99 protein-coding genes, 6 tRNA genes and 1 pseudogene (1 of these 106 running past the window's edge) are annotated in these 115,343 nt (G+C 40.0%); 22 read left to right on the top strand and 84 right to left on the bottom strand.

All coding sequences use genetic code 11. The features are described from left to right. On the top strand, nt 1-731 hold the 3' portion of the coding sequence (locus PAUR_RS05635; protein ID WP_192506829.1) for a glycosyltransferase family protein. It extends 364 nt beyond the left edge of the window; the window shows 731 of its 1,095 coding nt (coding positions 365-1,095); its start codon lies off the left edge, out of view; its stop codon occupies nt 729-731. Here the strand turns inward: PAUR_RS05635 and PAUR_RS05630 are convergent. The 26 genes from PAUR_RS05630 to PAUR_RS05505 form a co-directional block, all read right to left on the bottom strand. Next, nucleotides 700-1,692, bottom strand: coding sequence for a GNAT family N-acetyltransferase (locus tag PAUR_RS05630; RefSeq protein WP_192506828.1), 993 nt, complete (start codon nt 1,690-1,692; stop codon nt 700-702). The two genes, PAUR_RS05635 and PAUR_RS05630, sit on opposite strands and share 32 nt — an antisense overlap. Beyond that, the gene (locus PAUR_RS05625; RefSeq protein ID WP_318782598.1) at nt 1,676-3,004 is read right to left on the bottom strand and encodes a DUF4910 domain-containing protein; all 1,329 of its coding nucleotides are present in this window, start codon (nt 3,002-3,004) and stop codon (nt 1,676-1,678) included. Before PAUR_RS05625 ends, PAUR_RS05630 begins: the two co-directional genes overlap by 17 nt. Continuing rightward, nucleotides 2,997-3,500, bottom strand: coding sequence for a GNAT family N-acetyltransferase (locus tag PAUR_RS05620; protein ID WP_192506827.1), 504 nt, complete (start codon nt 3,498-3,500; stop codon nt 2,997-2,999). The genes PAUR_RS05625 and PAUR_RS05620 overlap by 8 nt, the downstream gene beginning before the upstream one ends. 4 nt (nt 3,501-3,504) lie before the next feature. Continuing rightward, nucleotides 3,505-4,170 carry a class I SAM-dependent methyltransferase gene (locus tag PAUR_RS05615; protein ID WP_192506826.1) on the bottom strand — a complete coding sequence of 222 codons (666 nt, stop codon included), beginning with the start codon at nt 4,168-4,170 and terminating at the stop codon, nt 3,505-3,507. 10 nt (nt 4,171-4,180) lie between these two features. Next, on the bottom strand, nt 4,181-5,548 hold the full coding sequence (locus PAUR_RS05610) for an FAD-dependent oxidoreductase (RefSeq protein WP_192506825.1): 1,368 nt from the start codon (nt 5,546-5,548) through the stop codon (nt 4,181-4,183). Between the two features lie 18 nt (nt 5,549-5,566). After that, nucleotides 5,567-7,660: a motility associated factor glycosyltransferase family protein gene (locus PAUR_RS05605; RefSeq protein WP_192506824.1), complete on the bottom strand. Its 2,094-nt coding sequence runs from the start codon at nt 7,658-7,660 to the stop codon at nt 5,567-5,569. 23 nt (nt 7,661-7,683) lie between these two features. Next, nucleotides 7,684-7,974: a hypothetical protein gene (locus PAUR_RS05600; RefSeq protein WP_192506823.1), complete on the bottom strand. Its 291-nt coding sequence runs from the start codon at nt 7,972-7,974 to the stop codon at nt 7,684-7,686. Next, nucleotides 7,964-8,386, bottom strand: coding sequence for a flagellar export chaperone FliS (gene fliS, locus PAUR_RS05595; RefSeq protein WP_192506822.1), 423 nt, complete (start codon nt 8,384-8,386; stop codon nt 7,964-7,966). Before fliS ends, PAUR_RS05600 begins: the two co-directional genes overlap by 11 nt. A 12-nt stretch (nt 8,387-8,398) precedes the next feature. Continuing rightward, nucleotides 8,399-9,823: a flagellar filament capping protein FliD gene (gene fliD, locus PAUR_RS05590; RefSeq protein WP_192506821.1), complete on the bottom strand. Its 1,425-nt coding sequence runs from the start codon at nt 9,821-9,823 to the stop codon at nt 8,399-8,401. Nucleotides 9,824-9,849: 26 nt separating this feature from the next. Then, entirely contained in the window at nt 9,850-10,248 is a 399-nt protein-coding gene (locus PAUR_RS05585; protein ID WP_192506820.1) for a flagellar protein FlaG, read from the bottom strand. Between the two features lie 84 nt (nt 10,249-10,332). Then, complete coding sequence (locus PAUR_RS05580) at nt 10,333-11,316, bottom strand: flagellin N-terminal helical domain-containing protein (RefSeq protein WP_192506819.1); 984 nt, start codon at nt 11,314-11,316, stop codon at nt 10,333-10,335. A gap of 148 nt (nt 11,317-11,464) precedes the next feature. Further along, nucleotides 11,465-12,439, bottom strand: coding sequence for a flagellin N-terminal helical domain-containing protein (locus PAUR_RS05575; protein ID WP_192506818.1), 975 nt, complete (start codon nt 12,437-12,439; stop codon nt 11,465-11,467). Nucleotides 12,440-13,207: 768 nt separating this feature from the next. Next, nucleotides 13,208-14,191 carry a flagellin N-terminal helical domain-containing protein gene (locus PAUR_RS05570; RefSeq protein WP_192506817.1) on the bottom strand — a complete coding sequence of 328 codons (984 nt, stop codon included), beginning with the start codon at nt 14,189-14,191 and terminating at the stop codon, nt 13,208-13,210. 319 nt (nt 14,192-14,510) lie between these two features. Further along, the gene (gene flgL, locus PAUR_RS05565; RefSeq protein WP_192506816.1) at nt 14,511-15,722 is read right to left on the bottom strand and encodes a flagellar hook-associated protein FlgL; all 1,212 of its coding nucleotides are present in this window, start codon (nt 15,720-15,722) and stop codon (nt 14,511-14,513) included. A gap of 2 nt (nt 15,723-15,724) precedes the next feature. Further along, nucleotides 15,725-17,749, bottom strand: coding sequence for a flagellar hook-associated protein FlgK (flgK, locus tag PAUR_RS05560; RefSeq protein WP_192506815.1), 2,025 nt, complete (start codon nt 17,747-17,749; stop codon nt 15,725-15,727). Between the two features lies 1 nt (nt 17,750). Then, the gene (gene flgJ / locus PAUR_RS05555) at nt 17,751-18,716 is read right to left on the bottom strand and encodes a flagellar assembly peptidoglycan hydrolase FlgJ (RefSeq protein ID WP_192506814.1); all 966 of its coding nucleotides are present in this window, start codon (nt 18,714-18,716) and stop codon (nt 17,751-17,753) included. 103 nt (nt 18,717-18,819) lie between these two features. After that, nucleotides 18,820-19,914 (bottom strand): flagellar basal body P-ring protein FlgI, encoded by a 1,095-nt coding sequence (locus tag PAUR_RS05550; RefSeq protein ID WP_192506813.1) that lies wholly within the window; start codon nt 19,912-19,914, stop codon nt 18,820-18,822. Between the two features lie 12 nt (nt 19,915-19,926). Beyond that, complete coding sequence (flgH, locus tag PAUR_RS05545; protein WP_192506812.1) at nt 19,927-20,610, bottom strand: flagellar basal body L-ring protein FlgH; 684 nt, start codon at nt 20,608-20,610, stop codon at nt 19,927-19,929. A 15-nt stretch (nt 20,611-20,625) separates the two neighbouring features. Further along, complete coding sequence (gene flgG, locus PAUR_RS05540) at nt 20,626-21,414, bottom strand: flagellar basal-body rod protein FlgG (protein ID WP_010362181.1); 789 nt, start codon at nt 21,412-21,414, stop codon at nt 20,626-20,628. Nucleotides 21,415-21,432: 18 nt separating this feature from the next. Beyond that, nucleotides 21,433-22,197 (bottom strand): flagellar basal body rod protein FlgF, encoded by a 765-nt coding sequence (locus PAUR_RS05535; RefSeq protein WP_192506811.1) that lies wholly within the window; start codon nt 22,195-22,197, stop codon nt 21,433-21,435. 156 nt (nt 22,198-22,353) lie between these two features. After that, nucleotides 22,354-23,727 (bottom strand): flagellar hook protein FlgE, encoded by a 1,374-nt coding sequence (gene flgE, locus PAUR_RS05530; RefSeq protein ID WP_192506810.1) that lies wholly within the window; start codon nt 23,725-23,727, stop codon nt 22,354-22,356. 43 nt (nt 23,728-23,770) lie between these two features. After that, nucleotides 23,771-24,445: a flagellar hook assembly protein FlgD gene (locus tag PAUR_RS05525; RefSeq protein ID WP_192506809.1), complete on the bottom strand. Its 675-nt coding sequence runs from the start codon at nt 24,443-24,445 to the stop codon at nt 23,771-23,773. A 15-nt stretch (nt 24,446-24,460) separates the two neighbouring features. Further along, on the bottom strand, nt 24,461-24,895 hold the full coding sequence (gene flgC / locus PAUR_RS05520) for a flagellar basal body rod protein FlgC (protein ID WP_192506808.1): 435 nt from the start codon (nt 24,893-24,895) through the stop codon (nt 24,461-24,463). Between the two features lie 2 nt (nt 24,896-24,897). Beyond that, nucleotides 24,898-25,308 (bottom strand): flagellar basal body rod protein FlgB, encoded by a 411-nt coding sequence (gene flgB, locus PAUR_RS05515; protein ID WP_192506807.1) that lies wholly within the window; start codon nt 25,306-25,308, stop codon nt 24,898-24,900. Nucleotides 25,309-25,390: 82 nt separating this feature from the next. After that, nucleotides 25,391-26,224: a CheR family methyltransferase gene (locus PAUR_RS05510; RefSeq protein WP_192506806.1), complete on the bottom strand. Its 834-nt coding sequence runs from the start codon at nt 26,222-26,224 to the stop codon at nt 25,391-25,393. 17 nt (nt 26,225-26,241) lie between these two features. Then, nucleotides 26,242-27,174: a chemotaxis protein CheV gene (locus PAUR_RS05505; protein WP_192506805.1), complete on the bottom strand. Its 933-nt coding sequence runs from the start codon at nt 27,172-27,174 to the stop codon at nt 26,242-26,244. 140 nt (nt 27,175-27,314) lie between these two features. Between PAUR_RS05505 and flgA the strand changes: the two genes are divergently transcribed. From flgA to flgN, 3 genes are all read left to right on the top strand, one after another. Next, a complete protein-coding gene (gene flgA, locus PAUR_RS05500) occupies nt 27,315-28,022 on the top strand; it encodes a flagellar basal body P-ring formation chaperone FlgA (RefSeq protein WP_192506804.1) in 708 nt (235 codons plus the stop codon). 74 nt (nt 28,023-28,096) lie between these two features. Then, the gene (gene flgM / locus PAUR_RS05495) at nt 28,097-28,420 is read left to right on the top strand and encodes a flagellar biosynthesis anti-sigma factor FlgM (RefSeq protein ID WP_192506803.1); all 324 of its coding nucleotides are present in this window, start codon (nt 28,097-28,099) and stop codon (nt 28,418-28,420) included. Further along, complete coding sequence (gene flgN, locus PAUR_RS05490; protein ID WP_192506802.1) at nt 28,413-28,841, top strand: flagellar export chaperone FlgN; 429 nt, start codon at nt 28,413-28,415, stop codon at nt 28,839-28,841. Before flgM ends, flgN begins: the two co-directional genes overlap by 8 nt. A gap of 59 nt (nt 28,842-28,900) precedes the next feature. Here flgN and PAUR_RS05485 read toward each other — a convergent pair whose 3' ends face one another. Further along, on the bottom strand, nt 28,901-29,383 hold the full coding sequence (locus PAUR_RS05485; RefSeq protein ID WP_192506801.1) for an LPP20 family lipoprotein: 483 nt from the start codon (nt 29,381-29,383) through the stop codon (nt 28,901-28,903). A gap of 111 nt (nt 29,384-29,494) precedes the next feature. Between PAUR_RS05485 and PAUR_RS05480 the strand changes: the two genes are divergently transcribed. Next, nucleotides 29,495-30,685, top strand: a complete 1,191-nt coding sequence (locus PAUR_RS05480; protein WP_192506800.1) for a flagellar assembly protein T N-terminal domain-containing protein — start codon at nt 29,495-29,497, stop codon at nt 30,683-30,685. A gap of 118 nt (nt 30,686-30,803) precedes the next feature. Then, nucleotides 30,804-31,535 (top strand): glutathione peroxidase, encoded by a 732-nt coding sequence (locus tag PAUR_RS05475; protein WP_192506799.1) that lies wholly within the window; start codon nt 30,804-30,806, stop codon nt 31,533-31,535. 5 nt (nt 31,536-31,540) lie between these two features. Here the strand turns inward: PAUR_RS05475 and PAUR_RS05470 are convergent. The 13 genes from PAUR_RS05470 to PAUR_RS05410 form a co-directional block, all read right to left on the bottom strand. Next, a tRNA-Arg gene (locus PAUR_RS05470) sits at nt 31,541-31,615 on the bottom strand. 366 nt (nt 31,616-31,981) lie between these two features. After that, nucleotides 31,982-32,470 (bottom strand): TlpA family protein disulfide reductase, encoded by a 489-nt coding sequence (locus tag PAUR_RS05465; protein ID WP_192506798.1) that lies wholly within the window; start codon nt 32,468-32,470, stop codon nt 31,982-31,984. Next, nucleotides 32,445-34,589, bottom strand: a complete 2,145-nt coding sequence (locus PAUR_RS05460) for a TonB-dependent receptor plug domain-containing protein (RefSeq protein ID WP_192506797.1) — start codon at nt 34,587-34,589, stop codon at nt 32,445-32,447. The genes PAUR_RS05465 and PAUR_RS05460 overlap by 26 nt, the downstream gene beginning before the upstream one ends. 97 nt (nt 34,590-34,686) lie before the next feature. Then, nucleotides 34,687-35,262 (bottom strand): FlgO family outer membrane protein, encoded by a 576-nt coding sequence (locus tag PAUR_RS05455; protein ID WP_225738293.1) that lies wholly within the window; start codon nt 35,260-35,262, stop codon nt 34,687-34,689. A 73-nt stretch (nt 35,263-35,335) separates the two neighbouring features. After that, nucleotides 35,336-36,010, bottom strand: coding sequence for a FlgO family outer membrane protein (locus tag PAUR_RS05450; RefSeq protein WP_404821675.1), 675 nt, complete (start codon nt 36,008-36,010; stop codon nt 35,336-35,338). 12 nt (nt 36,011-36,022) lie between these two features. Continuing rightward, entirely contained in the window at nt 36,023-36,619 is a 597-nt protein-coding gene (locus PAUR_RS05445; protein ID WP_192506795.1) for a FlgO family outer membrane protein, read from the bottom strand. A 564-nt stretch (nt 36,620-37,183) separates the two neighbouring features. Continuing rightward, nucleotides 37,184-38,062 carry a UTP--glucose-1-phosphate uridylyltransferase GalU gene (gene galU, locus PAUR_RS05440; protein ID WP_192506794.1) on the bottom strand — a complete coding sequence of 293 codons (879 nt, stop codon included), beginning with the start codon at nt 38,060-38,062 and terminating at the stop codon, nt 37,184-37,186. An 8-nt stretch (nt 38,063-38,070) separates the two neighbouring features. Next, on the bottom strand, nt 38,071-38,904 hold the full coding sequence (locus PAUR_RS05435; RefSeq protein WP_192506793.1) for a thymidylate synthase: 834 nt from the start codon (nt 38,902-38,904) through the stop codon (nt 38,071-38,073). Nucleotides 38,905-38,917: 13 nt separating this feature from the next. Further along, nucleotides 38,918-39,742 carry a prolipoprotein diacylglyceryl transferase gene (gene lgt, locus PAUR_RS05430; RefSeq protein WP_192506792.1) on the bottom strand — a complete coding sequence of 275 codons (825 nt, stop codon included), beginning with the start codon at nt 39,740-39,742 and terminating at the stop codon, nt 38,918-38,920. 9 nt (nt 39,743-39,751) lie between these two features. Beyond that, nucleotides 39,752-40,561: a sulfite exporter TauE/SafE family protein gene (locus PAUR_RS05425; protein WP_192506791.1), complete on the bottom strand. Its 810-nt coding sequence runs from the start codon at nt 40,559-40,561 to the stop codon at nt 39,752-39,754. A 70-nt stretch (nt 40,562-40,631) separates the two neighbouring features. Beyond that, nucleotides 40,632-42,902 carry a phosphoenolpyruvate--protein phosphotransferase gene (gene ptsP / locus PAUR_RS05420; protein WP_192506790.1) on the bottom strand — a complete coding sequence of 757 codons (2,271 nt, stop codon included), beginning with the start codon at nt 42,900-42,902 and terminating at the stop codon, nt 40,632-40,634. A 13-nt stretch (nt 42,903-42,915) separates the two neighbouring features. After that, nucleotides 42,916-43,440 carry an RNA pyrophosphohydrolase gene (gene rppH / locus PAUR_RS05415; protein WP_192506789.1) on the bottom strand — a complete coding sequence of 175 codons (525 nt, stop codon included), beginning with the start codon at nt 43,438-43,440 and terminating at the stop codon, nt 42,916-42,918. Nucleotides 43,441-43,976: 536 nt separating this feature from the next. Next, nucleotides 43,977-45,083, bottom strand: coding sequence for a serine hydrolase domain-containing protein (locus tag PAUR_RS05410; protein WP_192506788.1), 1,107 nt, complete (start codon nt 45,081-45,083; stop codon nt 43,977-43,979). A 270-nt stretch (nt 45,084-45,353) separates the two neighbouring features. On the opposite strand from PAUR_RS05410, the gene mutH reads away from it, so the two are divergent. Next, nucleotides 45,354-46,028, top strand: a complete 675-nt coding sequence (mutH, locus tag PAUR_RS05405) for a DNA mismatch repair endonuclease MutH (protein ID WP_192506787.1) — start codon at nt 45,354-45,356, stop codon at nt 46,026-46,028. Nucleotides 46,029-46,110: 82 nt separating this feature from the next. Here the strand turns inward: mutH and eno are convergent, their stop codons facing one another. From eno to rlmD, 5 genes are all read right to left on the bottom strand, one after another. Beyond that, nucleotides 46,111-47,403 (bottom strand): phosphopyruvate hydratase, encoded by a 1,293-nt coding sequence (gene eno, locus PAUR_RS05400; RefSeq protein ID WP_192506786.1) that lies wholly within the window; start codon nt 47,401-47,403, stop codon nt 46,111-46,113. A 158-nt stretch (nt 47,404-47,561) separates the two neighbouring features. Beyond that, nucleotides 47,562-49,196, bottom strand: a complete 1,635-nt coding sequence (locus PAUR_RS05395) for a CTP synthase (protein WP_192506785.1) — start codon at nt 49,194-49,196, stop codon at nt 47,562-47,564. A 122-nt stretch (nt 49,197-49,318) separates the two neighbouring features. Beyond that, nucleotides 49,319-50,116, bottom strand: a complete 798-nt coding sequence (gene mazG, locus PAUR_RS05390; protein WP_192506784.1) for a nucleoside triphosphate pyrophosphohydrolase — start codon at nt 50,114-50,116, stop codon at nt 49,319-49,321. Nucleotides 50,117-50,127: 11 nt separating this feature from the next. Continuing rightward, nucleotides 50,128-52,284 carry a GTP diphosphokinase gene (relA, locus tag PAUR_RS05385; protein ID WP_192506783.1) on the bottom strand — a complete coding sequence of 719 codons (2,157 nt, stop codon included), beginning with the start codon at nt 52,282-52,284 and terminating at the stop codon, nt 50,128-50,130. Nucleotides 52,285-52,289: 5 nt separating this feature from the next. Then, nucleotides 52,290-53,603, bottom strand: coding sequence for a 23S rRNA (uracil(1939)-C(5))-methyltransferase RlmD (gene rlmD, locus PAUR_RS05380; RefSeq protein WP_192506782.1), 1,314 nt, complete (start codon nt 53,601-53,603; stop codon nt 52,290-52,292). Nucleotides 53,604-53,685: 82 nt separating this feature from the next. Here rlmD and barA point away from each other — a divergent pair, with 82 nt between their 5' ends. Further along, a complete protein-coding gene (gene barA / locus PAUR_RS05375; RefSeq protein WP_192506781.1) occupies nt 53,686-56,460 on the top strand; it encodes a two-component sensor histidine kinase BarA in 2,775 nt (924 codons plus the stop codon). Nucleotides 56,461-56,628: 168 nt separating this feature from the next. Continuing rightward, nucleotides 56,629-57,465, top strand: a complete 837-nt coding sequence (locus PAUR_RS05370; protein ID WP_192506780.1) for a mechanosensitive ion channel family protein — start codon at nt 56,629-56,631, stop codon at nt 57,463-57,465. Between the two features lie 384 nt (nt 57,466-57,849). Here PAUR_RS05370 and PAUR_RS05365 read toward each other — a convergent pair whose 3' ends face one another. The 12 genes from PAUR_RS05365 to PAUR_RS05310 form a co-directional block, all read right to left on the bottom strand. Then, nucleotides 57,850-58,398, bottom strand: a complete 549-nt coding sequence (locus PAUR_RS05365; protein ID WP_192506779.1) for a YkvA family protein — start codon at nt 58,396-58,398, stop codon at nt 57,850-57,852. A gap of 173 nt (nt 58,399-58,571) precedes the next feature. Next, nucleotides 58,572-60,482, bottom strand: a complete 1,911-nt coding sequence (locus PAUR_RS05360; protein WP_192506778.1) for a SurA N-terminal domain-containing protein — start codon at nt 60,480-60,482, stop codon at nt 58,572-58,574. 167 nt (nt 60,483-60,649) lie between these two features. Then, nucleotides 60,650-60,922, bottom strand: coding sequence for a nucleoid-associated protein HU-beta (hupB, locus tag PAUR_RS05355; RefSeq protein ID WP_010371157.1), 273 nt, complete (start codon nt 60,920-60,922; stop codon nt 60,650-60,652). Nucleotides 60,923-61,134: 212 nt separating this feature from the next. Next, nucleotides 61,135-63,492 (bottom strand): endopeptidase La, encoded by a 2,358-nt coding sequence (gene lon, locus PAUR_RS05350; RefSeq protein WP_192506777.1) that lies wholly within the window; start codon nt 63,490-63,492, stop codon nt 61,135-61,137. A 121-nt stretch (nt 63,493-63,613) separates the two neighbouring features. After that, nucleotides 63,614-64,903, bottom strand: a complete 1,290-nt coding sequence (clpX, locus tag PAUR_RS05345) for an ATP-dependent protease ATP-binding subunit ClpX (RefSeq protein WP_192506776.1) — start codon at nt 64,901-64,903, stop codon at nt 63,614-63,616. Between the two features lie 121 nt (nt 64,904-65,024). Further along, nucleotides 65,025-65,642: an ATP-dependent Clp endopeptidase proteolytic subunit ClpP gene (gene clpP, locus PAUR_RS05340; RefSeq protein ID WP_192506775.1), complete on the bottom strand. Its 618-nt coding sequence runs from the start codon at nt 65,640-65,642 to the stop codon at nt 65,025-65,027. A gap of 152 nt (nt 65,643-65,794) precedes the next feature. Beyond that, the gene (gene tig / locus PAUR_RS05335) at nt 65,795-67,099 is read right to left on the bottom strand and encodes a trigger factor (RefSeq protein WP_192506774.1); all 1,305 of its coding nucleotides are present in this window, start codon (nt 67,097-67,099) and stop codon (nt 65,795-65,797) included. Between the two features lie 273 nt (nt 67,100-67,372). Further along, nucleotides 67,373-67,449, bottom strand: a tRNA-Pro gene (locus PAUR_RS05330). A 30-nt stretch (nt 67,450-67,479) separates the two neighbouring features. Further along, nucleotides 67,480-67,556, bottom strand: a tRNA-Pro gene (locus PAUR_RS05325). Between the two features lie 21 nt (nt 67,557-67,577). Next, nucleotides 67,578-67,653, bottom strand: a tRNA-His gene (locus PAUR_RS05320). 29 nt (nt 67,654-67,682) lie between these two features. Then, nucleotides 67,683-67,759 (bottom strand) — tRNA-Arg (locus PAUR_RS05315). A gap of 53 nt (nt 67,760-67,812) precedes the next feature. Beyond that, a tRNA-Pro gene (locus tag PAUR_RS05310) sits at nt 67,813-67,889 on the bottom strand. Between the two features lie 342 nt (nt 67,890-68,231). Between PAUR_RS05310 and folD the strand changes: the two genes are divergently transcribed. Next, a complete protein-coding gene (gene folD, locus PAUR_RS05305; RefSeq protein WP_192506773.1) occupies nt 68,232-69,086 on the top strand; it encodes a bifunctional methylenetetrahydrofolate dehydrogenase/methenyltetrahydrofolate cyclohydrolase FolD in 855 nt (284 codons plus the stop codon). Between the two features lie 167 nt (nt 69,087-69,253). On the opposite strand, the gene PAUR_RS05300 is transcribed toward folD, so the two are convergent. The 3 genes from PAUR_RS05300 to prmB all read right to left on the bottom strand — a co-directional run bounded on the left by PAUR_RS05300 (nt 69,254) and on the right by prmB (nt 71,855). Then, nucleotides 69,254-69,694 (bottom strand): hypothetical protein, encoded by a 441-nt coding sequence (locus tag PAUR_RS05300; RefSeq protein WP_192506772.1) that lies wholly within the window; start codon nt 69,692-69,694, stop codon nt 69,254-69,256. A 71-nt stretch (nt 69,695-69,765) separates the two neighbouring features. Next, nucleotides 69,766-70,866 carry a chorismate synthase gene (gene aroC / locus PAUR_RS05295; RefSeq protein ID WP_192506771.1) on the bottom strand — a complete coding sequence of 367 codons (1,101 nt, stop codon included), beginning with the start codon at nt 70,864-70,866 and terminating at the stop codon, nt 69,766-69,768. 53 nt (nt 70,867-70,919) lie between these two features. Next, complete coding sequence (gene prmB, locus PAUR_RS05290) at nt 70,920-71,855, bottom strand: 50S ribosomal protein L3 N(5)-glutamine methyltransferase (RefSeq protein ID WP_192506770.1); 936 nt, start codon at nt 71,853-71,855, stop codon at nt 70,920-70,922. A gap of 94 nt (nt 71,856-71,949) precedes the next feature. Between prmB and smrB the strand changes: the two genes are divergently transcribed. From smrB to PAUR_RS05275, 3 genes are all read left to right on the top strand, one after another. After that, nucleotides 71,950-72,501 (top strand): endonuclease SmrB, encoded by a 552-nt coding sequence (gene smrB / locus PAUR_RS05285; protein ID WP_192506769.1) that lies wholly within the window; start codon nt 71,950-71,952, stop codon nt 72,499-72,501. A 123-nt stretch (nt 72,502-72,624) separates the two neighbouring features. Then, nucleotides 72,625-73,425: a response regulator gene (locus PAUR_RS05280; protein ID WP_192506768.1), complete on the top strand. Its 801-nt coding sequence runs from the start codon at nt 72,625-72,627 to the stop codon at nt 73,423-73,425. A gap of 183 nt (nt 73,426-73,608) precedes the next feature. After that, complete coding sequence (locus PAUR_RS05275; RefSeq protein ID WP_192506767.1) at nt 73,609-73,860, top strand: hypothetical protein; 252 nt, start codon at nt 73,609-73,611, stop codon at nt 73,858-73,860. A gap of 191 nt (nt 73,861-74,051) precedes the next feature. Here the strand turns inward: PAUR_RS05275 and PAUR_RS05270 are convergent, their stop codons facing one another. Next, nucleotides 74,052-74,657 (bottom strand): peroxiredoxin C, encoded by a 606-nt coding sequence (locus PAUR_RS05270; RefSeq protein ID WP_010362234.1) that lies wholly within the window; start codon nt 74,655-74,657, stop codon nt 74,052-74,054. Between the two features lie 267 nt (nt 74,658-74,924). Next, on the bottom strand, nt 74,925-75,638 hold the full coding sequence (fadR, locus tag PAUR_RS05265) for a fatty acid metabolism transcriptional regulator FadR (protein ID WP_192506766.1): 714 nt from the start codon (nt 75,636-75,638) through the stop codon (nt 74,925-74,927). A gap of 180 nt (nt 75,639-75,818) precedes the next feature. On the opposite strand from fadR, the gene dsbB reads away from it, so the two are divergent. Further along, the gene (dsbB, locus tag PAUR_RS05260; protein WP_192506765.1) at nt 75,819-76,340 is read left to right on the top strand and encodes a disulfide bond formation protein DsbB; all 522 of its coding nucleotides are present in this window, start codon (nt 75,819-75,821) and stop codon (nt 76,338-76,340) included. A gap of 337 nt (nt 76,341-76,677) precedes the next feature. Here the strand turns inward: dsbB and PAUR_RS05250 are convergent, their stop codons facing one another. Then, nucleotides 76,678-76,989, bottom strand: coding sequence for a ComEA family DNA-binding protein (locus PAUR_RS05250; protein ID WP_192506763.1), 312 nt, complete (start codon nt 76,987-76,989; stop codon nt 76,678-76,680). Nucleotides 76,990-77,268: 279 nt separating this feature from the next. Between PAUR_RS05250 and PAUR_RS05245 the strand changes: the two genes are divergently transcribed. Continuing rightward, complete coding sequence (locus PAUR_RS05245) at nt 77,269-77,574, top strand: YebG family protein (RefSeq protein ID WP_192506762.1); 306 nt, start codon at nt 77,269-77,271, stop codon at nt 77,572-77,574. A gap of 44 nt (nt 77,575-77,618) precedes the next feature. On the opposite strand, the gene PAUR_RS05240 is transcribed toward PAUR_RS05245, so the two are convergent. The 4 genes from PAUR_RS05240 to PAUR_RS05225 all read right to left on the bottom strand — a co-directional run bounded on the left by PAUR_RS05240 (nt 77,619) and on the right by PAUR_RS05225 (nt 81,768). After that, nucleotides 77,619-78,809 (bottom strand): amino acid aminotransferase, encoded by a 1,191-nt coding sequence (locus PAUR_RS05240; protein ID WP_192506761.1) that lies wholly within the window; start codon nt 78,807-78,809, stop codon nt 77,619-77,621. A gap of 129 nt (nt 78,810-78,938) precedes the next feature. Beyond that, nucleotides 78,939-79,601, bottom strand: coding sequence for a GAF domain-containing protein (locus PAUR_RS05235; protein WP_192506760.1), 663 nt, complete (start codon nt 79,599-79,601; stop codon nt 78,939-78,941). 191 nt (nt 79,602-79,792) lie between these two features. After that, on the bottom strand, nt 79,793-81,439 hold the full coding sequence (locus PAUR_RS05230; protein ID WP_192506759.1) for a SpoIIE family protein phosphatase: 1,647 nt from the start codon (nt 81,437-81,439) through the stop codon (nt 79,793-79,795). A gap of 23 nt (nt 81,440-81,462) precedes the next feature. Beyond that, nucleotides 81,463-81,768, bottom strand: a complete 306-nt coding sequence (locus PAUR_RS05225) for an STAS domain-containing protein (RefSeq protein WP_192506758.1) — start codon at nt 81,766-81,768, stop codon at nt 81,463-81,465. Between the two features lie 216 nt (nt 81,769-81,984). Here PAUR_RS05225 and PAUR_RS05220 point away from each other — a divergent pair, with 216 nt between their 5' ends. Further along, nucleotides 81,985-82,314: an SUI1 family translation initiation factor gene (locus PAUR_RS05220; protein WP_192506757.1), complete on the top strand. Its 330-nt coding sequence runs from the start codon at nt 81,985-81,987 to the stop codon at nt 82,312-82,314. Here PAUR_RS05220 and PAUR_RS05215 read toward each other — a convergent pair. Continuing rightward, complete coding sequence (locus PAUR_RS05215; RefSeq protein WP_192506756.1) at nt 82,311-85,295, bottom strand: bifunctional diguanylate cyclase/phosphodiesterase; 2,985 nt, start codon at nt 85,293-85,295, stop codon at nt 82,311-82,313. The two genes, PAUR_RS05220 and PAUR_RS05215, sit on opposite strands and share 4 nt — an antisense overlap. A gap of 345 nt (nt 85,296-85,640) precedes the next feature. Between PAUR_RS05215 and PAUR_RS05210 the strand changes: the two genes are divergently transcribed. Next, on the top strand, nt 85,641-86,795 hold the full coding sequence (locus PAUR_RS05210; protein ID WP_192506755.1) for a chorismate mutase: 1,155 nt from the start codon (nt 85,641-85,643) through the stop codon (nt 86,793-86,795). 49 nt (nt 86,796-86,844) lie between these two features. Here the strand turns inward: PAUR_RS05210 and tyrA are convergent, their stop codons facing one another. The 6 genes from tyrA to ffh all read right to left on the bottom strand — a co-directional run bounded on the left by tyrA (nt 86,845) and on the right by ffh (nt 91,730). Continuing rightward, complete coding sequence (gene tyrA / locus PAUR_RS05205) at nt 86,845-87,978, bottom strand: bifunctional chorismate mutase/prephenate dehydrogenase (RefSeq protein WP_192506754.1); 1,134 nt, start codon at nt 87,976-87,978, stop codon at nt 86,845-86,847. A 165-nt stretch (nt 87,979-88,143) separates the two neighbouring features. Next, complete coding sequence (rplS, locus tag PAUR_RS05200) at nt 88,144-88,503, bottom strand: 50S ribosomal protein L19 (protein WP_010362248.1); 360 nt, start codon at nt 88,501-88,503, stop codon at nt 88,144-88,146. A gap of 33 nt (nt 88,504-88,536) precedes the next feature. Then, entirely contained in the window at nt 88,537-89,304 is a 768-nt protein-coding gene (trmD, locus tag PAUR_RS05195; RefSeq protein ID WP_192506753.1) for a tRNA (guanosine(37)-N1)-methyltransferase TrmD, read from the bottom strand. Further along, entirely contained in the window at nt 89,305-89,838 is a 534-nt protein-coding gene (rimM, locus tag PAUR_RS05190) for a ribosome maturation factor RimM (protein ID WP_192506752.1), read from the bottom strand. Nucleotides 89,839-89,855: 17 nt separating this feature from the next. After that, nucleotides 89,856-90,104 carry a 30S ribosomal protein S16 gene (rpsP, locus tag PAUR_RS05185; protein ID WP_138589647.1) on the bottom strand — a complete coding sequence of 83 codons (249 nt, stop codon included), beginning with the start codon at nt 90,102-90,104 and terminating at the stop codon, nt 89,856-89,858. A gap of 246 nt (nt 90,105-90,350) precedes the next feature. Next, entirely contained in the window at nt 90,351-91,730 is a 1,380-nt protein-coding gene (gene ffh, locus PAUR_RS05180; RefSeq protein ID WP_192506751.1) for a signal recognition particle protein, read from the bottom strand. A gap of 165 nt (nt 91,731-91,895) precedes the next feature. Between ffh and PAUR_RS05175 the strand changes: the two genes are divergently transcribed. Beyond that, nucleotides 91,896-92,702, top strand: a complete 807-nt coding sequence (locus PAUR_RS05175) for a cytochrome C assembly family protein (protein ID WP_192506750.1) — start codon at nt 91,896-91,898, stop codon at nt 92,700-92,702. A 61-nt stretch (nt 92,703-92,763) separates the two neighbouring features. Next, nucleotides 92,764-94,038: an HlyC/CorC family transporter gene (locus PAUR_RS05170; protein WP_192506749.1), complete on the top strand. Its 1,275-nt coding sequence runs from the start codon at nt 92,764-92,766 to the stop codon at nt 94,036-94,038. Nucleotides 94,039-94,105: 67 nt separating this feature from the next. Here PAUR_RS05170 and PAUR_RS05165 read toward each other — a convergent pair whose 3' ends face one another. Both PAUR_RS05165 and PAUR_RS05160 read right to left on the bottom strand, forming a co-directional pair. Beyond that, nucleotides 94,106-94,714 (bottom strand): transglycosylase SLT domain-containing protein, encoded by a 609-nt coding sequence (locus PAUR_RS05165; protein WP_192506748.1) that lies wholly within the window; start codon nt 94,712-94,714, stop codon nt 94,106-94,108. Nucleotides 94,715-95,012: 298 nt separating this feature from the next. Further along, nucleotides 95,013-95,237, bottom strand: coding sequence for a hypothetical protein (locus PAUR_RS05160; protein ID WP_192506747.1), 225 nt, complete (start codon nt 95,235-95,237; stop codon nt 95,013-95,015). A gap of 673 nt (nt 95,238-95,910) precedes the next feature. On the opposite strand from PAUR_RS05160, the gene PAUR_RS05155 reads away from it, so the two are divergent. Beyond that, entirely contained in the window at nt 95,911-96,135 is a 225-nt protein-coding gene (locus PAUR_RS05155; RefSeq protein ID WP_192506746.1) for a hypothetical protein, read from the top strand. 138 nt (nt 96,136-96,273) lie between these two features. Further along, nucleotides 96,274-96,624 (top strand): hypothetical protein, encoded by a 351-nt coding sequence (locus PAUR_RS05150; RefSeq protein WP_192506745.1) that lies wholly within the window; start codon nt 96,274-96,276, stop codon nt 96,622-96,624. Nucleotides 96,625-96,746: 122 nt separating this feature from the next. Here the strand turns inward: PAUR_RS05150 and PAUR_RS05145 are convergent, their stop codons facing one another. From PAUR_RS05145 to PAUR_RS05115, 7 genes and pseudogenes are all read right to left on the bottom strand, one after another. Next, nucleotides 96,747-97,226: a hypothetical protein gene (locus tag PAUR_RS05145; RefSeq protein WP_192506744.1), complete on the bottom strand. Its 480-nt coding sequence runs from the start codon at nt 97,224-97,226 to the stop codon at nt 96,747-96,749. Nucleotides 97,227-97,654: 428 nt separating this feature from the next. Next, nucleotides 97,655-98,677, bottom strand: a pseudogene (locus PAUR_RS05140) (transposase). A gap of 129 nt (nt 98,678-98,806) precedes the next feature. Then, on the bottom strand, nt 98,807-99,337 hold the full coding sequence (locus tag PAUR_RS05135) for a DUF3885 domain-containing protein (RefSeq protein ID WP_192506743.1): 531 nt from the start codon (nt 99,335-99,337) through the stop codon (nt 98,807-98,809). A gap of 1 nt (nt 99,338) precedes the next feature. Beyond that, the gene (locus tag PAUR_RS05130; RefSeq protein ID WP_192506742.1) at nt 99,339-104,609 is read right to left on the bottom strand and encodes an RHS repeat-associated core domain-containing protein; all 5,271 of its coding nucleotides are present in this window, start codon (nt 104,607-104,609) and stop codon (nt 99,339-99,341) included. 6 nt (nt 104,610-104,615) lie between these two features. Then, a complete protein-coding gene (locus PAUR_RS05125; RefSeq protein WP_192506741.1) occupies nt 104,616-108,002 on the bottom strand; it encodes a fibronectin type III domain-containing protein in 3,387 nt (1,128 codons plus the stop codon). A 454-nt stretch (nt 108,003-108,456) separates the two neighbouring features. Next, on the bottom strand, nt 108,457-110,034 hold the full coding sequence (gshA, locus tag PAUR_RS05120) for a glutamate--cysteine ligase (RefSeq protein ID WP_192506740.1): 1,578 nt from the start codon (nt 110,032-110,034) through the stop codon (nt 108,457-108,459). A 60-nt stretch (nt 110,035-110,094) separates the two neighbouring features. Then, nucleotides 110,095-111,036 (bottom strand): NADP-dependent oxidoreductase, encoded by a 942-nt coding sequence (locus PAUR_RS05115; RefSeq protein ID WP_192506739.1) that lies wholly within the window; start codon nt 111,034-111,036, stop codon nt 110,095-110,097. A gap of 79 nt (nt 111,037-111,115) precedes the next feature. Here PAUR_RS05115 and PAUR_RS05110 point away from each other — a divergent pair, with 79 nt between their 5' ends. Then, nucleotides 111,116-112,663: a methyl-accepting chemotaxis protein gene (locus PAUR_RS05110; protein WP_192506738.1), complete on the top strand. Its 1,548-nt coding sequence runs from the start codon at nt 111,116-111,118 to the stop codon at nt 112,661-112,663. 86 nt (nt 112,664-112,749) lie between these two features. Here PAUR_RS05110 and clpB read toward each other — a convergent pair whose 3' ends face one another. Beyond that, a complete protein-coding gene (gene clpB, locus PAUR_RS05105; protein WP_192506737.1) occupies nt 112,750-115,323 on the bottom strand; it encodes an ATP-dependent chaperone ClpB in 2,574 nt (857 codons plus the stop codon). Nucleotides 115,324-115,343 lie beyond the last annotated feature (20 nt).

Raw genomic sequence — 115,343 nt, 5'->3', positions numbered from 1 at the left:
GATGCATAGCTTACACTACTGACGACTTTATACTTCCTACAGCTATCGTTACCATGGATTGTTCTGCAAAATTACAAATGATAAAGGAGGGGCTACCAGAAAACATTATCCACCCATTAGGTTCACCATATTATGAAAGCTTTAAGAGCAAGCCGGTAAAAAACAAAACCCAAAAGAAAAAAGCAATAACAATATTATTTGCCTCAGAGCCGATTACAGCTGTATATGGCCATAAATTAGGTAAGAAAATCCATGGCTATACGGAACAAACAATTATTAAAACATTATGCCAATCAATTGCAAAGCAAGCAAAGCAGCAACACTTTTCAGTGATCATTCGACCACACCCTAGAGAATCGCAGCAAAGATATAATAGGCTCATTAAAAGCTATCATTTTGCTAGTTTGTGCTCAAAAAGATCTGTCCAAGAATCAATTCAAAGCGCAGATATAGTTCTCGGAATGTCGTCAACTATGTTACTGGAAGCAAGCCTTCAAAATAAGCCAATCCTCAGTATTCAAATTGGTAATCATAAAGAAAGCCCTTTTTACCTAGAACAAATAGGGTTGCTTAGGTCTGTTCGATATACTTTTCAATTGCACAACGTAATCAACAACTTAGAAGCAATGCGATTTAATCGGTACAGAGTAAAAATGATGACACAAAATAATTCCGTTGAATCCATTCATAAGCTGATGATTAGTCTTTGTCAGCTCGGTAAGTCAGACTAATGTATGGCTGAATTGTTGCGCCAAAACTCATTTTAAACCATCCTCTGTCAGGGCTATTAACACCTTCTAAGTCTAAGCTTACTATGCCTTTTTTTGCAAGAAAAGGAAAGGCTTGCCACAATACCGCAGTCCCTGTATGCGCATTTCTAAGCGCATAGTCATTTGCTCCAAACAAATAGTACGCTTTATCAGCCATCATCAAAAACACTGCCATACTACCCACTTCATCATTCGTTGTAGAAGCGGATATCATAAGTATACGATTATCATTATACAAACTGACCAATAGCTTTGACATTTGTATCAACAAATCATTTTCCAATTCAATATTTTGCCGTTCAAATGTATTTTTATATAACAAAATAAATCTTTCAAAATCATTACTATCAAATACTTTCACCCCTTTGCGGTAGCCATATCTTATTTCCTGACGCCTCGAAACTGACGCGTCCTGATATAACGTAAAGTCCTCTAACGGCTTTTTGTCTAAAAACTCTCTAATATCCACAAAACTAGTATATCGAATGGATTCCTGATACATAGGCTGATTATCATGATAATGCACCCATTGAAAAGCCCTTACATCCGTCAGCATTGGTGCAAGGGTAAGATCTATGTGACTATATTCTTCAGCGAGAAATTCAGCGATACATTGTAGCGCCTTAAACTGCTCGGAATTTTTTTGGGCTCGATTTAGTTTCTCAAATTCCCGAAAAAATATCCCATCATGTACAACTAGGTCATGCCCTACCACATTGTGTTCAGTATCATCTAATACAATCAAACAACCAGCAACAATCTCATCACCTTTCTTACATAAGAACGCTCTAAAGTTTCCATGTAATGCATTAACAAAGCTTGATAAAGCAAATGGAGTAGCGCTACTTGAGGACTCTACCAATATATCCCAATCCCCATCAATTTGTGTAGCTACTACTTTGTAATTATTCAATTTCGACATTATTTTCTTCTACTTTCACCAATAGCCCTTCCTTCAACAGTCGATTTAGGGTTGGTAATAACTCTAGGGCATTCACCTTAATTTTTTCAGCAATAGCAATTAGATCATGTTTGCCATCACAGTAAGTAATAAAGTTCGTTAATGTTCTAACATCGGTATAATCCAGCGACATACTGCTCAACGTGGGGTACAATCCCCTTTTACCCAACTGAGGTTCACATAAAACAGTTACACTATAATATGCATTTGCTTCAATAAGTTGAATTGCCTTATATACTGACTCTAACCCACCGCTTAAACCACTCGCCGTAACAAGATTTAAATCATCTAAAGAGGTATGGTATTCTGGATAGTCGCCATAACGAGTTCGCATGATAGAACCAATTGGTAAGTCTACCCCAGGGGCGCAATACTGCCTCTCGTCACTCCCTCGAGATAAATAATCATACAAACAGTAATTAGGAGCGAAATAATCAAACATATGCATTGCGGCCCTGTCGGAAAGGGTGTTTTCCATCCGCGATTGTAAATATGAGTGATTCCGTTCATCACCGATACAGGTCAGCACATACCCCGCAATAATTCTACGTTTAATTTCTTTCAAACGCTGTGATAAAAATGCAATTGCGCCAATTGTTTCCGGTACAAAAACAAATCTATAGCTATACTTTCTGCCTTTCCACTGCTGCAACTGTTGAATTAATGCCATAGTAACAACTGGCCCTGAAAGTTCATTATTAGCCATCGATGGATGACAAATATAAGTCGAGATAAGTACCTCTTCGTCACTTTCACCAGGGAGATAATATTCGCCATAGTTTAATTCACCATCAAAGTGTTCCGAATCTATCACTACTTTATAATTGCCTGATTTTAAACTATCACGTTGCTTTTGCGTTAAACAAAACCCCCAACGTGGCGCATAGTAAGAAGTAACATAAGGAATTGCATCTGGCTGTTCTGGTAAAGAATAAAGGTGCTGTTGTAACTCTTTAAGAGGCATTATCTCATTAACTGCAGTTGAATAATTTAACACATGTAAATTATGATCTTTGTAATCAATAATTTTGCTACCGTCAGGTGCTAAAATATAGGCTTCGCTAATCTTCCACTCTTGTGGAACCTGCCAGTCAAACACCATAGAACCCGATGGTACTGAATGGACTTCTAACTCAGGAACAAACTTCTGAATGTAAGATAATGTTTCTCTTACTCCATCACCCGTCAAACTTCGGCAAATCGGAAAGAGTTCTTTTGCCCATTGGTGCATTTCCAATCCCAATGCAGTAAAAGGTACTGTTTTTTTATTCACTTATCATACTCCAAGACATGAGTATTCCATCTTTACTATTGATACTCGATAATGGTCGGCTTTCAGGTTTAAATCCTAGCTTTTTATAAGCAGAAATTGCATTCTTGTTATGTTTACTGACCCCTAGGACCATTAAATTAGTGCCGTATTTTCTTATCGTATACTCTGAAAATGCTTTGATAACTTCACCTGCGACGCCAACACCATGAAATGCTGGCTCGCCAATCAAAATTCCCATTTCAACTATTTTTCTATCATGATCTAAAAACTCAAACTTTATATTTCCAATATGTAAATTCGACTTTTTAACAAAAATCCCTAACAGTAGCGTATTAGTATCTGAGAGCGATTTATGAATATACTCTTCTAGACTAGTTAAATCAGTCTGAATATTGGTTAAGTAATGACTGGCATCACCTCTTAGCCATGACAAATACTGCGGTGTAGCATGTTGTTTCTGTAACTCTTTCAGGAAAAAGCGTGGTGTATCTATCATCAACTTACTTTTGAAGAACTAAGCTCCAAGCTGCTCCTTGTTGCTCAATACCATCTACGTGAGTGATCGAGTGTTCTAAATGAACAAGACCGAACTTCTGAGTCAACTTTACAATAAGTTCTCTATCAAAAAAGTGAACATTGCCGACCCCCGAAAATGGGCCTGAATCATAACCTGAGCGCGTATAGCTATCTTTCTCTTGCGGTATACCCAATTCAAAATAACCATGCTCAGTGCTAAACCAATCGGTGATAATTAAGTGACCGCCTTCTTCTAATTGTTTATATGCCAAATCTAAATACGCTTCTATAGAAGCTGTATCATTATGTACAGATGCACCTCTATCAACAATTAAGTTAAATTTACTCTCAAATGGCAATAGTTTTGTGAAATCAGCTACTTTAATATTATCAGCAAACTCAGAAAACCTATTTTTCAAAAGTGAAACAATATGTTCACTACCATCTAAAGCTGAAACTTTATCAGTATAAGTTTGAAAGAAAGGAAGATTTGCACCCGCCCCACACCCTACTTCTAATACTCTGAACTCTCTATCACACGAAGCCAATGGGGTGTGCCGCAAACATAAACTAACAAGCTGACTCCACGGCCAAATCGACATATGACGATTGTTTCTGTATAGCTCATCCCACTCTTTTGAAAAACCCATAACCACTCCGTTAAAAAAATATTTCTTCAATTTGTTTGTCTATCGACTTAATCACATCAGTTTGTAACCACGCAGTTGAACTATGCCGACCAGCAAAAATAACATTTTTGAGAGACAGCCTTAACAACTCACCCACCTCTTTAACTGTATTATCTAACTGCTTAGTTGGAACCGGGAAAGTATTAGGAATTGTCTGTCTTGCTTGATCGATGACAATATGGCTATTGTCTATTAACCCTAACTCTTTTAACTCCTCGAGCGCACGCTCATAACACAATAATTCACTTTGTTCCTCATTGGATAATATTTCAAGAGTTAACCGGCTGCCTTTCTCAGCCCTACCAGCAATATTGTCATACAATGTAATTCTGAATGATTTGAACGACTCATCCCAATTCCACACATAGTGATTTTGAGAATTTAAAATAGGTCGGTTAAACGAAAAATGGAAAAGATTGGCGGTTCTAAGTACAGGCCGATACGTTGACGTAAACGCTATATTTGCAAGCCTTAAAGCCAAAAATGGTGGCGCAGTCCAAATAACATATTCGCAATCGAGGCTTTCCCCGCCTTTTAACTCCACTTTCGTCACATTAGCTTGCTGAACATTTAAATGAGTTATTTGGGAGGACGTCTTAACCTTAACTCCTTTATTGACGGCGCTATTAAGTAGACTATCAGTCCAAAACTGTATTCCTAATTCACTTTTTGGATATAAATATGACTCTGTGATATTCATTTTTTCAGCAAAGTATTTACTAGACGAGAATGCCAACTTTTCATCATATTTAGGAATGCTTTTTAATACTTCAGATGTTTCATCATCAAACGCAACGACACGGTTTAAACCAAAATAACCCACTTTTGGTTTCAAATGAGTAAAGTCAACCTCATCACCATATAACTTTTTGACAGATGGAGTAAACAGTTTGTCAGACAAGTAACTCCCAACATGAGAGCGAATAAATGTACGATAATCTTCTGTTGTCATATCACTGACTGACGTTAACAGCTCACCAACACATTTCTGATAACACTCCGTAGGTAGTGATCTAATATCAACAACTTGTGTCTTTAAATTCCATTGCCCGGAAAAGTAGTTTCCTGAATTTAGATATGAAAATTCATGCCAGTGCTTAGCTAGTTTACCCTCGCCGAAAAGAATCTTATCAATATGTGCGATCCCTGTTTTTGAAGCTAAATGCGTACCTTGATCATACAGCACTCCCTGTTCCGAACGGTAAGCATTTAGCAGGCCTCCACACCGGTCACTTGACTCAATCAATGTAATGTCAAACTGGTCATATGCAGCCAATTTATTAGCTGCAAACAAACCTGAAATCCCTCCCCCAACAATCACTACTTTCTGTTTATGCATGACACATATTCCTATGAATTAAACTTCAAATACATGATCGCTGGCTTTATTCCAATTCTTCCTATACAAACTTGGCGCGTCCTCTAAAAAGTCACACCACACACCTTTCAATTCTTGGTAAAAAGGCATAATCGATTCATCATCTCCATAGTTAAATAACATATTGATTATTATTGAGTTTAAATATAAAGCTTCACCTTCTAGTACCATAAAATGATGGCTAAATTGAGTTTCCTTAAGTGACATTAATAATCGAATTTGTTTCATTACTTGCTCGAAAGCTTCACTTCTGACCGATACCGGCTCAGATAAGATCTCGATCATTGTTGAGCATAACTTTTCAAAGCCTTCAAAATCTAAATACTCTTCTAAATCAAAGTCCTTGTCTGGTGTGTAAAATAACTCTGATTTGATATAATCAATTACATTTTCTCTTCGTCGGGTGTTGCTGGACAGTATAATATCATCAGAGCGCAAAGGCGTTGTACCCTCTACAAATGAACCGTCGCTACAATTAAAGCAACTTACGCCCTGCGCACGCGCGGTTCGCAGTACCCGCTCCATTTGAACTTTTCCTGAGTAAAGAAAATGATCAGCAATAACTTCTTTACCAAAGTTGCCTGGAACCCTCAATTGTGAGCCTATTTGCAATGGCTGATATACAGTGTCACCTTCAGAGTTATAATACATACTTGATTTAGAGTGATGATGCGCTGGATCAACATAGCCATTGTCTACACCGAACATATAAATATTCTTAAAACCTAAAGAAACGACATAACTCAACGCCATATTGCCGACTAAAGGGTTACAAAATGGAATTGTCGCGCTAGGCTCTCTTTGACTAAATATTTCAGCTACTTGATGTAAACTGGTACCCGCTTCTCGACCTTTTAGTGCCGCGCCAGCCCACGAAAATAAACTTGCAACATCTTGATGCATCACATTTACTGTCAATAGAGACATTTGTTTTCTGGCATCTTCTGGCAGAAATGCCTTTAAGAAATCGTAGGTTGCTCTAGATCGTTCTAATGCAGCATGAAAATCAGGAACAATCCCATTTTTTATTAAAGCCGTACTCGCTGAGTTACATGATACAACGATGACGTCGTCTCTAAACTTTTTAATAAATTCAATATCATTATCAAGAGATGGTCCATTAGCGACAATAAAAACAGGAAAGTCTTTAAATTGATTCTCTACATCGTAACGAGCACGAAACATGGGTAGTTGACGTTTTACATTTTCACAACTATGCGCCAAACTCATAAATGCATCGTCAATAAACCCCCACCCCATAAAGAATTCATGGAAATTGTCTTTTAGCTTCAATATTAAGTTATTAATTGAAAGTGATGGATAATGCTGAAAGAACCATGAATTTGAAATGGTAAATGGGCCTTGCTCTTGTGCTCTACTGTATAATTCTTTATAAACGCCTTCCTCGTCTACACCTACGCTGAGATATAATGAGAGGCCTTTATCATCAATTTTTTTTAAATAACTAGCCCAATCAAAAGTAAACAAACTCGCAAAAAAGTAATCCTCTTCAGGTTCAAATAGATTTATATATTCACTCGGCACAGCATCTAAAACAGCATTTAAATGATACCCTAAACCAACACCAAAAATCACGGAGCTCGGCACTTTACCCCTTAACTCTGTATTCACTTCAAGACTGTTGCGCGCTTTATTGTATACCTTTCCTGCTGACTTAATTAAATCCACGTGAATGAAGTCGTATTGGTTATCTAGCTTTTCCAGGTAGTGATAACTTATTTTTGAAAATACAGGACTTTTTATCGCGTTTTCTACCTGATCTTTTACCTGAGATATGGGATCTGCAGAATAAATGGGGCAGTTTGTACCATAATCGACTAAGTTAGGGGTGCCGTTATCATTCAGAAAAAGGTTAAAACTTTCTTTCGGCGAAAAATTAATATATTTATCATAAATTTCGGGGAGGTATTTTTTAAACGCAACCAAATTTATTTCATATTGATTATTTGCTTCTTCAATAAACTTCTCTTCTAAAACATTCTTTTCAACTGAAGCTTGCAAAGTTTTTTCTATTTGTTGTAGTTGACTTTCTGCGTCTTTAAACTCGACCATATCCTACTCATATCACTGATTAATTAGATTGACTTATAAAATTTAATGGCCTTTTGACTCGCACTCGTATTTCGAAGAGACTCACTAATTTTTCGCTTTTTCAACTCAATTTGGCCTACTGTTGCTTCTAATAAGTCATAAAACTCAACAAGGTCACCGGTCTCTTCTTCAGTTAAGTCTGAAACGCCTTTGATAGTACGTACTTCATCAAAAAGTTCATCGGCCTTTTTAATTGCACTATCAATTTCGTCTGATTCTAAAAGTTCATTTATACTCTTTACTTTCAACAAAAAGCACTGGTAATTATCCGGCATGAGTATCGCTGGCGTTTAGCGTAGCTTGCCTAACATCAAATGGGATCGCGTCCCAAGCTGATTTAATTTCTTTTAGTAACCCTGAGACTTCATCTACAATTTCTACATCATTTTTGATACTGGCATCTAAAAGTCGTTCGATCATATAGGAGTATAATGCGTAGAGATTTTCTGTTACTTCTCCACCCGCATCAAAGTCTAAACAGCCTCTTAAGCCATCAATGATCGCCGATGCCTTGGACAAATGTTCAGACTTTGCCTCTAAATTCTTTTTTTCAATGGCAACCTTGGCAAATACCATCTTTTCAATTGCGCCAGACATCAACATTTGAATAATCTCAAATCTATCAGCACCTGCAACCCTAGTTTTCAAGGCTTCTTTTTGATAATTCTTTACTTTTGCGTTGTACATAACCGCCTCTATCTATTTAGTCTTAGTAAAACCAGGTAAATTTGCAAGCTGAGCACCCAAATATTGCTGAGTCTGTTTCATATTAGCCAATAAAACATCTAGTCCAGCGTACTGCTTTCTTAACCCGGCCTCAAATGACTCCATCCTATACTGGTGATTTGCAACATCATCTTTTAAGTCATCAAGTTGCCCATTTAATGATGTTTCACGTTGCTTTATTAAACCACTAGAATCAATATAGTTGCCAAGTAACTTTTCCAAATCTTTGGCAACGCCATTATCCCCTGCAAAAGCCTTGCCAATATCATCAAAATTTTGGTCCATTGCGTCATTGATACTACGAACTAAAGAAGATTTCTCTAAATACCCTTCTTTATTTACAGTCAAACCAATGTCAAAAATTGATCCAAATGGCCCCGCATCGGTCAAAGGTTTTCCAATCGTGTTTACGAGTTGATCTTTTAGCCCCCTCATTGAGGAGTCACCATTTAATGGTTTACCAATACGAGTTTGAAACCCTATGTTACCAATCAAATTATTGTAGTTTGCTATAAATTCATCTACCAGTGTAGACACTGACTCTTTATCATAATCGATATTAAGTTGTGCAGTGTCAGCCGTTCCTGTTCCATCAACATCACTAGCTTTCAACACGTTAATAGTCATATCTTGTACAGCATCTTTAAAGGTGTTGCTTGTACTCTTAACCGCTAATCCATCAACTGTTATAATGGCGTCTTTGGCTTTATCGTCACTGCCAATAACCATTCCACCTGTGGGGTTACTGGCCGCATCATGTGTTTCTACGGCGTCAAGTTCTGCCGTATCACTAGTTATAACTAAGTCATTTCCGTCACCAGAAACGCTTGAAGTCAGAACCAACTTAGAGCCTACTAATGGATCACCCGTGTTAACAATGTTTGCCGTTACACCAAAGTTATCTGTCGCTGCATTAATAGAATCTCTTAATTGAGCAAGCGTAGCTCCAGCACTTAACGTTAAATCGAAGGTTTTATCTGCACCGGCTTTAAAGGTTAGTGTACCGCCAGAAGCTGTTACGACATCATCAACGGATGAAAAGGCATTATCTGCACTAACGGCCCTACTCCCTTGCGCCAGTTGATTAACCGCAATATCAAACTTCCCAACAGATATATCCTTGGTAGGAGTTACGCTGAATAAATCACCCGAAGTTGGCTGCTTAATAGTCGCTGTGCGCTTCCCAAAATTCTCAGGATCAGCAAGCTTTTCGATGGTGTCATTTAATTTGGAGATTGCAGCTTTCACCTCACCGATCGCAGATAGCTCCACTTTGAGTGACTCTTGCTTTCGCGTAAAAGCATCTATTTTTGGCGTGCTTTCGGCTTGCACAGAAGCTCGTATTATACTCTCTAAATCTAAACCTGAGCCAATACCTGCTGACGTAATAAGCGGCATGTGCCACCTCCAAATTTACTGCTAAATTAAACTGTTTTATTGAACAACAACCCTTTACTTGCTAACTTATCGGCAAATTCATCCAATGCCTTAGCTACTTCTCTAAAGTTTTCAGAGGGAATTTCTCTAATAACTTCGTCGTTGTCTTTATCAATAACTCTAATAAACGGGGGCTCTCCCCCCTCATCGAACTCAAACGAAAGATTAGTAGAGCTAACAGGGATAATCTCATTTATTTTATCTAGATTATCCTTCAATTGCGTACTAGAGGTGTCGTCAAGTTTTTCACTTTGCAATTTTTTGCTATCATCTACTTCTGATGACTCTTCTTTTTTCGCATTATCTACTGCTACCTTACTTACTAAAACAGTTGTATCATAAGTCAAATTATTGACAGGTATATTTGAAGTATCAATATCTTTCATAATGAACCTCCTGAGTACTTCCTATAACTATAGCATACGCCAAATCCGGACTTTGCGCATCCGGATTGGGCGTATAAATCGGCCTTAACCCAGTAATGACAATGCGATTTGAGGACGTTGGTTCGCTTGGCTAAGTATAGAACTACTCGCCTGTTGCAATATTTGTTTTTTAGTCAAATTTGCTGTTTCAGCGGCAAAGTCGGTATCTCGAATACGAGATTGTGCCGCTGATAAGTTCTCAGATACATTTGATTGATTTCGAATTGTTGACTGGAATCGGTTTTGAACCGCACCTAACTCTGCTCTTTTCTTATCAACTACTGCGATTAGTGCATCCATTCCTGCCATTACACGTTGTGCATTCGATTGACTTGATACGCTAATGCCATTTTCTTGGAACACGCCGGTGTAAGTAAATGAACTACCTACAACCGCACTACTACCAACTGAACTTAAATCGCTCAACGAAGCCAACGCTGTACCTGCCGTACCTGTGACAGAGCTAGCTACACTCGCTATTCCTGACAGTGTAAAACCACCACTTGCACTTAAAGAGTTTGCACCATTTGCTGTCGAACCTACCGTTTGCATACTAAACCCAATGGTTTGAACTGCATCAGCACCTACTTGGAAACTTGCTTCATACGTACCATCAAGTAAGTTTTGACCACCAAAAGTTGTATCTTCTGCTACTCGATTCACTTCAGATGAAAGTGAACGAATTTCTTCTTGTACCGCTAAACGGTCTTCATCTGTATTTGAACCATTAGATGCTTGCTGAGCAAGTGTACGAATACGCTGAAACATCGACGTTACTTCGTCCATTGCACCCTCTGCAGTTTGAGCAAGTGATATCCCATCATTCGCATTTCGTACCCCTTGCTGCAAGCCATTAATTTGACTTGTTAGCCTGTTCGAAATTTGCAAACCTGCAGCATCATCTTTCGAACTATTGATACGAAAACCTGACGATAATCTTTGAAAAGAACTATCCAAAGAACTCGCCGAATTACTCAACTGTCTCTGTGCGTTCAATGAACTCACATTAGTATTTACATAAATAGCCATATTAGCCTCCGCTTTATCGTTTTTCCAAGGATACGGGATACCCCTACCCTGTAACCTTGGCGCTTAGAGTCCTAGATTTATAGTTCTCTAAGTTCGTATCGACATCTGTAGCGAAAGCTTTAACTTTTATTTGTAATTATTTTCCTGGTTACCCTTGTAGCAGGCTCAATGCAGCTTGAGGCCTTTGATTTGCTTGACCTAAAATTGTTTGACTGGCTTGCTGTAAAATCTGATTCTTTGTCAATTTAGCCGTTTCAAGAGCAAAATCTGCATCTTTTATTCTTGATTTTGCAGATGATAAGTTTTCCGATATATTCGCTTGATTTCGTATTGTTGATTGGAATCTATTTTGAACTGCACCCAGCTCAGCACGTTTTTTATCAACAACGGCTATCAATGCATCCATACCCGCAAATACACGTTGCGCGTTTGATTGCGTTGATACGCTAATTGAACCCGCTTGAAATACCCCTGCGTAAGTAAACGAGCTACCCACGATTGTACTACTGCCGATAGAGCTTAGAGTTGCAAGAGAAGCGATAGAAGTACCAGCAGTTCCTGAAACAGAACTTGCGACACTTGCAATACCAGATAATGTAAAACCACCATTATCAGCTAATGCAGTATCTCCTCCAACTTGCTGCATACTAAAACCAATGGTCTGTACTGCATCGGCACCCACCTGAAAACTTGCTGCATATGAACCATCTAGAAGATTTTGTCCACCAAAAGTCGTATCACTTGCGACTCGGTTTGCTTCGGAAGCGAGCTGACGGATTTCTTCTTGAATTGCCAATCTATCTTCATCCGTGTTTGAACCGTTTGCTGCTTGCTGAGACAATGTTCTGATACGTTGAAACATCTGTGTTGTTTCTTCCATCGCACCTTCAGCAGTCTGTGCCAATGAGATACCGTCATTTGCATTTCGGTTACCTTGCCCTAACCCCAAAATCTGAGATTGTAGACGGTCCGAAATTTGGAGGCCGGCAGCATCATCCGCCGCACTATTGATTCTTAAGCCAGACGATAGACGTTTAAAAGACGTATCTAACTCATTACCTGAGTTTGTTAATTGACGCTGCGCGTTCAAAGCACTTACGTTAGTATTTACAAATAAAGCCATAACTCATTCTCTCTATTTCTAGTCAAGACCCATTTGAATGGGTCTAAAATCTATCAATACAAAAGTGGCAATTTTTATCGTCAAAGCTATTTGCCGAAGGGGCAAAAAACTGCCATTTGCATTACTTTTTCACTCTCTGTGATAGATAAAGCAAATACTAGGCCAATAGTTGAATATAAGAACATTCAATGTTCATGCGCTTTATTAATAAAGGCCGATCATCAGGAATTTATTCTGAAGAGCAAAAAGGATATGGAAGTAGAGCTATATAGAATATGCTCAGCGTCAATATCGAGCATAAAACTGCGTAGTGTATGTCAAAAGCCAGAGTTGATTCGGATTTAAGCAATAGAATAGCGCTAAAACTGAACAAAAGGCACTAAATAGATAGGTGAGTCATTGAAATACCGTCACTGTCGATTTCTTGCCGTTATGAGTTATTCAAAGCGCAGATCAAAACATTAGATTATTCTCCACACTTTAAATTCAGCTTGAACATCTAGCCTAAAGCAGAAAAACGTTAATATGCACCGAGTGTTAAGACTTTTTTAAATAAAAAAAGGGCCATTAGGCCCTTTTTTAGATTTGTTTGAGAGTGTATGTCAATAAATTAGCATAAACATTGGCATAGCTTATGCTTATAAATACTTGTTCATTGAAAATGATGAACGCTATTGGATTTGAAGCTCCTCCGCTTTGTTATCCAGTTCGGTGTCCGTACTAATACCCCATCAGGTACGGACACCTACCCTTTATACTTCCCAATTATTATCCTAATAAGCTCAGCGCTGCTTGAGGACGTTGATTCGCTTGACTCAAAATGGTCTGGCTCGCCTGTTGTAAAATCTGCATTTTAGTTAAGCTAGCTGTTTCTTGAGCAAAGTCAGTATCTTTAATTCGTGATTTCGCTGCTGATAAATTCTCAGATACATTTGATTGATTTCGAATTGTTGACTGGAATCGGTTTTGAACCGCACCTAACTCTGCTCTTTTCTTATCAACTACTGCGATTAGTGCATCCATTCCTGCCATTACACGTTGTGCATTCGATTGACTTGATACGCTAATGCCATTTTCTTGGAACACGCCGGTGTAAGTAAATGAACTACCTACAACCGCACTACTACCAACTGAACTTAAATCGCTCAACGAAGCCAACGATGTACCTGCCGTACCTGTAACCGAGCTAGCTACACTCGCTATTCCTGACAGTGTAAAACCACCACTTGCACTTAAAGAGTTTGCACCATTTGCTGTCGAACCTACCGTTTGCATACTAAACCCAATGGTTTGAACTGCATCAGCACCTACTTGGAAACTTGCTTCATACGTACCATCTAATAAGTTTTGACCACCAAACGTAGTATCTTGAGCGACTCGATTCACCTCTGCTGAAAGAGAACGAATCTCTTCTTGAATCGCCAATCTATCTTCGTCTGTATTTGACCCATTCGCTGCTTGTTGCGCTAGAGTACGAACTCGTTGGAACATCGATGTTACTTCGTCCATCGCACCTTCAGCTGTTTGAGCTAATGAGATACCGTCATTTGCGTTTCGGTTACCCTGATTTAAGCCGTTAATTTGTGATGTTAAACGGTCTGAAATTTGTAGACCTGCTGCATCATCAGCTGCACTGTTGATACGAAAGCCTGATGATAAACGCTTAAATGATACGTCAAGCGCGTTACCTGAGTTATTTAACTGTCTTTGTGCGTTCAATGAACTTACGTTAGTATTTACATAAAGTGCCATGATATTTCTCCCAATGTAAACTTTGTGTTTACTCTCAAACTTATAACTTTAAGCCTTTGATGTTTTTTATCTCTCCAGCTTGGTTACTTAAGTTATCGGATGGGTCTCAAAATCCTTTAGTCTTTTTTTAAATAAAAATGTAAGCCAATAATTTATATAAATAAAAACAAATGTGGCTTAAGGTTCCAAAAATAGACTCCGATGTGAATTAAATTACACCTTACATATTTAACTTCATATTAATCAGTGGGTTATAATTACAATTATAAAAAGGGGTAGCTTAAGCTAGAAAATTTCCCAGCCTAAGCGTGAAGAGGTGTTATCGAATATATTCTAGTAACGATAGATTAGTTAAACGGCCAAATGTTGCCTGTGATGCTTGTAGTGCAGTTTCATGTTTCGTTAACTCAGTGATTGCCTCTGCCATATCAAGTTCTACAAGCGTTGCTTTTGCTGCTTTGTTATTTATATCAAGGTCAGCGTTGGCATCGACAATCCTCTGCGCAGTGTTCAATCGTCCACCTAAGCCGGACTGAGTTTGAGATACTAGATTTTTAGCATTAGTTAAACCTACGAGCGAATCTGCTAATACTTGCTCATAATCATTTTGGCTAAGCGAGGAATCGTTAAGTGCTGCCTCTAACTTATTTAACGTGTTAAGTACATTTTCCTTTTTTGGTTGCTCTAAGTTAAATGTGATACTTGCTGCACCATTAGGTTTAACTTCCATGCCATCAATATTGGCAGTTCCATCAGCATACGTACCCGACTTAAGTGCAACCCCACCCTGCAATACATCATAGGTTGTTGGTGATGTAAAATTAACCGTAATGGTATTCGCATTCGCTGGTGCAGTAGGGCTGGCGTTATATTGTGCTTTATGGAAAGAATCAAATTGCCCCTGCTCTTTCACATATACACTCGCCGTACCCGGTGCAATGGTAGTCCGATCAATATCTAAACGTTTAGGTACATTTTCAAATGTATCAAAACCATTGTCACTTGATTTAATCTCTACACCTTCAGCAACCTTTATTTTATGCTGCCCTTGGTCACCGTTGTACTCATATTGACTCGTTGTGCTATTAAAGGAGTAGGTTTGAGTATTATCTTGATACCCAGAAAATATATATCGTCCATCTTCCGTTTTCGCGTTCATCAAATCGAGGACAGTTTCCTTAATTGAAGAGATCTCTTCAGATATCCCAGCTCGGTCTTCACTAGATAAGGCGCCACTGCCCGCTTGTATAGTGAGTACATGTGCTCGGGTTACCGACTCTTTAATATTATCTAAAACACTTTCCTGCGTTTTAAGTCGGCTATTCAACATCGTTAAGCTTTTGGTATATTGCTCATTGGTTTGAATTCTGTCTGTGTAAAGTAACGCACGAGCTGTTGCAGATGGATCATCCGAGGCTGTTAAAACCCTCTTCTGTGTATTAACCTGTTGCTGCGCTTTATTTACCTCTTGTTGGTTGTTCAAGATAGAGTTTAAATTTGTTTTGTGCATTAAGTTATTTGATAAACGCATAATTACCTCGTTGCACTTAATAATGTATCGAAAATAGTTCTGGCAGTAGAAATGATCTGTGCTGACGCTGAATAAGATTGCTGGAAACGCAATAAATTTGCGGCCTCTTCATCTAAATTAACGCCAGACATTGACTCGAACCAAGCTTCAGATTGCGCTGCTAGTGCTTCAAACGCCGCACCATTTGTTTTCGCTTGATTAGCGACTACCCCCACATCAGTGACCAACCCAGCATAGGCTTCGTTGAATGTTTGCAAATTATCAGCTGTTGTTGTCGTTATGACATTTTCACGTACTAGTTCACCCGATTGTAGTTTACTGAGCGCTAGCCCGTTGCGATTGTCATCAAAGCCGCCTGTGTTAAACTCCACTTGGAAAGAGTCACCAGGTGATACGTTGCCTTCAATATTAAAGTCAAATCCGTAAGTATTAAAGGGCGCGCCAGCCGTCGATAAAATATTTTCCGCCGGCGGAGGCGCTAAAAATGTAACAGTACCACTGCCATCAGTAACCGTGTACTGATTGGCCACCGCTGTTTTTTGCAACGTAATTGTCCCATTTGTCAAACTCGGTGGTGGCCCAGCCGTGAAATTACTACCAGTACCCGTATTTGAAACCGTCCCAACCGTAATGTTTCCATCTCCCGTATTACCCGCATCTGTTTTTGTTCTAATTGGCGCGGCTAAAGCCAGCTTTTCCGGTCTATCTGTGGCTAATTCAATATTCGCAGCAGCATGGGCATTGAGCTTTATTAGAAAACTGTCATTTGTGTTAGTCACCCCCGCTGAGAAAGATATTTCCAGTCCAAATGTATCTGGCGGGGTTGCTGGACCTGTAAATACGATATTTCCTGGAGGTGTAATGTTTCCTGTTGACGCAGTACCTATTGTATTGCCTTTACTATCAACTGGAACCACTGTAACAGCTGTGCCTGCCCCCTTTATTACTTTAAAGTCGGTTGCTGGAATTTCTTTTCCTTTCCCAGCTTCTAATGTTGCTGTTACAGTTACTGTTGATGCTGCATTATTTGCTTTGTACGGAAACGCCGTAGTCGTTGGAATTTTAAATAGCTCACCGCCTAAATTGCCATCTAAATCCATGCCTTTTTTGTTTTGCTCATTAAATGCGTCAGCCAATGCAATCCCTATTTGACCTAACTGGTTTTGCGCTGGCTGTAATATTTCATCTCTAAATGCCAGCAAACCACCAATTTTTCCCTTTAATGTACTCGAATTGACCTCAAGCGCTACAGCTTGGCCATCTTTAACGTCCAATTTTAAATCTCGTACATTCGGGTCAGGATCCCCTGCGAGTGAAAACGCATTAAATGTACCATTTTCCATCACTAACGCTTGGCCGGAACCTAAAAACACGAGCTTTTCACCATTAGGGCCATCTAATGTTTCAATATCCACCAGCTCCGCTAAATCACTGATTGCTTGGTCCCGCTCATTTAATACTGAACTCGACGCTTTCGTACCTGTTGGGGTATTTAACGATGCAACTTGTGCATTTAAATCGCTGACCTTCTGTATTAGGTTGTTCGCTTCATTTGCAAACAAGTCCAGCTGTTGATTAACAATATTACCTTGATCAAATACAATGCCAGACAACCTATCCATTTGCTCAGTCAAGTTCTCAGCATCGGTTAAAAATAAACCGCGGGTTACTCTTGAAGATGGTTGATTCATTGCTTCTTGTAAATTATTAAACAGAGAATTAATACTCTTATTTAAGCTATTTGAGTCTTCGGCAAACAATGTATCGACACGAGAGGCCTCTGTGACAAATTGTTCATAATACGTTTTATTAGAAATATCACGATTCAATTGTTTCTGCGCAAACTCATTAATTAAACGAACCGTTTCACCACGACCGACTTGATTGCCAACCATGGTCGAATGCTCAGTACGCTCACGGATATACCCTTTGGTATTCAGGTTGGAAATATTCTTACTCGTAGTCTGTAACAGCTCGGTGCTGGCTCTAATTCCACTGGTTCCAATATTCATTAGATTGAACGACATCTTAATTCACTCCCTTTCGAACCAACGATGTAAGCATTTCTTTTAAGTCGCTACGTTGTAGTACATTCTTTATTTTGGCTGCATATTGTGGGTCAGTGGCGTAACCTGCATCTTGTAAGGCTGATAAATATTGCTCGGGTTGCGCTACTTTTTTTAATGCGTCTTGATAACGAGGGTTTCCTTGTAAGAAATCCACGTAATCATTCATGCTGTCTTTTATTGTGTCGTAGGCACGAAAACTCGCTTGTTTTTTCACTGGCAAACCATCTTCAAACTCTAAAGTCAGTTTTTTGGCACTTTGACCTTGCCACGCTTTGTCTGACTTTATATTAAATAAATTGTTACTACTCGAACCATCTGCTTTAGCAATGATATGTTTCCCCCAACCAGTCTCTAATGCGGCTTGAGCAACCATTACAGCTGGATTAAGCCCTATTTTCTTAGCTGCTGTTTTTGCGTGTTCCCACATAGTTGATACGAAAGACTCAGGATCGTTAAATGATGCACTTTCGCTTGTAGTAGATGAGGTCGCGTTAACATGCGAAGGTTGCTTATCGAGTAACTCCCCTGCAGCACGTCTGTCACTCTCAAAATCAGCACCTGTACGTAATACTGACGCCGGCGTATAACCCTGTGCATTGGGTGATAACTGCTGAACAATTAAGTCTGCCAGCCCCAAACTGCCTTTATTGGACAAATCCATTGATAATTGCTGATCATGCATTTCTTCAAAAAATTTAACGCCGCTAGAGTTAAAAGGGCTATTTTTATCTTCCATCGCCTCATTCGCTTTGCGCATACTTTTCATCAACATTTGGGTGAAAATTGATTCAAATTGTTGTGCCGCTTTTTTTAGCGCTTCATCAGAGGCGTTTGGATCGCCACCGCTTTTCAGTGCATCTTTTCTCAAGCTATTTAAATCGCTCAAATCAAAGAAATTCTGCTTTTCTAACGGATTTGTATTCATCGGCTTAATGACACTTAACTATTCATAATGTTTAACAAGCAAGATTTAAGCCAATAAAAAGCCCTAACGAATTAGGGCTAATATATTAATTAATAGTGACTTTTTAAATGACAACTAATTGACCATTTATTGCACCAGCTTCCTTTAGTGCTTCTAAAATAGCCATTAAATCGCCAGGAGCTGCGCCTACTTCATTAATAGCTCGCACTAAATCATCTAGACTAATGCCTGGGTCAAACACAAAAGCACGAGAATCGTCCGTATCTACGTCAATAATACTTTGCCTAGTAACAACGGTTTCCCCTTCTGCCAAGGGCTGAGGCTGATTGACATTTTGTTGTTCAGCAATTGTCACTGTCAAACCACCATGTGTAATTGCTGCTGGCTGTAATTTGACATTTTTACCTATCACTATGGTACCTGTGCGAGAGTTTACGATAATTTTTGCACTTGTATCTGCTGGTTTAAACTCCAGATTTTCTAGAGTCGATAAGTAAGAAACTCGCTGTGACGGGTCTCTTGGTGCGATTACACGTACAGATGCCGCATCCATCGGTTTAGCACTATTAGGACCCACCAAGTTATTGATTGTATCAGCCAGACGCTTAGCAGTTGTAAAGTCAGGGCTATTCAAATTAAAAGTGATAAAATCACCTTGTGTAAATGGGCTTTTAACTTCACGTTCAACAGTTCCTCCATTTGGCACTCGACCAACGGTGGGCGTATTAATGACCACCCTGCTACCGTCTAAGCCTTCGGCACCAAGACCACCAACAATCATACTTCCCTGAGCAATAGCATATACATTACCATCCACCCCTTTTAAAAAGGTTTGTAATAACGTACCTCCCCGTAAACTGCCCGCACTGCCAATTGAAGACACAGTTACATCAATCGTTTGACCGGGCTTAGTAAAAGGGGGCAAATCAGCATGAACCGCAACAGCCGCGACGTTCTTTATTTTTGGTTTCAAAGAAGACGGCAAAGTAATGCCGAAACCACTTAACATTGCTTTAAAGCTTTGTTCTGTAAAACGACTTGATTCACCCGTACCAGGCAAACCCACAACCAAGCCATAGCCGACTAATTGGTTAGAGCGAACGCCTTGCACCATACTTATATCCTTGACCCGTTCAGCCTTCGCTATTGGTACTAGCGTTATCAGTAATACAGATAAGAATAGATGACATAGTTTCATAATATTTGTGCCCTAAAATGGTAGCAACGTACTCATAAAGAATTGAGTTAACCAGCCTGAACTTTGTGCTTCTTGGCCTTGCCCCTTGCCTGAATACTGAATACGGGCATTCGCAATGCGATTTGACTCAACCGTATTGTCCGCAGCAACATCTGCTGCTCGAACGAGACCTTCGAGACGGATAAACTCCTCCCCTGTATTTAAAGTCAGCCACTTTTCTCCTCGGATCACCAAATTACCATTGGGTAACACCCGCATCACATTGACAGAAATGTTACCAAACAAACTGTTTGATTGATTTGCTTTACTGTCACCTTTAAAAGATGACTCGGACCCTAAACCAAATTGAATATTATCTCCGCCAATATTTACCGGCGTACCATTAAAGCCTAATACAGGATCTAGTTTTAAATCCGTTTCTTTATCGGTTTCACTGTTCGCTGCTTTAGATGCTTGCGTTGACTCTCTTAGTACAACAGTAATGATATCGCCTGTGCGTAGCGCTTTCTTATCTGCATATAAATCATTCGAACGATTTGGATTAAATAATGACCCAGTCGCAACGACTTGCTCTAAATCTTGTTCTGGATACATAGGTGCATAATAAGGGTCATCACGTACAACCTCACTATTTTGTGTCGACACACAACCAGAAAGCAAAATCAATGCCGCCACAATTATACATAAAGCACGCATACAACCTCCTAAAATTTATAACTGTTGATTAATATAACTCAGCATCTCATCCACTGAAGAAATCACTTTTGAGTTCATTTCATAGACTCGCTGGGTTTCAATTAAGTTGACCAACTCTTCAGTCACATTGACATTAGATGTCTCCAGTGCTCCTTGCACAATAGAACCCAACCCATCTGCACCTGGGTTCCCTTGCACTGGTGCTCCACTCACAGCTGTTTCCGTATATAAATTCTGACCCATTGGCTCTAAACCAGATGGGTTAATAAAGTCACTAATAACTAATTGCCCAATAACCGTATTTTGTGCTTGCCCTGCGACTCTCACTGATACTTCGCCGTCTTGTGAAATCGTGATCGACTTAGCATCATCCGGCACATTCATTTCGGGTTGCACAGGGAAACCTGCACCTGAAGTAACCACTCTACCATTCTCATCGGTCGTAAATTGGCCATTACGGCTATACCCAATGGTGCCATCTGGCATTTGAATTTCAAAAAAACCAGGACCTTGGATCATCCAATCTAAGGAGTTTTCAGTACTAAGCATATTACCTTGGGAGAAATTCTTTTGGTTTGCAACAACCTTGGCCCCTGCACCGAGCATTAGTCCTGAGGGTAACTCTGTATCTTGTGACGAACGACCACCCGGCTGATTAATATTTTGATAAAGTAGATCTTCAAAAATTGCTCTGCTCTTCTTGTAACCTACAGTACTAGCATTCGCGAGGTTATTCGAAATTACCGATATATCAGTTTGCTGGGCATCTAGGCCGGTTTTACTGATCCATAACGCTGGATTCATAACATATACCTCACTTCGTTAGACTATACGCAGCAGTGATACATGACGTTCGTCAATTTCTTCTGCTGTTTTCATTAGTTTCATTTGCATTTCAAACTGCCGCTGATGATTAATCATATCGACCATCTCATGCACAGGGTTTACATTAGACATTTCTAAGGCACCGCTCATTACTTTTGCTGTGGGTGATACATCACAAAAACCACATAAACCATCATCTAGCGATCCTTCTTTTGGCCTGAATAAACCATCATTTCCTTTTTCTAATTTGGTGTTATCTGCTTCAATGATCTTTAAACGATCTACCACTTCCAAAAAGTTTGCAGGTGCCCCTTGAGGGCGCACTTGAATCGACCCATCATCGCTGAATGTCACCTTCTCTACCGGAATAGGCAAAATAATAGGGCCACCTTCACCAACAACTTGACGCCCATGACTAGTTACCAGCGCTCCATCAGCAGTAATATTCAGCGTCCCAACTTTGGTATAAGCTTCTTTGCCACTTTTATCCATGACACTTATCCAAGACTTATCAGACACCGCGATATCTAGATCTCGCCCGGTTTCAACAATCGCGCCGCTGGTCATATTCGTACCAGGCCGCTCTTGCATAGCAAACACCCGAGTCGGTAACCCTTCACCAAATGCCTGCATGGAACGTGCTTGAGCAAAATCTGACTTAAACCCGGTCGTATTTGCATTGGCTAAATTATTTGCTTTAATAGCCACACCACGCAGGTTTTGTTTCGCACCAGACATAGCGATATAGAGCATTTTATCCATTGCATTGACCTAAAAATTCATCATACAAAGAATGAAGCAATTATAATGCCAACTAAAGTTTGACGGTCATATTTATAAATGAACGAATCGCTCACATACGGGAATAAATAAAAGGGAAATGAAAAGGCCACATATGTGGCCTTTGAAGTTAATTGATTATCGAATTTGTAGGATATTTTGTTGTAATGTAGAATTCACTTCTAACGCACGGGAGTTCGCTTGGAAGTTTCTCTGCGCACTTATCAAATCAACAAGCTCATTCGTTAAGTTTACATTTGATTGCTCCAACGCCGAAGAATTAATTGATCCAAGTGTTCCGGAATTTGGCTCTCCCGCAATTGGCTCCCCCGAAGTTAGGCTCTTTTTCCAAGAAGTGCCTCCCACTTGCTGAAGTCCTTGAGAGTTAGAAAAGCGAACCATAGCCACTTGGCCTAAAAATGTTGAATCACCGTTACTATATGAGGCTACAATTTTTCCATCTGCACCAATATCAACTCCGGCTAAACGACCCACTGTTGCACCATCTTGCTCTAGTGCTTTCACTTCAAAGCGGCTCGCATATTGAGTTGGTAATTTATTAGTGGTATTCGCTTCATCACGCCAATTCATGTTCAGTGGAGCTGGAAACGTAGCACCATTAGTTAACAACGTTGAAAGGCCTGTACCTGCACCACTTGGTAAAGGCAGTGCACCAAAGGTCCCACCAGCAACGACCGGTACGGCTGCACCAGCAACCCCTGCCGCAGAGTATGGGATCGTCGAACTCGGTAAACCTGTTGCATCGAATGTAAACCCTGCAATAGGGTGTGGACCACCAGCCCCCGCTGTACCATCAGACGTAAAAGGTTTATTATCTATGGTACCAAATACCTCCCAATTATTTGCTGTGGCTGTTTTTCTGAAATAAAGCTGTACCGTGTGAGGTTCACCTAACGAGTCATACACCGTTGTAGATGTTGAACTATTGAACGATGCACTGACTGATGGGTCAAAAGCAATTGTTGGTTGCGCCGCTCTTGAATCAAGATTAAACGAAGAATAGACGTTTGTCGTCGCTCTCGGGGCCCCTGATGCATCTGGTATTTGCATTGCCGATGCAGTACTTAAGCTCACCGAGGTCGTTGCACCAGTACTTGGATCTACAGGGAAACCTTGTAAGAAGTTACCTTGCGCATCTGAGATAAAGTTATCCTTATTTAACTTAAATGCGCCAGCACGAGTATAGCTATAATCCTGCGAGCCTAATTCAGAGCTCGTAGCAAAATAACCTTCGCCTGTGATTGCTAAATCTAGCGAATTGGCTGTAAATTGCAATGAACCTTGGTGAAATTGCTGAGCAACCATGGTCGTTTGTGCGCCATCACCATTTTTAGTTTTTCCTGAACTAAATACTGATGATGCATAAACATCAGCAAATTCAGCCCGAGATTCTTTAAAACCCGTGGTATTTACGTTTGCGATGTTATTTGCGGTGGTGTCCAGATCTTTTTGAGCAGCCGCTAAACCTGTTAATGCAATATTAAAACTCATACTCTTACCTCTTGTACTTAAGGCCTATTCTATAAACTTTGAATTAAGCGATTTCAGCGACGTCAGTAAGTCTTACCGCGCCCGCTTTTGTGTTGATGATTATTCCGTTAGCGCCATTGACATTGACACTATCGATATTTTTAAAGGTTGCTGTCGGCAAGCTGGTAAATTCACCGTTAATATTTGCTTCTGCCTTTATCTCATAATCCCCTTCGGGCATAGGTTCACCATCTCCATTCTTGCCATCCCACTCGAACCGAATTGCACCTGCTTTTTGTTCCCCCATATCAATAGAACGTACTAACTGGTTTGATTCATCATAAATATTTACGACCAACTTTTCCGTTGGCTTCGCTGAAACGATAGAGCCTCGCGCTGACCCGCTAGCACTTAACTCCAAAGTATCCGATTCAAGTAGCGCTTTCTTACCAACCAAAGTTGATGCTTGTAACGCAGAGTTGGATGTCATTGAGGCAGACAAAGACTCAAATTTTGTATTCAAATTTGAAATACCTTCCGCCATTGTAAAGCTCGTCATTTGTGCGATCATTTGGTCATTATCAGCAGGTTTACTCGGATCTTGATAAGATAACTGCTGGGTAAGCAAGGCAAAGAAATCCTCTTGCTTTAACGTATCATCTTTTTCTACTGGCTTTTGTTTATCTGGCCACCGTAACGAATCAATATGACTGGACGTTTGACTTACTTCGCTATTCATTGGCTAGTGCCCCCGTTAACGCTGACCAAGTAACAGAGTTTTACTCAGCATTTGTTTTGCTGCATCTGCCACCTGAACATTTGTTTGATACGAACGTGAAGCGGAAATCATATTTGTCATCTCCTCAACTACATTCACATTTGGTTTATAGATATACCCATCTTTGTCGGCACTTGGATGATTGGGACTATATTCAACCTGAAGTGGTTTATCACTTTCAACGATCCCCAATACCTTAACTCCCACTGATGCGCCTGCTGAGTTTGCATTTTGTAATTCATTTGCTTTAGTAAGTTCAGCTGCAAATACAGGGTGCCTTGCTCGATACACCTCATTTTGACTTGAACTAATGCTATTTGCGTTAGAAATATTACTCGCAGTGGTATTCAGGCGTATGTTTTGCGCACTCATTCCTGAACCCGCTATGTCAAATACATTATATAAACTCATAATTAAGCTCCTTGACCGCCTAGGGCTTTTTTCAACCCTTTAAATTTACCTGTGAGAAATTGCAAACTTGCTTGATACTCTAATGCATTCTGTACATACAAGTTTCGTTCCACTTGTATATCAACTGAATTACCATCGCCCGTATCTGTTTGATTTGGATTACGAAATAGCTCTACACCACTGTTTAATTTAGTACCACCGGAGAGATGTTTGTCATTGGTGCGCAGCATTGTATTGCCACTTTGCTGGTTAGATTTTGCCGCTTTAAATGCTCGTGCAAAATCAATATCTTTTGCTTTGTAACCAGGGGTATCCGCATTAGCAATGTTACTTGCTAATATTTCTGCTCGCTGAGAACGGATAGCTATTGTCTGGGGGTGAACACCTAAGGCTTTATCAAAACTAATCGCCATAACGTAACTCCAAAAATTTGACTATATGGAGTTAAAGCAATTCTTAGGCCAAAATAAAAAAGGCGGTAAAAACCGCCTTAAACTATTGTTTTTTCTGGTATATAATTCCAGGGTTACAACGGATCATATCAAACTCATCACTCAAGCCCGCCATTGATTCCGATGCACCAAGAAACAAATACCCTTTGGGATTTAGAGCTTGGGCAAATTGAGATATGATTTTTGCTTTCACTTCTGGGGAAAAGTAAATCAGCACATTACGGCAAAATATAACATCAAACTTACCCATCAAAGCATACGAGTCAAGTAAGTTTAGGTGTCTAAAATTGACCATTTTCTTTACAGGCTCTACCACCTGTGCCATGCCGTTACCACTGTCTTTAAAAAACTTTTGCCGCCGTTCGGTTGATAACCCTCGAGCAAGAGCCAGTGCATCATATTCAGCATGTTTGCACATATCAAGCATGGTGTTTGAAATATCAGTACCTACAACCTGTACACCCATTTTCAAAGCGCCAGGGCTTTTAGATTGATATTCACTTGCTGACATACCTATTGAATACGGCTCTTGTCCTGACGAGCTCGCTGCTGACCATATTTTCACCGACCGCCGTAATTCACTAAATTCTGGGAAAATCTTAGTTTTAAGAAGTTCGAATGGGTAAGAATCTCTAAACCACAACGTCTCGTTTGTTGTCATTGCATCAACAACGGCGGCACGCAATTGCCGCTCATGTGGGCTCAATGTTTTTGCAACCAACTCCGACAATGACTGAACACTAAAACGCACCATGAGTGGTGCTAAGCGACTCTTTACCAAATACAGCTTGTTATCGCCAAGCACAATACCACATTGCTGCTCTAAAAAGGTTCTAAATTGATCGTACTCGTTTTGCTGAAGATGCTTATTTTCCAAAGTATTACCGCCATTCATTAATCACAGTGAACCCATTTTTTAACCGCAGTCGCCAATTCATCCGGGTTAAACTTCGCGATAAAATCATCAGCACCCACTTTCTCTATCATGGCCTGATTAAATACACCGCTCAAAGAAGTATGTAAGATAACATGTAAAGGGGCCAATTTGGGGTCTGCTTTTATTTCAGCGGTTAACGTATATCCATCCATTTCAGGCATTTCCACATCTGAAATCAATAAACCGACCCTTTCTGTTATATCATTTTGACAATCATCTTTAGCAATTTCTCGCAGCCGAATTAATGCTTCTTTGCCATTCTTAGCTAATTCAGTTTGAACGCCCAATGGTTCAAGTGCACGCTTAACCTGATTCCTAGCTACCGCAGAGTCATCAGCAATAAATACGATGCGCTCGCCAAGATCTTTCTGCATCTCACCATCTGATACAATATCTTGGCTCACTTCGGTATTCACCGGACAAATTTCATTGAGTATTTTCTCAACATCAAGTATCTCTACGAGCTCATTTTCTATTTCAGTTACCGCTGTCAAATATGAATATCTACCAGCTCCTGAAGGTGGCGGCATTATTTTTTCCCAATTCATATTTACAATACGTTCAACTGCACCAACTAAGAAACCTTGAACAGAGCGATTGTACTCAGCAATAATTATAAAACAATTCGCTATGTCTTCGATCGGCGGACCACCAACCGCTAGCGACATATCTATCACAGAGATAGTCTGTCCGCGAATATGTGCTACACCTCTTACGTAAGAGTTAGACTTAGGCATATTAGTAAGTGGAGGACACTGCAGTACCTCCCGTACTTTAAATACGTTTATGCCAAAACGTTGACGCCCCTTCAACCTGAACAGCAATAATTCTAGGCGGTTTTGCCCTACCAACTGTGTTCGTTGGTTGACCGAGTCTAAAATACCAGCCATTTCAATCTCCTACATATAAAACTGCTTGCCGGAACGATATTTGCTTACACTACTAAGGATAAGATTTACCTTGAAGAGGTGTCACAATTAACGCAAAATCTTTATACCTTGTTTCCCCTGATAAGCATAGTCGAAACATCATGAGTTTGTTAAAAAAAACCAAAACCTGCGGGTTTTTTTGCGCGATGGTCTATATTCTAGTCAGTTACCAAGTATCTGCGAACGACTATAGCACTAAAGAACTAGAAGAATTAGCACAAAATTTTGTTGCGTCACAAACAATAACTAAAGCCGATGTAAAAACCAAGTTTTCAACACTGCCATTAGATACTCGGATCCCGTCAAAATTCTGTGTACAAGATTTGCAATTAAGTACCGCAGCTAAACCTCCTTTTAATCGTCAAGTAACTGTTCAGATCCGTTGTACCCGAGCGCCAACATGGACCCAATATGTTCACGTGCGGATCAATGAAATGTACCCTATTATTGTCAGTACCCAACTTATATCTAAAGGAGAGTTACTCACAAAAGGACATTTAAAAATTGAGTACAAACCAAAACAATTCGTTCGAGCTGCGTATATTGAAGATTTATCTCTACTCATTGGAAGTAAAAGTAAACGAACTTTGCGAGAAGGTATGCCCATCGGTACGCACCAAGTATGTATGGTTTGTAAGGGCGATATGGTTACTATTTTCGCGAAAACGCGTACTTTGACAATAAAAACTTCAGGTGTAGCACTACAAGATGGTAATCTTGGTGAGCAGATTCGCGTTAAAAATCAGAAGTCTGGAAAAACAGTTTCTGCTAGAGTAAAAGATGTTGAATCTGTAGAGGTTAATATCTAAAAAATTTGCTAAAGTTAAAGGTATATTAGTCGATAACCTAAACATGGTGTTTAGTAACCTTGGGTCAATAAATTATGGTTAATAATATTAAAGGTCAGGCACAGCCAAATAGTGTGCTCAATAATGTTAAGCAACAAAAAGCTGAATTGCAAAAAAATGAGGCTCAAAATGCCGCATCGAATATTAAAACGCCGCAAAAAGCAGCAACTGATTCTGTAAGTTTAACACCACAGGCACAACAGTTGAAAAGCATGCAAGATAAAGCGCAAGACGCTCCTGCATTCGATAGTAAGAAAGTGGAAGAACTTAAGAAAGCCATCAGTGAGGGCAAATATCAAATTGATGCACAAAAGCTGGCAAAAAATATAGCGGCATTTGAGTTCGATATGTATGGCTGATCACCTTAAACTATGTACGCATAAACTCGAAGTTCAAATCTCAAACCTAACCACTTTGACCCAGTTGTTAGACTCAGAGCTTGATATTTTGGCATCCAAAACGGGTGATGGCCTCAAAGATGCTGCACGTGAAAAACTAACACTCCTCACTGCAATCCAGAAACTTGATAAAGAGCTATCTACCTTTCCTTCAGAGATTTACCTAGAAGATCCAATAACAGAGTTAACCGGAAAAATTCAAACACTATTGATAGAGTGTAAAAATAAGAATGATGTGAATGCAAAAGCTGCGCATCATGCGCAACTAAGTGTACGACAACTAAAAGAAATTTTGATTGGTACTCCAGGCTCAATCACCTATGGCCAAGATGGCAGTGTTATTGCTGGAAATAGTGAATTAGTGAAAGATATTAAGGCATAGTTAATTTAATTACGCCTTTGTCTATTTTTCGAGTCAAGTTCAATACCATTAACACTTTATTAGTAGTAAGTAACTCTTTTCACTTTCCTTGGTTTAACTTGTGTAATATATAAATCATGCACACGCTTCATGTCTAGCTCAAGTTCCGTTGCATAGGTATCCCCAACGGCGTAAGACTTGACCACCCGGGCTCCTCTAATCACACCTTTGACTTGGCTCTTTAGTCCATCGTTTTGTGCAATTGCTCCTTTAACTGTCATTTCTGAAGACAAATTCTGTCCATATACCTGCTCTGTAAGCTCTCGGTAAGCTTCCAATTTGGACACCTTAAGCGCCATCAGCATTTTTTGTGCATCATTCATACCTGGCTGTGCGCTGAGTGGCGCATAACCGATTGCTTTAATGACTGGATAACTATCTGGCTCGACATAACTATATTCAATATGCTTATCGAACATCGAACTACACCCTGCTAACCAAAATAGTATCACTATCAAAATAATCGATTTTGAGTTCACTATCGAATAAGAAGGTATTTTCATTATTAATTGCCTCTAGAACTTAGTTACTAATTCTTAATGCACATTTCTTGCCAATAAATATGGCATATCTATTGCTGTATTAATTTATAAGCGTTCTAGTGGAGATCAATCATGAATCAGTTAACCATTTTTTTGAGTATATTATTGTATAGTATAGCGGCAAAAGCTGAGTGGTACGAAGTAACAGGCTATGCAAATATATTAGATAGCAACGTTGCCGATGCTCGAAAAAGCGCAGTTCAAGATGCGATTACACAAGCATTAATTTTTTCCGGCGCAACAGTATCCAGCGTACAAACAGTTGCTGATGGCTTGCTAAGCCAAGATCAATTGAAAGTCAAAGCACATGCAGAAATACAACAAGCCACTTTGATCAGTGAAGAACAAAATAATAACGATTACATGGTGACTTTACATTTAGATATATATGCAACCCAAGAGCATTGCACCCATCAACAATTTAATAAGCAAGTTACCGTCACCCAGAGCCAACTTATACAACCACATCAAGCTCGTCTTGGTCAAATATTTGACATCGCAAAAGCAAGCTCCCAAAGGCTGTACAACACAATGATGGAACGTGCTACAGCAATTAAAGCTGTGCCATATATCAACAGCGCTATAAATGTTCGCCCTTTTTTCTCTCAAAGGTTTGACTACGACCCTGCACTTATCGAAACCTTAAGTAACAATAGCAACAGCCAATATGTATTATTTAGTCAAATCACCGATATTGCACAAGGTAAAAAGCTAAACAATGACTATGCGTTTTGGGAAGATGACCAATATGTACGTAGCTTTAAGGTAGATTTTGCGCTTTATGACGCGATGACCCGAGACAGACTATGGCAAAAACACTACGCTGTTCAAGGGATCTGGCCATTCGAAAAAACAACTCTTATCGATGTATATAGTGATGAATTCTGGCAATCAAATTACGGTGACCAAATACAAAGCATTTTTAATAAGGTTTCCCAAGACTTGAATAGCGCGATTGGCTGTATGCCGACTAAAGGGAAAATACTACATATTGATGGTGAACGTTTAGCTATCAATTTAGGTCGAGTTCATGGCATTAAGCCAGGGCAAACTCTTGCTATTATGCAAAAAAACAATTTCACAACCCAACAAGGGATGATACTCAATAACCACAGACAAACAATAGATCAATTGAAGGTGCTTCAGGTTAACGATCAAACAGCAATTACGACTAACGTAAATATGAGACCACTAAGTAATATTCAGCTGAACGACATTGTCAAAGTGATTATCAAAGAAGATGACACCTTTTCCCTCAACTAGTCTAAACTCTGAGTGTTAAATGCTTATCAAAAAAACAGATTGCATTAATCCATTCAATCTATTTTACTGAGAAGTAAGGTGTTGCCATACTGACAGCATCAAATTTAAGGAGCGTACTATGTTAGAGAATATCGAAGGCAAAAAAATACCACAGGTCACTTTTTCAACTCGTAACAATGAACAATGGCAAAAGATCACGAGCGAAGAAATTTTTAAAAATAAAACCGTGGTCGTTTTTTCGCTTCCAGGAGCTTTCACTCCTACGTGCTCATCTACACATTTGCCACGTTACAATGAACTTGCCAGTACCTTCGCTAAAAATGGCGTTGATGAAATAGTATGTCTATCTGTAAATGATACATTTGTTATGAATGCATGGGCACAACACCAAGAAGCGGATAAAATTCGCTTACTTCCCGATGGAAACGGTGAGTTTACGGATGGAATGGGTATGCTTGTTGACAAGAATGACTTAGGCTTTGGTAAGCGAAGCTGGCGCTATTCCATGCTTGTCAAAGATGGTGTAATTGAAAAAATGTTTATTGAACCAGATGTACCTGGCGACCCATTCGAGGTCTCTGATGCTGACACTATGTTGGATTACATAAATCCGAGTCAGATTAAGCCCCAAGCTATTAGTCTATTTACTAAGCCTGGCTGTCCTTTTTGCGAAAAAGCGAAACGTTTGCTCAAAGAACATGATTTCAATTTTGAAGAGATCACTCTTGGCCAAGGTATAACCTCTACCAGTCTCAAAGCAATGAGTGGCAGAGATACCGTTCCTCAAGTGTTCATTGCTGGCGAACACATTGGTGGGTCTGATGATTTAGAATTATATTTAAAGAAATAACATACTGGCGTCCCCGGCAAGAATCGAACTTGCATCTAAAACTTAGGAGGTTCTTGTTTTATCCATTAAACTACGGGGACTCCTAAAACATCTTAAGTATAACAATTTCCAATTAAAATTGAATAGCTTACCGTAAAATTTTGATAGAACATTATGGGCTGTTGATCTTTGCTGTTCTATTTTTGTTCTCTTTGAGCGTGCTTTTATCGCGGCGCTTAATATGTGGCCTAGTAATCTAAGCGAATATTAAACAACAAAGAGAAAGGGGCGCTCAAAAGAACCGGTAGGCAGCGCTTGATTGGCTTTTCTACTATGTTATCGGCTGACCCACATGAAATAACCATGCTACGCAGCTTCTGATTTGTATAACGCCCAATCAAACTGCTACAAAAATGAACCTAAAAGATCAACAGCTCCTAGTATATCCCTTGATTTCATTCCAGTTTTTATGAAGAACACATGTTATTCTGCTGTAAAATATCCAGCAGCATCTCCGCGTCTGAAAAGCCAACTAAGTGGGTAACAACCTGCCATTTTGAGTCAATCACAATAACGCGGGGAACAGATAAATTAGGCAATGCAGCAACCAGCCCCTGAGGGGCTACGATCGCAGGAAGTGTGTTAGACATACGTCGCAAAGTTTGTTTGTAGTCTACCTTATTCCCATTAATTCCTACCATAACAGGGTTAAGCTCTCGACAAATCACTACAAGTTCGGTTAACACACGATGCTGTTTTTTACACCAAGTACATTCTGGTGTGAAAAAACTCAGAGTTAATATTGGTCCATGCAAGCTGTACAAAGAGCTATCACTTCCATCATCCAACCGCCTAGTAAGCTGCTCAACATACCCATATCCAGCCCCGCTTATCATCAATATCAAAACACATAGAACGCTTCTGACTAATTTAGAAATCCCAATCAAATCCAGCATATACCATTCTTCCTCGCATAGGAGCGTAAATATATGTCACGTCATATCCACCTTCGCCATCAAATAATAACGGGGAACTCCCTGTACGGGCTTGGCTATAATTCAGTACATTATTGGCACCAATATATAAGGTAAGATCACGCGTCCAATTAAATTGATATTTGAAATCAACGGTCGAAAATGCTGGTACATCCGTTGGTTTTAGCTTTTTATTTTTAGCATCGTTATATCCAAAGTAATTATAATCTTTAAGGTTGCGACTGGTTACATAAACTAACGTCAGGTCTAAGGTATGATGGATATACTGCCAATTAAAAGAAACGGTTCCCCGTTTTTCTATGGGGGCAATTGCAAAAGATGCCCTAAAGGGATCATTGTATTTATATGCTTCTGCTGATAGAGCAATATTGAACATTTTATTTAGTTGATACGAAAGCGCAAAGTCTATCGCTAACACACTAGCCGTTTGAGTTAATTGGCTCAAAACCGGTGTACCGGCATCATTACTCTCTAAACTAGCTAACCCTTCTACTTGTGTATATGCAATAGATGCCGTGTTTATCCATGTTTCGTTCTCAAAATTAAGCGAATAACTGATACTTTTGGACCGTTCAAGTTGAGACACATCAATTAGGTAACCTTTTTGCGCATCTAGAATTCCATGATCACTTTCAAAAAATGACAAAGGCGCACGGTAACCTTGTCCAATAGATAAGCGTGACGTCAACTCCTCCGAATGAAAAACCCTACTATCGACTCTTGGAGAGAGTAATGTTTTATCTATCTCGATCCCCATTTTCATCGGGTCAACAAAATCAGCTTTGACATGATCTAATCGCATGGCTGTCGATACTTCTAACCACGTATTTACCGTCCATGAATCTTGTAAATAGATACCTTGCACCAAATAATCAAAACTATCCGATACATAGTTATTCAGTGTTGCAAGTGCACGAGAGTGAGAGCGCATTTGCTCATTCCGATAATCTACGCCAAATGTCATTAAGTGGTCTGAATTAAAATCCCAATTTAGTCTTAGATCGACATAATCCATGTTATCTTTCGCATCATAATCAACCCCCTCATAAAATGATACTTGTTTATGATTAACACGGGCTACACTCAATGTCCCATTAAAAGACGATCCAAATTCTCTTAATACTGACCCTAGTATTTCATTTCTTTGTGTTTTTACCCACTCAGCCGTCTCCCACGGATGCCCTATGTAGCGGTCATTTACATGTCCTTGAGCAAATAATGCAGGAGCTTCACCTAATGATACACTCGCTAGCACATCTTTTACAGTACCTGTATCACCTCCTAAAATAGGACCTCCAAATACCTCTGACTTAGTATGATTAAAGCGAATTCGAATATCAGTATCCCGATCAAAGTCATATGATAGTAATGTCGTAAATGATTCATTTTCTAACTGCGGACTTTCGCTCACGCCATTATTATCTCCATCATACTGCTTACGTTCATCTAATTGAACAATCATACTGGTACTGATATCATGCCCTTTTGGCACCACAGACCCCATGAAGGCAAACTTTCGATACCCGAAATTCCCAAAAGAAGCATCAAGCTCACCGCCACTTTCAGTCGGTGTTTGAGTGACTAAGTTTATAGTTCCACCAATCGCCTCTGGTGCAATGAGAGAAGCACCAGCCCCCCTTGCAACTTCGATTTTTCCAATACCTGACATTGCAACTGCATCTAGCCCATAAAACCCAGACAACATTGTGTGAAGTGGAATACCATCAACTAAAACATTCGTATGTTCACCTTTAAGACCATTTATCATCACCCGCTTTGCACCGCACATTGAACATTCATTAGAAACTCTAATCCCTATAGAGTTGGAAATGGCCTCGCTTAAATTTGCGGCCTGAGTTGCTTTAATTTGCTGTTCTGAAATGAGTTCTGTTTTGACTATGCTGTCTTTTAATAGCCCTTTTTCATAAAGGCGCTTGCGCACCCCAACAACTTCAATACGTTCAGGGTTATTTGAAACAGACAGTAATTTTGGAGCTTGAGCCTTTCCGGTATTAGCTAAGGCACCAGCAGATAGGCATAAAAAAAAACCATAAATAAAAATTAAAATAAAGTGTAGCAACAGTAAATCCAAATTCAAATGAAAACAATTGTCATTTAAATTTCAATTTCTGTAAACCTTTTACAGAAAAAGTATAACCTTCATATCCTCAAGCGGTTTAAGACTCTATTGATGAGCCGTGAATTACGTAAGTTGGTACTAACTTAGTGCTGCTGGCAATAACACGCTTCGACTCAATATCAATCACACGAGCATTCACCTCTACCCCATTCACTCTGTACAGCAAGGTGCCTGATAATACATGACTTGCAATTCTATCTCCTGTTAGTTGTTTTATATCACGCGAAAAAACAAAATCACCATACCCCGTAACAGCGACTTGGTTGGTGGTTTTAAAATCAACAACACCGTACCCAAACTTTTGCAATTGATGAATAAAAGTTTCTGAAAGCTGGTTACCTAACTGAGTACTGACCTGCAAAGAACGATCTAAATTTACAAAAGACGCAACTGCAATATTAATCGCTTGCTCTGACACCATCGTATCGACCAAGTCTAACGCCATTTGCTCTACATAACTTTCTAGTTTCACATGGTGACTTTGTGGATAATATACGCTCGTTGAGTTCAGTACTTCAGCTTCTCCTGCCTCTAATTCATCGTACATTTTATCATTCATAGTACTCGGTTCTTTATGGCTAACGGGCTGTTTAGTTGCATACCAATCTGTCATCGTACATCCAGAAAGCACCAACAGAATACAGCTAATAGCCAAGCCTCTAATACTTATTAATAACATAATTACCTCACCGATCCGCTTTCTTCATCATAATCCCATCAGTTCGATAACTGCTGCCTAATGCATCCACAACCGTTTGCGGAATAAACCCTTGAGCAGAGCCTACTACCGCTTTACTCATTAATCCAATAATTCGTGCATTAACAAGCACTCCCCCTTGATGATTTACCAAAGTACCCGCCAACACATATTGAAAGTTTTGATCCTCATTTAATTCCAAATAATCACGGCTGAATACAAAATCTCCTTGAGGTGTCACTCGCATATAGTCTGTCGTTTTGAAATCAATCACAGAAACGCCAAAATGATGTAGCTCATGCATAAAGCTTTCCGATAGTTGATTGCCTAATAATGATGAATCATCATATTCATCATCTAGAAAAACAAAGCTCGATACTGCCAATGGGGTCTTTTGATTAACATACTGCAAATTTTCAGCCATATCTTGCATCATACCTCGGACATAGTGGTTTATATTTTTCCGACTAATTGAGGTCATTTGAGAAGCAGTATTAGGCACCGCCTTTTTGGATTGAAATAAGTGCGCACTCGCCATTGGAGCTGCCACAGTTCGAGAATCATTTGCGATTGTATCTTCAGCCTGGCTACTCGTCATTTTTGCATTAAACATCGAGCAACCAGCTGTGCATAGAAAAATTGACGCGACAAATAGAAATTTCATGATGATTCCTCGTTAGTATTCAGTTCGGTAAATTAAACCATTTCGTTGTTGGACCTTTTCATCCGTCCACATCGTATTTATCGGTATCTCAGCTGTAGCTGCTGAAACAATACGTCCATCTTGCATATTTATCAGCCTAGCATTAACTATGTAAGCATGCTGTTGTTGTGTCAGTGTTCCAGTGACGATAAAGTCAATATTTTGGCGCAGTCGTAATGACTCTGCATTTCGGCTCAACATACTTTCTGCGTTACTCAAAAGAGTCATTTGTGTGTCAAGTCGGTGCTCTATCGTATGATAACCAAGTTGAGTAAATTGGGTGAGTAGGCTTTCTTGAATCTGCTGACTAAGGCCTACGACTTGCTGATTCGCGAGTCCAGTACTTAACGCGTCAGCTTTAAAAAAGCTTGTAATAGCGATACGTGCGTTATTCTTACGCATACCTGTTATATTACTCAATTGCACAGTCAAACTACTGACATACTCATGCACCGTATAAGGTGCCATGCTTTTTGCAGGCGCAATATATGCCACATGCTTAGGTGCAGGTTCTTCAACGAGTTGACACCCTCCCAATAGCGCTATCAGTATTACGAGTAAATATTGCATTGTGCGTATCCTAATATCATTTGTTTATCAAATGCAAAAAGCATACCTAAATTTGGTTACACGTACTCATGACGTATCTTAGGCCCCTCCTTACAATATTGCTGTTACGCTGCTCATTCAACACTGCTTGCTCGTTCTACAAAAAAGCAATGAACATTTCTATCACTTACCTACCTTCTTGCATGTAATGCAGTTTTTGTGATTTCACAGCCCCAAATTGAGTCCCTATTAACTGAAATAACCGTTACAAACGCGGCATGATTTTAGTTTCTAAAAACTGACTCACTTATCGAAGTTTAGCAACAGTGATACAAACCCATAATAAAAAATAACCTCAGCTGACCCATGTGCGTACTTACCCGATATACTTTAACGTATGTATGCATGGCAAAGCCTTGCCGCAACAAGTTACTTCATAGAAAGGAATTGTTACCAATCTTACAGTTACTGTATTAGGTAATTCGTACTTGTATATTTATGAGAGGGAATAGAGCGACCATACACCAGTTTTGGTTGAGCATAATGGTCGCCTAATTAGAAATGTAGATTAATTCAAAAAATCGATTATAAAAGTGACTTAATGTGCTTTTTTAAGTCACTAGCAAACTCGCTTCTACGTAAAGCATACTCTATATTAGCTTGTAAATACCCTAATTTACTACCACAATCATGGCTTCGCCCTTTTATTGCGTACGCTTGCACAGCATCCTCATCCATAAGCATAGCAATTGCGTCTGTTAACTGTATTTCATCACCTGCACCCAGTGGGGTTTTTGCTAACAGAGGCCAAATGTTTTTACTCAGTACATATCGGCCCACCACAGCCAAATTTGAAGGAGCATCTTCAATGCTTGGCTTTTCTACTAATAGATTTAAGTCACAACTAGCGCCCGCATCAAGTACAACATCGCCAATATCTGCGATACCAAACTTATCAACATTCTCATGCGCGACAGGCTCTACCATTATCTGGCTTTTCCCTGTTTCTTTAAATCGACTCAGCATTTCTGCTAAGTTATCCTTCGTTAAATCACTCGACGCATCGTCTATAAGCACATCTGGTAACATCACCACAAAAGGGGAGTCTCCGATAATTGGGGCTGCACAGTTAATGGCGTGCCCTAGCCCTTTAGCCTCACCTTGTCTTACGTGAATAATTGTTACATCTTTCGGGCAGATTAACTGTATTTCGGCGAGCAACTGTCGCTTAACTCGCTTCTCCAATGTTGCTTCAAGTTCAAAACTCGTATCAAAGTGATTCTCAATCGAGTTTTTACTAGAGTGAGTAACAAGTACAATCTCTTTAATGCCAGCGGACACCGCTTCACTAACAACATATTGAATAAGCGGCCTATCAACAATCGGGAGCATTTCTTTTGGGATTGCTTTCGTTGCTGGCAACATGCGAGTACCAAGCCCCGCAACAGGAATAACGGCTTTCATTTTCTCTCCTAAATAGCCACAGGTGCTTTAATATGGGGGTGAGCCTGGTAGTTCTCCAGTTCAAAATCTTCATATTTAAAAGCAAAAATATCTTTTACTTCTGTGTTAATTTTCATTGTGGGTTTTTCATACGGAACTCTAGATAATTGTTCGTTCACTTGCTCGATATGATTAGAGTATAAATGTGCATCACCGAACGTATGAATAAAGTCTCCAGGCTGTAAATCGCATACTTGAGCAATCATCATCGTTAATAGTGCATAACTTGCAATGTTAAATGGTACACCTAAGAAAATATCGGCACTTCGCTGATAAAGCTGACAAGAAAGCTTCCCATCTAATACATAAAACTGAAATAAAGTATGGCATGGAGGAAGTGCTTGCTTTCCCATTTGCGCATTTTCTTTTGGCGAATAATTTGTATCCGGCAATAATGCAGGGTTCCAAGCGCTCACTATAAGTCTGCGTGAGTCTGGGTTGTTTTGAATTTGCTCAATAATATCTTGAATTTGATCTACAACTTCACCATTGGGACCACTCCATGAGCGCCACTGCTTACCGTACACAGGCCCTAACTCACCATCATTTGTTGCCCAGCCATCCCAAATACTCACGCCATTCTCTTTTAAATAGGCAATGTTAGTTTCGCCCTTTAAAAACCATAGCAATTCGTGAATAATTGAGCGCATATGACATTTTTTAGTCGTAACTAAGGGAAAACCTTCCTGTAAATTAAAGCGCATTTGGTATCCAAAAACACTAACGGTCCCTGTACCAGTTCGGTCTTCTTTTTTTGTGCCCTGTTCTTTTACATGGCGCATTAACTCTAAATATTGCTTCATAACTTAACTTAATTTAACTATTTGATTGCGACTGTTCTAAAGACTGTCTCTTATACGCCCAAGCCATGAGTACTGCACCGGCAATAACCATTGGCAATGATAAAATCTGCCCTTGTGATATTACACCACCATACAAGCCAATATGTGCATCTGGTTCTCTGAAGTATTCAATACAAAACCTAAATATACCGTAGCCTAACAAAAATAAACCAGCAACACTGCCCGCAGGTCTTGGTCGCTTTGCAAACCAAATCAGCATAATAAATAAAACTAACCCTTCAAATAATGCTTCATATAACTGTGAAGGGTGCCTTGGCAAAGGTCCACCAGTAGGAAATACAAAAGCCCAAGGAACATCTGTAGTTCGCCCCCAGAGCTCGCCATTGATAAAATTACCAATTCGCCCGGCTAGTAACCCGACTGGGACCAATGGCACAACAAAATCTCCCACACGGAGAATCGATTTATTAGTACGAATAGCGAAAATAACAATCGCCGCAATAACGCCTAAAGCCCCACCATGAAAAGACATACCACCTTGATCAATTCTTAATAGGTATAGCGGATTTTCTAAAAAATGGGAGAATTGATAAAATAATACATAGCCAATCCGGCCTCCAAGTATAACCCCCAACATACCATAAAACAGCATGTCACTCACTTGCTCTTTCGTCCATCCAGAGTTTGGCTTCTCTGCTTGTCGATTCGCTAGCCACATAGCAAATGTAAAACCAATTAAGTACATTACGCCATACCAACGTACGCTCAATGGTCCAATTGAAAAAAATGGTCCAATTGAAAAAATAATTGGGTCTATTTCAGGAAACTGTAAAGCCATAGCCGTCCTTTAGTTCATTATCATACTGACAGCAATACAAAGTAATAGAGCTGCAAATATCTTTTTAATCATTGAAGTGGGTAAATACTGCGTCGCTTTAGCACCAATAGGGGCGGTAAACCAAGACGTCAGAACAATACCAAAAAGTGCTGGCAAATATACAAAACCAGCAAAACCTTGTGCCCATGTGTGATGAATGCTACCCGAAGTGACATACCCCACAGAGCCAAAAAGCGCGATGACAATACCACTTGTAGAAGCACAACCAATCGCTTTTTTCATATCAACAGTAAAATAAGTCAAAAGTGGAACTAGCAGCGCCCCACCTCCAATACCAATCATTGCTGATAGCCCCCCCATCATAGCGGTTAAACCACTTAAAACAAGATGATTGGGCAAAGCCCGTTTTTTTTGCTGAACTTTTGTACTGCTATACAGCATTTTTAATGCTATCAACACCACACTGACGGAGAAAATAACTCGTATCGCTGCTTCTGGCAATAAACCTGCAATAAAACCACTCACTAAAGCACCGAATGCAACCCCCCCCATAATCCATGGCGTAATATCCCATGGCACATTTTTTTTCTTATGATGAGCAAGCGCTGATGAAGTAGACGTAAATAAAATTGAAGCCAATGACGTTGCAATTGCCACTACTAAGATGTGAGGTGAATCCACCACTTCAAAGTACAGTAAAATACTGCTTAAAGCAGGTACAATGATAAGCCCTCCACCAATCCCTAATAACCCAGCCAAGAAACCAACACCACAGCCAAGCAAGGCACAACAAACTATCAATAGAAGGGTTTCTGTCATGAATTGTTTCTCTTCTGCTTTTTCGCGGCTATGGTAGCCTATTCTAACTATTGACGCACTAAGGAAAGTGCTATTTTGAATGGTATAACAACTCACTAAAATCATGTTCAATCATAAAACTACGTAAGAGCCTATGCACTTGCTTAACAGAAGATTGCGCCAAACACTCATTCAAAAGCATTTCCATATCTTCAACCCGTAACCTGCGTAACACCCACTTCACCTTATTGAGTGCCGAAATATTCATACTCAAGCGGCGGTAGCCCATTGCAACCAATAAAATGGCCCCTTCAGGTTCGCCGCCCAGTTCCCCACATAAACTAAATGATAATTCAACCTCTTGACATGTTATTGCGATATGGTTCAACACTCTCAATACACTTGGGTGATAAGGGTCAAATAACTCTGCAACTCGAGAGTTATTACGATCAACCGCCAATAAGTATTGCGTCAAATCATTGCTTCCAACGGAGCAAAAATCTACTTTATCGGCCCAATCACTTAATAAGTAAACGCTCGAAGGTACTTCCAACATAACGCCTATTTCAGGTTTATCCATTAACAAAAACGGATCAGCCCAATCATCTTGCAATTCAAAATATGCTTGCTCAATCAATTGTAAAGCTTCATCAACTTCTTCTGTACGGCTTACCATCGGCAGCATGATCCGTAAATTGCCAAGACCAACATTCGCTTTGATCATAGCCTTAATTTGATCGAGAAATATTTCAGGATGGTCTAGCGATACCCTGATCCCTCGCCAACCGAGAAACGGGTTTTCTTCTTTAATATCAAAATAATCTAGAACTTTATCACCACCGATATCCAATGTTCTCATCACAACAGGGCCTGGATGATATCGACTAAGTACTTCTCTATACCACTTTTCCTGTTCACTTTGAGTGGGAAACTGACCTTTTTGCATAAACCATGATTCAGTTCGATACAAGCCCACACCATCACAATAGTTGGCACTTACTTGCTCTGTAGATAAATTGAGTCCAGCATTTAACAATAGACTTATTTTCTCACCATCTAACGTTTCGGGTTCTAATGCGTGCTCCGCCTCGAACTTATCATGCAGTGCACTATCATGATGTCTCAACTGTTCATATTCATGACGCAGGCTATTCGATGGGGAAATATATAACCGCCCAGCATAGGCATCTAAAATTAGATCTTTAGCTTCAAATTGTAATAATGGAATATCTTCGACGCCCCAAATGGCAGGTACACCCATCGCACGAGTTAAAATAGAAGCATGCGAGTTGGCTGCGCCTTGAACACTGACTACACCCTTGAGCCTCTCTTTTGGGATATCGGCCAACATCATAGGTACTAACGTATGAGTAACCAATATGGTATTTTCAGGATAAACTTTTACAGTCTGCTCAGTCGCCATCAAGTGATGTAAGACCCGAAGCCCAATATCTTTCACGTCAATCGCACGCTCTTTGATATAAGGGTCTTGCATCGCATTAAATTGTGATACTAGCGAATCTATTACATGCTTTAATGCACTTTTTGCGCACCAACCATCAACTAACTGCTGCTCGACTTGCAAACCTAAACTTTGAGCATCAAGCAACTGCTGATATACCTCAAATACAGCTAATGCTTCTTTTGGAATACTATCACTCAAAGTATTAGCCAATACTTTAAACTCTTGCCTTGTTGCTGTAACAGCTTGTAGAAAAAGCGCTCGCTGCTGCTCTACATTATTTACTTTTTGTGATTCAACACTCGTAAAATCTAGCTTGGGCAGTAAAACAAATGCTTCGCCAATTGCTATTCCAGGCATACTTGGTACGCCTTTTAATACGGATGTTTGATGAGAGAAGGCGTCCTGAGCAAGTGATGATTGAATTTCAGCATGCGCCAATTGAGAAGCCAACTGTGCAGATAAGGTGATTAAAAATGATTCTTCATCATGACTAAATACCCTCGCAATCTTTTGCTGCACCACAATAACACCCAATACTTTACGTTGGTGTACAACTGGTACAGATAAAAATGCGTTATAGCCCTCTTCGCAGACTTCAGGGGAGTGCTTAAAGCGTGGATGGGATTGTGCATGTGCAATATTGATCGGCTCTTCACGCTGTGCGACTAGCCCAACAAGCCCTTCCGTAAAACCAATAACAAAATGACCGATGGCATCAGGGTTTAACCCGTCGCTTGCCATCAGTACAAAATTATCTTGACTATAATCAGCAAAATAAATCGAGCAACACTCGGTATTCATAGCATCTTTAACTAAAGACACAAACTGACTTAATGCATCATTTAAAGTTGGCTGTTGTGCAACCGATTCTACAATACTTCGTAATGTCGCTAACACATGGCCTCACTCTTTATTTTCTATTACGCCACGGCTGGTCACGGTGGCTATGCTCTCTCTTATGAAAAGGCATTGCAAATGGCGCAAACTCCTTCATCACCCTTCTATATACATCTCGTTTAAATGATACAACTTGCCTGACAGGATACCAATAACTAACCCATCGCCAATCATCGAACTCAGGGTGGTGAGTATGAAGTAAGTCGACATCCTCATCTTTACATCGTAATTTTAGCAAAAACCATTTTTGTTTCTGACCTATACAAACTGGGCTTGAGTCCCTACGGATCAAACGCTTTGGCAGTTTATACCGTAACCAATGCTTGGAACTTGCTACAATCTCAACATCTTCCGGTTTCAAACCAACTTCTTCGTTGAGTTCCCGATACATTGTTTGTTCAGGGGTTTCACCTTCATCAACACCACCTTGGGGGAATTGCCAGGAGTGCTGCCCATATCTACGTGCCCAAAACACCTGTCCTTGATTGTTACAGATAACAATTCCGACATTGGCACGAAAACCTTCGGCATCAATCACCTTAGTGCCTCTTTTATAAGTCGATTTTTAATGATTGTTCCACAACTTATGCCGCACAGCAAACATTATTCACGCTTTCACTCATGTTATCCACAGCTTGCCAAATTAAAAGAAGGGAAAAGGCTAATATACAAACAAATCCACAATTTATATATAATTACCCCACCTTTTCCACAGTTTCTGTGGATAATTATGTTCATATAGTTGTATTTATCCAAAATCTAATGCTGCGTGCAATATTAGCACTTGTCACAAAGCCTCTCTTTTCATTTAGTATCAATAACTTAATAAAAAACACTGTATAAACATGCGGTTTTTATTTAAACAAAAAACATCTAGTACAAAAAACAACCGCACATTTTGTGTGATCAGAACAATTTAAAGTGAAGTTGAAAGTAGATTGGAAGGGTTTGAACCTTTATACTGCACACCGGACTCAGCCTTTATGCTTTAATACAACAAGGAAAAGCATAACTTTCCAACTCTAGTTAAAAGTTATCAAGGCTGCAAACTACTAGGATTTATCTACTCAATAATTATTTTAACTCAGCAGCTTTTGCGTATTTATCAACGATTATATTGGCAATTTCATTTAACTTACCCTGCGTGTTGTCAGCCGCTATATTTGTGACGAGAAATATACCCACCCCCTGTTCAGGATATAGGGCTAACCAACTAGAAGTCCCTATTGACCCTCCACTGTGATAAAGCATTGGCGCACTTGAATCATATTTATATGTGTTCCAAAAAAATGCATGCCCATCTGTGTTTGCACTTCCTGCAAGTAGCGTTTGCGATAGGGTGACATCTGCAGAGCTGGAGGTAAGTAAATAATGCATATAGCGTGTTATTGAGTCAGTAGTTGATGTTAAGCCTCCTTCTGAAAAAGAATATGGGCTAAGCAATGGTGCGCTGTCACCTTCCCCATCTACCCCTTTGGTGATCTTATTGATTTCGTCGCTGGTAATGCGAAATTTTGTATCTTCCTCACCCGATTTTTCAGTAATAAACTCTGTAACAAGCATCGAAAATGGCTTGTTATATACATTTTCAAGAATATAACCAATGAGCTCCGTACCAACATTTGAATATTGATATTCACTCCCTGGTCGTGAAGTCAGTTGGTATTGGCTCAGATCTTCAAACAGTTGCGATTTAGAGTAATTTAATATCAGCTCAAAAGCTCTGCCATTTTTGAGATCTTCTCGAGTAAAGGCAAAGTCTTGAGGAAGCGTGCTTCTATGCGTTGCTAAATGACGCAAAGTGATTGGCTGATTTAAGTATTGTAGATTTTGATAACGGTCAGCTCCTAAGTACGCTCTAATATCGTCATCTAATTTTACCTTTTTATCCGTTACTGCTTTAGCGAGGAGTAATCCTGTGTATGTTTTAGTGATCGATGCAATTTCATATATAGTTTCATGGTCGGGTTTCGTTCCATTTGGAAATTGGCCAAAATGGTTTTGGTAATTGTGCTGCCCACTAACTATGGCAATAGAAACCACCTGGGCATTTTCGTCGATTAAAAACTGCGTAAGCGCTTTCTCAACAAATGACTCAAAACCTAATTTACTATCGTTAGTGCAAGCAGCTAAAAAAATAAATGAAAGTGGTGTGAGTCTTTTTATTAGATGTATAAACACATTTTTCCTTTATGAATTTAGTACTTTATTTATATTGATGAAATCATTTAATTGTAACAACCTATTTTATCAAGAAGTAAGTTATATTTGCATAAAAACACACCTCGAAATGAGCTGTATAACAGGCTCTTAACGTCACTTTTTACTCTAACAATAAGCCCTTAACCTTGTCTGAATTCTTTACATTCAATGGCGTTAACCACTCATGTAATTGAAATATTTAGGTTACAATGTTGGCATAATTACTTTGATCACTAACTAGAGAGTATCGTGCAAAGATCATCCCCACCAGCAACAATAAATGAGCTCATGCAACGTGTAAACGACATAGCAGGGATTACTTTGGGAGAGCTTGCGGCTCAATATCAATTTAAGACACCAGAACATTTGCTCAAAGAAAAAGGCTGGCCAGGACAATTATTAGAATATGTACTAGGCGCAAGTGCTGGCTCAAAACCGGTTCCCGATTTCGAGCTACTGGGGATTGAATTAAAATCTTTGCCTATTGGATACAATGGTAAGCCTCTTGAAACCACCTACGTAACAACGGTTCCATTAACTGGACTTACAGGCGCAACATTTCATGATAGCAACGTTAAAAAAAAGTTAGCCCATGTTCTTTGGTTGCCCGTTTTAGCCGAAAGAGCGTTACAGCCGATTGACAGAATAATTGGCTCTGGCTTTTTATGGCAACCCAACACAGATCAAATTAACCAATTACAAAGAGATTGGGAAGAGCAAATTGAGTTGATCGCACTCGGGAAAATAGAACAAATATCTGGTCACCTAGGTGAAGTCATGCAGATCAGGCCTAAGGCAGCAAACAGTAAAGCCTTAACTGACGTCATTGGACCGCATGGGAAACTCACCAAAACTTTACCGAGAGGGTTTTATTTAAAAACAAAATTTACTCAACAAATATTAACAGAACACTTTCAAGGGTAATTACATTTCCTTTTAAGCTGTACTTACTGGTATTTGGCTACAAAAAAGCCGCCAATATGGCGGCTTTTTTAAGGCGTATTATTTACTGACCTTTTATCTCACTTCGACCTTTATATGTTGCTTTATCACCTAGTGCTTCTTCAATACGAAGTAGCTGATTATATTTAGCAACACGATCTGAACGGCATAGTGAACCCGTTTTAATTTGACCAGCAGCAGTACCAACAGCAAGGTCTGCAATAGTTGCATCTTCAGTTTCACCTGAACGGTGAGAGATCACAGCAGTAAAGCCTGCATCTTGCGCCATTTTTATAGCGTCAAGTGTTTCTGATAATGTGCCAATTTGGTTGAACTTGATCAAAATCGAGTTACCAATTTTCTCTTCAATACCGCGTGTTAGAATTTTCGTATTCGTTACGAATAAATCATCACCTACCAATTGTACTTTGTCACCAATTTTATCAGTTAAGATTTTCCAACCCGTCCAATCACTTTCGTCTAAGCCATCTTCGATAGAAATAATCGGGTAACGTGCCGCTAAATCAGCTAAGAAACCTGCAAAACCTTCTGAGTCGAATACTTTACCTTCACCTTTTAGGTCATACTTACCATCAACGTAAAATTCTGATGCAGCACAATCTAATGCCAGTGTTACATCTTTATTCATTTCATAACCAGCTGCATTAACGGCTTCAGTGATCACTTCTAACGCTTCTTCATTTGACTTCAAGTTTGGCGCAAAACCACCTTCATCACCTACAGCCGTATTTAAGCCACGAGCACTCAAAACTTTTTTAAGGCTATGGAATATCTCAGCACCAATACGCAATGCTTCACGGAAACTAGACGCACCAACAGGCTGCACCATGAACTCTTGAATATCCACATTATTATCAGCGTGCTCACCGCCATTAATGATATTCATCATTGGTACCGGCATTGAATACTGACCAGATGTGCCATTGATATCGGCAATATGTTCATATAATGCAACCCCTTTTTCTTGGGCTGCAGCTTTCGCTGTTGCCAAAGACACGGCTAGGATTGCATTTGCACCAAATTTTTCTTTGTTCTCTGTGCCATCTAAGTCAATCATAATTTGATCAACATCGCGTTGTGCTAAGGCATCTTTACCTTCTAACGCTTGTGCTAAGTCAGTATTGATGAAATTAACGGCCGTTAATACACCCTTACCTAAATAGCGTGACTTATCACCATCTCGTAACTCAAGTGCTTCTCTGGTGCCAGTCGATGCGCCAGATGGTGCACATGCGCGCCCCCATGCACCTGTATCTAGGTGAACATCAGCTTCAACTGTTGGGTTACCGCGTGAGTCCATAACTTCACGGCCAATCACTTTTACGATTTTTGACATCTTGATTCCTCTTATTCCCAAAATGGTGAGTTTATTGTTAAGTGCTTACTATCCTGTTATTACCAAATAAGCATTGCATTAAATACTGGTAGTGATTCACTGCGATACATACTTTTTCACACAATAAAAAAGCCGTGCGATTGCACGGCTTTTCTTAATTATGACTCTGCTTTTTGGAAGCTATGTGCAGCTGCTACAAAGCCTTCAAATAATGGATGTCCATCTCGCGGCGTTGAAGTAAACTCTGGGTGGAACTGTGCGGCTACAAACCAAGGGTGATCTTTATTTTCAATGATCTCCACTAGCTTCTTGTCTTCTGACAAACCAGTAAACTGCAACCCTGCTTGCTCAAGGCGCTCAACATAGTTGTTATTTACTTCATAACGATGACGATGACGCTCAAAGATCTCGTTGCTACCATAAGCTTCGAATACTTTTGAGTTGTCTTTTACATGGCACTTCTGAGAACCAAGACGCATTGTGCCACCCAAATCCGAAGCTTCATCACGGATTTCAACTTTGCCTTCTGCATCTAGCCATTCCGTGATTAATCCCACAACTGGATGCGGTGATTCTGCGTCAAACTCTGTGGAGTTTGCACCTTCAAGACCGGCAACATTTCGTGCATATTCAATCAGCGCAACTTGCATACCCAAACAAATACCTAAGTATGGTACTTTATTTTCACGCGCATATTTGGCTGCAAGTATCTTACCTTCAACACCTCGGCTACCAAAACCGCCCGGTACCAAAATAGCATCAAGATGAGCTAATAACTCAACTCCTTTGCTTTCAACATTTTGTGAATCAACATACTCTATATTCACCGTCACTCGGTTTTTCAAGCCCGCATGTTTTAATGCTTCATTCACGGATTTGTATGCGTCAGGTAATTCAATGTACTTACCAACCATACCAATCGTGACTTCGCCTGTCGGATTTGATTCTTGGTACAACACTTGTTCCCACTCAACAAGATCCGCTTCAGGCACATCTAGGTGGAAACGACGACACACTAAGTTGTCTAAATCTTGAGATTTAAGCAATGCAGGGATCTTATAAATGCTATCAACATCTTGCAAAGAAATAACCGCTTTCTCTTCAACGTTCGTAAACAAGGCAATCTTCGCTCGTTCATTTGCTGGCAGCTTACAATTTGAACGACAAACCAGAATATCAGGTTGAATACCGATTGAACGTAATTCTTTTACTGAATGCTGAGTTGGCTTAGTTTTTACTTCACCCGCCGCACCAAGGAATGGCACCAGGGTTAGGTGCATGAATAATACACTTTCACGGCCAAGCTCTGTACCTAACTGACGAATTGCTTCTAAAAACGGTTGCGACTCAATGTCACCAACCGTACCACCAATCTCAACAATGGCGATATCATGACCTTCCGCGCCTTCTAATACTCGGCGTTTGATGTCATTGGTAATATGTGGGATCACTTGAATTGTAGCGCCTAAGTAACCACCTTTACGCTCTTTGCGTAATACATCTTCAAATACACGGCCTTGTGTGAAGTTGTTGCGGCTGGTCATTTTGGTGCGAATAAAGCGCTCGTAATGACCTAAATCTAGGTCTGTTTCAGCACCATCTTCAGTTACGAATACCTCACCATGTTGAATCGGGCTCATTGTGCCTGGGTCAACATTAATATAGGGATCCAGCTTAAGAATAGTTACATTCAAGCCACGTGCTTCTAAAATAGCGGCTAATGAAGCAGCTGCAATACCTTTACCCAAGGAGGAAACAACTCCGCCCGTTACGAAGATAAATTTTGTACTCATGCGAACCCTAGAATATCAGGAAAAATGGAATTTAAATAAGAATCAAGACGGGGCGATAGTGTAGCAAAGTTGCTCGTATCAATCCAGTTAAAATATAAATTGAATCTTAATTAATTATAAAGTCATTGATCCCTATGTTGCTTTTTAACATATTCCCACGCGTCATCCATTTCCTGCAAACTTGCTTTTTGCAGGTTTACACCTCGCTTGCGCAAAACAGTATCTACATCGGCAAATCGCGCGACAAACTTATCGCTGGCTTGACGGAGTATTTGCTCTGGGTCGTGCTTCGCGTGTCTTGCTACATTAACGGTCGCAAATAACAAGTCTCCAATTTCTTCCGCACTATGCGTCGAATGCGGATCATACTCTAACGCTTCACTGACCTCTTCAACTTCTTCAACTACTTTTTCAAGTGCTCCATGATAGTCTGGCCAATCAAAGCCCAATGCTGAAGCTCTCTTTTGTATTTTTTGGGCTCGGGACAATGCAGGCAACATACGAGGTATATCATCCCAGAGTACTTTCGACTTATGAGTATGTTGTGCTCGTTCTTGTAACTTAATGTCTTGCCATTGTTGTTCTAGCTCTGATTCAGACAAAGTGACTTGTTGCTTAAACACATGAGGATGGCGTCGCTCTAACTTTTCATTTAACGTATCCACCACATCATCAAAATCAAATAAATTTTGTTCCTGTGCTAATTGTGCATAAAAAACTACCTGAAACAACAAGTCTCCTAACTCGCCTTTTAATGCAGGCATATCATTTGTTTCTATTGCCCCTGCAACTTCATAAGCTTCCTCAATCGTATGCGGCACAATTGAGTGAAATGTTTGTGCTTTATCCCACTCACAACCAGTTTTAGGGTCACGTAAAGTGGCCATAATTTTTAATAGTGTCGCTACATTTTCGGACATTTTTTCTTTACTCAATGTTGACGCTTAGCGTCAAACACGCCTTCTATTTGATGGAGTTTAGTTAACAGTCTATTCATTGCTGATAAATCAGATACTTCAATTTTCATCTCAAATATCGCCACATCACGTGCATCATCTGTTTGCACGTTCATATTGAGGACATTCACTTTTTCGTTGGCCAGTACTGAGCTGATATCTCGAATTAAGCCCTGTCTATCATTTGCTTCAATTCGAACCGTTATCGTATAAGCCGCTTGTATTTCTGATGACCAACTTACAGCAATCTCACGTTCAGGTTTTTGCTTACAAATATGCATAAACGAATCACAGTCACTGCGATGTACAGCAATACCTCGACCTTGTGTAATATATCCAACAATGTCGTCTCCAGGCACTGGTTGACAACATTTGGCCACATGACTCATCAAGCTACCGACACCATCCACTACGATGCCATTTTTATCTCCTCGATGTTTACGTGGAGACGAAATTTTTACAGTCGCTTCTTCTTCTGGCTTATCAATAATATAATTAAGAAATTGATTTATGCGTACATCGCCAGCCCCAATAGCAACCATCAAATCGTCAAGCTCTTTGAAATTAAACCGTGAAATTGCGGGCTCTAAGTGCTTATACGTCAAACCCAGCTTATGCAATTGCACGTCTAATATCTCTTTTCCTGCTATCAAGTTCTTATCGCGGTCTTGTTGCTTAAACCAGTGATGTATTTTACTGCGAGCTCGAGAAGAATGAATATAACCAAGAGAGGGGTTTAACCAATCTCGACTGGGCGAAGGATTTTTTTGCGTTAATATCTCTATTTGATCGCCAGTTACGAGTTTATGTGTGAAAGGGACTATTTTACCAAAAATCTTTGCGCCAATGCATCGGTGTCCAACATTAGAGTGAATGTAATACGCGAAATCCAGTGGCGTAGCTCCTAAAGGTAAATCAAAAATATCCCCTTTTGGTGTAAAAACGTAAACCCGGTCTTCAACAACTTGATTCTTCAGTTCGTCAGCTAAGTCACTGCCATCAACTACTTCTTCTTGCCACTGAAGTAACTTCCTTAACCAACTAATTTTCTGCTCATAGCCCGAGCCTCTGCCTGGCAACGCACCTTCTTTGTACATCCAGTGTGCAGCAACACCTAGCTCGGCATCTTGATGCATCTCTTCTGTGCGAATTTGGATTTCAATGGTTTTACCTTCTGGTCCAAAAACCACCGTATGAATTGATTGGTAGCCATTTTGTTTTGGCGTTGCAACATAATCATCAAACTCTTTCGGTAAATGGCGCCAGTTCGTATGTACAATTCCTAACGCTGCGTAACAATCTTGAAGCTCATCAACCACAACGCGCATTGCACGAATATCAAAAAGCTGATCAAATTCGTAGCTTTTCTGAGACATTTTCTTATAAATACTAAAAATATGCTTCGGACGACCATAAACTTGCGCTTTTACCCCCGCTTCAGCTAACTTAGTTGTTACTGAATGCACCATATTTTCCATATACGCTTCGCGATCTAAGCGCTTATCTGCAAGTTGTTTTGCAATCGATTTGTATGTTTTTGGATGTAAATAGCGAAAAGAAAGGTCTTCCAGTTCCCACTTTAACTGTCCAATTCCCAAGCGATTTGCTAAAGGTGCAAAAATATTAGCTGTCGCTTTGGCTGCAATTACTCGCTCTTCCTCATCTGAATTCTTAACAGCCCGCAAATGACAAATTTGTTCTGCGAGCTTAATGACAACAGCACGCACATCTTCGACCATGGCTAACAACATCCGTCGCACATTATCAATTTGCACATTCCCTTTACCTTGGTGCGCCAATGTACTGATAGTAGCCATTTGCTCTACACCACTTAGCAACAAAGTTACGTTGTCACCAAATTCTGCTTGCACGTTTTCAAGGTCAATTTGTTTATTTAAAAAGTATGGGGTTAAATAGGCGGTTGCTAATGACTCCGAATCAAAATTCAACTCAGCCAAAATCTCCACCATTTCAATGGCGTTATGTAACCTTGTAGCATCCAGTTCAGCCGGACATAAATCATGTGCTCGCTGCAAATAAGCCAGCTTGTCTGCAGATAAACTGAGTTGCGATAGTCGAGTTGAAAAGTCATCCGACTGCTGCTGTTGATGTGATTGACGGGTGGCAACCATCTGTACTATCTCCTTTGGAATAACGCCATTGTTTCGATATGCCCTGTATGTGGGAACATATTCATCAACCCTACTTTCACAAGTGAAAGCCCACTATCTAGCAATAATTTGCTATCTCTGGCTAATGTTACTGGATCACATGATACATAAAGTACTTTATTGAATTGCGTTAATGGCATTTGCTGCAATATGCCAAATGCTCCCGTACGTGAAGGGTCTAACACCAATACCTTTGCACTTTGGTCAAACCATGGCGCTTGCGCCATATCCTGTGTTAAGTCAAAACAATGGAACTCTGCATTTTCTATATGATTAGTTTGCGCATTTTGTTTAGCCATTGCAACAGATGAGGCTGAGCCTTCAACACCAATGACACTGTTTGCTCGTTTTGCGAGCAATAAAGAGAAATTACCAATACCACAAAATAAATCTAATACCCTATCGCTATAAGATACCTCTAACCACATCAATGCTTGCATCAACATTGCCGCATTTACTTCAGCATTAACCTGTACAAAATTATCCAATGTAAAATTAAAACGCACATCATCTGCAATATAATACGGCAGTTCGTTAAGCTCTGACACTTTATCACCATTATCCCATACTATTTTCCAACCCAAAACGTGACTTTTCTCCTCCAGATAATCTTTATCGCGGGCCGTAATACTTTTTGTATGCCTTAGCAGTACGAATTGACCATTATCAGCATCGCATAATTGAACATGACTAACAGAGCAATACCCATCTCGGCTATTTAATAACGCTCTCAAGTCTTCAAAGATATTATCAAAATGGCCGGTTAGAACCTGACAATTTTTTACCTCAACGATTTTTTTACTCTTAAAACCACGAAAGCCTAATTTCAGAAGCTTATTCCCTTTATCATAGAAACACGCTATACGCGCACTGCGTCTGTAATACTTAGGTTTGCTTTCAATAGCGGGTTGCCAACATTCTACATCATATTGTGAAAATTTTTGAAAAAGCTTATCAACCGCCTGTTGTTTATGAAAAAGCTGTGAAGAAAGTGCCAAGTGTTGTGTCTGACATCCTCCACATATGTCATTGTCGCGGCAGAACGGCATGACACGTTCATTGCTCGGCTCAATTACTTGAAGTGTTTTAGCTTCAATTAATTTAGACTTATCCTGCAATACTTGCGCTTTTACCCGTTCATTTACCAAGGCTCCCTCAACAAAACACACTTTGCCTTTATGATTAGCAACACCACGACCTTGGTGGTCTAGCGAATGTATTTTTACTTCAATAGCTTGCTTATCTACTGTCCGCTTTTTTGGACGAAAAATCTGTGCCATAACATTGCCCCTTAAACATTGCTTATCAGCGCTGAAATCGATAACCTAAAGTCAAAATAATTACTGTGACTAACTGCCTCAGATGACCAAATTTAGCCTGCGTGATAGCATTCTTATTCTGACTTTAATTCCGACGGTACTGATCGGCTTAATCTTAGGAGGCTATTTTACCGTAAATCGCTATGTTGAGCTTGAACAAATTCTCAATCAACAAGGTAGCAGTATTTCAGAACCTCTCGCGATTGCGACAGAACACAGTATTGTTTCTCAAGATCGCATTAACTTACATCGCGTTTTAAGCACGGCGCATAACAAACATGCGCCTTTAGTTAAAAGTATCTCCGTATTCGATCAGGACAATCAATTGTTGCTGACGAGCAATTTTCATGAAAAATTTAATAAATTGTATTATTTAGGGGACGCAAGTCAGCTACATCAAACGGAAATGGTAAAACTCGCTGATACCTTCGTCTTTTACACACCTATAAAACACTATGCCAAGCACACTAATGATTGGAGCGAAGCTCACCCTGACACGCTTGCTATTTTGGCAGTAGAAATAAGTCAAGACCAAGCATTAATCTCTCAGCAACATGCCCTTATTTTAAGCAGTAGCATTATACTCATTGCTATCTTGCTCAGTGCATTACTGTCATTACGGGTCAGCCGAATGTTCACTATGCCACTTTCAAGGTTACTGTTAGCAACGGATAAACTTGTTGAAGGTAAACGTGATATCGGTATACAAGGTCACATGCAAGGTGAATTTGAACTTCTTCGACAAGGCTTGAACACAATAAATAATAAAATGACAGGTCAACGTGACGAAATGCAAAAACACATTGATCAGGCCACCAGTGATTATCGTGAAACATTAGAACAATATGAAACACAAAATATCCAGTTAAACATTGCCAAGAAAGAGGCTCAAGATGCCAACCGCGTAAAATCCGACTTTTTAGCAAAAATGAGTCATGAGTTGCGCACGCCTCTCAACGGTGTCATCGGTTTTACCCGACAGTTATATAAAACTCCCCTTAATAAACACCAAAAAGACTACTTAGATACCATTGAATTATCTGCAAATAGTTTACTGACTATTATCAGTGATATCTTAGACTTCTCAAAACTCGAAGCGGGCGCTATGGATTTGGAAAACATTCAATTTCAGCTACGTGACGCTGTCAACGAAGTGATGACCCTACTTGCGCCAAGTGCACATGATAAACAACTAGAGTTATCTATTTCAATAAATAGACAAGTACCCGATAACTTGGTAGGTGATCCAACTAGATTAAAACAAATCCTAATTAATTTGATCAGTAATGCCATCAAGTTTACCGAGCAAGGTTCCGTGAAGGTCGATATTAGTCATCGGTTACTTAACGAAACACATGCATCTCTTTTAGTGTCGGTCAGTGATACCGGCGTCGGCATTGCGATGGATAAACAAGATGCCTTATTTACTCCATTCGGGCAAGCTGACTCTAGTATCACTCGAAAGTTTGGCGGAACGGGCTTAGGGCTTATCATAACCAAACACATCGTTGAAGCGATGAAAGGTAGGATCACGCTCAACTCAGCATCTGGCAGCGGCACATGCTTTACATTCAACTCCGTTTTTGAATTACCCAACCGCCTCTATAACGACGATTTACCGTGCGGTTCACTCCATAATAAGCGGGTGCTGTACTTTGAACCACAAGAACATACCCATTATTCTGTTGTAGCACAACTTCATGAATGGGAGATGCAAGTTACAGCCTGTCAAACTGAAGATGAATTTTTAGCGGCTCTGACACAGGATTTTAATTTTGATGTTTGTCTCATTGGCAACATGGCAAGCGTTGAGCATATGCAAACCGTAAAGGGCTATATTAGTAAAGCCCGAGAATCTGCCGATTACCTATACCTCATGCTCAATACTATATCGCATAATATGCGTGAATCCCTTATTGGCAGTGGTGCCGATGCTTGCTTGAGTAAACCACTCAATCACAGAAAACTCTGCGAAGTTCTCGCAGCCCCCTATCGCCTTGATCACCCTAGTATTGGGATTGAAGAAAACCGAGAGCAAATACTGCCCTTGAAAGCGCTTATCGCGGATGATAATGATGCCAACTTAAAGCTGCTTTCTACCTTACTCTCTGAGCAAATTGAAGCCATCGATACGGCGCACAATGGCTCCCAAGCCGTTAGCCTATGTAAAATGCATAAATACGATTTAGTTTTTATGGATATACAAATGCCGATAATGGACGGTATCACCGCGTGTAAAACGATTAAGGAAGCATCACTCAATGAAGAAACCCCCATTATTGCAGTAACTGCCCATGCCCTCTCAGGTGAAAAAAATCAACTATTAAAAGACGGATTCAGTGGCTATCTGACCAAACCTATTGATGAAGATATGCTTAAACAAACCATTTGTGACTATGGCCAAACGACACCATCGTCAGTACCCAGAAATAAGTCTCAACTCACCGTAAGTCGCCCGCCTTTTATCAGTGAATTGCTGGATTGGCCGTTAGCATTACAACATGCGGGAGGAAAACCAGATTTGGCAATTGAAATGTTAAATATGCTACTAAACAGTATTACTGAAACAAAAACAAATATTCACCAAGCACAAGAGCAAAACGATAGTGAACAGCTATTAAGTGTGATTCATAAATTCCACGGAGCATGCTGTTATACAGGTGTGCCTAAACTTAAAAAATTAGCAGAAGCTTTAGAAACAGGTTTAAAAAAGCAAGTAGCAGTTAGTGACATTGAGCCTGAGCTTTTTGAACTTCTAGATGAATTGGATAACTTAGAACGCGACTCACAAATTGCCACCAATACTTCCGACATGTAACGCGCACTAATTTTACGCTATTGAAGTCTATAGTGCTGATAAGAAACTTATCAGCACTAAGTGTCTTCGCCTCTTCAAAGCAGTCTTCCATAACAACAACGAACAAAAATTAATAACTCAGCTACAATTATTAGTGCTTTCTAACTATAAACACAAAGAGAAACCTATATGATGGACTTTTCCCAAATAGATGTCGAACACCTTCTAAACACCGTTATTGAAATGGCAATTTTATATGCCCCAAAAATCGTGTTAGCAATATTAACACTCATTATTGGCCTCTGGGTCATCTCGCTGATTGGCAAGGGCGTTGACTTCTTGCTACAAAAGAAAGAATTTAACGTGTCTTTACGTAAATGGTTATGCAGTATGGCTACAGTACTCTTAAAAGCCTGCTTGTTCATTTCTGTTATCTCTATGATCGGCGTACAAACGACCTCTTTCATTGCTATTTTAGGTGCTGCGGGGTTAGCAGTAGGCTTAGCCTTACAAGGTAGTCTGTCTAATTTTGCAGGAGGTGTGCTCATTCTAATTTTTAAGCCTTTTCAAGTCGGTGACTATATCGTGGCTCAAGGGGAAGAAGGCGTTGTTGAGGCTATCGATGTATTTTGTACATTTTTAACCACATTAGATAACCGTCGTGTAATTTTGCCTAACGGACCTTTAGCAAGTGAGAAAATTAAAAACATCACCCATGAGTCAATTAGACGTGTTGACCTCAGTGTTGGCATAAGTTACTCAGCATCGGTTGATGATGCTGAGAAAGCTCTCACAAATATGGCGTTAGAAAATAATTCAGTACTCAAAACCCCTGAGCCTTTTGTCGGTGTCACAGGGTATGGAGACAGTTCTATTGATTTAACCCTAAGAGTATGGTGTAAAACAGAGGACTATTGGGATGTATATTTTGATATTAATCGAGCGATAAAACCAGCATTAGATCGAGCTGACATTGCTATTCCATTTCCACAAAGAGATGTGCATATTATTGATAAGTCATCTTAGAAAGCAACCATTGTTTGTAGCCGTTGGTGCTCACTAGCGGCTTGACAAGCTATAATTGAAACCGACTTAAACCCAAAAAACGCTCGTCTTTTTAACTCAATTACTTCGAATACTCTCCACTGATGTGTCATACAAGGTTGGTTTTTCACCTCACTCATCAATATTATTTGACCCTTTTAATATGAAATCCGTATCCTAATAAACAAGAAACTTACTGAGTAATATATATGAAGAAGGTAATTTGAGCGCACATAACACTGCAAAGACTACTTGCATAGGGTTAGCTAAGCCTATCTCGGGAGCGACTGTTAGCAGTGATCTAAGTCCCACGATAAATAAATGTAGCCTGATCGTTAGAACTCGACCAAACTACATGTGATATACTTACATAATGCGAGATAATAATCGCGGCTTTGCAGATTTCCGGTTTCGTCGCATCGTCGCACGCAGTTGCGAGCGAGTACCTTCAAGCCAGCTTTCTCTATCTACTTTTGCTTCGTCGCCTCGACGCGCTTCTTCCGTTGCCCTAAAGCTGCAAAATTCTCTGTAAGCTCTGAGATCCAGCGATAAATCTTGTAACACTAATTCAATCATTATTGCGTCATCAATATAACCCAAACCTGGAATGTGATCTGGCACTACGTCTTCAGGTTCACTGAAATATGCCAAAGATAGAATAATGGCTTTCTTCTCTTCTTCTGGTACTTGCCATTCAACGTCTTGCACTGCATCAATCAACAACGCAAGTGATGTCATTCGAGTTCGAACAAACTCTGGTAACTCAGCTTGCTCCATTTCTAATATGAGTTTTCGGGCTTTACTAATTATTTCTTCTTCATTGGTATGATTGCTCTTAGCAATAACATTTTGCATCATTGTTTTAAAATGCGCTAAGTCTGCATCTGATAGTTCGAAATTAATTTCTATTGGCATAATATTCCCCAGAGTCCTTTATCTTCTATAATATTTAACAACATATGTCGTTACTTAAACTATGCCATTAAACAATACAATATGAAATCATAGCAAAGCATTATCTCCTACTAGTAGTCATAAAAAAGGGCATCAAATCGATGCCCTTTTTAAAATAGTTGACCCTAGCCCAGTTAATTTTGCTCTGATACCTGAATTTGTGGACGTGTCACATCCGCTTTAGCTTCAAGTGCGTTAACAAACGCTAAGTAATTTTTGTTAATCTGAGTATTTGTGATGCTTTGCTTCTGTTGTTCATCAATTTCCACTGAAAGCTCAACCTCGTTAACCTTTTTCAATTGTACTAAAGCCGCATCTCCATTATTCAAGGCAACAACAGCCATTTCAAACTTTTCATCCGCCGGATGAGGAAGTTTAAATACCTCTGTCACAATGGCGGGTGCAACCGAGTAAGTTTGACGTGCTAAGGCAGCTTCTGAGTTCAATTCAACGCCTTCTTCCGTAGCAATATCAGATAATAGCTTACCGCCTTGCAATGCACTGAATAAAGTTTTAGCTCGCTCATTGATCAGCTCTGATGCTTTTTCGTTAACAAGCGTTGTTTCGATTTCCGCTTTAACCCCATCAAACGGTTTTGTTGCAGCAGCGGCATAATCTAACACTCGAACAACAATAATATGCTCTGCACCAATTTCCAAGACTTCCGAGTTCACTCGATCTTCTAGTAGCTCTGGAGTAAATAGCGTACGTGTTACTGCTGGCGTATTTAATGGTGCTGGTAGTACTGAGCGATTAATCAACGCCGTTGATTTAAGCTCAACACCCGCAGCCAACGCAGCATCTTCAAGTGAGTCAGACATTTCAAACGCCAACTCAGCAATTTCAGTTTGCTTTTGATAAAATGCATCAACTTTTGCATTCTTTTCTAACTCAGCTCGTAAGTCTGCCTTAACGTCATCGAACGGTTGAATTTCTTCACGCTCAATATCCGTCAATTGAATAATATGATAACCAAATTCTGATGTTACAACTTCTGAGATATCACCAACATTTTCTAGTGCAAATGCTGCAGTTTCAAACTCAGGATCCATCATATCACGTTCGATCCAATCCAAATCACCGCCTAACTCTGCGCTGACAATGTCATCTGACTGCGTACTTGCTAATTCAGAAAACTCTGTGCCTGAGCGTAACTGTGACAACAAGTCTTGTGCTTTAGTATTGGCCGTCGCATCATCTTCACTATTATCGATTAATATATGTGAAACACGACGTTTTTCAGGCTCTAAGTATTGTGTTTTACTTTCTTCATAATACGCAAGCACATCTGCATCAGTAATGGCCGTTTCAGGCTCAACATTATCGGCCTTAAGCTCTAAATATTGTACTGAAACTTGTTCTGCTGATTGATATTTATCTTGATTTAACTCGTAGTAATTCGATACTGCATCTTCATCAATTGATACTTGGTCTTTAACTTTGTCTTTACTTAAGACAATATAATCAAGTGCGCGCGTTTGTTGCTGCAGAGCAACCGTGCTTTTTAGCTCATTTGATAAAACAAACTCAGTACCTGCAACTGCCGAAACCAATTGAGAGCGAGTCATTTCTTCACGTAAATATTCACGAAAAGTATCTGGTTGGAAGTTCATTTGACGTATTACTTGTAAATAGCGCTCATTACTAAACTCACCACCCAATTGGAAGTAAGGCATTTCAACAATGGCTTGCTTCACTTGTTCATCACTCACTCGTAGGCCAAGCTCAATGGCGAGTTGATTTTGTAATTCTTGTTGAACCAGTCTATCAACTACCCCTTTACGAATTTGTGCCATATAAGTCGGATCTGACGAAATTTGTGCAAAGTATTCTCCAAACTGCTGCTCTAATCGAGCCCGTTCATTTTGGTATGCCCTTGCAAAATCTGTTTGACTAATTTTTATTCCATTGACTTCTGCAACAGGTTGCTCTGTGGTTTGACCTAGGTAACCACCGATCCCTGCTAGAGCAAAAGACAAGATTACTGCACCAAGAATAATTTTGGCTACTGGGCCTTGAGAGCCCTCTCTGATCTTTTCAAGCATTTGTTCTTTCTCTTATCTAAGCCAAAGCACATACGCGCTTTAGAAGTTTCTTGCTAATGTAAAAAAAGCGTATCTTATCAGATACGCTTTTTTTCTTGAAGCAACACACGGCTTTGAAATGCAAATAGTGTGAAACAGTGTAAAACCGCGCTAAAAATCCAAGTGGATTAGTTTACTGCATCTTTTAACGCTTTACCCGCTTTGAAAGAAGGGATATTAGCCGCTGCAATTTGAATCGTCTCACCAGTTTGCGGATTACGACCAGAGCGTGCTGCGCGTTCACGCACGGAAAAAGTACCAAAACCAACCAGTGCTACAGAATCACCATCTTTTAACGCACCAGTTACAGATTCAATGAACGAATCTAGCGCACGACCTGCGGCCGCTTTAGAAATATCAGCATCAGCTGCGATTTGATCGATTAATTGAGATTTATTCACAATATCATCCTCTTACATTGTTATTATCAAAAGCGAGAGCTTGTTTTGATAACTACCACTTTTATTATTCATACTAGAGACATCACAGCGACTCTCTAATGCGTAATCTTGCTCAAGCCTAGGCTACATAAGGGCTAGGCTTGAACCAGTGCCTAAGTTAACATACCTTTTAGATTTGAAAACCCTTTTGCAGCACTTTTTTCGATTTTTTCTTATTTTTTTGAGTTTTCAACAGAAAAACTCTCAACAGGGTTAGCTAACGCAAGTGACAATACATCATCAATCCAAGTTACTGGGTGGATTTCTAAGCCTTCTCTCACATTCTCTGGAATTTCTTTTAAGTCACGCTCATTAATCTTTGGAATAATAACCGTCTTAATTCCCCCTCGATGTGCTGCAAGTAACTTCTCTTTCAAGCCTCCGATCGGCAGTACTTCTCCACGCAAGGTAATTTCACCGGTCATGGCCACATCTGAACGCACAGGGTTACCCGTCAAGCTAGAGACCAAAGAAGTTACCATTGCAATACCTGCACTTGGCCCATCTTTTGGTGTGGCGCCTTCAGGTACGTGCACATGTACATCGCGTTTTTCATGAAAATCTGCATTTATCCGTAACTTGTCAGCTCTATTACGTACAACCGTCATCGCTGCCTGAATAGACTCTTGCATCACATCACCCAAAGAGCCAGTAAATGTCAATTTACCTTTACCTGGAACTGCCGCACATTCTATTGTAAGTAAATCACCACCTACCTCAGTCCATGCTAAACCTGTTACCTGACCGATACGATCACCATCTTCAGCTTTGCCATAATCAAAACGTTGTACGCCTAGAAATGACTCTAAGTTATCTTGGTTGATGATTACTTTTTGCGTGTCTTTATTAAGTAAAATCTCTTTCACGGCTTTGCGGCACAGTTTAGAGATTTCACGCTCCAGATTACGTACACCTGCTTCACGAGTGTAATAGCGGATAATTCCAATAATAGCACTATCTTCTATTTCAACTTCGTTCGCTTTTAAACCGTTACGCTTAACTTGCTTTGGAATTAAATGCTGAATAGAGATATTCAGTTTTTCATCTTCTGTATACCCCGATAGCCTTATTACTTCCATTCGGTCTAATAATGGCCCTGGAATGTTAAAACTGTTTGACGTAGCGACAAACATAACATCAGATAAATCGTAATCGACTTCTAAGTAGTGATCAGCAAAATTACTATTTTGTTCAGGGTCTAAAACTTCTAACAATGCAGATGCCGGATCTCCACGCATATCTGATGACATTTTATCAATCTCATCAAGTAAAAACAGCGGATTCTTAACCCCTACTTTGCTCATGCTTTGAATCAGCTTACCTGGCATAGAACCAATATATGTTCTTCTATGGCCTCGAATTTCAGCTTCATCTCTAACACCACCCAGAGCCATTCTCACATACTTACGTCCCGTAGAACGCGCAATAGACTGCCCTAAACTGGTTTTACCGACGCCTGGAGGACCAACCAAACACAATATTGGACCTTTAAGTTTATTAATTCTCTGCTGAACGGCAAGATACTCAATAATACGTTCTTTGACTTTTTCTAAGCCATAATGGTCAGCATCCAGTATTTTCTGCGCACCCGCTAAATCTTTTTTCACTTTGGAACGCTTTTTCCACGGCACATTGATCATCGTATCAATATATGAGCGTACTACCGTTGCTTCAGCCGACATTGGCGACATCATTTTCAACTTATTAAGTTCAGATGTGGCTTTTTCTTCTGCTTCAGCTGGCATTTGCGCTTCACTGATACGTTTTTTCAGTGCTTCAAATTCATCAGGTACATCATCCAGTTCGCCCAGCTCTTTTTGAATGGCTTTCATTTGCTCGTTCAAATAGTACTCGCGTTGTGACTTTTCCATTTGCTTTTTGACACGAGAGCGAATTTTCTTTTCAACTTGCAATAAATCTATTTCGCCTTCCATCAAAGCCATTAAATACTCTAATCGCCCAGTGACACTGTCCAACTCCAATACTTTTTGTTTTTCAGGCACCTTAATTGGCATGTGCGCAGCCATTGTATCCGCTAAGCGAGCAGCTTCGTCAATACCTGATACAGATGTCAGTACTTCGGGTGGTATTTTTTTATTGAGTTTTACATACCCTTCAAATTGACTCACTGCGCTGCGAATAAAGATATCTTGTTCTTGTTCATCTATATCTTGAGACTCAACAAACTGTGCTTCAGCCAGAAAATATTCATCAGAAATTATAAACTTATCAATCTTCGCGCGCTGTGTACCTTCAACAAGTACTTTTACGGTACCATCCGGTAACTTAAGTAGTTGCAGTACGGTGGCAATCGTACCTACATCATAAATTTCGTCTGTACTTGGATCATCAACAGACGCATCTTTTTGCGCGACTAAAAATATTTGTTTATCATTTTCCATTGCCGCTTCTAAGCATTTTATCGACTTTTCTCGGCCAACAAACAATGGGATCACCATATGTGGATATACAACGACATCTCGTAGCGCCAACACAGGGATTTCGACTCGATCCGTTCTCTCAAGCGTCATTTGATTCTCTTCGCAATTCGTTATTTTAATAATATAGATAGCTATATGGGGATAGTTACCATAAAGTTCAATATGTTGATAAAAAAAGGAGCCTATGGCTCCTTTTTATTCAACTGTGGTATTACTCTGAGACAGCTTTGTCTTGACCACTATTTTCGTAAATCAAAATTGGATCCGATTCACCCTTTATCACTGTTTCATCAACAACAACTTTGCTCACATTATCAACTGAAGGCAATTCATACATTGTATTTAGCAATACACCTTCAACAATAGATCGTAACCCACGTGCTCCAGTCTTACGTTCCATCGCTTTATGTGCAATAGCTTTTAACGCATCTTCTCGGAACTCTAACTCAACATCTTCCATTTGGAACAGCGTAGCAAACTGCTTAGTCAATGCATTTTTAGGTTCATTTAATATTTGAATTAAAGCATCTTCATCAAGTTCTGTCAGAGTGGCAACAACAGGTAGACGACCTATAAATTCAGGGATCAGGCCATACTTGACTAAATCTTCCGGCTCAACATCTTTAAATGTCTCACTCAGGGAGCGTGAAGAGTCTGCTGACTTAACTTCAGCACCAAAACCAATACCTGCATTTTTATGGCTGCGTTGTTCAATCACTTTATCCAAGCCAGCAAAAGCACCACCACAAATAAATAGAATTTTAGAAGTATCAACTTGCAAAAATTCTTGCTGAGGGTGCTTTCGACCACCTTGCGGCGGAACAGAAGCGACAGTCCCTTCTATTAGTTTAAGCAATGCTTGCTGAACACCTTCGCCAGAAACATCTCTGGTAATAGATGGGTTATCTGATTTTCTCGATATTTTATCAATTTCATCAATATAGACAATGCCGCGCTGCGCTTTTTCTACATCATAATCACACTTCTGTAAAAGCTTTTGAATGATGTTTTCAACATCTTCACCAACATAGCCCGCTTCGGTCAATGTTGTTGCATCAGCCATTGTGAATGGCACGTCAAGCAATCGAGCAAGTGTTTCAGCTAGTAACGTCTTACCACTTCCCGTTGGACCTATTAAAAGAATATTACTTTTACTCAGCTCAACATCTGATTTATTGTTAAGCCCCTGATTCTTTAATCTCTTGTAATGGTTATATACAGCAACAGACAATACTTTTTTAGCATGCTCTTGCCCAATAACATAATCATCCAAATGATTTCGGATCTCTTTGGGAACTGGTAATTTGTCTGCTGCGTCATGTTTAGGCGCAATATCTTTTATTTCTTCGCGAATAATGTCGTTACACAGATCAACGCATTCGTCACAAATATAAACAGAAGGCCCCGCAATTAACTTACGAACTTCATGTTGGCTCTTACCGCAAAATGAGCAATATAAGAGTTTGTTACTTTTGTCGCCGTCTGTTGGAGTGTCGGACATTCAGCTACCTCATTTTCTCTTCGTTATCCTATTAGATAACCATCTACAATGACTTCACTATACCAAATATTTTCCAACTTGGCATAGTTAGGCGTGCGATAACATCGCACTCCCTACTTCTTTATTTAATTTCTCGGCGAGTATGGACTGCATCTATAAGCCCATAATCTAACGCTTCATGCGCACTCATAAAGTTATCACGATCTGTATCACCCGCTAATACTTCATAAGGTTGGCCTGTATGCTCCGCCATTAATCTGTTTAATTTTTCTTTAATCGACAGAATTTCTTTAGCATGAATTTCAAAATCAGAAGCTTGACCTTGAAAGCCACCTAATGGTTGGTGGATCATAACGCGAGAATTAGGCAGGCAGTAACGTTTACCTTTGGCACCACCAGACAGTAAAAATGCCCCCATACTCGCAGCTTGACCCACACAAACAGTGCTTACGTCAGGCTTGATAAAATTCATCGTGTCATAAATTGACATACCTGCGGTCACTGAACCGCCAGGTGAATTAATATACAGGAAAATATCTTTGTCTGGACTTTCTGATTCCAAGAATAATAGCTGGGCCACAATCAAATTAGCCATTTGATCTTCGACTTGTCCTGTCAGGAAAATAATCCGTTCTTTTAACAATCGCGAAAAAATATCAAAAGAGCGCTCACCTTTAGCTGTTTGCTCAACAACCATTGGTACTAATGCACTGAAAGGATCGATCATACCGTCGTTCATATTTTTCATTCCTTATGCGCAGCGATAATTTGGATAGTGCTGCGAATTAGTTAATCTTGGTAGCCTAAAACGAAAAAGGCTCGGACATACTGCAATCTTGCAGAACGTCACGAGCCATTAAATCGTTAGCTTAGCGTTAAGTCAATGACTTATTACGCACCTTGCTGAGGATTCATGATGTCATCAAACGCTTTTTCAACGTCAGTAACAGAAGCAGCAGCTAAAATAGACTCAACTGCTTGCTCTTCCATTGCTACGTTACGCATTTGCTGCATCATTTGATCGTTACCTTTATAATAGGCAACAACTTCTGTTGGATCTTCATATGCAGAAGCAACCGTTGCAATTAACTCTTCAACTTTTGCATCATCTACTTGGATCTCATTTGCTTTAATAACTTCACCTAGTAGTAGGCCAGTTTTAACGCGTGTTACAGCTTGCTCGTGGAACAATTCTGCAGGTAACTCAGGCATATTTTGTGCGTTACCACCAAAACGTTGTGCCGCTTGCTGACGCAATGCATCAATTTCTTGATCAACAAGTGCTTTAGGAACGTCTGTTTCGTTATGCTCAAGTAACCCTTTGATCGCTTGATCTTTCACATTTGCTTTTACAGCTTGAGAAAGTTCACGAGACATGTTTTTCTTAACTTCTTCTTTAAGTGCATCAACACCCCCTTCAGCAACACCAAACTTCACTGAAAATTCATCATTAAGCTCAGGAAGCTCTTGAACTTCAACTTTCTTAATAGTGATAGTGAACTGTGCAGGCTTACCTTTCAGGTTTTCTGCATGGTACTCTTCAGGGAACGTTACATCAGCGATAACTTCTTCACCGGCTTTTTTACCAATGATGTTGTCTTCGAAACCAGGGATCATACGACCTTGTCCTAGTTCTAGTGGGAAATCATCTGCTTTTCCACCTTCAAATACTTCACCATCTACAGTGCCAACAAAATCAACCGTTACACGGTCATTCTCACCCGCAGCAGCATCACTTTCAGCCCAATCTGCGTGTTGCTTACGAAGCGTTTCTAGCATATTAGCTAAATCTGCATCAGTAACATCAACAACTGGCTTTTCTACAGTAATTTTATCTAAGTCTTTAATTGCTACTTCTGGGTATACTTCAAAAGTTGCATCAAACTCTAAATCTTTACCTGCTTCTAACGCTTTAGGTGCAAATGTTGGTGCACCTGCAGGATTGATTTTTTCAGCTACGATAGCATCGATATAATTACGTTGCATGATATCACCAGCTACTTCTTGACGCACAGCGGCACCAAAACGTTTAGTGATCACTGACACTGGCACTTTACCAGGACGGAAACCGTCGATACGCTGAGTTTTTGACAGTTGTTGTAAGCGTTTTTTAACTTCAGTCTCAACGTTCTCTGCAGGAACGGTGATAGTCAGACGGCGCTCAAGGCCTTGAGTCGTCTCAACAGAAACTTGCATGATTTACCTCAATCTTCAATTTTGGGCGACAACGCGCCTTCCTTACAAACAAGTAATGCACCATGTCAAATTTGAGCTCTTTACGAAACTTCACTAAAGAACTAATTACATGGGCTATTCTTGCTGCCTGCCCTTACTGGGCGCTATGTTTAATAATAGACGCGGCATTATAACCTATAAAACTTGATAGTCGAGTAATGAAAAGAAATTAATAGGGAATAAAGATTCAAGTGGTTAAAATATGATTAATTATGGAATTTATAGTAGGGGAGATGGTCGGCGATGCAGGATTTGAACCTGCGACCCCTTGGACCCAAACCAAGTGCGCTACCAAACTGCGCTAATCGCCGAAAAAATATATTACAGATAATCTAGAAAAGTGGTCGGCGATGCAGGATTTGAACCTGCGACCCCTTGGACCCAAACCAAGTGCGCTACCAAACTGCGCTAATCGCCGACTTAATATTTTCAATGTAGATGGGGCGACTGATGGGGCTCGAACCCACGACAACCGGAATCACAATCCAGGGCTCTACCAACTGAGCTACAGCCGCCACTACATAGAGTCTTACAAATTTTAAAATGGCGCACCCGGAAGGATTCGAACCTTCGACCAACGCCTTAGAAGGGCGTTGCTCTATCCAGCTGAGCTACGGGCGCATCGTCAGAACTTCGTTCTTCCTTACTTTAACTTCATAAAAATGAAAGTAAAGTGGTCGGCGATGCAGGATTTGAACCTGCGACCCCTTGGACCCAAACCAAGTGCGCTACCAAACTGCGCTAATCGCCGTTACCATTTTTGTTGTTTCGGAGTCTCCTCGTTGACAACGGGGTGCATAATAGTGATTTGACCGTGGTAGGTCAAACACTTTTTAAAAAAAACATTCCAACTGCTTACTTTTACCCCAAAAAGTATATTTTTTAGATCAGTTTGCTGAAATTTATACAGTTTTCGTGCTATTAGCTTTAACTACGGCATATTTAACTCGCTTTGTTTTGATTGTTCCTTGGCCCAGTCATGGTTTTTGTGAGAAAATAGCGCCAATGCTTCACTAATATGTAGTGGCAATTATAGAGCAACCCCTTTACGCTCTTTATCGTTCAAGTTTTTAACTCCTAATAAAGGTCAACCATGACGGCAAACATCATTGATGGTAAGGCTATAGCCAAACAAGTTCGTAGCACCGTAGCGAAACGTGTAGAACAGAGAATAGAGCAAGGCCTTCGGGCACCTGGACTTGCTGTTGTTCTAGTAGGACAAGATCCAGCGAGTCAAGTGTATGTTGGCTCTAAACGTAAAGCCTGTGACGAAGTCGGCTTTGTGTCTAAATCTTTCGATCTCCCTGGCGATACCAGCGAAGCACAACTATTAGAGCTTGTCGATTCATTGAACAATGACCCTGAAGTAGATGGGATATTAGTTCAACTTCCTTTACCAGAAAATCTAGATGCCGAAAAAGTACTAGAACGTATTCACCCCCATAAAGATGTTGATGGATTCCATCCATATAATATAGGCCGATTAGCACAGCGTATGCCAGCTCTGCGCCCTTGCACACCAAAAGGTATTATTACATTACTTGAATCTACAGGTGTTCATTATAGGGGAATGCATGCCGTTGTAGTTGGCGCATCAAACATTGTAGGCCGACCAATGTCATTGGAGTTGTTATTGGCAGGTTGCACTACCACCGTTTGTCATAAGTTTACGCAAGATTTAGAAGCTCACGTGCGTCGTGCAGACTTACTTGTCGTTGCTGTAGGTAAACCTGAATTTATTCCTGGGGATTGGATTAAAGAAGGGGCAATGGTTATTGATGTAGGTATCAACCGATTAGAATCGGGTAAACTCGTTGGCGATGTGCAGTATGACATTGCAGAACAACAAGCTAGCTTTATTACACCAGTTCCAGGTGGCGTTGGACCCATGACGGTTGCAAGTTTGATTGAGAATACACTTGAAGCATGTGAAAAGTACCATAGCTAGCACTGCTTAATATGCCTCGTACATATTTGATAAAGCCGCAATAAAACAGCGGCTTTTTTTATTATAAAAGGCGTATCCAGAGGTTACTCTATTTGCATAATTATTAACGTAGTTAAAGTACTATTAAACCACGTAGCAAGAACGGTATTTTAATAGAGTTAATATAATTAGCGCGCAGAGTCATTATCTTTTTTCTTTGAGTGCTGCTGTTTTGACTCTAAACCACCTTCTTCCTTAGCCCCTTTTTGATATTCCTGTGCAATCTCTTTTTCAATCAATTCTCTTTGTTGTTGGTACTCTTTCTGTGAAATACTACCGCTGGCAAGCAACTTATCAAGTTCATCAAGTTTTGAACGCAGCTCATCAATCTTTTCTTTACTCACGCCCATACGCCCTAATAATAGCGCCTCTTTCATCTGTCCTAAAAATGATTCATCTTTTGTGTATACAGATACATTTTTATTTTGAAATGACTTCGTGGTTTCTGAAGGCGTATAAGATGCCATCTCTTTGGCAAACTCTTGCCGCTCCTGTTCATGCATTTTTTCGCGCTGTGGGGCTGGTTTAACTTGGAAGCTTGATTCTGTGGTACTTCTGAATAATAACATGCTGATCTCCTTATTTACCTATAAAGAAACCAGCAAGTAACACGCCACAATCACACTGACGCTATAAGTTCTCAGTCTATTTGGCCTTTAATTGGACCATGGACCAAATTAACACTCGGATTTTGTCCTCGCTGACGTAATAGGTGATCCATTAAAGTAATGGCCATCATTGCTTCAGCAATGGGTATAGCCCGAATGCCAACGCAAGGATCGTGTCTACCTTTAGTAATGATTTCGACAGCTTCGTTAGATGTATTAATACTTTGACCTGGTATCGTAATACTAGACGTAGGCTTTAAAGCAATTGACGCGACAATATCTTGCCCAGTGGAAATACCGGCAAGCACACCTCCAGCATGATTACTTGCAAAACCATCAGGGGTTAGTTCATCACGGTGCTCAGAGCCTTTTTGGGTAATGCAATCAAAACCATCACCAATCTCAACACCTTTAACAGCATTAATACTCATCAATGAGTGCGCCAACTCAGCATCTAATCGGTCAAAAACAGGCTCGCCTAACCCAACAGGCACATTTTTAGCAACCACAGTTACTTTCGCACCTATCGAGTCCCCTTGTTTTTTAAGGTCACGCATATATTCATCTAATGCGTCTAGTTTACTTGGGTCAGGAAAGAAAAATGGGTTTTGTTCCACTTGTGACCAATCAAACTGCTCAGCACTGATAGGCCCTAATTGAGATAAACACGCATTAATTTCGATGCCATGAACCTGCTTTAAATACTTTTTAGCAATGCCGCCAGCAGCTACCCTAATCGCAGTTTCCCTTGCGGAGGAACGACCACCTCCTCTATAATCACGATGACCATACTTATGCCAATATGTGTAATCACCATGACCAGGTCGAAATGTTTCAGCAATTTTGCCATAATCTTTCGAACGCTGATCAGTATTTTCAATTAACAAACCAATACTGGTCCCGGTTGTTTTTCCTTCGAAAACGCCAGACAAAATCTTTATTTCATCCCCTTCCCGACGTTGTGTTGTGTAGCGGCTTTGCCCTGGTTTACGCCTATCTAAATCAAGTTGCATGTCCGCTTCACAAAGCTCTAGCCCCGCGGGAACACCATCCACGACACCACCCAAAGCAAGGCCATGGCTTTCGCCAAACGTACTCACTTTGAATAATTGTCCTATACTATTACCTGCCATTACCCTTCCTCATTCCAATGACAACGACGAGTGCTTGTAACTCAATACGCACACTAGTTATTAAAGTACTCGACTAACTGCTGTTTCGAGATCATAAATACTCCAAGGCCACCGCGCTCAAATTCGAGCCATGTAAATGGCGCTTCAGGGTATAAAGCATCCATATGTACCATAGAATTACCCACCTCGACAAATAATAAGCCATCATCTGTTAAGTGTTCTGCGGCTTCCAATAATATGGTGCGAGTTACATCTAAGCCATCGTCACCAGAAGACAGGCCCAGCTCTGGTTCATGATGAAACTCATCTGGTAAATCTTCCATATCTTCTGCATCGACATAGGGCGGATTAGCCACAATTAAGTCATACTTTTGATTTGGTACGCCGCTAAATACATCAGACTGAATACCATAAACTCTGTCATGGAGCATATGTTCACAAATATTAATATCTGCAACCTCTAGTGCATCATAAGATATATCGACTGCATCCACTTGCGCATTCTCAAACTTATTCGCCAATGCTATGGCGATACATGCTGACCCAGTGCACATATCCAAAATCCGTGTCACTGGCTGCGACTCGGGTAACCAAGGTGCAAAACGCGCGTCAATCAATTCTGCAAATGGTGAGCGTGGAATAAGTACCCGCTCATCAACATAAAAGGGTAAGCCCGCAAACCAAGCTTGGTTTGTCAAATATGGAACAGGAGTGCGATCATCTATACGCGCAAATATATAGCTCATTAAACGTACTTTTTCAGTTCGCGTTAATTTAGCTTGCATTAGCTCTGTTGGCGCATCTAAAGGAAGGTTTAAGATTGGTAATACTAGGCTAACAGCCTCATCCCAAGCATTGTCAGTACCATGGCCAAAGAATAAGCCATGGCTTACAAATTGGCTCGTCGTCCAGCGTAACCAATCTTGAATTGTCAACAATTCATTATATGCTTCTTCAGCGATCTTTTCAGTGATCTGCAACTCACTCATAACCATATCTCAATATAACTGTATTTTATACGCGCTATTGTAACGGTTTTTCAGCTAGGTTTTTACGCTTTTTTTATTTAGAATGCGCTAAAAGATGATGTTAGATATAAATCCCATGACTGATGAAGATGATTTTAGTTTGTTCCGAAACTCAATTGCCGGTGCGCGAGAGTTTAAACAAGATACGGTGCGCTTTAAAAAAACCGTGAAGCCGCAAACTGGTGAGTTGCTTAGCGAGCAAACTAAACAACACCAATCTGAATTTTACTTTTCAGATGAATATATTCCAGATATAGATACTCATGGTACGGTTAACTACGTTCGACCTGGTGCAGATAAGTATTTAGCTAAGCAATTGCGCCGAGGTGACTTTGCGCCTGAACTGATGCTTGACTTGCACGGTTTAAATAAAGATCGTGCCAAAGATGAGCTAGCTGCGTTAATTCATGCTTGCAAAAAACAACATTATTACTGTGCTTGCATCGTCCACGGTATTGGTGAACGAGTATTAAAACATAAAGTCCCGCAATACCTTGTGCAACACCCTGATGTACTTGCAATACATCAAGCGCCTTTAGAATATGGTGGTAAAGGTGCCGTGCTTATTCTGGTCGACTTACCGCAATCTGATGAGTTTCGGCGTTAGAAATAAAGAATTATCTGTAAAATGACTGTAAATTTTCTAGCTGGGGTATTACTAATACGTTATATTGTATTCTTATTGATGTAGTACTTACTTAGAATGAAGTAAGCGATATATAGGGTCACAATGAACGAATTACTCAGTGCTGATTTAGCCATTTTACTTATAGAACCTTCTGCCACACAAAGAAAAATCATTGCAAAAGAACTGCAAGAAGAAGGTATCTCAAATATTGATTTCGCCGACTCACTGGCTAGTGCCAAAGAAATGCTGACAACGAGTATTCCTGACCTTGTCATATCTAGTATGTACTTTAGTGATGGTACAGCACAAGAATTACAAGCGTATATCAATACAGAGCTCAGCGAACACGGTATACCATTTATGTTAGTTTCAAGTGAGACGCGTAAAGCTGAACTTGAGGTATTCAAGCAATCAGGTGTCATTGCCATTTTACCCAAACCATTTAACAAAGTGCACTTAGGCCGCGCTATTAACGCTACGTTAGACATTTTAGCGCCACAAGAACTTGAGCTTGACTTATACGATGTACATGATTTGCGTATTTTAATTGTTGATGACTCAAGACTTGCGCGTAATCATATTCGCAGAGTCTTAACTAATCTTGGTGCACAGCGATTCTGGGAAGCCGAAGATGGCGCACATGCATTAGAAGTGCTGCAGTCAAACATGTTTGACTTAATTGTCACTGATTACAATATGCCGTCTGTAAATGGCCAAGAGTTAACTGAAACTATCCGAAACAGTGATGAACACGCGCATATCCCTGTTTTAATGGTGACCTCCGAGGCTAATGATACGCACTTAGCGAACATTGCACAGTCTGGTGTCAACGCCCTGTGCGACAAACCATTTGAACCTGACACAGTGAAAAAACTGATTTATCAGCTACTTGATCAAGATTAACCAATATATCGTTAATTTAACCATTTGGCTGGTTTTTTTCATCAACCAGTCAATCTAACTCTTTATTGAAAAAACAAAAAACACTTAATAATCAATAGAATAAAAATAAAAATCAGTATGGCACAACCTTTGTAATAGTTACTACGTCTAACTAATTAATGATACATACAAAGGAACAAGGCTATGAATACTTTCACTAAACTAACTGCTGCTGCACTACTTCTTAGTACGAGTATATCTGCTCAAGCTAACTCAATTACACTCGATTTATACAGCGAAGTTTCGGAGCAAATCACCAGTATTATTTCAACTCAAATAGAAGAAGCGAAATCTGCTACTTTACGCTCTGTGACAGACGCATTAAACTCTGAATTAAAAAAGCAAAACAACAACTTAAATACAGCACCAATTAACAAGGAAGAAGACAATGACTAATCAAGTACTTTTTGTCAGCTTACTTGCATTACCAGTTGTGAGCTTATTTTTAGGATATTTAGGGTTTGAATTATTAAAACTTATAAACCAGCGATTGTCTGCGGTAATATAAAAATGAGTCAATGCATATAAGGTACGGGTATGTTATATAAAAAAACCCGCCAAGCGGCGGGTTATCAAACTAGAGCAAATTATAGCGCGCTTTCGTTTTCAGATAGGAACTTAGCAACACCTTCTGGACTCGCATCCATACCAGCTTTACCTTCAGTCCAACCAGCTGGACATACTTCACCGTGCTCACTATGGAATGCTAATGCATCAACCATACGCAGCATTTCATCAATGTTACGACCTAGTGGAAGGTCATTAACGACTTGGTGACGCACGCTACCTGTTTCATCGATAAGGAATGAACCACGAAATGCTACACCCGCTTCTGGGTGCTCAACATCATACGCTTGACAAATTTCATGTTTAACATCTGCAACTAGTGCATATTTAACTGGACCAATACCACCTTCGTTTACTGGTGTATTACGCCATGCATTGTGTGAAAACTGTGAATCAATAGAAACACCAATTACTTCAACACCACGTTTTTGGAACTCTTCAAAACGCTTATCAAATGCAATTAGCTCTGAAGGGCATACGAAAGTGAAATCTAGTGGGTAAAAGAAAATAACCGCTTTTTTACCTTTAATAGTCTCATGCAAATTATAGCTATCTACAATCTCACCGTTACCTAATACTGCTGCTGCTGTAAAGTCTGGTGCCTGACGGCCTACTAATACACCCATTGTATTCTCCAAATAGTTAGGTTTATATTCAATCTCATCGTACAACTTAGCACGACATCATTAATACTTAATGACTTCTATATTGAGGCTACAAAAAATAATACAACCCCAATAAAAAATTTGCATAAGTGTATGCGTCTGAGGAAGAAATTGATAATCGATTTTAACGATGAGAGTAATCTGTTTTTTGGATGGTATAGTTAGGCGAAAACGTTTGGTAATGGAGTACAAAAAAGCCTCGCTATGCGAGGCTTTTCTAATTGACTTTTAGTCCATAATATTCGCTGGCATTTCGCCTCGCAGTTGCGACCATATTTCACCACTTTGGTGACCATACTTACGCATCAATGATATCGCACCGTCATGATCTTTATGCTGTGCCAAAACAGTTAAATCTTTATAAAACTGCCTTGCTAATTCACGTGTACGTGGATCTGAAAAGTAATGCCCACCAATTTTTGAGTATAAGCCTTTAAACCCATTAAGAACTAACACGTAAATTCGATTATTTCCTGCAGCAGCCAACTGATGATGGACACGATAATCATATTCAGCAAATGCATCTGCTGTATCTTCTAATTCATCACTTTTTGATAAAATCTCAACAACTTGCTCTGGATTCACTTTTATTGCAGCTCGAGTGTAGATCGCGCTAATATTTGTACGAGCTGATAACAGTTGATCAGTTAGTTCAGGCATTTTATCTTCATCAAGTCGCGCTAACGTCTCAAGAATATTCAAACCTGAAGTTTCCCAGAAATTATTTACTCGAGTAGGCTTACCATGCTGAATAGTTAACCAACCGTCTCGAGCCAAACGCTGGAGTACCTCACGCAACGTGGTTCTGGTAACACCAATTAATTCTGATAATTCACGCTCAGCAGGCAAGATAGAACCCGGTGGAAATTCACCGTTCCAAATTGATTCGACAATATATTCCTCAGCAAATCCTGCTGGGCTTTTGGCTTTGAAAATTCTCATCTAACACCACTTCGTTAAATATGCGACTGCATCATTTCATTAAGCCACTGATTGTACCAGATGATTGACAACTAACAAGCAAAGATCTCTATACCAGCCTATTGATATGCGTTTTATCTAACAATAGTTGCAGTACACTCCTGTGATGGCACATAATACGCAAAAATAATAGGAATGATTATGAATTGGATATCTTCACTGTCTCACTCTCGACCCGCATGGGTACTGCTGGCTGTCAGTGCATTTGTATTTGAAGCCGTCGCGTTATTTTTTCAATATCAGATGGAACTAGCCCCCTGTATTATGTGTATCTACCAGCGTACAGCAATGCTTGGATTATTATTTGCTGGGTTGGTTGGCGCAATAAATCCAAGTAATACAATTTTTAAGATTGTCGGGTTTTCAGGTTGGGGCCTGGCCAGTATTTGGGGCTGGCTAATTGCAAGAGAACACACCAATATGCAAACAACCACTGACCCATTCGCATTTACATGTGACATTGTGCCAAACTTTCCAGAGTTTTTACCATTACATGAATGGCTTCCTTCATTTTTTGCTGCAACCGGTGATTGCGGCAATATTGATTGGCAATTTATGAATATGAGCATGCCTAATTGGATGGAAGTAATTTTTGCGTTTTATAGTGTTTGCTTTATCACGGCCTTTGCTGCATATTTATTTTGTTCAAAAAGGCAATCATAATGTTCGTTTGGAAACTCAGTCAAATAGTAAGTTTAGCAACTTTCAAAACTCGAGAAAGACAACAAATATTAGCATTAGCTATCGATGCGCTACCCCCAATGCAAAAAGTGCTACTTCGCATCGCCAAACTCTGTGTGCTAGTGCCTTTCTTTGTTAGTTTCGCATATATTGAGGGCTGGAAATTGATCCCTCTTTTGCTCATTGCAGGCCTATTATACCCACTCCTAACCTCACCTATTGAAATATGCTTTGCCAAACCTCACCTCATGCACGCTATTCGTAATTTCCAAGAAAATAAGACAACACAAGCCTAACTGGCTTGTGTTGCTACCCTCTGCTAAAAACTCACCTTCCCTTCAAGTTTCAACAATATGCCTTGGCCAATCCCTTTAACTTCCCCCAATGATGCTAAATCAAGGAAATTACCATGCTGACTGCGATAGTTAATGATTGCTTGCGCTTTTTTTTCACCAATCCCTGGTAATACTGCGAGCTCCTGCCAATGTGCAAAATTAATATTAACTAATTCAAACTTATTGTGACTTGTTGACCGTGTCTCTTCTAATGGCAGTGGCTGCTCATTTTCAACGGCGTGATTGAAAGTACTGAATAATATTGATGTGACTAACAAGATATTTCTTATATGCATATTTCCCTCCTGGAAATGGTCATACTATATTACTGAGAACAATGTTCTCACATGTAAACATCCTAAAATCTATTAGGCACTTTAAATAAAGTTCTCAGACTAATCTTTGTCAAATATAAATCGTACTAAAAATAACTAACCACCTGTTTATAAACTATTTTTATAATTGAGTACTTTAATTTTTCAACATATTATTCGATTAAGAACTATGATAATCTTCTTGCAAGTTACAATTCAAACGATTACTGTATAAAAAAACAGTATTACGCAGGAGTGATCATGGCTGTTGTTATTAAGTATGTTGTAGAAAGAAACGGAGTCGAGCGCATGACCTTTACCAGTAAAAAAGAGGCTGATGCATACGATAAAATGCTAGATGTTGCTGAATCCCTTGAGCAGATGTTAGCGAAAGTAGACGTCCCTCTCAGTGAGCAACAAGTTGAGTCGTTAGCGCTAGAAATCGCGAAGCGAAAAGATGAATTTCTATCTGTGCTAAAAGGTGTGAAGCCTGAGACACCAAAAAAAGCCAAGAAGCCAGAGACAGATGCGGATGATGAAAAAGTAGCAAATATTAATCAAGCATAAAAAAAACCGCTCATAGAGCGGTTTTTTTATACTTGATATCAAAATCACTTTAGCACATCAGCAATCGCGTTCGAGAAATAATCTATATTTGTCTGGCTTACACCTGCAACATTAACTCGACTCGAGCCCACAATGTAAATCGCATATTCTTTTTGCAAACGATCAATTTGCTCTTTATTAATACCCAAAAATGAAAACATACCATTTTGTTGATCTATGAATGAGAAATCTTGCGCAACGCCTTTCTCGGCTAAGCTACTTTTTATTAAAGTTCGTAAACCATTAATACGACTACGCATTTCATCTAGCTCATCATGCCAAAGTTGTGTCAGTTCAGAGCTACTCAAAATTGTATTAACAATATCTGCACCGTGTGCTGGTGGCATTGAATAAATACTTCGAACCACACTCAATAGTACCGAGTTTGATACATCTGCGGTTGTACTATCATTTGAAATAAGTGAACATGCGCCAATACGCTCTCGATACAAACCAAAGTTCTTTGAACATGAAGAACAAATCAACATTTCTTCAACTGTATCAGCCAACAAACGTAAGCCTTTTGCGTCTTCATCTAAGCTGCTACCAAAGCCTTGATAAGCAATATCAACTAAAGGTGTAAAACCAACATCTTTTGCAAGTTCTGCAACGACTTTCCACTGTGCTTCATTTAAATCCATGCCACTTGGGTTATGACAACATGCATGTAATAAAACGACATCACCTTTAGGAACTTGCTTCAGTGTCTTGATCATCTCATCAAACAGTAAACCCTTATTTTCATAATCATAATAAGGGTATTCTTTCACCGTTAACCCAGCAGCTTCAAACAAGCTGATGTGATTGGCCCATGTTGGTGTCGTTACCCATACGGTTGCATTGGTATTACAACGTTTAATAAACTCCGCTGCTACGCGCAGTGCTCCCGTTCCGCCTGGAGTTTGTGCTGTGCGTACTCTATTAGCAAGCAATGCGCGGTGTTCACCAAGCAAGAGTGATTCCATTTTTTGGCAAAAATCTAAATTTCCAGCAAGTCCAATATATGATTTTGTTGTTTCGTTTTCTAATCGAAATGCTTCTGCTTTTTTTACCGCTTTTAATACAGGAGTATTACCTTGCTCGTCTTTATATACACCTACACCCAAGTCAATTTTATTTGGGTTTGTATCTTGCTTGTATGCAGCCATAAGACCAAGGATCGGATCTGTCGGTAATGGTTTCAATGTTGAGAACATGGGTTATCTCTTTTATTAGTGTAATATCAGCATATAGCTAATTGGCGTAATAGCTTATATGCACTGAATAAACGGGGATTAAAACTGTGTTTATAGTAACATAAATTAGCTATAACACGAGTCTTCACATCACGGTAAATATTGAGGAATTCTAATGCAAACAGCGATTAGTAAAGCTAAAGTTTCTGCTGTAAAAAAATCATTCCGAAATGCTTCAGCATCAATGATCCCAATGCATTGCATTTTCTCATTATAAAGTGGTAAACAACTTTCAGATTGTACTTTTGGATCGCATGTATAATATTCTCCACCATTTGCAATATAGTCCTGAACGTTATTAATCACCCGACCATGGCCAGACATAGCAACTTGGACATTATTACTCGTTTGAGAAAATAACGTATTTATTGGAAATAAAGGTCTACTTGGCGCACCAATATATGCCAATTTTAGGAGTTGAAGTCCCTCTCCTGTCTTCGTATTTTGATAAACCCCGAACCAATCTACATGTGTTCTTTGCTTGATAAATTGAACAATTGTCTGTAATTGGCTTAAACTCAGACTATTTTTCTCTGAGTATTCTATGTATTGACTAAGTTCAAAAGGTTCATCTTGTAAATGTCCAAACAGACTACATGCTCCCCCTTCTCCTAATTCGGGGATCCTGAATGACCAAATTGCGCCGTGTGTATTATCCGACTCAGCAAGATAGTTATCCAGTTCTACTAATGCTTGCTCCACTTGCAGTACATCCACATTTAAATTTGCGCGATCAAGGTATTCAGAAATCATTTAGCCATCCATACATCTAAAGGTATAAATGGAGATTATCATGAAACGACACATTTGCAAATAATTGCTGTACCAAGTTACGTAATTAGCGTACTAAAGATATTGGGGACGTTTAAAAGTAACTCACTCAGCGAATATTAAAAAGAGGTCAAATTAAGGGGAAAATAGTTATTCCTCTAAGCAGGTATGATTTATTGCAATGAATACACCATTTCAACCTCATTTCCAGCGTGGTTATACCTTACGCTTTGTGCTATTTCATTCAATAAGCTCAGCCCTCGGCCATGCTCTCTATGTAACTCTGTATCATTACTTTCTTGATTGCGAAAACCATTACCAGAATCACATATAGAAAAGAATAAGCTGAGGGAGTCAGGACAATAACGGGCTGAAATTATAATTAATGCATCCGTAAGACAAACTAGTGCTTGCTCACGTAATTGATAAAACTCGAAAAAACCTTCATCTTGATTTTTAATCTCAGAATCTAAACCCAATACGCCATGATCTAATGAATTGTTATAAGCTTCAGAAAGTAATAAAAAAATGTTTGACCTATGCTCATTAATTCCTTCAAGCTGACTTAAAACATCAACCAACTCTAGAATAGGATCACTGTCCTTCATTTGACCCGCATTTAAACTCATCGAAATACTAAAAGGCAACTTAGAGTAAGTCGTTGACTCAGTACGAAGTGCTTCACTTGCAATACAGTTAATGATCGCAATACTCAAATCATCTTGTTGTTCTCCGTGTTCAGAAAATGTATGTACTTTCTCGATAATATCCGCAGTTGTTACCATAGGTATGCTTAATAGCGCACTTTTTAGTAACTCTTCTCCAAACATATCGCCTTGCTTACTTTCTGTTTCAATGATCCCATCTGTAGCCATAACCAGTCGCTGATCTGGCTTAACTTCTAAGTGAATTAAGTGTCTCTCAAACTCCTCTTCATCCAAAATACCCAACGCCATATGTTGCGCTTCTAGAGTTCGAATTACTACCCCTTCTTGATCAATCAAATATAAGTCAGGTAACCCCCCAATCCAAGCTGAAATACTCTTACCTGATTCACTCAGTTCAACAATTGCTGCGGCACAAAACATATGGCCAGGTAACAGTGTATACAAGACATTATTCAGCTCAAATGCAATATCATTTACAGCCATGCCTTTATTCACCATGGTGTAAAAAACACGAGAGGCGGGTAATGCACCAACAGCGGCCGCAAGTCCATGCCCAGTAAAATCACCTAATAAGCAATAAAACCCACCCATTGGGCTGCGTGCCATCAAAAACATATCCCCGTTAAACATTGAAGCCGGTGAGAGGTGATAATCACAATGATGGGGAAATTTTACTTGTTGAGACAACGCATTACTAAAGATGTGTTCTACAATCTCATGCTCACGTTCGGTTTGATTATAATGATACTCAAGCTGTTTCTTTTGCAAGTGGGCTTCTTGGCTCAATTTACGAGTTCTAGCATGTGCCTTAATTTTTGCCGACAGTATAATTCGGTCAAATGGTTTATGAATAAAGTCATCGCCACCCACAGCCAAACATTTTTCAAAGCTCGCATGGTCTTCAAGCGCAGTAATAAAAATCACTGGTAAATAAACATCACCAGCCAATTGTTTTATTTTTGGAGCCGCTTCAAAGCCATCCATAACCGGCATCATTACATCCAACAGCACGATATCTATGTCCGTACTTTGTAATACTTCTAGTGCCTGACATCCATCATTCGCTACTTCTACATGATAGCTTTGTTGCTCAAGCATCGCTTTAAGCAAAGTACAATTAAGCGGCTGGTCATCAACAACGAGAATTCGCACAGACTTAAGCCTTACATTATGAATTAATCAATATCAAACTTCTTATCAAACCGAGATATTTGTAATATTTTTTTAAGCTGGGGTCTACAATTACTTATGTGAATACTGCCTATGGAATCCCCCAATGTTTTTTTCATATTAAGTAACATACCTAACGCAGAACTATCCATATAATCGGTTTCACGCAGGTCTATAACTACTTTTTCTGTTTGTTCGCCCACTTCAGCATAGGCCTGTCGAAATGACTGAACTAAATTAAAATCGAACTTTCCCCTGATCTGGATGGTCAATGTTTTTCCATCCGATGAAGCATTCTTGCTCAAACTCATCTTAAGCTCCTAATATGGTTTGAATTTGTTATCCGTGCACTGATTTAAATATAACGCTTATACATTTTTTCGCCAAAAATAAACGTCATCAAATGTAATTTATTTTTTTTATTTGCGTTTCTCTTACTCCTAAGCATAAAAATAAGCTTGGTATCAGCAAATAATATATCTAAAATGCAAAGATAGGCATAACATACAATAGGATTTAGGTAAAAAATGTCAGAAAATCGCTTAGTATATTCAACCGACATTGGTCGAATTAAAGTAGATGAGCCTCAAGTTGATTCACCAGCAAAAATATTTAAAGATGGTGCTATACGAATTGAACGGCAGACCAAAGGCCGTAAAGGTAAAGGCGTCATGCTGGTTGTTGGTGTTGACCCTCAAGTCCATGATTTAAAGAAATTGGCTAAGACCTTAAAAAGCAAAATGGGACAAGGTGGTGCGCTAAAAGAAAACATCATTGAAGTCCAAGGCGATGACAGGAACAAACTCAAACTTATTCTTGAGTCTCTTAAGTTTAAAGTAAAAATAGCCGGTGGTTAAATACCGGCTTTATCTTGTAGTTGAGATCTAAATATCTCTATTTCATGTTCTGGTAAAGGAGGACTGTAATAATATCCCTGAACAATAAAACAATTATTACGTTTTAAAAACGCAACTTGCTCTTTAGTCTCTACCCCTTCAGCGACAACCTGCAACTTAAGTTTTTGCGCCATCGCAATAATAGCCGCCGTAATTTCCATGTCATTAGAGTCATCCGGAATATCTTTAACAAACGATCTATCCACCTTTAAGCTATCGACAGGGAATCGTTTCAAATAACTCAGAGAAGAGTAGCCTGTTCCAAAATCATCAATTGACAACCCAATACCCAGATCTTTCATCTGATGTAACTGTGCAATTGCCGCTTCTACATCTCCCATTAACATACTTTCGGTTAATTCCACATGTAATAGGCTTGGTGGCATTTGTGTTCGTTCTAAAACATCGGATATTTCTGCTATTAAGTGCGCATCTTTAAATTGCCTTGCAGAGAGGTTGATTGACATATTTCCCGAGCGCCCTTGACGCTGCAATCGCATTGAGAACATACAGGCTTCTTCCAATACCCATGCACCCAACTCCACAATAAGCCCTGTAGCTTCAGCAATTGGAATAAATTTCGTCGGAGGGATCATGCCTTTATCAGGATGTTTCCAACGGATCAACGCTTCATAACCAACAATTTTCAGTGTCTTGCAATCAACCTGAGGCTGATAATAAAGTGAAAACTGTTTTGATTTAATAGCTTGCCTAAGTTCATTTTCAATATAGAGTCGTTCATTCGCAGCAGCGTCCAATTCCTGAGAATAGAAGTGGAAGGTATTTCGTCCTTTGGCTTTTGCTTCATACATCGCTAAATCAGCATGCTTAAGCAATTGCTCCTCTTCTTGACTGTCAAAAGGCGCCATTGTTATGCCAATACTGGCACTAACAATCACTTCATTATTACCGAGTTTAATTGGCTGATTTAAAGTACGCTGAATAATATGTGCCACTTCCATTGCATTTTCACGTTTCTCGATACCACTTAGTAGCACAGCAAATTCATCGCCACCAAGTCGTGCAATAGTATCTTCTGATCTTAACCGCAGTTTTAACCGTTCAGCAACTTCAACCAATAACCGATCACCGGCATCATGACCTAACGTATCGTTAATTCGCTTAAACTCATCAAGGTCAAAATAAAACAAAGCAAATGCATAGTGACCGCGCTCAGCCAGTGCCATTGATTTTCGGAGCTGCATTCTAAAGAAGGTTCTATTAGCAAGCCCTGTTAATGTATCAAAGTATGCGAGCTCTTCCATTTTTCTCTGACTTTCTTTTACAAAAGAAATATCTTGCGCAGATGCCACATAACTAGAGATTTGCCCTCCATCTTCTCTGATTGGAGAAATACTTAGACTCACCCAAATAGGCTTAGGTCCTGCCCCTTCAAGCATGGTATCACCACGCCAGTAATTACGACTGCGCAGGTCAATATCGATATCATCAACCAATATTGCCATATCTTTTGAGATTATATTCAGTAATGACTTTCCTAAAAAGTGACCTTCTTCAAAGCCTGTCATTTCCAACATTTTGGGATTTACATATTCCACTTGAAAATGTTCATTCGTAATAACCACAGCAGTACCAGAAAATGAAACGGCCTTTGACAATCTATTTGCGGCTTTTTCTGCTATTTCTTTTTCCGTAATACGTTGATTCAGGCCGCTAACTAATTTTTTTATCTCCGTACTCATGTCGTTAAAAGACGCATTTAACTGACCAATCTCATCTTTACTACTGGGCATTGACGGCATATCCCACTGGCCTCGACCAAAGCCCACAACCGCATTAACTAACACATTGATGCGACCCAATACTAATTGATATAGCACTTGATGCAGCAACAGTGCGACAAATAGCGCATACAGCAAGAATAAGCCAAAAAACTTAACTTTCAATTCTTCCAGCGCCGATAACGCAGAATCCCTTTTTTTATATACACCTATATACCAATCCAATTGCTTTAATTGTTTAATATTAATAATATGATCTTCATTCTCATGAATAAATTCATCTTGAAACTCAGGCAGCTTAACCAACAAGGCTGACTCAATCACATTGCTTAAAGCTGGAATCGACAATGCTTCTTCATTAGTCAATTTAGCTCCTTGGTTTTGTTTGCCGAAGTTTGGCGCCGCAATAATCTTGCCTTGTTGGTCAAATATTATAAATCCTTGCCTCGTATCTGGGGCTGGTAAATGCGACAACAGAGTATCTAACTCAAGATCTGTTCCCGTAAAACCTAAATAGCGATCATTGTGATAAAGAGGGACCAGAATACTGATAACCCATTTATTCCAAACATCGTCAAAATGAACCCGAGACCAAATCGCTTCCCTAGTAGGGTTTAACTCTTCTCTCAACAGAGGCAATGTATGCGTGCTAAATAACGCTTGTTTTGGTTTGCTATTTAATAAAATATTGGGAGGCGCTATACGGACAAAATTTCGCTGTGTTACTAAATAAAAATTGAAAAAATCTTGTAATAATGGTGGTGCAATGATGTTCCACAATGATTCTGACTGAGAAAACAAGGACTTGTCTTTTGTGCTTAACTCACTTGACGATAAATACGCCGCAGATAACCCATTTTTTGCAGTGCTTCTAAATGCTCCATCAAGATCAACGACATTCAACTTTGCCGGTGTTAATGTTAAATTTTCCCCGGTGAATAGCTGCTTGGCCACAACTGCATTTGCTTGTTCCGCCAAACTGGTTTTTAATTCAAGATACTGGCTAAATTGAGTAACCGCCTGACCACTAACTCGCTTTAACTCTGCGTATTCTTCATAAATTAGCTGTCTCTCTTCTGATTTCAGCATGAGTGCCGCTGCGAAGATCCCCGCAACCAAACACACCGCCGAAATCAACATCGACAGTTTAACACTTAAGGAGTTGGCTCCAAACCTCGAAGGGGGTCTACGATTGACCACGGTTAAACCCTTATCATAATTGTAATTTTTCTATAAAGATTCGAATTAATATAACAGATCCTTGTTGCTTAAGTCACGCGCGTATCACCCCCCCACTGAAACAATTATGTGTCATAAATCTAATTACACAAAATAATAACTTGTCGAACTAATTTAAAGTGTGGTAATAATGTATGTAATTTAAGTTATTCGATTGTTCGAAAAAACTATGAAAATCATAATTACGCACATTACATATTTCTTTTTTAGCTTCTTTAGGTGAAGAGGCTGAACTGTTTGTGAGTAAATCAAATAGCTAAGCCTCCCAACTGGGAGGTTTTTTTTTGCCATTGGGAATGAGGACCTATGACTGAAAATACATTAAATGCACTTCGTCACGACATCAATGAAATAGATGCGGACTTAATGGTGCTGCTAGCAAAACGCCGTCGTATTAGCCACAGTGTATTAGAATACAAAATTGCGAACAGCAAACCTATTCGAGATGAGGAACGAGAGCAAGCACTGTTAGAAAAACTAATTAGCTATGGTAAATCACTGGGATTAGACGCCTTTTATGTCAACAGTGTTTTTCAAACCATCCTTGAAGACTCTGTTTTAAACCAGCAGGCTTTATTGCAAAAAAGCCTAAACCCACAAGTGCTTGGCGATACACACCGAGTCGCATATTTAGGCGGCCAAGGGTCTTATAGTCAATTAGCCTGTCACAAATACTTTAGCCGTCGGCCCGGTAAAATTGTAGAAATGGGTTGCTCTACATTCGATAAAATAACGGAGCAAGTTGAACAAGGTAAAGCTGACTATGGCTTACTTCCAATTGAAAATACCAGTTCAGGGAGTATAAATGAAGTTTTCGATTTACTTCAACATGCGCAAGTCTCCATTGTTGGGGAAGTTACGCAAACCGTTGAACACTGCTTGTTAAGTAACCCTGGAACAGAGTTAAAAGATATTACTAAAATCTTTGCACATCACCAGCCATTTGCACAATGCAGCCGCTTCCTGCAAGGTTTAGGTGAGCTACAACAAGAAACTTGTGACTCAACTTCCAGTGCAATACAATGCGCGTTAGAAACACCAAACAGTGCGGCAATTGCCTCAGCTCAAGCCGGTAAAAATGTTGGCCTCGAAGTTGTAAAAACGGCCTTAGCCAATCAGGCTGAAAACCACAGTCGTTTCATTGTTGTAGCTCGTCAATCGCTGCAAGTTTCAACACAGCTCCCAACAAAAATCAGCTTAATAATGGCGACAAAACAGCAAGTTGGTTCATTGGCTGACGCATTAATGATTTTTAAACTTCATAATATTAATATGGTCAAACTAGAATCAAGGCCGGTTCCTGGTAATCCGTGGGAAGAAGTCTTTTATGTGGACTTACTTGCAAATACTGCAGAGCCTAAAGTGCAAAAAGCACTAGAACAACTCAAAGAGTGTACTCAATTTATTCGTATTTTAGGGTGCTATCAAAGTGAATCTTTACAAGCTGTAGACGTACTTTAATTTTATCAGTTAAAAATAGCGGACAATCCGCTATTTTTAACTCGATTTGTCAATCTAGTACTTTTGAATCGTTGGCTTTATTTAATAGGCCACGACTTTGCGATAAAAACTGAGTTACACAACTGGAAAAGTACTGTTTGGCATCAGCAAATGCATCTATCAGCGCCGCTTTATCGCCTTTTTTCAACATATCCAACGTGCCAGAAAAAGTATCTTGGTAACTCGCTAGTAGCCCTTCTACATCGTTGTATTGGGCGAGCATAATATCTGAGTAAAGCTCAGGAGATTGAGCGAATAACCGTCCAACCATCATTAGTTCAAGTTGATATATTGGGGAAGAACAGCTTCTTAGCTCTTCCAAAGTATGACACTGTTTTGCTAAAAACCGACCATAAACAAACGTTGTTAAGTGACGCATAACTTGGATTATTTGCATCGCTTGATCATGTTTCTTTGCATCAATATTGACCAACTGACAACCCCAAACACCCAATTGCTTTAAAAACCCAGCATAGGCCTCTGGCGATCGACCATCACATACGACAACGGTCTGCTTTACCCAGTGAGAAATATCTGGGCCAAACATTGGATGCAGCCCAACAACGGGACCGTTATGTTTGTTCATCAAACACTTCAAAGGGCCTTGTTTAATAGACGTTATATCAGCTAATACGCAATCATCAGCTAGTGGAGGTAATCCTGCAACGACTTCTTCAAGCGCGTTAATTGGAACACTAATTAATACCAGTTTAGCCCCTTCAAGCACTTCTGATATGTTGTCTTGTTGAGGTCTATCGAGAATGCGGACCTCATAGCCAGAACGGCGAAACTGTTTCGCAAATAGTTGTCCCATAGCGCCTTCACCACCGACAATAACAATAGGTGATAGGTCTGGAGCAGCACATGCTAACTTACTTTGTTGATTCTCATACGCTTCGCGCATCATTCGCCTGAGTATATCTTCGATTAAGTCTGGATTAACACCACTTTCTTGTGCTTGCTGTCGCCTTGCAGAGATCAATTCTGCTTCTCGTTCAGGTGCATGTAAAGGTGCACCTGTCTGTTGTTTAACAATGCCGACCTGCTCTGTCAATGCGCGACGCTTCGCTAATAATGCCACTAATTCAGTATCACAGGCATCAATGCCTTCTCTCAATGTATGTAAATCAATTCCATTAGCCATAGATGTAAACTTAAAATTACAGTGTAAAATATATAATACAGACAGTCTATCAGGAACAAAGTCATGAGAAAAGACATAAAATAAGCAGTCATAAAAATATAACGCACAAAACAAAACAGGCCACTCAAAGAGTGGCCTGTTTTTTCAGCGTGATAAACGCGCGTATTAATTAAGTTTTTCTTTAATACGTGCTGATTTACCTGAACGCTCACGTAGGTAGTAAAGCTTAGCACGACGAACTGCACCGCGACGCTTAACTGTAACGCTATCGATAAGAGGGCTGTGCGTTTGGAATACACGCTCAACACCTTCACCGTTTGAGATCTTACGAACAGTGAAAGCTGAATGTAGACCGCGATTACGCTTAGCGATTACAACACCTTCAAAAGCCTGTAGACGCTCTTTGTTACCTTCTTTTACACGTACCTGTACAACTACTGTATCACCAGCACCGAATACTGGTACGTCTTTTTTAAGCTGCTCTTCTTCAAGCGCTTTAATAATATTTTGGTTTACTTTTGCCATTATATTTCTCACATTCCTAGGTGTAACTGTCTTCTAGCCACAAGCTTCTTGGTACTCATGCTGAAATTCAGCGAGTAGTGCCGCTTGCTCCTCAGTCAGAGCTAGGTTACGCAACAAGTCTGGACGTCGTAGCCAAGTTCTTCCTAATGACTGCTTTAAGCGCCATTTCGCAATTGCCTGGTGGTTTCCACTGAGTAATACAGCAGGCACCTGTTTGTCGTCCAATGTTTCTGGCCGAGTATAATGAGGGCAATCTAACAAGCCATCCGAAAAGGAGTCTTGCTCAGCTGACTGGTTGTGCCCTAATACACCAGGCACTAATCGCGCGACTGCGTCAATAAGTGTCATGGCGGGTAGTTCACCACCGCTGAGAATAAAATCACCAATAGACCATTCTTCATCTACAAGAGATTCAATGATCCGTTCATCTATACCTTCATACCGACCAGCTACTAAAATCAATTTTTCAGATGCCGCTAACTGAGCAGCACCTTGTTGATCTAGTTTTCGCCCTTGAGGGGACATATAAATTACTTTAGCGCCTTCTCCAGCCGCAGATTTTGCAGCTAAAATAGCCTGTTGCAATGGCTGAACCATCATCAACATACCAGGGCCGCCACCATAAGGTCTATCATCTACGGTTCTATGCTTATCAATTGCATAATCTCGTGGATTCCAACAGTTAAAATCGATTAAACCATTTTTAACTGCACGTCCTGTAACGCCTTGTTGGGTTATCGCATCAAACATTTCTGGAAAAAGTGAAATCACTCCTACCCATAGTGGATTTTGCTGACTCATTTAAAAGCCTGGATCCCAATCAACAGTAATTTTTTTCTCTTCATGTTTGACTTCTTTAATAACTGAATCAGTTAGAAAAGGAATTAAACGCTCCGATTGACCAAATGCATCTTTTTTGTTTGCTTTCACAACCAAAACGTCATTTGAGCCTGTCTCCATCAAGTCATCAACAGTGCCTAAATCATAACCTTTATCAGTTACAACTGACATGCCAATGAGATCTCGCCAATAAAACTCCCCAGAAGGAAGTTCCGGCAATTGCGCTGAATCGACTGAAATTTCAGCATTGGTATACGCCATTGCTTCGTCTCGGTCGTTTACTTGCGCAAACTTGGCGATAAAGCCCTTGTTGTGACGACGCCAGTCGCTCACTTCAAGGGTTTGCCATTTACCTTGTTGCCCTATTAACCATGGGCTGAAATCGAAGATCCCTTGGGGATCATCAGTAAATGAATGTACCTTAAGCCAGCCCTTAATTCCGTAAGGAGCACCAAGCTTACCTACTACAATAATCGTGGTGTTTTCTTGACTCATGGTTACACTTACGCCTATTAAGCCGCTTTACGAGCGTCTTTAACTAACTTAGCTACGCGATCTGTTAGAGATGCGCCCTGACCAACCCAGTGTTCAACACGGGCTAAGTCTAAACGAACTTTCTCTTCTTGACCTTGAGCAATAGGGTTAAAGAAACCTACTTTCTCGATGAAACGACCGTCACGCGAGAAACGGCTATCCGCAACCACAATTTGATAGAAAGGACGCTTTTTAGCGCCACCACGTTGCAAACGAATAGTTACCATACCGTCCTCTGAATAGATTGACTGTTTTCATTAATAAGATTTACTTCCCACAATAGGAAGCTGGGGAATTGTACGAGTTTTTAGCCACAATGCAAGTAAGAAGTGCGGATAAATGACACTTAGGTAGATTAAATGCTGATCTGGAGGGTGAAAAACAACCATAACATGGTGCTGCTTTTGTAATCAATAAAAAAAGAGGCTGTTGCCTCTTTTTTATTTTCATCAAAGAAATAGCGATATTTTGCTCTAGAACTTAGGACCACCACCGCCCATCATTCCAGGCGGCATCATCCCTTTCATGTTGCGCATCATTTTCATCATGCCACCTTTACCCTTCATTTTTTTCATCATTTTTTGCATTTGGGTAAACTGCTTAAGCAATTTATTGATGTCTTGCACTTGCGTGCCTGAACCTGCAGCTATACGTTTTTTGCGCGAACCTTTAATAATATCTGGACGAGCTCGCTCCTTAGGCGTCATAGAGCTAATAATTGCCTCCATTTGTAAGAACGTTTTGTCCCCTACTTGCCCTTTAACAGCATCTGGTAAATTATTCATACCAGGCAGTTTCTCTAACATCGACATCATGCCGCCCATGTTTTTCATTTGCTTTAGTTGTTCAGCAAAATCTTCCAGTGTAAAGCCATCACCTTTAAATACTTTCTCAGCCACTTTTGCAGCTTTATCTTTATCGACTTTCATCTCGACTTCTTCGATAAGTGATAAAACATCACCCATCCCCAAAATACGAGATGCAATACGGTCAGGGTGGAACGGCTCTAGTGCATCCGTTTTCTCCCCTACACCCATAAACTTAATAGGTTTACCCGTAATATGACGGATAGATAATGCAGCACCACCTCGGGCATCACCGTCGGTTTTTGTCAGAATAACACCTGTAAGCGGTAATGCCTCACCAAAAGCTTTCGCAGTATTTGCCGCATCTTGACCTGTCATCGCATCAACAACAAATAAAGTTTCTACTGGTGTAATTGCATTATGAAGGTCTTTAATTTCATCCATCATGTCGGTATCAACATGCAAACGACCTGCTGTATCAACTAACACAACATCTATAAACTTCTTCTTCGCATGGCTTATCGCATTGTTTGCAATATCTACTGGCTTTTGCGAAATATCACTGGGGAAAAACTCAACATCCACTTCAGTTGCCAGTGTCTCTAGCTGTTTTATCGCGGCAGGGCGATATACATCCGCACTCACCACTAATACTGATTTCTTTTTACGTTCTTTTAAGAATTTAGCAAGTTTAGCAACACTGGTTGTTTTACCCGCACCTTGCAAACCAGCCATCATTACCACAGCTGGAGGCTGAGCCGCTAAATTAAGCTCTTCATTTGCTTCACCCATCGCGCTTTCAAGCTCTTCACGCACAATTTTGATAAAGACTTGGCCTGGGCTTAAGCTTTTTGTGACCTCAACGCCCACCGCTCGTTCTTTTACTTGTTTAACAAACTCTCTAACAACGGGCAGAGCAACATCGGCTTCAAGCAATGCCATACGCACTTCTCGTAGCGTATCTTTTATATTTTCTTCAGTAAGGCGGCCTCTGCCACTGATATTTTTTAACGTTTTACCTAAGCGTTCTTGGAGGTTTTCAAACATGTATAGGTTCCAATATATCGTAATTGCTGTGCATTATACTGATATGCTCTTAACTAATACAGTATTCAAGTGCAGACAAAGATTCTTTTTAGAAACTCTATGCAAGCGGCTAGGCTTAAAATACAATAGCCTATCAAAGGAAATTAATTATTAGGCCTTAATCATATGTTGATTGTTAGCTTGTCTCTTATTGCCAGCGTTTTTTATGTGCTTGCCACCGGGCATGTACTATCTCGCCTCTTTCATAAAGAAGGGCCTAGCCATAAATTGACAATCATACTCAGTACGCTCGCGATACTGACACATATGCTTGTTTTAGTGAATTCTGTGTTTACCATTGAAGGGCAAGATTTAAGCACCGTCAACGTCGCATTACTGACATGCTGGGTCATTGTTGTTAGTGTTACCACTGTGTCGCTTAAGTTCCCGGCAACCTTGTTACTGCCTGTTGTCTATGGGTTTGCTGCGCTTCTATTAACAGCCAGTTTGTTTATACCTCATCATATTGTTATGCAATCAATTAATGTCGATATTGGACTTGTCACACATATCTCTTTATCGTTATTAGCGTATTGTGTGCTTATTATTGCTACTTTATACGCCATTCAGTTCTTCTTTATTGATAAACGTTTAAAACAAAAAGACTTAGCTATCATGCATAGCCACCTGCCGCCTCTTATGCAGGTTGAACGTCAATTATATCAATTACTTACAGTTGGCACTGCGCTACTTACTTTGGCTTTATTGTCTGGTTTTATATTTCTTGAAGGGATGTTTGCAAAGGAATTTATACATAAAACCGTATTGTCACTGCTCTCATGGGCGATATTTACAGCCGTTACATTTGGTCACCACTATTTGGGTTGGCGCGGGAAACCCATCGTGTTCACTATTATCAGCGCTTCAGGACTGGTTACTCTTGCCTATTTCGGCAGCAGATTCATTCAAGAAGTGATACTTGGTAAGTTTTAACTTGACTAACAATCCAAGCTAACGCTTAATACGCTTTCGTAAGAAAAAAAGGACTCCTCTGTTGGACGACATATCTACAAGCACCCTATTTATAATATTGGGTTTGCTTATTTTGATCTCGGGCTACTTTTCAAGCTCTGAAACAGGGATCATGTCAATTAACCGTATTCGGTTACGCCATCTCGAAAAACAAAATCACAAAGCAGCGAAACGTGTTAGTAAGTTACTACGTCGACCTGATAGGCTCATCGGCCTGATCCTTATCGGTAATAACCTCGTTAATATTGCGGCTGCGCAAGTTGCCACAATCATCGGCATTCGCCTGTATGGTGATATGGGTATTGCCATTGCTACATTTGTATTAACACTCGTGGTACTCATTTTTGCTGAAGTAACCCCAAAAACATTGGCCGCACTTTACCCAGAAAAGGTCGCTTTTCCCAGTTCAATAATTCTTAAGGGTTTACTTAAAGTTCTTTTCCCTTTTGTTATCGCGGTAAATTGGATAACCAATGGGATGTTGCGTATTTTTGGCATCTCAAATCAGCAAATAGAAGAGCATAGCCTCAGTAAAGAAGAGCTTAAAACTGTGGTGAATGAGTCAAGTGCGCTACTGCCTTCAAATCACCAAAATATGCTCACATCCATTCTTGATTTAGAGCAAGTTACCGTTGAAGATATAATGATCCCGCGTAATGAAATTAACGCAATAGACATAAATGACGATTGGAAAGACATCTCTAAGCAACTCACCAATGCACAACACACCCGTGTATTGCTTTATCGTGACCAAATCGACGATGCTGTTGGCTTTATTCACTCCAGAGATGCGCTGAGGCTACTTACTAAAGAGCAATTCGATAAGCCTTCATTGTTGCGTGCCGTTAGAGAAATTTACTATATTCCTGAGAACACCTCATTAAATACGCAGTTACTGAAATTTCAACAAAGCAAAGAGCGAATTGGCTTAGTTGTTGATGAGTATGGTGATATTCAAGGGTTGGTCACACTCGAGGATATTCTTGAAGAAGTTGTAGGTGACTTTACAACCACGCAGACACGCGCGACAAGTGACGAAGTAGACGTACAAAGCGACGGTTCAGTACTGGTTGATGGTGCCGCTAATATTCGCGATATCAATAAAGAAATGACTTGGGAGCTGCCAACTGAAGGGCCAAAAACACTCAGCGGCTTAATTGTAGAGTATTTAGAAGATATTCCTCAAACACAGCTCGGAATGCGTATTGCAGGCTATCCAATTGAAATTATTGAAATTAAAGAAAACATGATTAAGCAAGTCAAAGTATTTCCACAACAACGAACAGCAACAAAATAAGCATACTAGAAATAAAGCACCAAACCATCAATTTGGTGCTTTAACATTACGTTTTTATAAGCTGTTTTTAAAAAAATAAACGTTCAAACCAGTTTTTATCTAAATCTGCTTCACAGCGTTTCAGTTGTGCGCCATAGCGACTCGCACGGTGTTTTACTTTATTCGCCACGGCCATCAACCATTTTTTCTTACGATAAGTACCGCGCTTGTAGCCGCCCCAACCATCGTGATAATTTAAATATTGTGCGTAAGCATCCCACTTAGAAATACCATTTACCTTATGGGTTTTATAAACAAACCATGCCATAAAATCAATGGCATCTTCGAAATCATCTCGGTCTGCACCTGAATTACCTGACTCACGAATATAATCTGCCCAGGTCATTGTTTTAGCTTGCGAGTAACCATATGCAGAGCTCGCCCTGCCTGTTGGAATGATCCATAGAAAGTACTCCATTGGCGGAGCCGCATCATGTTTAAATGAGCTTTCCTGATACATCATTGCCATCAACACATGCTTTGGGGCACCCCACTTTTCTTGTGCGTCTCTGGCATCATAATACCAATCTTCTTTTTCCTGAAAAATTTTACATAAATCATCAGGTTGCTTTGGTGGTGCCGTTGCGCACCCACCCAATATAAACAGCAAAGGTATAAATAATCGTTTTTTTGTCATCTTTTTTTAAACCTATTGAACTTTTGCAATTCTGGTGAGTCATAACTTATGAATGCAGTTATTTAGCATTGTTTCATCCCTGAATTTCAATTTACGCAGCTTCTTAGCTGCGTTTTTTTTGCCCCTACGTTTTTCTCCACCTTACTTCCATTATTAAACTCAGCATCATTTATCTACATAAAATACACTACATCAAACACAATCAATACCCTTTTCTCTAGTCAATAGTTCTGAGTCTATAAATTGATTGTACCTGAAAAAGCAGGCAAAATACGCTTGAAAAATACATCGTATTACATTAGTAGAATAAAGATGAAAAAAGCATAATCTTATTTTCATTAGGTATCACCTCGCGTAATGCACTCGCCGTTGGCACCAGCACCATATCAATTACTGACGCGCCTTTTAGTGCTATCAAACAAACCGCATTTATTAACTTGCCAGAAAATTGGATTTGGCAAGCACCGCCGGAGCGCATTGCTATATCTGGTAACGCTGCATACCGAGTAACTGTGTCAGACATGAGAGACGATTATAAATCCGCTTTAGCAGAATGCACCCTTTATAATTTCAACGGAAATAGCCGCTATGACAAAGTCAATCATGCTTTTAACGTTCAGCGAGTTAAATTCAAAGTTAAATTTGGAAAGGTATTCGCCAAGCTTGATTACTCATGCGGTGGTGGTTTATCTCATGGTAAGATTACGGTAGAAAAAATACATTAAAACCGATCCTCCTGATACCGCATATGCTCCTATGAAGTACTCAACATTGTATTAATTAGGGCCAATCAATGTAATATTGTAATAGCAACACTCATGGCAGTCAGCTCATTCATTAGTTTGTCAAGACGGTTGACTATGTCATCCTCAGAGCCAGTCATCGCCTTGTTTATGTTCGTTTAAATAGTAGTGTAAGAACAAACTGACCAACCTGTGCTAAAAATGCTTATTAGATGATAAAACACGAATACCCAAAAGCAGGACAGCAACAATTCTTCATGATATTATCCGCACACGCCAACGGTAAAAAATCAGAGTATTTGGTGCGCTCACATACTCACGCTGGGGTGAAGATGTAGATGCACTGTAAATACTGCAATAGTCATAACACACTCATATACGATATAATCCCATATTCACATCAATATTCACATCAATATTCAACACTCAATACCACTTTAGGACTAATTTATCATGCTACTACGAATTATGCGCCTATCGCTTTTACGCTTATCTGGGTCAAGTTACGCGGGCTGGAAGAAAAACTGGGGCACCATTACTCAAGTCATGTCACATGGTGGCATTCAATTGATTTACACTACAATCACGGATAAAACCTGTGGTCAAACCGGTAACTTTTGGCGACCCAAATGTGAAAGACATGTACGCCATGGCACTTGCCGTTTTTATGCCGAATAAAGGGTTACTCGTCCATAACGAAACTTACCAAGAGTGTAAATTTGGCCATCTCTCTAAAGCAACACATTTGAGAATAAGATAACTTATTTCAAAAACACACTGCAAAATTATGAACATTAACTTCAGGAACCATCAAACATGAAAATACACCTAACACTTATCACCCTAATGCTACTTTGTAATACTGCTTTCGCCAATGACTACTTTCGAAGTCGTACCATTATAGGTGCAGGCATCTATAGTAGTGGTGGAAAAAGTATTCTATTTGTTGATATTGATGGTGACAAAACAGCAATGAGTAGCTGTGCTACTACCAAACGTTTCTCGGTGAGTAGTACTGATCCCAGCTATAAGGAGCTCGTGAGTATTGCCTTAACAGCGTACGCATCGGCCCAAAGCTCCGTTGACTTAGTTGTATCTTCCACATGTAACCATTGGGGTAATGCTCAAGATTTAAGGGGCATTAAAATGGGTAAAATGCCTTGGTAGATTAACCCTATAGAATAAAGTATGAATGCCATGCTCCCACATAACATGGCATTCATCATATTACTGTTCATCTATCATTGTGTATCTCACCTTCAGTATTCAGCCGAATATATTCACTTTATTTAAGCGTCACACAATGATTGTGACTCGACCCCTAAGAGGAGTTGAGACCAAAAAATATCGCTCGATTTCAACTTATCCAGCTCTACCGCCATGGTTTGAATACACCAGTTTTTCTCTTTAGCAGATACAAGCACTTGAGCATACGCCAAATCATTATTTTTGCGCTCAGCAAACATATCAATCTTATCGATGGTGTAAATAGATTGGCTCACAAAATACGTATTTAAGGCCAATGTGAGTTTTTCTGTCCAATCTTGCTGATGTATGTTTATCTGTTTACTAATCTCTTTCGCAATGCCCGCATCAATCGCTATGCCCACGGCCATGCCTACTGGGCCCATCGCGCCAATAAGCATAGGCCCACTTTGTGTGCCCTTACCCGTATAGCTGGTGCTCGGTAAAGTTGTAGATAACTTGTGGTTTTGTGTCATATTACAGCCACTCAACACTACACACAGTACAATCAGTATATTTTTCATTTTTTATAAACCCCTAAAGGAACGTAGCGAGCGCACTTTATCATAATATCACGGTAGCAAAAGCTGACTTAATGCGGAATATAAACATCGTAAAAGTCACATGCACTATAGCGCCTGTTGCCATTCATCAGCGCCCTCACATTCACCACTTTATTCACAGCAAAAGCCATTAAAAAGTACTATAGGAAAAACCTACGAAAATCTACGGGCAATCTACGAATTACACCCATTCAAAAATTAAGCCAGCTTCCGAAGAATATCACAAGGATATCGCCGATTTCATAAATTGAAACTTGAAATGTAAGCTGTATATTTCAAATCATGCAAAATAGTATCAATCAGCCCTCATAGTGCATGACTCATCTATTACCTTAATGCTGTAGTCTTTGATTAGAGCATGTTAGAGGGTTATCTTAATAGAGCAAACGTTAAGCCAACAACCTTTCACACTGTTTGTAGTTAGCCCGCCGTTTAATTTCTAAACTCGCACAATAATTATCAAGCTTTTGTGGTCGCCCTACTGCGCCATGAAATACTTTGGTAAATTGCGTGGTGAGTTTTTGCCAGTTTTCAGGGGCTATGTTAAGCCTGTCTAAAATAGGGGAGTTAATGGGGTTGAGAGCGCCTCGTTTGTCTGCTCGCATACATCGACCTGTTAATTCTACCAGTTCTAAGTACGACTTTAATTCAAACGGCATACCTTTGGGCATGTGTTTTCTAGGGCTGCCTGCAAAACGCGCCAATTGTTTGGGTTGTTTGCCTTCTTTGGCATGTTCACACCGCGTTTTAACACTGGTGTAGTCTGACGTTTCTGGCGTGTCAGCCATTTTCGCTCTTATCGGGTTTAAATCAACATAGGCCATACAGGCCGCCAGTGCAGCTTCATCCAGTAAGGCTTGAGATTTAAAGCACCCGTCCCACAAATTAATAAGGAATTAATTTGAATGCCTTTAGGCAGCCCGTAGGGTGAGCGCCATGGGTGGCTGCGAATAAAACCGGCCTGTGCACTTGTCTTCTTTATTCGCTTTTCGGGCAATGCTTTCATTCAGTACCCGCATAAACCAGCTGATACTCGATAAACGTGTTCGAAACTCTGTCAGTTCTTCATTTAAAAAGGATTGTTGGGCGCTACTGAGCTTTTCACCACTCATATATTTATGTGTTAATAAAGTCCCCTTAAACAGCTTATGCCACCTGATAACAGTGGCTTTATCACTTAACCTTTTCACTTTTACATCATCCACATACAGCACAATATGCGTATGATTACTCATTACTGCATAAGCACACACATCAATACAAAACACTTTGGAAAGCGCAAGTAGTTTATCTTCTATCCACCCTCTTCTATGTTCATACGATTGGCCTGTTACCTTATCTTCACCACACAAATAGGCACGACGCACACACCGTGAAATACAATGGTAGTATTTGGTATCCGTTAAACTCACTTATCTTTTGCGTGCTGTGGCCATCGAGGAGTTGCCTATCTTTTAATCTGAACCTAAAAGATAGGCAATGAATGAAAAACAATCAATTTACGTTGGGTGTCTTGTTAAATTTCGTGTACCTGCCCCACATTATTTTTCCAACTCAATAAAGTCCATTCCTCTATCATCATATAAGTTTGCATATTTACTTAGATCTTTCGATACAATAAATAACTCAGCCATAACATAAGGCTCTAAATCGATATGGCGAGCAAGAAAAGCCCTAATAATCTTCTGAAACTCACAGTTTGTTACATCAATAAGAAAAAGAAAACTGAAAAGTTCATTATCGATATCTTCGTATGATGCAGTTTCAATTACATGATACTCAACAACACCAAGATTCAACATAACACTCTCTAGTGTATAACTCATTTCTTCAGCTAGTTCTTCAAATTTTAAGAGCACCATGTACTCTGAATTATGAAACTCTTTTTCAATCAGATTATTAACTTGGCTTGAAACCTTCTCCATCAAATTTTGCTTATCTATGAGAGTGTGGGGGGATACTTTTTCTCCCGTTAATTCTACTCGCTTTCCACACTTGAACCTATTGTATGGACCTACTTCGAACAAAACACCAAAGTCATACTTTTCCCGAATTCTTTTGAAATACTCCACTCTATTCACTTACCTTTTCAAATTTACCTTTTTTATTAAAGATTCCAGTTTCTCTTTTTCCTGATGAATTGAACCGTTTCCACGCATTATCAGCCCTATGCCCAGCTTTGTCAGGCGAAAAGTATGACTTGGACTTTTTGTCATAATATACAGGATTCCTACCAACTTGCTTTTCTACAGCCTTAGGAACATTCCCTGTTACGTCTTTGAACCCAAACCCTTCAGCACTTTTCTTTGCTTGTTTGTTTGTCAAAACTGACTTAGTACCTAAATTACAATTATGAACTAAAACATTCTTCTTGGTAACATAATAAGTATGAAAGTCAGCTACAGTAAAGTTATAAGTTAAGTCTAAGCGTTTCTCATCAATAACACTTGCAACCCGCATAAAACCATGACCATCAGTTTCAATCTTATCACCGACTTCTAACTCAATCGTTTGCTTCCAACCTTTGTCAATCACAAAGAATGGGTGATCATCCGTCGCTTGAATCTTCTGTTCGAATCCATCTTCACCAATCAATTTAACTTCGTAAATACCACGGTCAGGTTCAACAAATATTTTTGTTACTGGTTTCCAGTCTTGCTCACCGGTATCGGTATTCTTTGCCCACAGTTTTTCATCTAACTTAACATTCTCAATGTTCTTATAGCCATCTTCGGTTAAGACTTGAGTTCCGGCAACAAAACAACATGTTCTTCGTGCTGCTTGTGCGAGATCAGTACCTTTATCGGCAGCCCTTACACCTAACCCAAGGCCCGTAGCACCGGGAATAAATAACCCAGCAACGTTGGCACCTAAAGACGCCGAATTAGTCGCATTAACACCATTAACAGCCATGTCGTACAAGTCATACCCGATGAACCCTATATCAAATACGGCATCAAAAAATTCACCATTCGGATCGGTATACTTGTATGGGTTATTATTAACATACAAGTAGCGGTTAAACGACATAACAGGGTTTTCTGAAGTATATCCAACCGGATCATTCGAATAAAAACGCCCGATAACTGGATCATAGTATCGTGCCTGCATATAGCTTAGGCCTAAATCTGTGTCAAACTTATGGCCTGTATAACCCACATCATCTTTTGGTGTTTCTATCGTTTCACCAAATGCTCGGTAATGCTGGCGGCTTTGTGCAACCGTTTGTGGTGTTACATCACCATATTTAGCAATGAGCTTTTGGCCTAAATAAATATAGTTTGTACCAGCGCCCGATAACGCCCCCTTTTCTCGATAAAGTAATGTGCCATCTTGGCTATACATACTATAACTCACGCCATTGGCATCTTGCTGTTTTACTCGTCGATTAAAGCCGTCATATACGTACGTGTTTGTTCCTGAGCTGGCTAATTGATTTGCTCTATTATATACAAATGACCTTTCACCATTATGTTTGACATTACCCCGTGTATCGTATTGGAAGTTACTGTATTTATTACCATAACCCGAGACAGACTTAAGGCGGTTATTTTCATAGGTGTAGGTTAAATCGCGCCCCGTTGAGACGGTATACTGTTCAATGTTACCAAGGCCATCGTATTTAATGGTCGTGCTGCCTGCCTTTGCACCTCCAACATTTGTGCCTGCGTTTATGGAAGTTAGGCGATCTAAACCATCATATGTCATGTTGGTTAGGTTATAACTGCCACTACTCAATGCATCGGTTATATTACTCACATTGGCGTTACTATCAAACGTATAGGTAAGATCTACAATCGATGTGGTGCCATCTAGGTCTTGAATTTGTTTTGGCAAATTACTTAATGTATGAAGCTCTGTGGTGTGTTTTACACCATTACCGTAAGTAAATGCTTTTATATGACCGTTTGCATGATAGGATGCGGTGCGGGCAAAGCTGTGTTTTACTACTAGCGAAGGTGTTGAAGTACTTTCAACTAACTCATAAGTTTGTGCTTCTGTTGCTTCACCAAAACTATTTGGTTGATATACAACCTCTGTACCGTCAGGATACACAGTGGCATTAAGGTGCATAAAATCATCGTATTTATACCTTAATTCGGCTGAATAACCGTCGATATTAAGCGTCTCAGATTTAAGTAAGTTTTGATTGTTATAAGTGTATGTATGGATAACACCACCGGCAGTTAAAGATGTAATATTACCTACGTTGTCTTTTACATAGGTTACATTGCCACTTGTGTCAGGGTATGTAATTGACTTAACCTCTCCGAGGTTATCTAGCCCATATCCTATTGCGATGCTGGTAGGTTTTGCAATGCACGCAGGCTTTTCTGCATTGTAGCTTACCCCTTGCGCTGTCCAGTTTGTTTCACCCAGTGCATTCTTAGAAAACGCTGTGGCACCCACATCTTCACGAACGGTCAAACACAATTGATTGTAAGTATCATAATACAATGACTGCGTGCTCGACACGGCCTTGTTATCTTTATTTAAACCGCTTTGTACTATTGAGCGCATTGTACCAAAAACATCTATGTCAATCGTGGTTGTGATATTCTCTGGAGATGCTATTTCCACCACACTTTTATATTCAGGCATACCAAAAGCCTGATAGGTCTTGGTGGTTGAATAACTTTTAGCGTCTGTCACTGTTACTTTGTTATTAGCCAGATAGTCATAGGCCACTTCACCTAAACCACTGGTAGCAACTTTATACACTCGACCTAATCCGTCGTAAGTAGTACCAATACCATTTAAGTTACCACTTGATCCTGACCAAAATGTCTCTAATGTTTGCTGATTATTTTTGTCATAAGTAAAGCTTTTATATCGCGTGTCAACACCATCTGTTTTTTCAACGGTTTTTAGTCTCATTAATCCGTCATAGGTTTCAGTAACGGTATAACCTGCTATTTTTTCACAGTTATCTAAGTTACAATATTGTATTGTGCGAGTTGGGCTACCAGTCGTTGTGTAGTCCCATGTATAGCGCTTATCGAACCAATCATTACCTGTTGTGCTATCTTTTGTGTAGTTTACGCCTTTAATATTGCCCGAAGTATGGTAACTATATTTCGTGACGACGCCATTTAAATCTGTTTCCTGTGTGATCCAGCCATTGTCGTTTACTATTCGAGACATGCTTATATTGCCTGTACCATCTCTTGCTGGTACCGTCACTGTGCGGGCTATACCATGTTTATACCTTGAATATTCAGTAAACCGATTTCCCTCACCTTGCGTCCTCGCTACATTGTACTCTTCTCTTTCTAAGTTGCCCTTGCTATCGTACTTGATAAACCGTTTGACCCAACGGCCAAATTGCTTTTGCTCATAGGGTAAGCCTAATTCAGCATAGGCACCTTCAGCACTTGTTGCATCATGATACACCGTTTCTGATACTGTTTTATAACTTGTATCAACATCCTCATCTGCCACTTTGACAGTCGTTGGTAAACCTAATAACCATTTAGATCCGGTTTGATTAAGATATGCCCGTTTAGTAAATTTCGACTTACTGTTAAAGGTTTCTTGTATTTTAGTCGGCCTACCATAGTTATCATGAGTTAGGTACTTTGTGGTGTAATCATTGGCATCTTGGCGAACAACTCGTTTCGTCAATTTAACCTTTGAAGTGAGCGACTTTGGTAAATCTTCAGGAAAGTCCAAAAAGGTAAATGTGCCAATATCTGCAATTAATGCATAGGTATATGTTATCGATTTTGTCTCAGACACCGTGTCGCTAGTATCATAGCTTGTGGTGCTTTCTTTGAGTAATCGGCCATGTTGAAATGATTTATCATCCGAAAATATTTTAACGGTGGTATCTAGGTTTCTTGTTGTTGTAACCTTTATGGCATCTTTTGAATCATGTTGCGTGTCTTCATAATTAAACGTCCATGTATCAATGTCTGCCGCACCATCATTGATTGTTTTGGTATGTAGCTTGATATTCTCTTGATACGGATCATTTCTGAGTTTACTAAAAGCTTTATAAGCATAATCAATGGTGCCCCCACCAGGTAGAGTCACTTTGGTCAATAACCTAGGGCCATAATAATCTGGTTCATAGAGCGCTTCATCACGATACGATTTTTTGTCTTCTGAATAGCCATATAGCCATTTTTCATCACCTTTACTGAAAGAAGTTAAATAGTGACGGTTATCTTTATCATTTTTAGTATAGCCATAAAACAAGGTGCTTCCATCTTCTATACTAATGGTTTTTATGCGTTCGTTTAATGCCGCAGGTGTAACAATAATCTCTTCACAGTTGCCATCAGGTAAACAAGAGCCAGGTAAAGCAACCAAGGAAGTATCGTAATCAATGGTAATATTTACATCGAAATCACGCTTAATCGAAACCAGTCTTTGTTCAATCCAGGGCAACTCAAAATGAGATTTAACGAACCCATCAGGATTTTTCGGCATAAAAAGCCCCCCATGAGTTTCGTATTCATAAGTGACTTCAGAACCGTGAACATTCGAGACTTTTGAGGCAAATAACGTATTATTGCCCGTATGATTAAATTGGTAAGCCATCCCAGTTAGACTATACATAGATTGCACTATATCAATTGTATACGTGATACCTTGGGGTGATTTAACAATAAAACCATTGCCATCAGAAGTACATGTGGCAACCCAATCACTTGTCGTCACCCATTTTACCGAAGGGTAACGTGCGGAATCCGTGTTTTTAAACAATTGCTGTTCAGGGTGCCCTGGTATTTTTAACTTCATACCTGACCAATATTTTTTGGCTATTTTAATCCCACCACTGTTTAGATAAGAGGCTCTGCCATCCCCTGGGTAAGGGTCATTACAAATACCTGTGCGGGTGGTCGGTGTTTTTTCTATGTATTTGTCGTATTCAGTTTCATCATATCTAGGCCAAATCGAATACCACCCTCTGGTAATACCCAGCGGGACTGTTGGTATGATTATCCTTGGGACTTCGAGTCGCCAATTACTCATACTGCCAATTTGACCATTGAATCCCCATACATGTTCACTGGTATTTAAACTCCGAGAAATGACAATATCCATTCCATTGCTGCCAGGTATGACTGCGTCTGTCACTTCATAGCTAAGCCTACCACTTAGAAAGTTAATATTTTCACCTTCTGATTGGTAACCTTTTACCTTCGAATAATTTTCTGTCGCTCCTTTATATTCAGATGCTGTAAGAGCATGTACCGGATTAAACCCAGTAAATGCAACAAGCCATATATAAAATATACATAACAGCGCTATATTGCGTTTCATAAACCCCATAGAGCTTTCACTTCCTTTAATATAAATATTTAATAAATTGTTCTTAAGTAAATTTGACAACATACTTAATTACTCCTGAGTCTCTGCCACAGGGCTGCCCAATAAGTCCGTATGTATAAAAATCACGCCCTGCTTTTTAATTTTGGACGTATACAAAGTAGGGCCACTCCAGCTGGTACAGTCATTGGCACTAAAACATGCCTGAACTCTAAAGATATCCCCCTGTTTAGCCATATACTCATGGCTTAGCACACCTTGGTTTGTCGTCACGAGTGTTTCCCAAACTAACCCGCTTGTGTCTGTGCAAGGTTGTGCACAGGTTGCAATTTGTACCACATAAGAGGTTGCGCCTATGACTTGAGGCCACTCTAATAGGTTAGGTTTTACGGTTAACAGAAACTCGACATTTGACACTTCAACAATAACTTCTGACGCGTCAAGTTCACTACATAACGCCGAAGACCTTGTATTCTTCGTGATTGGAATGAATATATCATTCATGACGATCGGAACAATTCCTTTAAGGTCTTCAACCACGCCACATGCTTGGGCATAAAAATGGTAAGTGCCTGCTGTATCAAATGAATAGGTATATTCACCAGCTTTGTTTTGTGTTTGGCTCGCTAATTTAACCCGCTCGGTACTACCTGGGGTTTTAACAAACAATGTGGTGTCAAATGACGTTTTTGGTGGCGTGGAAAATGCCCATTTAACGCGCTCTTTTGCATTCAAAAAAGTACGTGTAGGGGCATCAACCACGGGAACAGGTATATCCGACTGTATGACTTTTAATGCAACATACCCTTGCGCGCTGCAGTGCTGCGCGTCATTACATGACTGCACGCGGATTTTATAATCACCTGACTTGGTTAATCTAAACTCATAGCTATGGGTTGTTTGCTTACCGATTTGGCGAATTGGTTCTTCTGGCAAACAATGATTAACAGGGTCGCCTTCAAGCGCACATACCACTTTATACGTTGCGCTTTCATAAATTGTGCCTGCAGGACGAGTCCATGTTAACGTTACCTTCTCTGAAGTACGTACCTGTGACTTGCTTAACTTAGGTAATACAGATTCTGGTGTTGTATAAACATCAATCCCACGCTTCATGCTCGGTGCACTACAAATTGGGTTTGCCACACCAACGCATGATGCAAGCTGGAGGGTATATTTACCCAGTTTATCAGCTTTGATTGTGTAGGTGCTTTGCGTCACCGGCACTTGCGCAATTTTAACTGGTGCCGTATCCCTCTTATAATAATATAGAGCAAAGCTCTCTGCCCCAGCTATCGCCTGTGGAATAGCAACCTTTATTTCACTATTAAGCGGGTAATAAAAATCCCATCCGACATTATATCCTGGGTCTCCGTGTACTGCAGGCAGCAAGTTCGCCTGTAAAGTATTCGAAGTACTGCAGTAAGCCGTAGTTTTATTACATGCCTTTACACTGATTGAATACGTACCATGCTTATTAAACGTTAACGACTCGGTAAAGTCAGCGGGCATATCGCCTCTGTAGTTAATGCGTTTACCACAAAAATCAACCCCAGCTCCATTCACACAATGCACTTTAAAATACGACTTTTCCCAAATCATATCTGAAGGTGCTCGCCACTTTAATGTGGTTGCTTGACCCAAACCAGGTGTGTTATTTGACAGTTCAACCGTGACCGCAGTCGGTTTATGGTTAAATAAAACCACTTTTTGTGACGCACTGTCTGCACTACATTGACGGCTACCTGACGGCGCAGTAACACAGGCACGCATACTTAGTTGATGATTACCTATCGTGCCAATTCGTATCGCCCCAATACCAGATCCGGGAAGGTATTTTACTATACTGCCATTAACTGACGCAGCAAAGCTATCTGCCCCATCTATTCCTGACGATAATATTAATGGGATATCGCTATTTATTGGATAGTAAAAATCATGGCCTAAATTGAATTTTGGGTGCCCATGCACTTGAGGTAACACATGTACAGTACCTGTTCCACCTGTACTACAATGACTATCAGATTCATTACACGATAATACTTGTATGTCATACCCTGCAACATGACTGGCTGTAAACGTATGGGAAAATGAGGTTTGCTTCGAGCTGCCCTGATAGGGAATAGTTTGATTACACACATCCCCATGGGCACGTGTTCTACAGTGCACTTTAAAATAAGCACCAGACCAAATTGTGCCTGCAGGTAAACCCCATGAAATAGTCACACTGTCGTTTTTGTTGGCAATCGATTTATCTATCGAAGGTGCAACTGAATGTGGCGCACTAAAAATAACCACTCGTCTTGGCACACTTTCACTGCAGCCTGAGCGATTACATGCAGCAATTCGAATATAGTTAGCCCCAACCCCCACAGCAGGAACAGTTGTCCAACCAGTCCCTACATTTATTGATTTGGCTCTGCCGGATGTGGTGGTGTCGTTATAAATCGTATATGACGTCGCACCACTAATAGAGGGTACATGTACTCGAATACTGCCACCTTGTGGGTGATATAAATCCCAGGCGACATCTGGTTCACTCGGGGCACTTGGCGGCGGTGGCGGAATATCAACAACCACTTGCTTTGTTGGACCAAAATCAGAACACACATTATCTTCATTACACACATTAATGCGATAGGTATAGGTACCATTTGATAATGACTGATGCATACTCATACTTGCACCAGATTGCACAACCCCAAAACCACCACCATTAGCGGCGCGTTCAACTATGTAGTTATTAATACCATGTCCCCATGGTTTCGACCAGGTTAACTGAAACTGGCCTGTTGATGAAGAACTGGGTCCATTGGCGACCGTTTGGTTTGGTTTCCAATGAGGACGAATAATATTGACCTCATTATTACTCCAACCACTACAGCCAACACTATTACAAGCACGTACCTTTGCCACATAAGTACCTGGCTCTGTGAAGGTTTCAGAGTAACTCGTGCCACTGTATGTTACCGTGTTAACTGAAGCATTACCCGTTCTATCAGGTTTCCAGCTTTTTTCAACTTGATATGAGCTAACATCTCCACCGGGGTTATTCCACCAATAACTATACGTGCCCCGATACTCATGATAAGCAGGCCCTACTATAGTGGGTGCTGATGGAGCCGTTCGCTCAGACATACGCACACCAACACTATTTGAAGTTGCACAAGCCCCTTTACCATCACAGGCTTCAACATAAAATGTATGGGTTCCCGGGAAGTTTTGGATCCACCGACTAAATGATGTACCCGTATAATTTCTTCTAAACGCTAATGCGCCGTGTCCGGGCTTAACCACCCATAAATGAAAGTACGCTGTACTTGCTGGTTTTGACCAAGAAAGCTGAATTGTATCCCCTGCATAAATAGAGGTGTTTGACACATTCAATGAAGGTGATTGTATTGCAAATGCAATGTGTGAAAAGAGCAAAAACCCACTCAATGTTAACACTCTAAACATTAACACTTTCCTTAAATGAAGCTAGATTTACGGCCCATCTATTATCAAATAAATACAAGCACTTGCGTGCTCTGGCGATACATTGCGGTAACATACGTGACTCTCTTTATACAAAAACTGTATTTGAAACGTGATTTTTTAGGGGACGGGATTTTACTTTATAGGGACAACGAAGTAAATGCGCAAAGTTAATACGACAAAAATAACCTGTAATTGTTAATATAAAAAATATTGGGGGAATTAATCTATTGCACAGAAAATTTTTATACAACAAAAACAAATATTAAGACTATCAAACACACACAAAGGTTACGTATGTTAAATAATGAATTTATTTATTTTAATTTGGAACTTTTTTGAAATGGCTAAGTCTTACCTTATGAATGCAGTAGTTTAGCATTGTTTCATCCCTGATTTATATTTGCGTAGCCCTTTGAGCTACGCTTTTTTTTGCCTACGCTTTGGAAAAATAATCATCTAAAAAAGCACTAAAAGACAACTGGTCATCGTTACTGACTGCTTGCTCTTTTTCTTTAGATTTAGCTGCCTCATTGAGCAGCATTTGTTCGTTATAAACACTATACGGCTGCTGCTTTGACGCTGCTTTATATGTGTGTGCAAGCGACAGCGCCATCACACCAGCATCTTGTTGTTCACTTTTCAATAGCCCAATTAATCTACCTGAATACGTAAGCGAACTATCTGTCACCCAAGCGCTCAACTTTGCAATTGTATTAGAGTAATCTAACGTGTCACACGCGCTGTCCATGTACTTTGCAACCGCCGCAAGATCCGTAAATATTTGCGTCGCCCATTTAGTAATGTTCACTGTGTGCGATGCTTGTTTCAACACCAAATCTGGATTTCTACCTTGATTCACCACATTTTGTAAATTGACCTGCGTTAGTTGCTGTTCATCCCAATCCATTTCTGGTGATGCTTTCAATAAGCAATACGTCAAAAATACATCTAAAAATCGGATCTGCTCAATATCAATACCGGTATCAGCAAAAGGGTTAACATCAAGCGCTCTGATCTCAATGTACTCAATGCCGCCTTTCGCTAATGCTTGAGAAGGTGTTTCACCACTTTCGCTGTTGCGCTTTGGCCTAACAGGTGAGTAAAATTCATTCTCTATTTGCAGAATATTTTTATTTAACTGTTTTGGGTTATCACTTTTGTAATCAGTTAACTCACCGTATAAGTCTGAGTGACAATGAATTGCTGAACGTAAACCCGCAATATACTCATCTAAATTGTTATACGTCACTTTCAATGACGATTGGGCACTATTCGTATAACCAAGATCGCCAAGGCGCAATGCCGTGCCATGTTCAAGATATAACGTACCTTTACCAATTTTTTCAAATGGTAAAGCACTGTCATTACCTTGTAAGAAAGAGCTACACAAAGAAGGTGATGCACCAAATAAATAGCTCACAAGCCACATTTCTCGCTTAAAGTTGCGGATCAAACCAAGGTACTGTTCCGAGATAAATGCTTGTTTGGGCTGCTTGTCATCATGGAGCTCTTGTAAGCTTTGCCATAATGAGTCTGGAAACGACATATTAAAATGCACGCCAGCAATGGCTTGCATCATACTACCGTAGCGATTTTTTAACCCTTCGCGATACAATGTTTTCATACGGCCAATATTAGAGTTGCCGAATTGCGCCAAGGCTATGTCATTTTCATCGTTAATAAAACACGGCATACTCATCGGCCACAACAGCTCATCGCCCATATGCTCTAAAGTGAACTTTTGCAAGTCGCGAAGTTGTGCCAACGTCTCTTCTGCATTTTCGCCAGCAGGTGTAATAAACTCGAGTAATGATTCAGAGAAATCTGTCGTAATACTATTATGCGTTAGCGGGTGACCCGCTCCCTCTGGGTGCGAAGTTTGAGCTATTTTGCCACTTGCTTTAATTCTTAGCGCCTCGCGCTCAATGCCTCGTTTTATGCCTTTAATTGCATGCTTATGCTTAGGCTGAGATAAAGTGTCTAATCGTGTTTTAAGTTCTGTAGTAATCAAAAAGGTATCCTCAAGCCAATACGGGCAATGTCATCTCAATGGGGTCAATTGTGTAAATACTCAAGCGGTAATTATAATTTTTCCGCAATAGTTACCTTGCTCCATATAACTATGGGCCCCAGATATATCGTCTAAACAAAATGTTTTATCTTCATGCACTCGAATCTCTCCAGTTTGATATGCACTATATAGCGCTTTTAAGTCCGCTCTATTAGCGCTAACAACAATACCACTTGCGTTAATACCAAGACTCTCTGCTTTAGTGCACATCACATCTTTTGACAAAGTAGGTACCGTTACAACTGAATTGCCCTTCTTTATATGCTCTAGTAATTGCAAACCACATTCGCCGCCGACTAAATCGAGCAAGGAACAGTTATGCTGCGCACTGTCATAAAACGTGTCGTAACTCATAACACTGACATCAAGCGCCTGTAATAACTGATGAGAAGCACGAGCACTCAGCGCCACAACATCAAAGTCTAGCATTTTCGCAATTTGAATCGCTAAATGGCCTACCCCACCCGTTGACGCATTAATAAACAATGGCTTGTCTTTATGATGCATAAGTTTCTGTAATGCCTGCCACGCTGTCAAACCTGCCAAACATAGACCGGCAATCCGTGGGTTTTCTTGCGCACCAACAACAATTAACTCACTTTGATTAGCATGAACATGAGTCGAATAACACCCAGGCGAATGAGCAAACCCTGCCATAGCAATAATGTGCTGGCCAACCTGAACGTCAGAGACATTTTTACCAACATTCTCAACCACACCAAATACATCATACCCTAAAGCCATGAACGCCTCAGGTGCTTTATTTTTAGCCACAAAGCCTAACCCCATCCGCGTTTTTACGTCAATTGGATTAACACTGCTGCTGATCACCTTAATTCGAACATCTTCCGCACCAAGATGTGATAGAGTCTGTGAAATATTGGTTAAAGCATCTGCGTTACCAAATTGGTATACGCCATAGGTTTGGGTTGTCTCATTCATTGTTATTCCTAACTTTTACCTATTGTTATAACTGGCTATAATCTAACATAATTTCTGTGTATTCCCTATGGAGAAAAACATGCGTCGAGGGCAATCAATCACGAATGAAGAGGTCACATTTGACGACTCTCAGCAACTCGTATCAACAACAGATTTAAGAGGCGTAACAACGTACGCAAATGAAGCTTTTTGCGCTATCTCTGGGTTTTCTGAGGATGAACTCGTAGGGAAAAATCACAACATAGTGCGCCACCCTGATATGCCCAAAGCAGCATTTAAAGAACTGTGGGAAAAACTCAAAGAGGGGCATTCATGGCGGGGAGTCGTAAAAAATCGTTGTAAAGATGGTCGCTATTATTGGGTCGATGCTTTTGTCACTCCGATTTTTGAACGAGGCCAATTGGTCGGCTACCAATCTGTGCGCGTCAAACCTTCTGAACAATTAAAGCAACGGGCACAACGCTTATACACGGCCATCAATGCGGGTAAACAGGTATGGCATTGGCGTGAAAACATCGGAGTGCGACAAACTATCAGTATATTTGCGATTTTATCGAGCCTTATTTTGCTTACCTTACAAGCGGGGTGGCTTAGCGCAATCATTACCAGTGTATTACTCTTATCATTGCTCTTTATAAACTACGATGAGCTTATAGTTACACCCGCCCAATTGGCCAAACAACGTGCTGAATTTGATTCCGTCTCTCGGTATATTTACGATGGGCATGCCCCTTTTAGCATTGCAAAATACAACCAAGGTATGCTGCAGGCCAAGTTACGCACTGTGCTCGGTCGAATGCAAGATTCCACCATTACCTTTAAGGGTATTGCCACCAGCTTAGATGAAAAATCCAGTCATACCGAGCAAGGAATAAAAGCACAAAGCCAACGGTTGAGCTCTATGGCCACCGCGATGTCTCAAATGAGTGTAACAATTGGCGAAATATCTCATAGCACCAGTGAAACTGCCACAAAGGTCGATACAACTCAAGCACATTGCAATGATATCAAAGCGACCATGACTGATAATGCCAGTATGGTGAGCTCTTTGGCCAACCAAGTTGATGAAGCAGCGCAAACAGCAACTACACTCGCAAATGAAGCTGATAAAATTGGCCAAGTCATGACCGAAATCGAAGGAATTGCTGAACAAACAAATTTACTCGCATTAAATGCAGCCATTGAAGCCGCACGCGCAGGCGAACATGGCCGAGGATTTGCTGTTGTCGCAGATGAAGTACGCGCACTTTCATCACGTACACAAAATGCCACCAGCCATATTTATAACTCGATTAAAGAAATCCAAGATACATTACACAACTGGTCAAAAGTCATGCAATCGACCAAAGACCGAGCTGACAACTGTGTACAAGCGAGCCAAGCAAGCCAAGAAGCGCTGGAAACTATTTATAATCAAATAACTGACATTGCCAACTCTGCGCTCGAGATTTCCGCGGCGGCTGAGCAACAACAAGCTGTGAGTACTGACATTAATACCAATATTAATACCATCAGCAATCATGGTGAAGAGAATTTACAGTTAAGCTATAAAGTCGCTGAAGATGCCGCAAAACTGGTCAATAGCGCAGAGAAGGTCAATGGTATGCTCCTAACATTTAAGGTATAAAGACATAACAACTTTCTAGATCACAAGCGGCGTAATAACATTATATTATTACGCCGTTCAACACGTTAGAGAAAACCTAGAGTTACTTATTTTAGAAAAACAATTTCTTCATTTTGAACATCAACCACAATACTATCGCCACTGACAAACTCACCAGATAACAACCTTTGTGCTAATGGATTTTCAATATACTGTTGAATAGCCCGTTTTAAAGGGCGAGCGCCAAATACGGGATCGAAGCCACTTTGGGCAATTTTTTCCAAAGCATCTTTGGTCAAGTCAAACTGGAAACCTTTTTCATGTAACCTTGCAGTCAGTTTAGTGAGCTGTATCGATGCTATTTTCTTTATGTGCTCTGTGATCAATGGATGAAACACCACGGTTTCGTCGATTCTATTAATAAATTCAGGTCTAAATTGCGTTGCGAGTTCATTCATGACCCGTTTTTTTAGACCCACATAATCATTGTTACTTGCTTGCTCTTGAACAATATCTGAGCCCAAATTTGAGGTCATGATGATCACAGTATTCTTAAAATCCACCGTACGACCTTGGCCGTCAGTCAATCGACCATCGTCTAATACTTGCAGCAATATATTAAATACGTCTGGATGTGCTTTTTCAACTTCATCGAGCAATACAACTGAATATGGACGACGTCTTACCGCCTCAGTTAAATATCCGCCTTCTTCATAGCCTACGTACCCAGGAGGCGCTCCGACGAGTCGTGCCACCGAGTGCTTCTCCATAAATTCTGACATATCTATTCGGACCATGGCATCTTCAGTATCGAACATAAAGTGTGCCAATGCTTTGGTCAGCTCCGTTTTACCAACGCCTGTTGGTCCTAAAAATAAAAATGAACCAATAGGTCGATTAGGATCGGCCAATCCAGCCCTAGAGCGACGAATCGCATTGGAGACCGCATGAACAGCTTCATCTTGACCAATTACTTTGTCGTGTAACTCATCTTCCATTGCGAGTAGTTTTTCTCGTTCACCTTGTAGCATTTTTGCCACGGGGATCCCTGTCCAACGCGATAATATTTCTGCGATTTCATCTTCACCAACTTGATTTTTAAGCAAGTTCATTTCTTGCATTTCCGCTTGTGATGCTAAATCAAGTTTGCGTTCTAATTCGGGAATTCGGCCGTATTGCAATTCTGACATGCGCTGCAAGTCACTTGCACGTCTGGCAACTTCTAAATCTAAGCGGCTTTGTTCCAACTCAGCTTTTATAACTTGTGTACCCTGCAATGACGCTTTTTCAGCATTCCAAACTTCATCTAACTCTCGATACTCCCCTTCCAGTTCAGATATTAACGTTTGCATCTGTGAACGACGCTTTTGGCTCGCTTCATCTTTTTCTTTAGCCAATGCATTATCTTCGAGTTTAAGCTGAATGATCCGACGCTCTAACTTATCCAACTGTTCAGGCTTTGAGTCAATTTGTAGGCGTATAGAGCTCCCAGCCTCATCAATCAAATCAATTGCTTTATCTGGCAATTGGCGATCAGAAATATAACGATGTGACAAGTTGGCCGCTGCAACAATTGCTGGGTCGGTGATATCAACAGAATGATGTAACTCGTACCGCTCTTTTAACCCTCGCAATATTGCGATGGTGTCTTCCACATTTGGCTCACTGACAAATACTTTCTGAAAACGGCGCTCCAATGCGGCATCTTTTTCAATATATTGGCGATATTCATCAAGAGTGGTTGCTCCCACACAGTGTAGTTCTCCGCGCGCCAAAGCGGGTTTAAGCATATTGCCTGCATCCATTGCCCCGTCTGTTTTTCCAGCGCCAACCATCGTATGTATTTCATCAATAAATAAAATAACTTGGCCTTCTTCCTTTGATAGCTCGTTGAGAACAGATTTCAAACGCTCTTCAAACTCACCTCGGTACTTTGCCCCTGCTACCAATGCACCTAGATCAAGCGAAAGAACACGTTTATTCTTCAATCCTTCAGGGACCTCGCCATTGATAATTCGTTGTGCCAGCCCTTCAACTATGGCTGTTTTACCGACCCCAGGCTCACCAATTAAAACAGGGTTATTTTTAGTTCTACGTTGTAAAACCTGAATCGTACGCCGAATCTCATCATCTCTGCCGATAACGGGATCTAACTTCCCTTGTTCGGCACGCTCGGTTAAATCAACAGTGTACTTTTCCAGCGCTTGACGTGTTTCTTCTGCATTTGGGTTATCAACCTTTTGACCGCCTCGAATAGCTTTTATTGCCGCCTCGATTTTAGGTTGAGTAATATTCAGTGCCTTGAAGATTTCGCCTAAGTCAGCTTTGTCTTCGCACGCTGAAAAAACAAATAGTTCGCTTGATATATATTTATCTTTACGCTTTTGTGCGTACTTATCACATAAGTTGATCAAACCAATTAAATTATGTGATAACTGAACGTCTCCACCAATGCCTTCAACTTTAAATACTTTCTCAATGGCTTGAGATAATTTGGTATTCAACTCATCAGCACTAATCCCAGCTTGCGCTAGCAGTGCACGTACACTTGAACCTGTTTGCTGCAACAAGGCATACATCAAATGCACAGGTTCAATAAATTGATGGTCTCGGCCCAAAGCCAATGATTGGGCATCAGAAAGTGCTGCTTGAAATTTACTGGTAAATCGGTCCAAACGCATAAGGTATATACCTATTTATA

Origin of the sequence: Pseudoalteromonas aurantia 208, from assembly GCF_014858725.1 — a bacterium.
Lineage (GTDB): Bacteria > Pseudomonadota > Gammaproteobacteria > Enterobacterales > Alteromonadaceae > Pseudoalteromonas > Pseudoalteromonas aurantia.
The sequence above is the reverse complement of the archived record's forward strand: the minus strand, read 5'-3'. Positions and strand labels throughout refer to the sequence as shown.

What these genes read in the sequence shown, in the direction of transcription:
- PAUR_RS05630 (WP_192506828.1), bottom strand. Translation starts at nt 1,692, where the DNA reads ATGTCGAAATTGAATAATTACAAAGTAGTAGCTACACAAATTGATGGG.
- PAUR_RS05620 (WP_192506827.1), bottom strand. Translation starts at nt 3,500, where the DNA reads ATGATAGATACACCACGCTTTTTCCTGAAAGAGTTACAGAAACAACAT.
- PAUR_RS05615 (WP_192506826.1), bottom strand. Translation starts at nt 4,170, where the DNA reads ATGGGTTTTTCAAAAGAGTGGGATGAGCTATACAGAAACAATCGTCAT.
- PAUR_RS05610 (WP_192506825.1), bottom strand. Translation starts at nt 5,548, where the DNA reads ATGCATAAACAGAAAGTAGTGATTGTTGGGGGAGGGATTTCAGGTTTG.
- PAUR_RS05605 (WP_192506824.1), bottom strand. Translation starts at nt 7,660, where the DNA reads ATGGTCGAGTTTAAAGACGCAGAAAGTCAACTACAACAAATAGAAAAA.
- PAUR_RS05600 (WP_192506823.1), bottom strand. Translation starts at nt 7,974, where the DNA reads ATGCCGGATAATTACCAGTGCTTTTTGTTGAAAGTAAAGAGTATAAAT.
- fliS (WP_192506822.1), bottom strand. Translation starts at nt 8,386, where the DNA reads ATGTACAACGCAAAAGTAAAGAATTATCAAAAAGAAGCCTTGAAAACT.
- fliD (WP_192506821.1), bottom strand. Translation starts at nt 9,823, where the DNA reads ATGCCGCTTATTACGTCAGCAGGTATTGGCTCAGGTTTAGATTTAGAG.
- PAUR_RS05585 (WP_192506820.1), bottom strand. Translation starts at nt 10,248, where the DNA reads ATGAAAGATATTGATACTTCAAATATACCTGTCAATAATTTGACTTAT.
- PAUR_RS05580 (WP_192506819.1), bottom strand. Translation starts at nt 11,316, where the DNA reads ATGGCTATTTATGTAAATACTAATGTGAGTTCATTGAACGCACAGAGA.
- PAUR_RS05575 (WP_192506818.1), bottom strand. Translation starts at nt 12,439, where the DNA reads ATGGCTTTATTTGTAAATACTAACGTAAGTGCTTTGAACGCGCAGCGT.
- PAUR_RS05570 (WP_192506817.1), bottom strand. Translation starts at nt 14,191, where the DNA reads ATGGCACTTTATGTAAATACTAACGTAAGTTCATTGAACGCACAAAGA.
- flgL (WP_192506816.1), bottom strand. Translation starts at nt 15,722, where the DNA reads ATGCGTTTATCAAATAACTTAATGCACAAAACAAATTTAAACTCTATC.
- flgK (WP_192506815.1), bottom strand. Translation starts at nt 17,749, where the DNA reads ATGTCGTTCAATCTAATGAATATTGGAACCAGTGGAATTAGAGCCAGC.
- flgJ (WP_192506814.1), bottom strand. Translation starts at nt 18,716, where the DNA reads ATGAATACAAATCCGTTAGAAAAGCAGAATTTCTTTGATTTGAGCGAT.
- PAUR_RS05550 (WP_192506813.1), bottom strand. Translation starts at nt 19,914, where the DNA reads ATGAAACTATGTCATCTATTCTTATCTGTATTACTGATAACGCTAGTA.
- flgH (WP_192506812.1), bottom strand. Translation starts at nt 20,610, where the DNA reads ATGCGTGCTTTATGTATAATTGTGGCGGCATTGATTTTGCTTTCTGGT.
- flgG (WP_010362181.1), bottom strand. Translation starts at nt 21,414, where the DNA reads ATGAATCCAGCGTTATGGATCAGTAAAACCGGCCTAGATGCCCAGCAA.
- PAUR_RS05535 (WP_192506811.1), bottom strand. Translation starts at nt 22,197, where the DNA reads ATGGATAAAATGCTCTATATCGCTATGTCTGGTGCGAAACAAAACCTG.
- flgE (WP_192506810.1), bottom strand. Translation starts at nt 23,727, where the DNA reads ATGAGTTTTAATATTGCATTAACAGGTTTAGCGGCTGCTCAAAAAGAT.
- PAUR_RS05525 (WP_192506809.1), bottom strand. Translation starts at nt 24,445, where the DNA reads ATGAATAGCGAAGTAAGTCAAACGTCCAGTCATATTGATTCGTTACGG.
- flgC (WP_192506808.1), bottom strand. Translation starts at nt 24,895, where the DNA reads ATGAGTTTATATAATGTATTTGACATAGCGGGTTCAGGAATGAGTGCG.
- flgB (WP_192506807.1), bottom strand. Translation starts at nt 25,308, where the DNA reads ATGGCGATTAGTTTTGATAAAGCCTTAGGTGTTCACCCCCAGACAATA.
- PAUR_RS05505 (WP_192506805.1), bottom strand. Translation starts at nt 27,174, where the DNA reads ATGGCTGGTATTTTAGACTCGGTCAACCAACGAACACAGTTGGTAGGG.
- flgA (WP_192506804.1), top strand. Translation starts at nt 27,315, where the DNA reads ATGAGTTTGTTAAAAAAAACCAAAACCTGCGGGTTTTTTTGCGCGATG.
- flgM (WP_192506803.1), top strand. Translation starts at nt 28,097, where the DNA reads ATGGTTAATAATATTAAAGGTCAGGCACAGCCAAATAGTGTGCTCAAT.
- flgN (WP_192506802.1), top strand. Translation starts at nt 28,413, where the DNA reads ATGGCTGATCACCTTAAACTATGTACGCATAAACTCGAAGTTCAAATC.
- PAUR_RS05485 (WP_192506801.1), bottom strand. Translation starts at nt 29,383, where the DNA reads ATGAAAATACCTTCTTATTCGATAGTGAACTCAAAATCGATTATTTTG.
- PAUR_RS05480 (WP_192506800.1), top strand. Translation starts at nt 29,495, where the DNA reads ATGAATCAGTTAACCATTTTTTTGAGTATATTATTGTATAGTATAGCG.
- PAUR_RS05475 (WP_192506799.1), top strand. Translation starts at nt 30,804, where the DNA reads ATGTTAGAGAATATCGAAGGCAAAAAAATACCACAGGTCACTTTTTCA.
- PAUR_RS05465 (WP_192506798.1), bottom strand. Translation starts at nt 32,470, where the DNA reads ATGCTGGATTTGATTGGGATTTCTAAATTAGTCAGAAGCGTTCTATGT.
- PAUR_RS05455 (WP_225738293.1), bottom strand. Translation starts at nt 35,262, where the DNA reads ATGACAGATTGGTATGCAACTAAACAGCCCGTTAGCCATAAAGAACCG.
- PAUR_RS05450 (WP_404821675.1), bottom strand. Translation starts at nt 36,010, where the DNA reads ATGAAATTTCTATTTGTCGCGTCAATTTTTCTATGCACAGCTGGTTGC.
- PAUR_RS05445 (WP_192506795.1), bottom strand. Translation starts at nt 36,619, where the DNA reads ATGCAATATTTACTCGTAATACTGATAGCGCTATTGGGAGGGTGTCAA.
- galU (WP_192506794.1), bottom strand. Translation starts at nt 38,062, where the DNA reads ATGAAAGCCGTTATTCCTGTTGCGGGGCTTGGTACTCGCATGTTGCCA.
- PAUR_RS05435 (WP_192506793.1), bottom strand. Translation starts at nt 38,904, where the DNA reads ATGAAGCAATATTTAGAGTTAATGCGCCATGTAAAAGAACAGGGCACA.
- lgt (WP_192506792.1), bottom strand. Translation starts at nt 39,742, where the DNA reads ATGGCTTTACAGTTTCCTGAAATAGACCCAATTATTTTTTCAATTGGA.
- PAUR_RS05425 (WP_192506791.1), bottom strand. Translation starts at nt 40,561, where the DNA reads ATGACAGAAACCCTTCTATTGATAGTTTGTTGTGCCTTGCTTGGCTGT.
- eno (WP_192506786.1), bottom strand. Translation starts at nt 47,403, where the DNA reads ATGTCAAAAATCGTAAAAGTGATTGGCCGTGAAGTTATGGACTCACGC.
- PAUR_RS05395 (WP_192506785.1), bottom strand. Translation starts at nt 49,196, where the DNA reads ATGAGTACAAAATTTATCTTCGTAACGGGCGGAGTTGTTTCCTCCTTG.
- mazG (WP_192506784.1), bottom strand. Translation starts at nt 50,116, where the DNA reads ATGTCCGAAAATGTAGCGACACTATTAAAAATTATGGCCACTTTACGT.
- relA (WP_192506783.1), bottom strand. Translation starts at nt 52,284, where the DNA reads ATGGTTGCCACCCGTCAATCACATCAACAGCAGCAGTCGGATGACTTT.
- rlmD (WP_192506782.1), bottom strand. Translation starts at nt 53,603, where the DNA reads ATGGCACAGATTTTTCGTCCAAAAAAGCGGACAGTAGATAAGCAAGCT.
- barA (WP_192506781.1), top strand. Translation starts at nt 53,686, where the DNA reads ATGACCAAATTTAGCCTGCGTGATAGCATTCTTATTCTGACTTTAATT.
- PAUR_RS05370 (WP_192506780.1), top strand. Translation starts at nt 56,629, where the DNA reads ATGATGGACTTTTCCCAAATAGATGTCGAACACCTTCTAAACACCGTT.
- PAUR_RS05365 (WP_192506779.1), bottom strand. Translation starts at nt 58,398, where the DNA reads ATGCCAATAGAAATTAATTTCGAACTATCAGATGCAGACTTAGCGCAT.
- PAUR_RS05360 (WP_192506778.1), bottom strand. Translation starts at nt 60,482, where the DNA reads ATGCTTGAAAAGATCAGAGAGGGCTCTCAAGGCCCAGTAGCCAAAATT.
- lon (WP_192506777.1), bottom strand. Translation starts at nt 63,492, where the DNA reads ATGACGCTTGAGAGAACGGATCGAGTCGAAATCCCTGTGTTGGCGCTA.
- clpX (WP_192506776.1), bottom strand. Translation starts at nt 64,903, where the DNA reads ATGTCCGACACTCCAACAGACGGCGACAAAAGTAACAAACTCTTATAT.
- clpP (WP_192506775.1), bottom strand. Translation starts at nt 65,642, where the DNA reads ATGAACGACGGTATGATCGATCCTTTCAGTGCATTAGTACCAATGGTT.
- tig (WP_192506774.1), bottom strand. Translation starts at nt 67,099, where the DNA reads ATGCAAGTTTCTGTTGAGACGACTCAAGGCCTTGAGCGCCGTCTGACT.
- folD (WP_192506773.1), top strand. Translation starts at nt 68,232, where the DNA reads ATGACGGCAAACATCATTGATGGTAAGGCTATAGCCAAACAAGTTCGT.
- PAUR_RS05300 (WP_192506772.1), bottom strand. Translation starts at nt 69,694, where the DNA reads ATGTTATTATTCAGAAGTACCACAGAATCAAGCTTCCAAGTTAAACCA.
- aroC (WP_192506771.1), bottom strand. Translation starts at nt 70,866, where the DNA reads ATGGCAGGTAATAGTATAGGACAATTATTCAAAGTGAGTACGTTTGGC.
- prmB (WP_192506770.1), bottom strand. Translation starts at nt 71,855, where the DNA reads ATGAGTGAGTTGCAGATCACTGAAAAGATCGCTGAAGAAGCATATAAT.
- smrB (WP_192506769.1), top strand. Translation starts at nt 71,950, where the DNA reads ATGATGTTAGATATAAATCCCATGACTGATGAAGATGATTTTAGTTTG.
- PAUR_RS05280 (WP_192506768.1), top strand. Translation starts at nt 72,625, where the DNA reads ATGAACGAATTACTCAGTGCTGATTTAGCCATTTTACTTATAGAACCT.
- PAUR_RS05275 (WP_192506767.1), top strand. Translation starts at nt 73,609, where the DNA reads ATGAATACTTTCACTAAACTAACTGCTGCTGCACTACTTCTTAGTACG.
- PAUR_RS05270 (WP_010362234.1), bottom strand. Translation starts at nt 74,657, where the DNA reads ATGGGTGTATTAGTAGGCCGTCAGGCACCAGACTTTACAGCAGCAGCA.
- fadR (WP_192506766.1), bottom strand. Translation starts at nt 75,638, where the DNA reads ATGAGAATTTTCAAAGCCAAAAGCCCAGCAGGATTTGCTGAGGAATAT.
- dsbB (WP_192506765.1), top strand. Translation starts at nt 75,819, where the DNA reads ATGAATTGGATATCTTCACTGTCTCACTCTCGACCCGCATGGGTACTG.
- PAUR_RS05250 (WP_192506763.1), bottom strand. Translation starts at nt 76,989, where the DNA reads ATGCATATAAGAAATATCTTGTTAGTCACATCAATATTATTCAGTACT.
- PAUR_RS05245 (WP_192506762.1), top strand. Translation starts at nt 77,269, where the DNA reads ATGGCTGTTGTTATTAAGTATGTTGTAGAAAGAAACGGAGTCGAGCGC.
- PAUR_RS05240 (WP_192506761.1), bottom strand. Translation starts at nt 78,809, where the DNA reads ATGTTCTCAACATTGAAACCATTACCGACAGATCCGATCCTTGGTCTT.
- PAUR_RS05235 (WP_192506760.1), bottom strand. Translation starts at nt 79,601, where the DNA reads ATGATTTCTGAATACCTTGATCGCGCAAATTTAAATGTGGATGTACTG.
- PAUR_RS05225 (WP_192506758.1), bottom strand. Translation starts at nt 81,768, where the DNA reads ATGAGTTTGAGCAAGAATGCTTCATCGGATGGAAAAACATTGACCATC.
- PAUR_RS05220 (WP_192506757.1), top strand. Translation starts at nt 81,985, where the DNA reads ATGTCAGAAAATCGCTTAGTATATTCAACCGACATTGGTCGAATTAAA.
- PAUR_RS05210 (WP_192506755.1), top strand. Translation starts at nt 85,641, where the DNA reads ATGACTGAAAATACATTAAATGCACTTCGTCACGACATCAATGAAATA.
- tyrA (WP_192506754.1), bottom strand. Translation starts at nt 87,978, where the DNA reads ATGGCTAATGGAATTGATTTACATACATTGAGAGAAGGCATTGATGCC.
- rplS (WP_010362248.1), bottom strand. Translation starts at nt 88,503, where the DNA reads ATGGCAAAAGTAAACCAAAATATTATTAAAGCGCTTGAAGAAGAGCAG.
- trmD (WP_192506753.1), bottom strand. Translation starts at nt 89,304, where the DNA reads ATGAGTCAGCAAAATCCACTATGGGTAGGAGTGATTTCACTTTTTCCA.
- rimM (WP_192506752.1), bottom strand. Translation starts at nt 89,838, where the DNA reads ATGAGTCAAGAAAACACCACGATTATTGTAGTAGGTAAGCTTGGTGCT.
- rpsP (WP_138589647.1), bottom strand. Translation starts at nt 90,104, where the DNA reads ATGGTAACTATTCGTTTGCAACGTGGTGGCGCTAAAAAGCGTCCTTTC.
- ffh (WP_192506751.1), bottom strand. Translation starts at nt 91,730, where the DNA reads ATGTTTGAAAACCTCCAAGAACGCTTAGGTAAAACGTTAAAAAATATC.
- PAUR_RS05175 (WP_192506750.1), top strand. Translation starts at nt 91,896, where the DNA reads ATGTTGATTGTTAGCTTGTCTCTTATTGCCAGCGTTTTTTATGTGCTT.
- PAUR_RS05165 (WP_192506748.1), bottom strand. Translation starts at nt 94,714, where the DNA reads ATGACAAAAAAACGATTATTTATACCTTTGCTGTTTATATTGGGTGGG.
- PAUR_RS05160 (WP_192506747.1), bottom strand. Translation starts at nt 95,237, where the DNA reads ATGTCTGACACAGTTACTCGGTATGCAGCGTTACCAGATATAGCAATG.
- PAUR_RS05155 (WP_192506746.1), top strand. Translation starts at nt 95,911, where the DNA reads ATGCTACTACGAATTATGCGCCTATCGCTTTTACGCTTATCTGGGTCA.
- PAUR_RS05150 (WP_192506745.1), top strand. Translation starts at nt 96,274, where the DNA reads ATGAAAATACACCTAACACTTATCACCCTAATGCTACTTTGTAATACT.
- PAUR_RS05145 (WP_192506744.1), bottom strand. Translation starts at nt 97,226, where the DNA reads ATGAAAAATATACTGATTGTACTGTGTGTAGTGTTGAGTGGCTGTAAT.
- PAUR_RS05130 (WP_192506742.1), bottom strand. Translation starts at nt 104,609, where the DNA reads ATGTTGTCAAATTTACTTAAGAACAATTTATTAAATATTTATATTAAA.
- PAUR_RS05125 (WP_192506741.1), bottom strand. Translation starts at nt 108,002, where the DNA reads ATGTTTAGAGTGTTAACATTGAGTGGGTTTTTGCTCTTTTCACACATT.
- PAUR_RS05115 (WP_192506739.1), bottom strand. Translation starts at nt 111,036, where the DNA reads ATGAATGAGACAACCCAAACCTATGGCGTATACCAATTTGGTAACGCA.
- PAUR_RS05110 (WP_192506738.1), top strand. Translation starts at nt 111,116, where the DNA reads ATGCGTCGAGGGCAATCAATCACGAATGAAGAGGTCACATTTGACGAC.
- clpB (WP_192506737.1), bottom strand. Translation starts at nt 115,323, where the DNA reads ATGCGTTTGGACCGATTTACCAGTAAATTTCAAGCAGCACTTTCTGAT.